Below are 112,929 nucleotides of genomic sequence, written 5' to 3' on the forward strand. Positions count from 1 at the left end.
TGTCGCGCTTCGACGGCCGGGAGAACTGCAACGACTTCTCAATCGGCATCGAGCTGGAAGGCACCGACGATGAGCCCTACAGCGATGCGCAATATGCCGCCCTGGCAGAGCTGGGCCGGCAACTGCTGCGGACCTACCCGGCCATCACCCCTGAGCGCATCCAGGGCCACAGCGACATCGCCCCGGGGCGCAAGACCGACCCCGGCCCGGCTTTCGACTGGCAGCGTTTCCTCGCCGCCCTCTGCAAGGAGTCGACATGAGTTTCCTGGTACTGCTGCTGGCCCTGCTGGTAGAGAAGTTCTCCGGCTGGCGCGCGCGCCTGCAGAAGGATGGCGCCTGGCTCGCCTGGCTGGGCCTGGTGCAGGGCCTGCCGGGCGTGGCGGCGCGGCCCTGGCTGGCGCTGCTGGTGGCCCTGCTCGGGCCCTTGCTGGTGCTGGCGCTGGTCCTGACCTTGCTGCAGCCGCTGGCCTACGGCCTGCTGGCGCTGCCGGTGCACCTGCTGGTGCTGATCTGGAGCCTGGGCCGCGGCGACGTGCACCAGGCCATGGGGCCGTTCCGCGACGCCTGGCGCCGCGAGGACCTGCAGGGCGCCTACCACGTCGCCGAGCGCGACCTGGGCGTGCAGGCCGATTCCGATGCCGAGCTGTTCGCCCAGGTCCAGGGCATGCTGGTGTGGCAGGCCTTCCAGGGCTTCTTCGCGGTGATCTTCTGGTACGCCCTGCTGGGCCCGGCGGCGGCCCTGGCCTATCGCCTGCTGTCGCTGACCGAGGTGCACCTGGGCCGGGGCACGGGCCTCGGCGAGCGGGCCGCGCTGCTGCGCCATGCCTTCGACTGGCTGCCGGCGCGGGCCCTGGCGCTGAGCTTCGCCTTCGTCGGCAACTTCGTCGCCGTGGCCCGGGTGCTGCTGCACCACCTGCTGGCCTGGGACTACCCGGCGGCGCGCCTGCTGGCCCAGGCCGCCTGCGTCGGCGAGGACCTGTGCGACGCCACCCCCGGCCCGGCCGGGGTGGCCAGCCTGGATGCGCTCTGGCAACTGCTGGTGCGCACGGCGGTGCTCTGGTACGCGGCCTTCGCCCTGTGCGCGATTTTCCTCTGAGTACCGCACGTCGCCACTGATGGCGTTTTAACCTTAAGTTACAGAACGTCCCGCCGATATCGGGTACACAGGAGCCTGCGCCAAGCGCGGGCTCGTAGCCCGCCTCGGCCATCCCACACAAGAACAACAACGGGAACAGGAGACGTCTTACGTGAAGACCGTGCTCTATCCAGCTATCGCACTGATGAACCGCCTGAGCTTCGGCATGAAGTTCAGCCTCATCAGCGTGCTCTTCTTCCTGCCGATGCTGGTGACCAACTTCTACCTGGTGCGTGATTCCTACCGCCAGTTCGTCAGTACCCGCGCCGAGCTGCAGAGCCTGCAGCTGATCGCCTCGGGCATGCAGATCCGCCGCGACGTCGAGGCCTACAACGACCTCCTGCAGATCAACATCGGCATCGGCCAGACGCGCACCACCGGCGACCTGGACAGCCGCATCGGCCAGCTGCAGCAACGCCTGCACGCGGCGCTTTCGGCGCTGCAGCCGGTGGCGCGGGACAGCGAGCAGGTGGCCGCCTTCACCGCCAAGCGCGACGAGCTGCTCGCCGCCCTCAAGGCCGTGGAGACCGAAGGCTCGATGCAGAGCAAGGCCGGCATGGCCATGCGCCTGCTGAGCAACGTGCAGATCTTCAACAAGCTGCTGGCCACGCAGTCCGGGCTGAGCCAGGACGACAGCGCCGAAGTGCGGCAGATGGCCGACCTGATCAGCAGCGTCACCCCGGCGGTCACCGAGACCATCAGCCGCGGCCGCGTGCTGGGTACCGCGGCGCTGGGCCAGGGGTTCCTCAATTCCTCCACCAGCGGCAAGCTCGACGACCTGCTGCAGGACCTGGAGAAGCTCCACGGCGAATACGCCCTGAAGCTGCAGGAGGCCCTGGGCGCCAGCAACGCGGCGCAGCAGGCGCTGGCCGGCGAGGCCGAGGCCAGCCGCGAGACGCTCAAGAGCCTGGGCAAGCTGATCGAGGACAAGGTGGTGATGGCCGACTCCCTCGACCTGCCCTGGGCGCAGTTCTACGACCAGGTCAGCCAGGGCATGGACAAGACCTACCAGCTCAACGACAAGGTGCTCGGCTACCTCGGCGGCCAGCTGGAGCAGCGCCTGACCGGCAAGCAGGCGCAGATGGTCCTGCTGGTGGTGGCGCTGCTGGTGGTGTTCCTCGCCATCGTCTACCTCTATGGCGGTTTCTACGTCTCCACTCGCTCCACGCTCAAGAGCCTGGGCGCGATGATGGAGCGCGTCGCCGCCGGCGACATGACGGTCAACTACCAGGCGCAGAGCCGCGACGAGCTGGGCGAGCTGGGCCAGGCCTTCAACGAGACGGTGCGCCGCGTGCACGACCTGATCGAGCAGGTGGGCCGCACCGTGGCCGAGGTGGAACGGCAGACCGGCCGCGTGGAAGTGGTGTCGGCGCAGAGCAACCAGGCGGTGGCCGGCCAGCGCAACCAGATCGAGCAGGTGGCCACGGCGATGAACCAGATGGCCGCCACGGCCCAGGAAGTGGCGCGTAGCGCCGCCGCCGCGGTGGGCAGCGCGCAGAGCGTGAACCAGGAGACGGTCAGCGGCCGCGACCTGGTGGAATCCCAGGTGGGCAGCATCCAGCGCCTGGCCGCGGAGATCGACCAGTCGGTGGAAGTGATCAACCAACTGGCTGCCGACAGCGCCTCCATCAGCCGCGTGCTGGACGTGATCAAGGGCATCGCCGAGCAGACCAACCTGCTGGCGCTCAACGCCGCCATCGAGGCGGCCCGGGCCGGCGAGCAGGGCAGGGGCTTCGCGGTGGTGGCCGACGAGGTGCGCACCCTGGCCAAGCGCACCCAGCAGTCCACCGAGGAGATCGAGCAGATGATCTCGCGCCTGCAGAGTGGCGTGGGCGCCGCGGTGAAGGCCATGGGCAGCAGCCACCAGACCGCCGATGGCACCGTCAGCCAGTCGGCGCAGGTGCAGCAGGCGCTGGACAACATCCTCGGCGCGGTGGGCATGATCGTCGACCAGAACCAGCAGATCGCCGCGGCCGCCGAGCAGCAGACCACGGTGGCCCACGACATCGACCAGAACATCGTGCAGATCAACCAGGCCGGCGAGCGCACCGCCCTGGGCGCCAACGAGACCGAGCGCGCCAGCCGCGAGCTGTCCGAGCAGGTGGTGGAGCTGAAGCGGCTGATCGGCGCCTTCAGGGTCTAAAGGGTTTCACCAGCAGCCCGGCACCCGCGCGAGCGCAAGGATGCTTCCCCGTCTCGCGGGTGCCGGGTTGTCGGTGAAAAGGCTGTTGCCGGGAGCGTAGGGCGTATAACGCTCCGCGTTATACGCCGTTTGGCCTCGCCTCCCGGCGGCTCCGGGGTTGATATTGGCGTTGGCTGTGGCTCCGGTGTATCGGCGGATAACCGCGAACGGTTATCCGCCCTACGTTATGGATGGATCTGGTGTAGGGCGCATAACGCCTACGGCGTTATCCGCCGTCTGGCCTTGATTCCCGGCGGCTCCGAGGTTGACCTGGGCGTCGGCTAGGGCCTCGGCGTAACGGCGTACAACCGCGAACGGTTGTACGCCCTACGTCCAGCCGAAAACCTCCCCCGCATTCCGCGTACTAACCTCCGCCAACTCCTCCGCACTCACCCCCCGCAACGCCGCCAGCGCTTCGCAGATCGCCGGCAGGTGCTCCGGGCTGTTGCGCTGGCCGGGGAACATCGCCGGGGCCATGTCCGGGGCGTCGGTTTCCAGCACTATCGACTCCAGCGGCAGTTCCGCCACCGTCTTGCGCAGGCGGTTGGCCTGGGGCCAGGTGGGCGCGCCGCCCAGGCCCAGGCGGAAGCCCAGCTTGATGTACTCGCGGGCTTCCTCGCGGCTGCCGGCGAAGGCGTGGACGATGCCGCGGCGCGGCGGGCGGAAGCGCTTGAGGGTGGCGATCATCGCGGCGTGGGCGCGGCGCACGTGGAGCAGCACCGGCAGTTCGCAGTCGATGGCGATGCGCAGCTGTTCTTCGAACAGCGCCTGCTGCGCCTCCCGGTCCAGGTCTTCGAGGTAGTAGTCCAGGCCGATCTCGCCCACCGCGCACAGCTTCGGGTGGCCGGCCAGGCGTTGCAGGTGCTCGCGCAGGTCGCGCAGGTGTTCGGGACGGTGCTGCGCCAGGTAGATCGGGTGCAGGCCCAGGGCGGCGTAGAGCGAATCGTTTTCCTCTGCCAGTCGCAGCACCCTTTCCCAGTTCTCGCGGAACACCCCCAGTAGCACCTGGCGCTCCACGCCGAGCCTGGCGCAGCGTTGCAGCAGGGCGGCACGGTCGGCGTCGAAGTCCGGGAAGTCGATGTGGTTGTGGGTGTCGACCAGGCGCATGGCGGTCACCCGGCGCGCAGTTTGAGGGTGCGCGGGATGGGGTGCACGCCGGGCTGGTAGTGCTCGTGTTCCACGGCCTCCAGGGCCAGGTCCAGCGCGCGGGCGGCGATCAGCGCGTGCTGCTGGGAAATGGCGTTGACCTTCAGCGGCACGAAGTCGAGCAGCTGGGTGTCGCCGAAGGTGCCCAGGCGCAGGTCGCGCGGCCAGCCGCCGGGCAGCGCCTGGAACACGTCGAACACGCCTTCGAGCAGCACGTAGGAGGTGGTGATCAGCGCGTCCGGCAGGTAGCCCAGGCGCTGCAGCAGGCCTTCCATCAACTGGCGGCCGCACTCGCGGCTGAAGCTGGCGCCCTGTTCGATGAAGCGCTCGCCGCCAAAGCCCTGCAGGGCCTGTTCGAAACCGGCGCTGCGTTCCTGGCTGATGATCAGCTCCGGGCGCGCGCCGAGCAGGGCGATGTGCCGCGGCGCGGGTTGCAGCAGGGTGGCGGTGAGGCGCTGGGCGGCGTCGCGGTCGTCGCTGACCACCGAGCAGAAGCGCCGTGGGTCCAGTTGGCGGTCGATGGCGATCACCGGCACGCCCTTGTCCAGCAATAGCTGGTGGCTGTCGTCGTCGGCCGGCAGGCAGCTGGCCACCACCAGGGCGTCGCAGCGCCGCGCGCGGAACAGGCTCAGGGCCTGGCGCTCGCTTTCCGGTTCGTCGTCGGAGCAGGCGATCAGCAACTGGTAGCCGCGGGCGCGGGCGCCCTGTTCCAGCAGCTTGGCGATGCGCGCGTAGCTGGGGTTCTCCAGGTCCGGGAGGATGAAGCCGAGGGTGCGCGTCTGCCCGCGGCGCAGGCTGGCGGCCTGCTGGTCGGGGTGGTAGCCGTGGGCCTCGATCACCGCGCGCACGCGCTCCACGGTGGCCGCGCTGATGCGCCGCTGCACGGCCTTGCCGTTGATGACGTAGCTGGCCGTGGTCACCGAGACCCCGGCCAGACGGGCGATATCACTGAGTTTCAACACATACCCCGGCACTGCTGACTGACAACTGGAGGCTTCCAAGGATCACGCATTATCGGGTAACGTGCCAGTCTCAATAGGTGAAACGATTCAGCAAAAGCTGTCCCCCTGCCTGCGGCCACTATGCTGGTCACCAGGGACAGCCTCGCTGTTCACCCCAACAAGCGGATAACCGCCCCGTTTCGGCAGCCCGGCTTTCCTCCCGGGCGAGCCGCTGAGGAGAACGATGTGCTCGAACTGACCGCGCAGCAGGTCCGCATGCAACAGCGGGCCGCGGACAAGCCGGCCGCCCTCGAACTGCTCTGCCAGGCCCTGGAGGCCGACGGCCTGGTCGATCCGGGCTACCTCGCCGGGCTCAAGGCCCGCGAGGCCCAGGGCTCCACCTACCTCGGCCAGGGCATCGCCATCCCCCATGGCACCCCACAGACCCGCGACCTCGTGCGCCGCACCGGCGTGCGCCTGCTGCATTTCCCCGAAGGCGTGGACTGGGGCGACGGGCAGATCGTCTACCTGGCCATCGGCATCGCCGCGCGCTCGGACGAGCACCTGAACCTGCTGCAACTGCTGACCCGCGCCCTGGGCGAGGGCGACACCGGCGCGGTGCTGCGCGAGGCGCAGGATGCCGAGCAACTGCTGAAGGCCCTGAGCGGCGCCCCGCAAGCCCTGGCCCTGGACGCGCAACTGGTGGCGCTGGGGCAGGGCGCCGAAGACTTCGACGAACTGCTGCTGCTCGCCGCGCGCCGGCTCAAGGCCGCCGGCTGCGTGGAGAGCGGCTTCCTCGCCGCGCTGCAGCAGGGTGAGGCGCTGCCGCTGGGCGAGGGCCTGTGGTGGCTGGGCGGCGGCGAGAAGGTCAGCAGCCCCGGCCTGGCCTTCGTCACCCCGCAACGCGAGCTGCAGCACGCCGGCCAGCCCCTGCGCGGGCTGTTCTGCCTGGCCGAGCGCGGCGATGCGGCGCGCGTTGTGCTGGAGCGCCTGTGCGACCTGCTGGTGGACGGCCGCGGCGCCGAACTGGCCCGTGCGACTTCGGTGCGCGCCGTGCTGGAGGCCCTGGGCGGCGAGCTGCCGGTGGACTGGCCGAGCCTGAGCGTGCCCCTGGCCAACCCCCATGGCCTGCATGCGCGGCCGTCGCAGGTGCTGATGCAGATGGCCCGCGACTTCGACGGCGAAATCCGCGTGCGCGTCGCCGACAGCGAGGCGGCGCCGGTGTCCATCCGCAGCCTGAGCAAGCTGCTCAGCCTGGGCGCCCGGCGCGGCCAGGTGCTGGAGTTCTTCGCCGAGCCTGCGATCGCTGAGGCAGCCCTGCCGGCCCTGCGCGAAGCGGTGGAGCAGGGCCTGGGCGAGGAAGTCCTGCCGCTGGCGGACGCGCCCGTGGAACCCGAGGCGCCTGCCGAGCCGGAAGCGCCCCTGCTTGAGCTGCTCCGGGGCGAATGGCTGGACGCCATCGCTGCTGCCCCGGGCATCGCCAGCGGCCCGGCGCATCTGCAAGTGGAGCCGAAATTCCAGTACTCCGCCCGCGGCGAATCCCCCGAGATCGAGGCGCAGCGCCTGGCCGAGGCCAAGGCCGCCATCGCCGCGGAGATCGAGGCCCTGGTGGAGCACAGCCGCAGCAAGGCGGTGCGCGACATCTTCGTCACCCACCAGGCCCTGCTCGACGACCCCGAACTGGGCGCCGAAGTGGCCGTGCAACTGGCCGACGGCGCCAGCGCCGAAGCGGCCTGGCACGCGGTGATCGAACGGGCCGCCAGCCAGCAGGAAGCCCTCGGCGACGCCCTGCTCGCCGAGCGCGCGGCGGACCTGCGCGACCTCGGCCGCCGGGTGCTGGCGCGCCTGTGCGGGGTGAGCCTGGCCACCGAGCCGGCGCAGCCGTACATCCTGGTGATGGACGAGGTTGGCCCCTCCGACGTGGCGCGCCTGGACTCCGAGCGCGTGGCCGGCATCCTCACCGTGCGCGGCGGCGCCACCTCGCACAGCGCCATCATCGCCCGCGCCCTGGGCATTCCTGCCCTGGTCGGCGCCGGCGAAGGGCTGCTGGCGCTGCCGCCGGGCACGCCGCTGCTGCTCGACGGCGAGCGCGGCCGCTTCGTGGTGGCGCCTGCGGACGAGGTGCTGGAACAGGCCCTGCGCCAGCGTGAGGAACACCAGCGCCGCCAGGCCCTGGCCGAGGCGCGCCGGCATGAACCGGCGCGCACCCGCGACGGCCATGCGGTGGAAGTCTGCGCCAACCTCGGCGACAGCGCCGGCGCCGCCCAGGCCGTGGAGCTGGGCGCCGAAGGCGTGGGCCTGCTGCGCAGCGAGTTCGTCTTCCTCGACAGCCCGCGCGCGCCGGACCTGGCGGCCCAGGAAGCCGAGTACCGCCGTGTGCTCGACGCCCTCGGCGGCCGCCCGCTGGTGGTGCGCACCCTGGACGTGGGCGGCGACAAGCCGCTGCCGTACTGGCCGATCCCGGCCGAGGCCAACCCCTACCTGGGCGTGCGCGGCATCCGCCTGACGCTGCAGCGCCCGCAGATTTTCGAGACGCAACTGCGCGCCCTGCTGCGGGCCGCCGCCGGACGGGCGCTGCGGATCATGTTCCCGATGGTCGGCCAGGTCGAGGAATGGCGCCGGGCGCGCGACCTGGCGCTGGCCCTGCGCGAGGAATACGACTGCGCCGACCTGCAGCTGGGGATCATGGTCGAGGTGCCCTCGGCGGCGCTGCTGGCGCCGGTGCTGGCGCGCGAGGTGGATTTCTTCAGCGTCGGCACCAACGACCTGACGCAGTACGCCCTGGCCATCGACCGCGGCCACCCGACGCTGTCCGCCCAGGCCGACGGCCTGCACCCGGCGGTGCTGCAACTGATCGACATGACCGTGCGCGCCGCCCATGCCCACGGCAAGTGGGTGGGCGTGTGCGGCGAGCTGGCCGCCGACGCCCAGGCGCTGCCGGTCCTGCTGGGGCTGGCGGTGGACGAGTTGAGCGTGTCTGCGCGCAGCATCCCGCTGGTGAAGCAGGGCGTGCGCGAGCTGGACCTGGGCCAGGCCCGCGAACTGGCCGGCGCCGCCCTCGGCCTGGCCTCGGCGGCGGAGGTCCGTGCCCTGGTGGCGCGGGCCCTGGGGGAGGTGCGCTGATGGCCCGCATCCTCACCCTCACCCTGAACCCGGCGCTGGACCTCACCGTGCGCCTGCCGAGCCTGGAACTGGGCGCGGTGAACCGCTGCGAGGCGGTGCTGGCCCAGGCCGCCGGCAAGGGCCTGAACGTCGCCCAGGTGCTCGCCGACCTCGGCCATGAGCTGAGCGTGGGCGGCTTCCTCGGCGCCGACAACGCCGAAGCCTTCGAGGCGCTGTTCCGCCGCCGCGGCTTCCGCGACGCCTTCGTCCGGGTGCCGGGCGAGACGCGCAGCAACATCAAGCTGGCCGAGCGCAGCGGGCGTATCACCGATCTCAACGGTCCCGGCCTGGAAGTGGATGCCGTGGCCCAGCGGCGTCTGCTGGACGGCCTGGATGAACTGGCCGCCGATCAGGACCTGGTGGTGGTGGCCGGCAGCCTGCCGCGCGGCGTGGACCCGCAGTGGCTGCATGAACTGCTGCTGCGCTTGAAGCGCCTGGGCCTGCGGGTGGCCCTGGACAGCAGCGGCGAGGCCCTGCGCCAGGGGCTGGCGGCCAAGCCCTGGCTGGTCAAGCCGAACGCCGAGGAGCTGAGCGAGGCCTGTGGCCCGGCGGGTGAGGGCGGCGTCGATGCCCAAGCCCGCGCCCTGCGCGCCGGCGGCATCGAGCACCTGGTGCTTTCCGAGGGCGCCGAGGGCGTGCGCTGGTACGGCCCGGACGGGCTGTGGCAGGCGACGCCGCCGAAGGTCGAGGTGGCCAGCACCGTGGGCGCCGGCGACTCGCTGCTGGCGGCCATGGTCGACGGCCTGCTCGCCGGCCGGCCCGCCGAACAGGTGTTGCGCGAGGCCACCGCGGTGGCCGCCCTGGCCGTGACCCAGTTCGACTTCGGCATCGCCGACCGCGAGCGCCTGGCCCGCCTGCAGGCGCAGGTGGCGGTGCGCGCGCTGGATTGATCCGCCCGCCCGCAGCGCCGGGCGGAGCCATAACAAGAGGTACGACGATGAACCTTGCCCTGATCACTGCCTGCCCCAACGGCCAGGTCACCAGCCTGCTCAGCGCGCGCCTGCTGCGCGCCGCCGCCGAACGCCTGGGCTGGTCGGTGTGCGTCGAGAGCAACGAGCCGCAGCGCCCCGAGCAGCGCCTGAGCGCCGAACAGATCGGCGCGGCCGACCTGGTGCTGGTGGTCAGCAGCCAGCCGCTGGACTTGTCCCGCTTCGCCGGCAAGCCGCTGTTCCAGGCGCGACCGGCCGAGGCCCTGGCCGAGCCGGCGGCCTTTCTGCAACGCGCCGCTGCTGAGGCGCAGCCCTGGCAAGGCACGCAGGCCGAGGCCAAGGCGGTGCGGGTAGTGGCGGTGACCGCCTGCCCCACAGGCGTGGCGCACACCTTCATGGCCGCCGAGGCGCTGCAGCAGGCCGCCGAGCGCCTGGGCTGGCAACTGCGGGTGGAAACCCAGGGCTCGGTGGGCGCGCGCAACCCGCTGTCGGCCGAGGACATCGCCGCCGCCGACGTGGTGCTGCTGGCGGCCGACATCGAGGTGAACGCCGAGCGCTTCGCCGGCAAGCGCATCTTCCGCTGCGGCACCGGCGTGGCGCTGAAGCAGCCCGAGGCGACCTTGCGCAAGGCCCTGGAGGAAGGCGCCACAGAAAGCGCCGTCGCCGCCGCTGCGCAGAAGCCGGGCAAGGGCGAGGCGCGTGGGTTGTACAAGCACCTGCTGACCGGCGTGTCGTTCATGCTGCCGATGGTGGTGGCCGGCGGCTTGCTGATCGCGCTGTCCTTCGTGTTCGGCATCCAGGCCTTCAAGGAGCCGGGCACCCTGGCTGCGGCGCTGATGCAGATCGGCGGCGAAAGCGCCTTCAAGCTGATGGTGCCGATGCTCGCCGGCTACATCGCCTGGTCCATCGCCGACCGCCCGGGCCTGGCGCCGGGGATGATCGGCGGGCTGCTGGCCAGCAGCCTGGGCGCGGGCTTCCTCGGCGGCATAGTGGCGGGCTTGCTGGCAGGCTACTCGGCGCGCGCGGTGAGCCAGTGGCTGAAGCTGCCGCAGAGCCTGGAGGCGCTCAAGCCGATCCTGCTGATCCCGCTGCTGTGCAGCCTGTTCACCGGGCTGGTGATGATCTACGTGGTGGGCCAGCCAGTGGCCGGGCTGATGAGCGCGCTGACCGACTTCCTGGCCGGCATGGGCACGGCCAACGCGATCCTCCTCGGCCTGCTGCTCGGCGGCATGATGTGCGTCGACCTCGGCGGGCCGATCAACAAGGCCGCCTACGCCTTCTCCGTGGGCCTGCTGGCCTCGCAGAGCTACGCGCCCATGGCGGCGACCATGGCCGCCGGCATGGTGCCGCCGATCGGCATGGGCCTCGCCACCCTGCTGGCCCGGCGCAAGTTCGCCCAGAGCGAGCGCGAGGCGGGCAAGGCGGCGCTGGTGCTGGGCCTGTGCTTTATCTCCGAGGGCGCCATCCCCTTCGCCGCCAAGGACCCGCTGCGGGTGCTGCCGGCGAGCGTGGTGGGCGGCGCGTTGACCGGGGCGTTGTCGATGTACTTCGGCTGCAAGCTGCTGGCGCCCCATGGCGGGTTGTTCGTGTTGCTGATTCCCAATGCGATGAATCATGCGTTGGCGTATCTGTTGGCGATCGTCGTGGGGAGTGTGGTGACGGGGGTGATTTATGCGGTGCTCAAGCGGGATGAGGCGCAGGGGATGGTGGGGGTGCTGGCGCGGGCCGCCGAATGATCCCGTTGGCCGTTTCACCTTCGCCACAACCCACGCCAAGGTCGAATCCGAAGCCGCCTCGGGCCAAGGTCAGACGGCGGATAACGCCGTAGGCGTTATGCGCCCTACGCCAGGCTTGACCGTGACGTAGGGCGCATAACCGTTCGCGGTTATCCGCCGTTTCACCTTCGCCACAACCCACGCCAAGGTCGAACCCGAAGCCGCCTCGGGCCAAGGCCAGACGGCGGATAACGCCGTAGGCGTTATGCGCCCTACGCCAGGCTTGGCCATGACGTAGGGCGGATAACCGTTCGCGGTTATCCGCCGTTTCACCTTCGCCATAACCCACGCCAAGGTCGAATCCGAAGCCGCCTCGGGCCAAGGTCAGACGGCGGATAACGCCGTAGGCGTTATGCGCCCTACGCCAGGCTTGACCGTGACGTAGGGCGGATAACCGTTCGCGGTTATCCGCCGTTTCACCTTCGCCATAACCCACGCCAAGGTCGAATCCGAAGCCGCCTCGGGCCAAGGTCAGACGGCGGATAACGCCGTAGGCGTTATGCGCCTTACGCCAGGCTTGACCGTGACGCAGGGCGCATAACCGTTCGCGGTTATCCGCCGTTTCACCTTCGCCACAACCCACGCCAAGGTCGAACCCGAAGCAGCCTCGGGCCAAGGCCAGGCGGCGGACACCCGGCGTCCCCCTCGCTCCTACGAAGAGCGCCCCTCAGGCGCTGCGCCGCAACGGCTGCTCTTGCGCCGGCACCGGCAGCCGGTGCGAATCCCCCCGGCCCATGGCGAAGTATTCGAAGCCATAGCGCGCCATCCGCTCCGGATCGTAGAGGTTGCGCCCGTCGAAGATCACCGGCGCCTTCAGGCGGCTGGCCAGCAGCTCGAAGTCCGGGGCCTTGAATTGCTGCCACTCGGTGCAGATCACCAGGGCATCGGCGCCGCCCAGCGCCGCCTCGGGGGTGCCCATCAGTGTCAGGCGTTCGTCATGGCCGTACAGGCGCTGGGCCTCGGGCATGGCTTCGGGGTCGAAGGCGCGGACCTTGGCCCCGGCCGCCCACAGCGCCTCCATCAGGGCGCGGCTGGGGGCGTCGCGCATGTCGTCGGTGTTGGGCTTGAACGACAGGCCCCAGAGGGCGAAGGTGCGGCCCTTGAGGTTGCCGCTGAAGTAGGCGGCGATGCGCTCGAACAGCTTGTGCTTCTGGCGCTGGTTGATGGCTTCCACCGCGCGCAGCAGGTCGCTGGAGCAACTGGCGTCGTCCGCGCTGTGGATCAGGGCCTGGACGTCCTTGGGGAAGCAGGAGCCGCCGTAGCCGCAGCCGGGGTAGATGAAGTGGTAGCCGATGCGCGGGTCGGCGCCCATGCCCTGGCGCACCGCCTCGATGTCGGCGCCCAGGTGCTCGGCCAGCTCGGCGATCTGGTTGATGAAGCTGATCTTGGTGGCGAGCATGCAGTTGGCGGCGTACTTGGTCAGCTCGGCGCTGCGCAGGCTCATGCACAGGAGGCGGTCGTGGTTGCGGTTGAACGGCTCGTAGATCTCGCGCATCACGTCCAGCACCTCGGGCCGCTCGCAGCCGATGACGATGCGGTCGGGGCGGCGGCAGTCGGCCAGGGCCGAGCCTTCCTTGAGAAATTCCGGGTTGGACACGATATCGAAGTCCAGGCTGCGGCCATGCTGGCTCAGCACCTTGTGGACGTGCGCCTTGACCAGGTCGCCGGTGCCCACCGGCACCGTGGATTTCTCGACGATCACCACCGGCGCCTTGCGGTGCAGGGCGATGCCCTCGGCCACCGCGAACACCGCGCCGAGGTCGGCCGAGCCGTCGGCGAGCGGCGGCGTGCCCACGGCGATGAACTGCACCAGGCCGTGGGCCGCGGCCACTTCCACCTCGCTGGTGAAGCGCAGGCGGCCGGCTTCCAGGTTCTCCTTCACCAGCTCGGCCAGGCCGGGTTCGTAGATGCTCACCTGGCCGCGCTGCAGCTTGGCGACCTTGGCCTGGTCGATGTCCATGCAGACCACGTCGTGGCCCACTTCGGCCATGACCGCGGCCTGCACCAGGCCGACGTAGCCGATCCCGAATACGCTGATTTTCATGGTTGTGTCCTGGTTACAGGTGGTTCGAGTGCGCCGGTCCACTGCCGCCCTGGCTTGGGCCAGCATGCCGGTGCTTCGTTACGGTTCTTTTGCCGCGCGGCGCGTTGATGGTCAGCACGCCGGCGATCACCAGGGCCACGCCGAGGGCGCCGCGGGCGTTCAGCGGTTCGCCGAAGCCGGGCAGCGCGGCGGCGCCCAGGTAGACCAGGGCGTAGCTGATGCTCAGAAGCGAATAGGCGCGGCCCAGCGGCAGGTGGCGCAGGGCGCCCAGCCAGCACAGCAGCGACAGCGCGTAGGCCAGCACGGCGGCGGCGAGCATCCCCAGCAGTGGCAGGTGGTAGGTGCTCAGCGCTTGCAGCCACTGCGCCGGCTCGGGCAGGCGCACCATGGCCCAGCGCATGCCCAATTGGGCGCCACTGACCAGGCCTACGCTGCCCAGCGCCAGGGCGAAGCCGGTGACGCGGCTCATGCCTGCGCCCCCAGCAGCGCCACGCCGGCGCCGATCAGCAGGATGCCCAGCCAGTGGCGCGCATCGACGCTTTCGCCGAAGAGCAGGCGCGCGGCCAGGGTGACCAGCACGAAGTTCAGGCTCAGCATCGGGTAGGCCAGGCCCACCGGCAGGCGCTGCAACAGCAGCAGCCAGAGCAGCAGGGCGGCGCCCAGGCAGGCCATGGCCAGCAGCAGCCAGGGCGACAGCAGCTTGCCTGCAAGACCGAGGCTGCGTTCGCCCCAGCCGTCCACGGCGAGCTTCTGTGCCACCTGGCCGAGGCAGGTGAGCAGGCACACGGCGGCGAGCAGCACGGCGGTCATGGCGCAGCCTGCGGGATCAGCAGGAAGACCAGGTGGTTTTCCCGGTAGCTGGTGACGTCCCGCGGCATCAGCGCCAGCTCGGCTTCGTCGCCGGGGCTGTTGACGCGCAGGATCACGCCCACCGGACCCTTGCGGCGCGCATCGGCGAGCCAGGCGGGGAAGCCTTCCAGGCTCAGCGAGCGGCCCTGGGCGTCGGGGTAGCCGAGGCCGTACTTGAGCTCGCCCTCGGTGTTGAGCAGGAACACCTCGCTGCGCCCGGTGCGCCAGGCCAGCGCCGAGGCGCCGCCCAGGTCGTTGCTCAGCAGGGTGCGGGCGCTGGCCAGCTCCTCCAGGTGCTGGGCGATGAACTGGTCGGGCATCTTGCTGTTGACCATGCGCTCGGGCATCGCTGCCGGCGCCGCAGCCACCAGCAGCCAGGCGGCCAGCGCCGGCGCGGCCCACAGTTGCTGCGGGCGCAGCCATTGCAGAACGCCGCACAGGGCCCAGAGGGCGCAGACCAGGCCGATCAGCAGCAGGCTCGGCAGTTGCTGGTGGTACAGCGCCTTCTTCGCCTGCAGGAATGCCAGCGCGGCCAGGCCGAGCAGGCCCAGCAGCAGGTTCAGCGCGCCGTTCAGGCGCAGCGCCCGCAGGCGCCCGCTCTCCAGGGCGCTGGCCAGGGCATCGGCCATCAGCAGGGCCAGGGGCGCGAAGCAGGGCATGATGTAGGTCGGCAGCTTGCCCCTGGCCAGGCTGAAGAACAGGAAGGGCATGGCGAACCACAGCAGCAGGAACACCGCGTGGGGCGTGCGGCGCGCCTGCCAGCCGCGCTGGAAGGCGGCGGGGACCAGCAGCGTCCAGGGCGCCGCGCAGGCGAACAGCAGCGGCACGAAGAACCAGAACGGCCGCGCGTGCTGGGCGTCGCTGCCGGCGAAGCGCTGGATGTGCTCGTGCCAGAAGAAGAAATGCCAGAAGTCCGGCTCGCGCAGGTGCACCGCCAGCACCCAGGGCAGGCTGGCCAGCAGCGCCACCAGCACCGCCAGCGGGCCGAGCAGGAAGAGTTCGCGCAGGCGACGGCGCCACAGCGCGTAGGGCAGCGCCACCAGCACCGGCAGCAGGCCGGCGAGGAAGCCCTTGGTCATGAAGCCCATGGCGCAGGCCGCGCCCAGCGCCACCCAGGCGCCGAGGCGGGCGCGGGGCGAAGTGGCCTCGAAGGCGAACCACAGGGCGAACAGGCTCAGGTTCACCCACAGGGTGAATTGCGGGTCGAGGTTGGCGTAGCCGGCTTGCCCGGCGATCAACGCGAAGCTGGCGTAGAGCAGCGCGGCCGTCCACGCCCGGCCCGGCTGCGGCCACAGTCGCCGGCCCAGCAGCCAGACCAGCAGGGTGCTGCAGGCGCTGACCAGCACCGAGGCGAAGCGCACGCCGAACAGGTTCTCGCCGAACGCCGCCTGGCCGAGGGCGACCAGCCAGTAGCCGGCGATGGGCTTCTCGAAGTAGCGCAGGCCGAGGAAGTGCGGCGCTACCCAGTCGCCGCGCTGCAGCATTTCCTGGGCGACCTGCGCGTAGCGCGTCTCGTCGGGTATCCACAGGCCGTGCAGGCCCAGCGGCACGAGGAAGAACAGGACCAGCACGGCCCCGGCCAGCAAGCTATAGCGCCGGTTCATCGCTGTACGCCCAGCCAGCCTTCGCGGCCCGCCAGGCTGCCGCGGCTCAGTTCGCCCAGTGGTAGCGTCGCCGGGTCAGCCGGCAGCAACTGGCCGAGGGGGTGGAAGCGGATGCCGCCCTCGCGGGCATGGCCCAGCAGCGCACGGAAGGCGTCGGCCATGACGATGCCTTCCACTTCGGCGTGCACGGTGTAGACGTTCAGCGCCTGCGGGTGGAAGCGGGCCATGATGAAGTCGTTGAAAGCGTCGGCGGAAAGGTCCGGGCCCACTACCTCGTCGAAGGTCGGCAGGTCCACCGGCACCTGCGGGGTGCCCGGGCGGCCGTCGGCCAGGCGCGGGCGGAACGGCGAGGCGCCGCGGCAGTCGCTGTTGTAGCGGAAGCCGAAGGCCTCCTTGGCCTGCACGGTGCGCTCGTCGGCGCGCCAGCCGGCCACCGCCGAGCAGTCCACGCGCTGGCCGAGGATGTCGCTGAGGCTGTCCACGCCCAGGGCGATCTGCCGGTGCAGCTGCTCGGCGCTCCAGCGCCCGGCGTTGGCCTGCCAGCCGTGGTGGTCCCAGGCGTGCAGGCCGACCTCGTGGCCGGCGGCCAGGGTGCGCCGCATCAGCGGGCCGAGGTCGCGGCCGATGGGGCGGCCGGGCCAGGCGGTGCCGGCCAGGAGGATGTCCCAGCCGTACAGGCTGGCGGCCTTCGAACGCAGCATCTTCCACAGGAAGCGTGGCCGCGCCAGGCGCCACAGGTGGCGGCCCATGTTGTCCGGGCCGACGCTGAAGAAGAAGGTCGCCTTCACCCCCGCCTCGTCGAGCAGCTCCAGCAGCCGCGGCACGCCGTCACGGGTGCCGCGGTAGGTGTCGACGTCGATGCGCAGCCCGGCCTGCATCAGCTGGCGACCCTCAGCTTGCCGGCCTGCTGCTGCTCGGCGATGGCTTCGCGCAGGAAGAAGTCGAGGGTCTTGGCGATGGTCTCGCGCATGTGCACCTTCGGCTCCCAGTCCAGCAGGCGGCGGGCGTTGTCGATGCTCGGCTTGCGGTGCGCCACGTCCTGGTAGCCGTCGCCGTAGAAGCTGCGGCTCTCCACCTCGCGGAAGCCGGCGAAGGGCGGGAAGTGCGCGCGCAGCGGGTGGGCCTCGAACTGGCGCAGCAGTTCCTCGCCCAGCTCGCGGATGCTCGCCTCGTTGTCCGGGTTGCCGATGTTGACGATCTGCCCGTCGCAGCGCCCGCCGTCGTTGTCGACGATGCGCGCCAGGGCCTCGATGCCGTCGTCCACGTCGGTGAAGCAGCGCTTCTGCGCGCCGCCGTCGACCAGGCGGATCGGCGTGCCTTCCACCAGGTGCAGGATCAGTTGGGTAATCGCCCGCGAACTACCGATGCGCGCCGAGTCCAGGCGGTCCAGGCGCGGGCCCATCCAGTTGAACGGGCGGAACAGGGTGAAGCGCAGGCCCTTCTGGCCGTAGGCCCAGATCACCCGGTCGAGCAGCTGCTTGGACACCGAGTAGATCCAGCGCTGCTTGTTGATCGGGCCCACCACCAGGTTGGAGCTGTCCTCGTCGAAGCTGGCGTCGCTGCACATGCCGTACACCTCGGAGGTGGACGGGAAGATCACCCGCTTGCCGTACTTCACGCAGTAGCGCACCAGCTTGAGGTTTTCCTCGAAGTCCAGCTCGAACACGCGCAGCGGGTTGCGGGTGTATTCGATGGGGGTGGCGATGGCCACCAACGGCAGCACCACATCGCACTTCTTGATGTGGTACTCGATCCACTCGGTGTGGATGCTGATGTCGCCCTCGACGAAGTGGAAGTCCGGGTTGCTCTTCAGCCGCTCGATGGCGTCGGAGCCGATGTCCAGGCCGTACACCTCGTAATTGCCGTCGCGTAGCAGGCGCTCGGAGAGGTGGTTGCCGATGAAGCCGTTGACGCCGAGGATCAGCACCCGCGTCTTGCGCCGGGGCTTGCCCACCGCGTGCAGCCGCGAGCCGGTCACCAGGCCCATCTCGCGGGCCAGTTGCGCGCCGGCGAGGAACAGCCCGGCGTCGCCCTGCTGGCCGGCGACGATCTCCAGGCTGTCTTCGCCACAGGCGATGCGCAGCGGCTCCACGCCAAGCACGGCGCCGGCCGGGCGGCCCTGGTTGCCGGGCACCACCTTCGACTGCCAGACGATCAGCTTGCGCTCGCCCACCGGGGCGAAGGCGCCGGGGTAGGGTTGCGTCACCGCGCGCACCAGGTTGTGCAGCTCGCCGGCTGGGCGGCGCCAGTCGAGCTGGCCGTCGGCCGGGGTGCGGCGGCCGAAGTAGCTGGCCTGGCTTTCGTCCTGCTCGCGCTCGACGAAGTCGCCTTCGAGCATCGCCGGCAGCAGCCGGTCGAGCAGTTCGCCGGCGGCCTCGCGCAGCTTGCCGTGCAGGCTCAGGGCGGTGTCTTCGGCGTCGATGGCCACGCGCTGCTGGGCGATGATGGCGCCGGCGTCGGGGCGCTTGACCATGCGGTGGAGGGTCACGCCGGTCTCGCTTTCGCCGTTGACCAGCACCCAGTTGGCCGGGGCGCGGCCGCGGTAGCGCGGCAGCAGCGAGCCGTGCAGGTTGAAGGCGCCGCGGCGGGCGCAGGCCAGCAGTTCCTCGCCGAGCAGGTGGCGGTAGTAGAACGAGAAGATGAACTGCGGCTGCAGCTCGCGGATGCGCGCGATCCACAGCGGATGGTTGACGTCCTCCGGGGCGTGCACCGGGATGCCGCGCTGCGCGCACAGCTGCGCCACCGAGCCGAAGAAGCGGTTCTCCCGCGCATCGTCGGCGTGGGTGAACACCGCGTCGATCTGGTAGCCGGCGGCCAGCAGGGCTTCGATGCCGGCGCAGCCGATGTCGTGGTAGGCGAATACGAGGGTCTTGGCGCTCATTGGGCTAGGGACTCGACGGCAGGGGTAGGGGAGATCGACGCGGTGCTGGCGGTGGGCAGGGCCGCGCCGCGCGCCACGCGCTCGATGAAGAAGCGCGGGCGGGCGCGCACGTCGTTGTACATGCGGCCCAGGTACTCGCCGAGCAGGCCCATGCCGACCAGCTGCACGCCGCTGAACAGGAAGAGGATGGCGAACAGCACGAACAGGCCGTTGCCGGCCCAGGCCGCGCCGAACAGCAGGCGCAGCACCAGCAGCAGGGCGCCGAAGGCGGTGCCGGCCAGGGCCATGCCGGCGCCGACCAGGCTGAGCAGGCGCAGCGGGCTGGTGGTCATGCAGGTGACCAGGTCGAACATCAGGTTGACCAGGCGCAGGAAGCCGTACTTCGACTCGCCGTGCTCGCGCTCGGCGTGGCCGACGACGATCTCGCTGGTGTGGCGGGCGAAGCTGTTGGCCAGGATGGGAATGAAGGTGCTGCGCTCGCGGCAGGCCAGCATCGCCTTGACGATGCCGCGGCGGTAGGCGCGCAGCATGCAGCCGTAGTCGCTCATGGCCACGCCGGTGGAGCGCTGCACGGCCAGGTTGATCAGCTTCGACGGCCAGCGGCGCAGGGCCGAGTCCTGGCGGTTGCCGCGCACCGTGCCGACCACGTCGTAGCCCCTGGCGGCCTGCTCGACCAGGCGCGGGATTTCCTCCGGCGGGTTCTGCAGGTCGGCGTCGAGGGTGATCACCAGGTCGCCGCGGCACTGCTCGAAGCCGGCCATGATCGCCGCGTGCTGGCCATAGTTGCGGTTGAGGATGACCGCCAGCACGTGGCTGTCGGGCGCCTCGGCGGCCTCCTGGAGCAGTTCGGCGGAGCCGTCGCGGCTGCCGTCGTCGACCAGCACGATTTCATAGGCGCGGCCGAGCTGGCGGCAGGCGGCGTCGGTGCGGCGCAGCAGTTCGGGCAGGCTGTCCTGCTCGTTGTACACCGGGATGACCACGGAGACGCAGTCGATGGCATAGGGTTTCACGGGGGTCACCGAAGGAGGGTTTCGCAGGCCCCGACCACGCGCTCCAGGTCGGCGTCGGTCATGTCGGGGAACAGCGGGATGGAACACAGGCGCGCCGAGTTCCATTCGGTGGCGGGCAGGCTGACGCCGGGGAAGCGCTGGCGGTACCAGGTGTGCAGGTGGGTACCGATGAAGTGGATGCCGCTGCCGATGCCGCGTTGCTGCAGGGCCTGCATGAAGGCGTCGCGGTGCATGCCGCAGGCCTGCTCGTCGATGCGCAGGATGAACAGGTGCCAGGCGTGCTGCTGCGGGTAGCCGGGCACGCTCAGCGGCTGCACCGGCAGGTGTGCCAGGCGCTTGAGGTACTGGGCGGCGAGTTCGGCGCGGCGGGCGTTGATCGCCTCCAGGCGGTCCAGCTGGACCAGAGCGATGGCGGCATTGATGTCGGTGAGGTTGTACTTGAAGCCCGGCTCAATCACCTGCGCCTGGGGCTTGCGGCCGTGGCTCAGGCGGTCGTAGGCGTCCACCCCCAGGCCGTGGAACTTCAGGGTGCGCACGCGGTTGGCCAGGGCCTCGTCGTCGCTGACGAACATCCCGCCCTCGGCGCAGGTCATGTTCTTGATCGCGTGGAAGGAGAAGATCGCCGTGCCGCGTGAACCGACGTGGCGGCCGCGGTAGCGGGTGCCGGCGGCGTGGGCGGCGTCCTCGATCACCGCGATGCCGTGCTTTTCGGCCAGCGCGTAGAGCGGGTCGAGGTCGAAGGCGGCGCCGGCGTAGTGCACCGGGATGATCGCCTTGGTGCGCGGGGTGATGGCCGCCTCGATGCGCGCGGCGTCGGTCATCAGGGTGTCGCGGTCGACGTCGACGAACACCGGGGTGGCGCCCAGCAGGCAGATCATGTTGGCGGTGGACACCCAGGTCTGCGACGGGGTGATCACCTCGTCGCCCGGGCCGATGCCCAGCGCCAGCAGGGCGATGTGCATGGCGCCGGTGGCCGAGGCCACGGCCACGGCGTGCTTGCAGCCGACGTAGTCGGCGAAGCGCTGCTCCAGCAGCTGGTTCTTCGGGCCGGTGGTGATCCAGCCGGAGCCGAGCACTTCGCTGACGGCCTGGATTTCCTCGGCGCCGATGCTGGGCCGGGAGAAGGGGAGGAACGCGTTGTCCATGCGGGTCACGGGACTGTGGCCATTGAGTGCATCCATGCTCGCCGAGCAATCGTTAAGAACCCGTTATGAGCATGTTCGGAAAATGTCGCGGCCCTGCCTGCACCCTGGCGGGGCAGGGCAGACGGGTGGGAAGGGATCGTTGCGGGCCCTTCGCCAGGGGCGACGGTGGCTGCCGCGCAGGGCGCCGAAAATGGGCCCGCAGGCCGCGGCCGCTCTATTCCGGGGCAAATTGAACGAGCGCTCGATTTGGCCGGAAAACACTGTTGAACACTCGTTCATTCGTGGTTATGGTGATGCCACGCCCCGCCGCCGAACGCCGTTCCGGCCGCGGGTTCTCCGTCATTCGGGTGAGGTCCGTGCATGCGTTATTCGTCGCTTGTGGACAGGATGGTCGGGCCAGGCGCAGCCGCCTGGGATATCCACTACGCCGCCGTGGCGGCGCAACGCGCCGGGGAGGACGCGATCGTCCTCAGCGTCGGCGATCCGGACTTTGCCACCCCGGCCTTCATCACCGACGCCGCGGTGGCCTCGCTGCAGGCCGGTGACACCCATTACAGCGACGTGGCCGGGCGCCCGGAACTGCGCCAGGCCATCGCCGACCTGTACCGGCGGCGCTTCGACCTGCAGGTGGGCGCGGACAGCGTCATCGTCCTCGCCGGCGCGCAGAACGCCCTGTTCGCCGCCGCCCTGTGCCTGCTGGAGGGCGGCGACGAAGTCATCGTCTTCGACCCGGTCTACGTCACCTACGAGGCCACCTTGAAGGCCACCGGCGCCAAGCTGGTGGCGGTGTCCACTCCCGCCGACAACGGCTTCCGCCTCGACGCGGCGGCCCTGGAAGCGGCCATCACCCCGCGCACCCGGGCGATCTTCTTCGCCAACCCGAACAACCCCACCGGCGTGGTCATGCGCCCCGACGAGCTGCGCGCCATCGCCGCCGTCGCCGAGCGCCACGACCTCTGGGTGGTGGTGGACGAGGTGTACGAGGCGCTGACCTTCGAGCAGCCGCACCAGAGCTTCGCCGCGCTGCCGGGCATGGCCACGCGCACCCTGAGCCTGGGCAGCCTGTCCAAGTCCCACGCCATGACCGGCTGGCGCGCCGGCTGGATAGTCGCCGAGCCGAAGCTGGTCGGGCACATCGAGAACCTGGCGCTGAACATGCTCTACGGCCTGCCCGGCTTCGTGCAGGAGGCCGCGCTGGCGGCGGTGCGCCGCCACGACGAGGTGGCCGCCGGGATGCGCGAGGTCTACCGCCGGCGCCGCGACCTGGTGCTGCGGCAGCTGGCGCGCAGCCCGCGGCTGAAGGTGCTGAGCCCCGAGGCCGGGATGTTCGTGATGGTCGACGTGCGCGGCACGGGCCTCAGCTCCCTGGACTTCGCCTGGCAGCTGTTCCGCGCCCGCGGCGTGTCGGTGCTCGACGCCGCCGCTTTCGGCCCCCAGGCCGACGGCTTCGTGCGGCTGTCCTTCACCCTGGCCGACGAGACCCTGGCCGAGGCCTGCGAGCGCATCCTCGCCTTCGTCGAATCCCTGCCCGCGGCCTCCCCTGTAGGAGCGGGCCCTGCCCGCGAATCGCGCGCAGGGCGCGCTCCTACACAGAGCGTACCGGCGCAGCCCGCCGGCAAACCGGTGATCGAAGTCCGCGACCTGCACAAGCGCTTCGGCCAGTTCGAGGTGCTCAAGGGCGTCTCGCTGTCGGCCCGCGAGGGCGGCGTGGTCTCGCTGATCGGCGCCAGCGGCTCGGGCAAGAGCACCCTGCTGCGCTGCATCAACATGCTGGAGGTGCCCAACGCCGGCAGCGTCAGCGTCGACGGCGAGATCATCCGCCTCGACCAGGACCGCCACGGCGAGCCGCGGGTGGCCGACCAGAAGCAGCTGACGCGCATCCGCTCGCGGCTGGGCATGGTGTTCCAGAACTTCAACCTGTGGCCGCACCGCACCGTGCTGGAGAACCTGATGGAGGCGCCGACCTTCGTCCTCCACGAGAGCAAGGCCGAGGCCCGCGAACGCGCCGAGGCGCTGTTGGCGCGGGTGGGCCTGGCGGAGAAGCGCAACGAATACCCGGCCTTCCTCTCCGGCGGCCAGCAGCAGCGCGTGGCCATCGCCCGCGCCCTGGCGGTGCGGCCGAAGGTGATGCTGTTCGACGAGCCGACCTCGGCGCTCGACCCGGAGCTGGTCGGCGAGGTGCTGCGGGTGATCCGCTCGCTGGCCGAGGAGGGCCGCACCATGATCCTGGTGACCCACGAAATGGCCTTCGCCCGCGACGTCTCCAGCCACGTGGCCTTCCTCCACCAGGGCCTGATCGAGGAGGAGGGCACCCCCGAGGAGGTCTTCGCGCGGCCGCGCAGCGAACGCTGCCGGCAGTTCGTCAACGCCCACCAGAATCGTTGAACCGGCCGCCCCGCGCGGCCACCCGGGCAAGCTTCTAGCACGACAAACCACAAGAAAGCGGAAGGGGCATCATGAACAGACAGGGTCTTTGCGGTTGGTTGGCGGGTGCGGCATTGCTGGCGGCGGGCATGGCCAGCGCGCAGGCGGAGACATTGCGCTTCGCCCTGGCGGCGGAGCCCTACCCGCCGTTCTCGGTGAAGCAGCCGGACGGCCAGTGGACCGGCTTCGAGCCGGACCTGATCCACAAGGTCTGCGCCGAGATGAAGGCACAGTGCGAGATCGACGAGGTGGCCTGGGACGGCATCATCCCGGCGTTGATGGCGAAGAAGATCGACGTCATCTTCAACTCCATGTCCATCACCGACGAGCGCGAGAAGCAGATCGCCTTCAGCGTGCCCTACTACGACACCCCGGTGGCGGTGGCCGCGCCGGCCGCCAGCGACATCACCATCAGCCCCGAGGGCCTGAAGGGCAAGGTGATCGGCGTGCAGATCTCCACCGTCAGCTCCAACTACCTGAAGAAGTACTACGAGAAGATCGCCGACGTGCGCTACTACGACACCCAGGACTCGGTGAACGCCGACCTGGTGGCCGGGCGCATCGACCTGATGATGGCCGACGGCATCGCCGTGAAGTCCTTCCTCGACTCCCCCGACGCCAAGGCCGCGGGCATCGTCAGCAAGGGCGAGGTGCCCCACGACCCGCTGTTCGGCCGCGGTGTGGGCGCCGGCCTGCGCAAGGACGACACCGCGCTGAAGGCCAGGCTCGACGAGGCCATCGGCAAGCTGCTGGCCAGCGATGACTACAAGGCGCTGTCGGACAAGTACTTCGGCCTCAGCGTCGCGCCCAAGCAGCAGTGATGAGCCGGCGCCGCCCCTGCCCGGGCGGCGCCGTGGTTCGAGGAATTCGCCATGCAATCCTATCTCGACCTCGTCGGCTTCGGCGCCCAGGGCTGGGGGCCGGCGCTGCTGCGCGGGCTGCTGGTCACCCTGCAGATTTCCTTCGGCGCCTTCCTGGTCGGCATGCTGATCGGCCTGGGCGCCGCCAGCGCCAAGCTCAACGGCCCGCGCCCGCTGGCCGCCGCCGCGCGCGGCTATACCACGCTGTGCCGGGCGGTGCCGGAGCTGCTGCTGATCCTGCTGTTGTACTACGTCGGCTCCATGGGCCTGAACCAGTTGTTCGCCTGGCTCGGCTACGGCGACGTGAAGCTCAACGGCACCATGGTCGCCATCGCCGTGCTCGGCCTGGTGCAGGGCGCCTACGCCTCGGAAATCTTCCGCGGCGCCATCCAGGCCATCCCCTACGGCCAGATCGAGGCGGCGCGGGCCTACGGCATGCACGGCTTCGGCCTGTTCCGCCGCGTCACCCTGCCGATCATGGCGCCCAACGCCCTGGCCGGGATGGCCAACCTGTGGGTCAACCTGATCAAGGACAGCGCGCTGATCAGCGTGGTGGGCACCAACGAGCTGCTCTACACCGCCAAGCAGGCGGCCGGTTCGACGCGCCACTACCTGACCTTCTACCTCACCGCGGCGGCGCTGTACTACCTGCTCACGGTGCTCTCCAACCTGTTCTCCGGCTGGCTCGAGCGGCGTTTCCGCCGCTGGATACCGGCGGTATGAGGCGCGCGCGATGAGCGATCACTGGATATTCAGCTACGCCAGCCTGCTGCTGCGCGGCCTGGGCACCACCCTGTCGCTGCTGCTGCTCAGCGCCGTGCTCGGCTTCGCCCTGGCGCTGCTGGTGGCGCTGGCGCGGATGTCGCGCAACCTGTTCGTGGCCAAGGCCAGCCTGGCCTTCACCAGCGTCATCCGCGGCACGCCGCTGCTGGTGCAGATCTACACCTGCTACTACGGCCTGGGCAGCCTGTTCGCCACCTACCCGCCGATCCGCAGCAGCTTCCTCTGGCCGTACCTGCGCGATGGCTACTGGTACATCGTGTTGGCGCTGGTGCTGTCGGTGGGGGCCTACGTCGGCGAGGTGGTGCGCGGCGGCCTCAAGGCCGTGCCGCGCGGCGAGCTGGAAGCCGCTGCGGCTTTCGGCATGCACCGCCGCCTGGTGCTCTACCGGGTGTGGCTGCCGCGGGCGATCCGCCTGCTGCTGCCGACCCTGGCCGGGGAAACGGTGCTGCTGCTCAAGTCCACCGCGCTGGCCTCGACCATCGCCGTGGTCGACCTGCTGGGCGCGGCCAACGTGGTGCGCGCGCAGACCTTCCAGGTGTACCAGCCGCTGCTGCTGGTGGCGGCCATCTACGTGTGCCTGACGTTCATCATCGAGGGCTGTTTCAACCTGCTGGAGCGCACCGCGCCGGTCCGCCGCGAGTCCGCCGCGCCGCGTTCGCGCGCCGGCTGGGTGTTCTGGCGGCGCAAGGCGAAGGTCTAGGCATAGGCGCCGCGGCGCAGGCCCTCGACCCAGTGGCGGCTGAGCTGCAGGCCGTCCTCGGCGCTGAAGGTGGTGGGGTTCAGGCACCACTCCAGCCACAGCCCGTCGAGCATGGCCGACAGGCCGATGGAGGCCAGGCGCGGGTTGGCGATGGCGAAGCCCTCGCTGCGCGCCAGGTCGGTGATCAGGCCTTCGAGCAGTTGCAGGTAGGCGCGGTAGCCGCGCTCGTGGGCGTCGTTGACCGGCGTGGAGTGGCGGATGAGGCTCCAGAACACCACCCAGGGGCTGAGCAGGTCGGGGTCGAGCACGCCGGGGGAGAAGGAGCCGACCAGGAAGGCGTCCAGGCGCGCGGCGGCATCGCTGCCGGCGGCGGCGACGCTCTCGCGCAGCGACTGGGTGACGCCGGCGGCGAGGCTCTCATAGGCCTGGGCGACCAGCGCCTCGATGCTGCCGAAGTGGTGGTTGACCAGGCCCACGGCCACCCCCGCCTCCTTGGCGATGCGCCGCACCGAGATGCCGGCATGGCCATCGGCGACCAGGCACTTGAGGCAGGCGCGCACCAGGTCCTCGCGGCGTTCCTCGGGCGTGGCGCGGCGGGCTTTCTGGCGGGGGCTGTCCACGCGGGGGAGTTCCTTGTGCGGGGCGCCGGGGCGCGGTGGGTGGAATCGATACTAGGGGGCGCCGGGCAAGTTTGCCATGCCCCGCGACGAGGGAGGAGGCAAGCATGATCGAAGACGTATCGCTGCGGCTGAGCGGGGATTCCGGCGCGCCATTGACGGTGCCGGCCTGGCGCATCGACGCCGGCCGGCCGGGGCCGCGGGTGCACCTGCAGGCCGGGGTCCACGCCGACGAAATCGCCGGCATGCTGGTGCTGCACCAACTGCTGCCGAGGCTGCGCCAGGCGGCGGAGCAGGGGCGGCTCAACGGCAGCGTGACGTTGGTGCCCCAGGCCAACCCCTTCGGCATCGGCCAGTTCCGCCAGGGGCGCATCCTCGGCCGCCATCACGAAGCGACGGCGCGCAACTTCAACCGCGGCTTCCCGGCCTCGGCGAAAGCCACGGGCACAGTGGACAACCTCACCGACTGGCAGCGCCAGCTGGCCGCGCTGGCGGCGCCTGCGGACATAGTGCTGGACCTGCACACCGACGACGAGGCGCTGCAATACCTCTACGTCCACGAACGTCTGTGGCCGGCGGCGCAGGACCTGGCCGCGGCGCTGCGCGCCGAGCTGGCGATCATCTGGGAAGGCGACAGCGACGGCGCCTTCGAGGAAGTGGTGATCGAACCCTGGCTGGCCGAGGATCACTTCGACGGGCGCCTGGTGGCCACGGTGGAACTGCGTGGCCAGGGTGACGTCAGCGACGCGCTGGCGCAGCAGGATGCTGACGGGCTGTGGGCCTTCCTCTGCGGGCGCGGGGTGATCGAGGAAATGGTGGAACTACCGGCCTGGCAAGGCGTGGCGGTGCCCATGGGCTTCATGGAAACGGTGTTCGCGCCGGTGGCCGGGGTGCTGGTGTTCGAACGCGAACTGGGCGAGGTGGTGCAGGCTGGCGAGCGTTTCGCTCGGATCGTCGCGAGGCCGGGGGATGCCGGGAGCGAGGTGGTGCTGCGGGCGCCGCAGACCGGGTTGTTCGTTACCCGCTATCGCGACCGGCTGATCCCGCGCGGGGCGATTGCGGCGAAGTTCACCGGGTCGGCGCCGTCGTCCACCTGGAGTTCCGGTGCGCTCGATCCATAACACCACACGCCCTTTCGGCTTTTTTGGCTTTTCGTAGGAGCGAGCTTGCTCGCGAACCAGCCCCACTGCGGAATCTGTTCGCGAGCAAGCTCGCTCCTACGAAGAGCACCGTGCGGCATCACAGCCAGATGGCGTTCCAGAAGGGGTAGTCGGCGACGCGTTTCACCAGGCCTGCCCGCAGCGGATTGGCGATGATGTAGCGGGCGACGGCCTTGAGGTCTTCTTCGTGCCGCAGTGCCCGGTCGTGGTAGCCGGATTGCCAGGCTTTTCCTGTTCGCTGCGAGGTTGCATTGATGGCGATAGCCGTGCGCGACTTGAAGCTTCGCATCACCTGTTCCAGACGCTCTTCCTGAAGTTGCAACAGCCAATGAAGATGGTCCGGCATCAGAACCCAGGCGAGGGTCTGCAACTCCTCTGCATGGTGGATTTGTCGGCAGACCTGGCAGGCGGTCGTCCAGTCCTCGAAGAGGCGTTCGCGGTGGGGCGTGACCGTGGTGACCAGGTAGATCTGGCCGGGTATGGAATGGCGGCCCTTGCGCAGGTCCTTTCCGTGGAAGCCCATGGGGTGCTCCTTGCTGGGGGGACGCTGGGAGCATGGCAGGGAGAGGTATCGGATTTATCCGGGAAGGAAGGTGTCTGGGGCGGTTCGCGAGCAAGCTCGCTCCTACAGGTCGGGCGTGGCACCTGCTTTTCGTAGGAGCGAGCTTGCTCGCGAACCCACCCAAACAAAAACGCCCGCACAACGGCGGGCGTTTTCACGAAGGCACCGAACTCAGTGATGCTCGCGCGTCGCGCGGAAGGTGATGTCCGGCCAGCGCTCTTCCATCAGGCTCAGGTTCACCCGGGTGGGGGCCAGGTAGGTGAGGTGGCCGCCGCCGTCCACGGAGAGGTTCTCGAAGGCCTTGTCCTTGAACTCCTTGAGCTTCTTCTCGTCCTTGCACTCGATCCAGCGCGCCGACCAGACGTTGATCTGCTCGTAGGCGCACTCGACCTTGTATTCCTCCTTCAGGCGGCTGGCGACCACGTCGAACTGCAGCACACCGACTGCGCCGAGGATGATGTCGTTGTTGCGCTCGGGGAAGAACACCTGGGTAGCGCCTTCCTCGGCCAGCTCCTGCAGGCCCTGGCGCAACTGCTTGGACTTCAGCGGGTCCTTCAGGCGCACGCGGCGGAACAGTTCCGGGGCGAAGTGCGGGATGCCGGTGAAGCCCAGGTTCTCGCCTTCGCTGAAGGTGTCGCCGATCTGGATGGTGCCGTGGTTGTGCAGGCCGATGATGTCGCCGGCGTAGGCCTCTTCCAGCTGCTCGCGCTCGCTGGAGAAGAAGGTCAGGGCGTCGGCGATCTTCACGTCCTTGCCCAGGCGCACGTGGCGCATCTTCATGCCCTTCTCGTACTTGCCCGAGCAGATGCGCATGAAGGCGATGCGGTCGCGGTGTTTCGGGTCCATGTTCGCCTGGATCTTGAACACGAAGCCTGTGAACTTCTCCTCGGTGGGCTGCACTTCTCGCTCGTGGGCAGCGCGCGCCAGCGGCTGCGGGGCCCAGTCGACGATGCAGTCGAGCACCTGGTCGACGCCGAAGTTGCCCAGCGCGGTACCGAAGAACACCGGGGTCATCTCGCCCTTGAGGAAGGCGTCCTTGTCGAACTCGTGGCAGGCGCCCTGCACCAGCTCCAGCTCTTCGAGGAAGTTGTCGTAGAGGTCGCCCAGGTGCGCGCGGGCCTCGTCGGAGTCGAGCTTGTCGATCACCTGGGTCTCGATGCGCTCGTGGCCGTGGCCGGGCACGTAGACGATGATCTTGTCCTCGGCCAGGTGGTACACGCCCTTGAAGTCCCGGTAGCAGCCGATCGGCCAGGTGATGGGCGCGGCCTTGATCTTCAGCACCGCCTCGATCTCGTCGAGCAGCTCGATGGGGTCGCGGATGTCGCGGTCGAGTTTGTTGATGAAGCTGACGATGGGCGTGTCGCGCAGGCGGCAGACTTCCATCAGGGCGATGGTCCGCGGCTCCACCCCTTTACCGCCGTCGAGCACCATCAGCGCCGAGTCCACCGCGGTCAGGGTGCGGTAGGTGTCTTCGGAGAAGTCTTCGTGGCCGGGGGTGTCGAGCAGGTTGACCATGTGCTCGCGGTAGGGGAACTGCATCACCGAGGTGGTGATGGAGATGCCGCGCTGCTTCTCCATTTCCATCCAGTCGGAGGTCGCATGGCGGTCGGACTTGCGCGACTTCACGGTGCCGGCGACGGCGATGGCCTTGCCCATCAGCAGCAGCTTCTCGGTGATGGTGGTCTTACCGGCGTCGGGGTGGGAGATGATCGCGAAGGTGCGGCGCTTGGCGACTTCGGCGGCCTGGTTGGTCATGGGTGCGTGCCTGCTGGAGTTCGGTGACGGCGGGCGCGGTCGGCCCGGAAAAGCGCGGGATTATAGCCCAAAGCCTTGCGTCGCCGGCAGGTGCGGCGACGCAAGGCCCCGCCTCAGTGGCCGTCGTCGGCCGCGGGCGCCGCGCCGCGGTAGATGGTGCGCACCAGCGGGCCGATGGACAGGCCCTGGAGCAGGATGGACACCAGCACCACCACGTAGGTCAGGCTGAGGATCAGGTCGCGCTGCTCGCCCAGCGGCAGCGACAGCGCCAGGGCCACCGAGACGCCGCCGCGCAGGCCGCCCCAGACCAGGATGCGGATGGTTCCGCCCGGCACCTGGCGGCGCCCAGCCTCGGTCTGGCGCAGCACCAGGATGGCCGGGGCCACGGTGAGCAGGCGCGAGGCCAGCACCGCGCCGCCGAGGGCGAAGGCGGCCACCACGTGCAGCCAGTTGAACGGCAACAGCAGCAGTTCCAGGCCGATCAGGGCGAACAGCAGGGCGTTGAGGATTTCGTCGATCAGCTCCCAGAACTTGTCGATGTAGCGCCGCGTCTCGTCGGACATGGCGTACTGGCGCGCCTGGTTGCCGATGATCAGCCCGGCCACCACCATGGCGATCGGCGCCGACACGTGCAGGCGCGCGGCCAGGGCGGCGCCGCCGATGACCAGGGCGAGGGTCAGCATCACTTCCACCTGGTACTGGTCGATGCCGCGCATCATCAGGAACACCCCGTAGCCCAGCGCCGCGCCGAACAGCACGCCGCCCACCGCCTCCTGCAGGAACAGCCAGGCGGTGGCCGAGACGGTCGGCGTCTCGCCGGCCATGAGGATGCCCAGGAGGATGGTGAACACCACCACCGCGGTGCCGTCGTTGAACAGCGACTCGCCGACGATGGTGGTGGCCAGCGGCTTGGGCGCGCCGGCCGAGCGCAGGATGCCGAGCACGGCGATGGGGTCGGTGGGCGAGATGAGCGCGCCGAACAGCAGGCAATAGATGAAGTCCACGTGCCAGCCGAACAGGGCGAAGGTGTAGTAGGCCAGGTAGCCGATCACCGTGGTGGCGATCAGCACGCCGAAGGTGGCCAGCAGGCCGATCGGCCACTTGTAGTTGCGCAGGTCGCTGAGGTTCACGTGCAGGGCGCCGGCGAACAGCAGCGCGGGCAGGAACCAGGTCATCAGCACTTCGGAGAAGTCGATGCGGCGGATGATCTGCTGCATCTCCACCTCCAGCACCGGGTAGCCGGCCATCGACAGGCCCTGGGCGAGGAGCGAGAACACCAGCGCCGTGGCCATCACGCCGATGGTCGGCGGCAGCCGCACGAAGCGGTAGTTCACGTAGGTGAGCAGGGTGGTCAGCGTGATGAACGCCGCGGCGAGGTCGAGCATGTCGCAGGTACTCCTTGGCAAGGCAAGTGGGCCGGCCCCAGTGACCTATCCCTGGGTCGGGGGCACGCGGAAAAAGAGACCGGATGATAACCGGATATGGCGGACATATTGGCGAGCGCCGAGGTTTCGTCCGACAGGGGCGGGGAGTATGGGTTCCTCCCGTGGTCAGGGTTTCCGAGCCTGGTGCGCGAACTTTCTCCAAAACCTGGTGCGTGACGATGCTGGGGATGAACCCTCGTCGCTGTCCCCGGTCTGTCAAAAAGAAGGGGGATGATCGGGGCGTTCCGAAACCCCTGGAAAGCCCGTGCTGTGCGGTATTCCGTGCATTTTGTCGAGTATCTAGAACAGTCAACCGGCCAGGCGACAAAGGGATTCGGGAAAGCGGCAATTTCTGGTTGAACTCACGGACTTCAGGTCCTAAAGTTCGCGCCCGAACGTCCATGCTGGAAACGATCCATCCGGCTCAAGTACTGACGACGAGAGTCTGCCTGACTAATCAGTTCAGTGGTTTCTGCGAGCCCTTCGCAGAAAGCGCCGGGCACCAGGTGATACTCGGCGACATGCCTTGGGAAGTAGGCGAACCAAAGTGGGGAAACGGATTAGACGTTCAGCTTCACCCCTACGTATCCATGTGTTTTGCCATTGGGAGTCCCAACCATGTCCATCAAGGTCGAGGATTACTTCGCCCCTGAAACCTTCCAGCGTATGAAGGCATTTGCCGACAAGCAGGAAACCCCCTTCGTCGTCATCGACAAGCAGACCATCGCCGACGCCTACGACCAGCTGACCCACTGCTTCCCGTTCGCCAAGGTGTACTACGCGGTCAAGGCCAACCCGGCCACCGAGATCACCGAGCTGCTGCGCGACAAGGGCTCGAACTTCGACATCGCCTCGATCTACGAGCTGGACAAGGTGATGAAGACCGGCGTGGGCCCGGAGCGCATCAGCTACGGCAACACCATCAAGAAAGCCAAGGACATCCGCTACTTCTACGAGAAGGGCGTGCGCCTGTTCGCCACCGACTCCGAGGCCGACCTGCGCAACATCGCCAAGGCCGCGCCGGGCTCGAAGGTCTACGTGCGCATCCTCACCGAGGGTTCGACCACCGCCGACTGGCCGCTGTCGCGCAAGTTCGGCTGCCAGACCGACATGGCCATGGACCTGCTGATCCTCGCCCGCCAGCTGGGCCTGGTGCCCTACGGCATCTCCTTCCACGTCGGCTCGCAGCAGCGTGACATCTCCGTGTGGGATGCGGCCATCGCCAAGGTCAAGGTGATCTTCGAGCGCCTGAAGGAAGAAGACGGCATCGAGCTGAAGATGATCAACATGGGCGGCGGCTTCCCGGCCAACTACATCGCCAAGACCAACGACCTGGAAACCTACGCCGAGGAAATCATCCGCTTCCTCAAGGAAGACTTCGGCGACGACCTGCCGGAGATCATCCTCGAGCCGGGCCGCTCGCTGATCGCCAACGCCGGCATCCTGGTCAGCGAAGTGGTGCTGGTGGCGCGCAAGTCGCGCACCGCGGTGGAGCGCTGGGTGTACGCGGACGTGGGCAAGTTCTCCGGCCTGATCGAAACCATGGACGAGTCCATCAAGTTCCCGATCTGGACCGAGAAGAAGGGCGAGATGGAAGAAGTGGTGATCGCCGGCCCGACCTGCGACAGCGCCGACATCATGTACGAGCACTACAAGTACGGCCTGCCGCTGAACCTGGCCGCCGGCGACCGCCTGTACTGGCTGTCCACCGGCGCCTACACCACCAGCTACAGCGCGGTGGAATTCAACGGCTTCCCGCCGCTGAAGGCCTTCTACATCTGAGCCGCAGCTGAACCGAAGAAACCCCGCTGATGCGGGGTTTTTTCTTTTGTCCCCGGCAGTTGTCCTGCCGGTTGCGCGTAGGAGCAGCTGTCTATTGGGTTCCCGCGTTCGCGGGAATGACGTCGGAAAACACGATTCTTACCCCGTCATTCCCGCGAACGCGGGAACCCAGTGGTGGTGATGGGTATCGCTTCGCTCAACCCATCCTACGGGCGTAGTGTTTGCCGGAGGGTGTAGGAGCGGCTTTTCGTAGGAGCGAGCTTGCTCGCGAACCAACCCTCCGGCACCGTGCCAGCCCGGTTCGCGAGCAAGCTCGCTCCTACGAAGAGCACCTCGGCGCAGCCTACAGTTCCAGGAAAGCACGGGCGTAGGAGCGGACCCTGTCCGCGATAGCCGGAGGTATCGGCGCGATTCGCGGATGAGATCCGCTCCTACGCTGCCCCACCCACGCCATACCCATGTAGTAGGAGCGCGCCCTGCGCGCGAAATCGCGGGCAGGGCCCGCTCCTACAGTTCCAGGGACGCACGGGCGTAGGAGCGGACCTTGTCCGCGATAGCCGGAGGTATCGGCGCGATTCGCGGATGAGATCCGCTCCTACGCTGCCCCACCCACGCCATTCCATGTAGGAGCGCGCCCTGCGCGCGATTCGCGGGCAGGGCCCGTGCGGCCTCAACCCTCGTTGGCCTGGCGCACTTGTACGGTGGCCGGCGCCTTGCTTGCCTTGGCCAACTGCTGGTCGCCCATTGCGTTATCCAGCGGCAACTTGTCGAACTCGTGCAGGCCGTTCTTCGCGTAGGGATCGCCGATCCAGCGCGGCGCCGCGACGAACTCGGGGCTGACCAGGCTCTTGCCCGGCTCGTAGCGGTCGTAGCTCAGGCCCGCCAGGTCGGACAGGGTGTGGATCAGGTGCGAGCTGCTGTAGGGCCTTCCGCTCAGCGCCTGCAGGTCGCGCGGGTGGGCCTGTTGCCAGCTCTGCGAGGTCCAGAGCAGGAAGGGGATGGTGTACATCGGCCGTGTCGGGTCGCCCTCGTTGCGCCCCAGGCGATCGTGCTTGCCGGAGCTGAAGACCTCCTCGCCATGGTCGGAGAGGTACACCAGGAAGCCGTTCGGCTCGCTGGCGGCGTAGCGCTTGATCAGGCTGGCGACCACGAAGTCGTTGTGCAGCACCGCGTTGTCGTAGGCGTTGTAGGTGTCCGCCTGATCGTCCGAGAGCCCGGCCGGCACGCCCTGGCGGTCCTTGAAGCGGGCGAACGCCTCGGGGTAGCGGTAGCGGTAGTCCATGTGGGTGCCCAGCAGGTGCACCACGATGAGTTTCTTCGGCGCCGGGTCCTTGAGCACCTGCTCGAAGGGCGCGAAGACCACGTCGTCGTACTGGCGGGCGTTCTGGTTGCGCTGGTTGTTCAGGTAGAACTGCTCGTCCGTCTGCTGCGAGAAGGTGGTGAGCATGGTGTTGCGCTTGGTCATCGTCTGCTGGTTGGTGATCCAGAAGGTCTTGTAGCCGGCCTGCTTCATCAGGTTGATCAGCGACGGGTCGGTGAGGAAGCGGTCCGGGTGCTGCTCGTCGCCGAAGGTGAGGATCTGCTGCATCACCTCGATGGTGTAGGGGCGCGGCGAGACCACGTCCTTGAACACCGTCAGGTTGCGGTCGTCGGCGGCCAGGGCGTCGAGGTTCGGCGTGGTCGGCCGGTCGTAGCCGTACAGGTGCATGTGCTCGCGGGTGGTGGATTCGCCCAGCACCAGCACCAGGGTGCGCGGCGCCTCGCCGCTGCCATCCTTGAGGTTCTTCAGCGGCGGCAGCGCGGCGTTGCGCTGCAGCAGCTTCTGCATGTTGTCCAACTGCTGGCGGTATTGCGCGTAGCCCACCACCAGTTGCCAGGGCACCGCCGGCTCCATGCGCTGCTGCACCTTCTCCAGGGCCTGGGCGAAGCTGCGCTCCTGGCTGACCATCTGCTTGTAGAAGGGGTAGGCCAGGTTCGCCGCCACCAGCAGCACGGCCAGGGCCACCCGGGCCGGCGCCGGCATGCGCAGCGGGCGCACGCGCCGCCACAGCAGCACCGCCACCGCGGTATAGAGCAGCAGCGCCAGGCACAGCCAGGTGCTGAAGTACTGGCTGAAGTATTCGCCGGCCTCGGCTGTGTTCGACTCGAACATGACGAAGATGACGCTCTGCGAGAACTCCTGGTGGTAGATGCCGAAGTAGCTCAGGCCCACCAGCGAGGCCGCCCACAGCACCAGGCCGATCAGCGCCGCCAGGCCGCGGGTGAAGCGCGGCAGCAGCAGCGGCGGGGCCAGCCACAGGCTGCTGAGGAAGAAGGCGTCGCGGAAGCCGGCGAAGCCGGTGGTGCCGCTGAACAGGATCAGCGCCTGGGTGACGCCGGAGAAATACCAGAAGAACAGCAGCAGCCAGCCCAGGCCGGCCCAGTCCACCTTGCGGCGTGAGGGGGTGGTTGCAGTCGACACGCTTGCCTCGTCTTGCCAGGGGCCGCCCGTGCGGGGCGGTCAGTTGGGCAGCGAGCCTAGCGGGGGGCGTGTGAAGGGCGAGGCAAGGGCGTGTGAAAAAAACGTCAAGAAAGCGCTTACAGGCGCTTGAGCGCCGCGGCGAACAGGTCGGCGTCGGCCGTCTCGCCGAGTTCCGCGGCGCGTCGGTAGTAGGCCAGGGCCAGGCTGCGCAGTTCCGCCTGCGGCGCCCGTTCCAGCTGCTCGCGGGCCACCCGCAGGAAGTTCAGGTTGCCGCCCTCCAGGGCGCGCAGCAGCCAGTAGCGCGCGTCCTCCACCTCGCCCCGTTCGGCCAGTGCCGCGGCGTGGCTGAACTGGCCGCGGAAGTCGCCGGCCACCGCCGAGCGGCGGTACCACTCGCGGGCCTGCTCGGGGTCGCGCGGCACGCACAGGCCCTCCTCGTAATGGCGGCCGACCAGGTTCATCGACTTGGCGTGGCCGAGGTCGGCGGCGCGCCGGTACAGCGCCAGGGCATGGGCCGCGTCGCGTGGCACGCCGCGGCCGGTGGCCAGCAGGTTGGCCAGGTTGTACAGGCCCCAGTCGAGGTCCACGGCCGCCGCGCGGGCGTAGTGCTCGGCTGCCTCGGCGGGGTTGGCGGGCACGCCCCAGCCGTGCTCCAGGCAGCGTCCGAGCATATTGCGCGCCATGGCGTGGCCGCGCTCGGCGGCGATGCGGAACCAGGTCGCCGCCAGCGCGGCGTCGCGCTCGATGCCCTGGCCGTCGAGGAGGATCTGCCCGAGCAGCGCCTGGGCCTCGACGTCGCCCTGGCGCGCGGCTTCGAGGATGGCCGCCGCGGCCTGGCGCGGGTCGCTGGCCAATCGGGCGCGCAGTTGTTCCACCGAGAGCTCTTCGCGTCGGCGCAGAACGAACGCCATGTCAGACCTCGACCCAGCGCCGCAGCAGGTTGTGGTAGGTGCCGGTCAGCTCGACCAGGGCCGGGTGCTCCGGCACGTCGGCGCTGAGCTTCTGGATCGCCTGGTCCATCTGGAACAGCAGGGCGCGCTGGCTGTCCTCGCGCACCAGGCTCTGCGTCCAGAAGAACGAGGCGAAGCGCGCGCCGCGGGTCACCGGCTCGACCTTGTGCAGGCTGGTGCCGGGGTAGAGCACCAGGTCGCCGGCCGGCAGCTTCACGCGCTGCTCGCCGTAGGTGTCCTGGATGACCAGTTCGCCGCCGTCGTAGTCCTCGGGGTCGCTGAAGAACAGCGTCGAGGAGAGGTCGGTGCGCACCCGTTCGCGGCCGCCCTGCACGTCGCGCACGGCGTTGTCGATGTGGAAGTCGAAGTTGCCGCCGCCGGTGTAGCAGTTGAACAGCGGCGGGAACACCTTGTGCGGCAGGGCCGCGGACATGAACAGCGGGTTCTGCCACAGGCGCAGCAGCATGGCTTCGGAAATCTCGCGGGCCAGCGGGTGGTCCTGGGCCAGCTGCAGGTTGTGCTTGGCCTTGGCCGACTGGTAGCCGGCGGTGACCTTGCCGTCGCCCCACTCGGCCTGCTCCAGGGCGGTGCGGATGCGGGTCACCTCGTCGCGGGTGAACAGGCCGGGAATGTGCAGCAGCATGGCGGGGCTCGGTCAAATGAAAATCCGACGCCGATGATAGACATTTGCATTTGCAGCGTATAGCGGAGGTGGCGAACGGTCGCACGGGGTAAATGTAAATGTTGTAAATAAAGTGCGTCTGATAATATTTACTAATTGATACAGATTCTCGTTTTGCACTAGATTGCGCCGCCTTCAGCAAGTCCCTGGGGAGGGAACTTTCGATGTCGCGTCAATCTGTCGAAGCCACCAGCGCTCCGCGCCTGCTGGTCTCCGCCGTCGGTGTGGCCATCACCGCCATGTCCGGCAGCCACTTCGCCCAGGCGGCGGAGTCCACCGAGAAGAAGCCCGCACAGGATGTGCTGTCGCTGGATGCCGACACCGTCGTCGGCCAGCAGGGCGAAGAAACCTACAACGTCCAGCAGTCGGCCTCGCAGAAGTACACCGCGCCGCTGCTCGACACGCCCAAGACCGTCACCGTGATCCCGCAGCAGGTGATCAAGGACACCGGCGCCCTGACCCTGGTCGATGCCCTGCGCACCACGCCCGGCATCACCTTCGGCGCCGGCGAGGGCGGCAACCCGGCGGGCGACCGTCCGTTCATCCGCGGTTTCAACGCCGAGAGCGACACCTTCCTCGACGGCATGCGCGACGTCGCCTCGCAGACCCGCGAAGTGTTCAACATCGAGCAGATCGAAGTCAGCAAGGGCCCGGGCTCGGCCTACACCGGCGCCGGCTCCACCGGCGGCAGCCTGAACCTGGTGAGCAAGACCGCCAAGCTGCAGGACTTCAACGACGCCAGCTTCACCTACGGTTCCGACCAGACCCACCGCACCACCCTGGACGTCAACCACACCCTGGGCGACAACGCGGCCTTCCGCCTGAACCTGATGAAGCACGAAGCCAACGTCGCCGGCCGTGACGACGTCAGCGTCAGCCGCTGGGGCGTGGCGCCGACCATCACTTTCGGCTTCAACACCCCGACCCGCGCGACCTTCTCCTACTACCACCTGGCCACCGACGACATCCCGGACTACGGCCTGCCGCTGACCAACGTCGACCGCAGCAAGCACAACCCGAGCAAGCCGGCCTCGGTCGACCGCGACAACTTCTACGGCCTGACCCACCGCGACTACCGCAAGAGCACCACCGACAGCGGCACCTTCCGCATCGAGCACGACCTCAACGACGACCTGACGCTGTCCAACAGCTTCCGCATGGTCCGCACCACGCTCGACTACGTGGTCAGCAACCCCGACGACAGCCGCGGCAACGTCGCCAACGGCTACGTCTATCGCTCGTCGAAGAACCGCAACTCCACCTCCAAGGGCTGGGTCAACCAGACCGACCTGAAGGCCACCTTCGACACCGGCAGCATCCAGCACAGCCTGGTGACCGGCCTGGAGTTCAGCTACGAGGACGTGCACAACCGTCCCTACGTGGTGACCCCGGGGGCCGCGGGCAACACCTGCAACGCCGCCCTGCTGGCCAGCGGCGACTGCACCAGCCTGGCCAACCCGACGCCCAAGGACCCCTGGACCGGCAGCATCGTCGACAGCCAGGCCTACACCGACACCGATACCAAGACCTCGGCCGTCTACGTGTTCGACACCCTCAAGCTCAACGAGCAGTGGGACCTGAACCTGGGCCTGCGCTACGACGACTTCGACACCGAGTCCAGTGGCTACAGCACCGGTGGCCGCGGCTCGGCGCCGGGCAACTTCAAGCGCGAGAGCAACACCCACTTCTGGAACTACCAGACCGGCCTGGTCTACAAGCCGCTGCCCAACGGCAGCATCTACCTGGCCTGGTCCACCTCCAGCAACCCCAGCGGCGAGACCGCAGGCGAGGGCGGCCAGGAAGTCAGCGCGGCCAACACCAGCCTGGACCCGGAACGCAACCGCAACCTGGAGCTGGGCACCAAGTGGGACTTCTTCGACGAGGCGCTGTCGCTGAACGCCGCGGTGTTCCGCACCGACAAGACCAACGCCCGCGTCGCCGACCCGGACAACAGCTCCTTCCAGGTGCTCGACGGCGAACAGCGCGTGCAGGGCGTGGAACTGGGCTTCAGCGGCCAGCTGACGCCCAAGTGGAAGGTCTTCGGCGGCTACACCTACCTGGATAGCGAGATCCGCAAGTCGACCACCAAGTCCGACGAAGGCAACCGCATGCCGCAGGTGGCACCGAACAACTTCACCCTGTGGACCACCTACGAGGTGCTGCAGGACCTGACCATCGGCGGCGGCACCACCTATGTGGACAAGCAGTTCGGCAACACTGCCAACTCGACCTACATCCCGTCCTACTGGCGCTACGACGCCATGGCCAGCTACAAGCTGAGCAAGAACGTCGACCTGCAGCTGAACGTGCAGAACCTGACCGACAAGCGTTACTTCGACCAGGTCTACAGCACCCACATGGCCCACGTGGCCCCGGGCCGCACGGCGCTGCTGGGGGTGAACCTGCACTTCTGATCGCACGGCCTTCCGTGCACCCCGCCCGTTGCTCCTTCGGGCGGGGTTTTCTATTGTTTGGCGCCCCGCGCCCGAGGTGAGAGCAAGGTGTTGAAGAAAGTCTGGTTCCAGCTGCATTGGTTCTTCGGCATAAGCGCCGGCCTGGTGCTGGCCCTGATGGGCGTGACCGGGGCGGCGCTGTCGTTCCAGGACGAACTGCTGCGCGCCTTCAACCCTGCCAGCCTGACGGTGCAGGAGCAGCCCGGCGGCACCCTGGCGCTGGACGAACTGGTGCGGCGGGTGGAGTCCGCCGAGCCGGGCAAAAAGGTGTCCTTCGTCTGGGCCAAGGTCGACGGCGACGAGGCCGCGCGCATCTTCTTCACCCCGCCGCCGGGCCAGCGCCGCGGCGAATCGCGCTACGTCGACCCCTACACCGGTGCCTCGCTGCCGGCGCCGTCCGGGGAAGGCTTGTTCATGTTCATCATGCAGCTGCACCGCTTCCTGGCCCTGGGCGAGTTCGGCAAGCAGGTGACCGCTGCCTGCACCCTGATCCTCATCTATTTCTGCCTCTCCGGCCTGTACCTGCGCTGGCCGCGCAAGACCCTGAGCTGGCGCGCCTGGCTGGCCCTGGACTGGCGCAAGAAGGGCCGCGCCTTCAACTGGGACCTGCACGCCGTGGCCGGCACCTGGTGCCTGGCCTTCTACCTGCTGGCCTCGCTGACCGGCCTGTACTGGTCCTACGACTGGTACCGCGGCGCGCTGTTCAAGCTGCTCGACGACGCCCCGGCCGGCCAGCAGCGCCAGGGCGGCCGCGGTGGCCGTGGTGGCGAAGCGCCCAAGGGGCCGCCGCTGGAAGTGGACTACAGCGCCCTGTGGAACACCCTGCGCAGCACCGCCGGCCCTGGCCTTGAGGCCTACAACCTGCGCCTGCCGCCGGTGGGTGGGCAGCCGGCCACGGTGTTCTACCGCCTGGACGACGCTGCCCACGAACGCGCCTTCAACGAAATGCGCATCGATCCGAAGAGCGGCCGCCTGCTGGGCGACAAGCGCTACGCCGACAGCAGCTTCGGCAAGCAACTGCTGACCAGCGTCTACGCCCTGCACGTGGGCAGCTACTTCGGTATGCCCGGGCGCATCCTGATGATGCTGGCGAGCCTGGCCATGCCGCTGTTCTTCGTCACCGGCTGGCTGCTCTACCTCGACCGCCGGCGCAAGAAGAAGGCCGCCCAGGCCGCCCGCGTCGAACTGGCTGGCGCCGGCGGCGCCGATGCCTGGCTGGTGGGCTACGCCAGCCAGAGCGGCTTCGCCGAACAACTGGCCTGGCAGAGCGCCGGGCAGCTGCAGGCCGCGGGCCTGGCGGTGCGCGTCGAGCCCCTGGCGCGCCTGGACCGCCAGCAGCTGGAGCAGACGCGCAACGCGCTCTTCGTGGTCAGCACCTTCGGCGACGGCGAGGCCCCGGACAGCGCCCGCGGCTTCGAGCGCAAGCTGCTCGGCGAAGCCGCCGGCCTCGGCCAGCTGCGCTTCGCCATGCTCGCCCTGGGCGACCGCCAGTACCAGGCCTTCTGCGGCTTCGCCCGGCGCATGCAGGGCTGGCTGCAAGGGCAGGGCGCACAGCCGCTGTTCGACGGCGTGGAAGTGGACAACGGCGACGCCGCTGCCCTGCGCGAGTGGCAGCAACACCTGGCGCAACTGACCGGCGTGGCCGCGCCGACGCCCTTCGCCGCGCCGCAGTACGAGCTGTGGAGCCTGGCCGCCCGCGAACACCTCAACCCCGGCAGCCAGGGCCAGTCCACCTGGCTGCTGCGCCTGCAGGCGCCGGCCGGCAGCAGCGCCGACTGGCGCGCCGGCGACCTGGTGGAAATCCTTCCGCAGCACCCGCGCGAACGCGTGCTGGCGTGGCTGGCGCGCCTGGGCGTGGATAGCATGGCCTGCGTCGAAGTCGAGGGCGGCAGCATGGCCCTGGCCGATGCCCTGACCGGGCGCGAGCTACCGGTTTCCCTCGGCCACCTGGTCGGCCTGCACCCGCAGGCGCTGCTGGACGCCCTGGTGCCGCTGGCGGCGCGGGAATACTCCATCGCCTCGCTGCCCAGCGACGGCGCCCTGGAACTGATCGTGCGCCAGGAACGCCACCCCGACGGCAGCCTGGGCGTGGGCTCCGGCTGGCTCACCGAATACCTGCAACCCGGTGCCGGCCTGGCCCTGCGCCTGCGCCGCAACGCCGGCTTCCACCTGCCGGAGGAAGACCGCCCGCTGATCCTGATCGGCAACGGCACCGGCCTGGCCGGCCTGCGCTCGCTGCTGCGCGCCAGCATAGGCGCGGGCCGCCGACGCAACTGGCTGCTGTTCGGCGAACGCAACCGCGAGCACGACTTCTACTGCCGCGAAGAGCTGGAGGACTACCTGCTGAGCGGCGAACTCCAGCGCCTGGACGTGGCGTTCTCCCGCGACCAGGCGAGCAAGGTCTACGTGCAGGACGTGCTGCGTGAACGCGCCGAGGAATTGAGGCAGTGGCTGGAGGAAGGCGCCGCGATCTACGTCTGCGGCAGCCTGGAAGGCATGGCCGGCGGCGTGGACGCGGTGCTGCGCGAAGCGCTGGGCGACCTGGCGGTGGAAGCGTTGCTGGAAGAAGGGCGCTATCGGCGGGATGTTTATTAAAGAGGCTGAAGGCTGAAGGCGGAAAGGCTCTTACCTCCAGCCTTCAGCCTCCAGCGGCTCTTCAAACCCAGAGAATGAACGCCAGGATCGCCCCGAAGAACGCCCACTTCTGCAGGTAGTACAGCTTGCGGTTGCGCTTCTTCAACGCCTTGCCCTGCAGGCGGATCTTGTACAGCGTGCCGAAGGCGCGGTTGATGCCGCCGGTCTTGTCGCCGTCGTCGTTGGGCGAGGCGGCGGCGGCCATCACGTTGCGGCTGAACCAGCGGTTGAAGGCCTGCGCCCAGCGGTACTTCAGCGGCCGCTCGACGTCGCAGAAGAGGATCACCCGGTCGTGCTCGGTGGTGTTCTCGGCGTAGTGGATGTAGGTCTCGTCGAACACCACGGCCTCGCCGTCCTTCCACGCATAGCGCTGGCCGTCCACCTCGATGAAGCAGCCCTCGTCGTTCGGCGTGAACAGCCCCAGGTGGTAGCGCAGCGAGCCGGCGTAGGGGTCGCGGTGGCGCACCAGGCGCGAGCCCGGCGGCAGCTCGGCGAACATCGCCGCCTTCACCGAGGGGATTTCCCGCAGCAGCGCGGTGGTCTGCGGGCAGACCACGTCGGCCGAGGGGTGGGCGTCGTCGTACCACTTCAGGTAGAAGCGCTTCCAGCCGGTCTTGAAGAAGGAGTTGAAGCCGACGTCGTTGTACTGCTCGGAGCGCTTGATGCTGCCGGCCTCGCGCAGGCGCAGTGCCTCGGCGCGGATGACTTCCCAGTTGTCGGTGAGCTTCTGCATCTCCGGGAAGGCGTTGGGCGTCAGGTACGGCGTGTTGGGCACCCTGGAGAACAGGTACATGAAGCAGTTCAGCGGGGCGAGGAAGCTGGAGTGGTCGCTCAACTGCCGGGACAGCTTGTGGCGGACCTTGCCGCGTACGTGCACATAGGCGATGCAGGCCGCGTAGGCAGCCAGGATCAGGGCTTTCATCTTCGAGTCGATGGCTTTCGGCGGGAGGAAGCGAAGGATATTACTCCCCTGAATCGTTACTGAATATTCCTAAGACTAAATGATGGCCCTCTGGTTTACCCTAGGGATGTTTCCGAAACTCGCCGGCGAAGTCGAGGCAGTATCATGACCGATCAGTCAACTCGCATCCTGCTCAACTGCGACATGGGGGAAAGCTACGGCGCCTGGCGCATGGGCGACGACGTCCACGCCATGCCGCTGATCGACCAGGCCAACCTGGCCTGCGGCTTCCACGCCGGCGACCCGCTGACCATCCAGCGCACCGTGCGCCTGGCGGTGGAGCAGGGCGTGAGCATAGGCGCGCACCCGTCCTACCCCGACCTGGCCGGCTTCGGCCGCCGCCATCTGAGCTGTTCGCCGGAAGAGGTGCAGGCCCTGGTGCTGTACCAGGTGGGCGCGCTGGACGCCTTCTGCCGCGCCGCCGGCACCCGCGTCGACTACGTGAAGCCCCATGGCGCGTTGTACAACGACCTGGTGCGCGACGACGCCCTGCTGGCAGCGGTGCTCGATGCCTGCGCGGCCTACCGCAAGGGCCTGCCGCTGATGGTCCTGGCCCTGGCCGACAACCGCCGCGAACTGGCCCTGGCCGACGCCGCCGACGTGCCGCTGATGTTCGAGGCCTTCGCCGACCGCGCCTACCTGCCCGACGGCCAGCTGGCCCCGCGGCGCCTGGCCGGCGCGGTGCACCACGAGCCGCAGCGCATCCTCGACCAGGCCCTGGCCATCGCCCGCGGCGAGCCCTTCCCGGACATCGATGGCAACCCGCTGCGGCTACGTGCCGACAGCCTCTGCGTGCACGGCGACAACCCCGAATCCCTGGCGGTGCTGCGGCGCCTGCGTGGCCTGCTGGACGCCGCATGATCCGCGTCGAGCCCTTCGGCGCCGAAGCCCTGCTGCTGACCCTGGCCGAACGCCCGGATGCGCACCTACCGTTGCGCATCGCCGCTCTGGCCGAACGCCTGCGCGCGGCCCTGGGCGAGGTGCTGACCGACCTGGTGCCGGGCTGGACCACGCTGCTGCTGCACTACGACCTGCGCTGCACCGAGCCCCTCGACCTGCAGCGCCGCCTGGCTCCGTTGCTGGCGGACTGGCCCGGCCCCGAGCCGAGCGACGACGCCGGGCGCCTGCATGAAATCGGCGTGTGGTACGCCGGCGAGGACCTCGACGAGGTGGCCCGGCGTTGTGGCCTGCGGCGGGACCAGGTGATCGAGCTGCACAGCGCCCGCGAGTACCGCGTCGGCGCCATCGGTTTCGCGCCCGGCTTCGCCTACCTCGGCGAGCTGGACGAGCGCCTGGCCCTGCCGCGCCGGGCCAACCCGCGCATCCGCGTGGCGGCCGGTAGCCTGGCCATCGCCGAGCGGCAGACCGCGGTCTATCCACAGGCCTCGCCGGGCGGCTGGCACCTGCTGGGGCTCACCGCGCAGCGTCTGTTCGACCCGCACCAGGAGCCGCCGTGCCCGCTGGCGGTGGGCGACCGGGTGCGTTTCCTGCCCCTCGACGAGGCTGCCTTCCGCCGCGCCGGAGGCCGCCCATGAGCGACCTGCGGGTGCTCAAGGCCGGCCCGCTGAGCCTGCTGCAGGATGCCGGCCGCCACGGCTGGCAGCATCTCGGTGTTTCCACCGGCGGGCCTGTGGATATCCATGCCGCGGCCTGGGCCAACCATCTGCTGGGCAACGCCTGGGGCACGCCGCTGCTGGAGGTAGCCCTCGGCGGCCTGCGCCTGCGGGCCGAAGCGGACTGTTGGCTGGCGCTGTGCGGTGCGCAAGTGCCGATCCGCGTGGACGGCGAAGCGCGCCCTGGCTGGTCGCGCTTCGCCCTGCGCGCCGGGCAGGAACTGGAACTGGGCTTCGCCGCCAGCGGCCAGCGCGCCTACCTGGCGGTGGCGGGCGGCTTCCGCGTCGAACCCGTGCTGGGCAGCGTCGCCACCCAGCGCCGCGAGGGCCTGGGCGGCCTGCACGGCGACGGCCGGGCGCTGGAGGAGGGCGACCTGCTGCCTTGCGCGGCTAGCGGTGCAGCCTTCGAACGCGGCGCCAGCGTGCCCTGGCCCTACGTGCCGGACTACCGCGAGACGCCGGTGCTGCGCGTGCTGCCCGGCGGCGACGTCTTCGAGCCGGAGCAGCGTGCCGCCTTCTTCGAGCGCACCTGGCAACTCAGCCCGCAATCCGACCGCATGGGCGCACGGCTGCACGGCGAGCCGATCCGCGCACCCAGCCGGCAATGGTCGCTGGGCATGGTCCGCGGCGCCATCCAGGTGCCGCCGGACGGCCAGCCCATCGTCCTGCAGGCCGACCATCAGAGCATGGGCGGCTACCCGCTGCTCGGTTTCGTCCACCCCCTGGACCTGGGCCGCCTGGCGCAGTGCCCGGCCCACGCCGAGGTGCGCTTCGCCGAGACGACGCTGGAAGCAGCGCAGGATGAACTGCGGCGCTTCTACCGTTTCTTCCGCGGCTAGCGGGGCAGGTGCTGCAGGGGCAGCGGCGCCGATTCCTTGAGGGTGCTGATGGCGAAGTTGCTGCGGATGTCGCTCACCCCCGGCAGCTTCAGCAGGGTGCCGGTGAGGAAGTGCTCGTAGGCGCGCAGGTCCGGCACCACCACCTGCAGCAGGAAGTCCGATTCGCCGGAGACCAGGTGCACCGAGATCACCTCGGGCAGGTCGACCACTGCGCGGCGGAAGGCTTCGGCCTGTTCCTCGTGGTGGCGCTCCACCTTGATCCCGACGAACACCGTCAGGCCCAGGCCGACCTGGTCGCGGTCCAGGTCGGCGCCGTAGCGGCGGATCACCCCGGCCTCTTCCAGCAGGCGCACGCGGCGCAGGCAGGGGGAGGGCGACAGGCCGATGGCCTCGGCCAGTTGCACGTTGCTCAGGCGGCCGTCGCGTTGCAGGGCGGCGAGGATGCGGTGGTCGTAGGCGTCCAGTTTGTGGTTTGGCATATCTGGCCAGCTTTCAGGATTTGGATTGGCAGATCATGCCAAAACCAGATGGACTGGCAAGCCGAATACGCAAGCACCTGCCCCGGCCTTCGGGCATAGAATCCTTGACCGGAGTCCCTTGCTGCGGAGTGCGAACCATGGATTTCGGCGTCTTCCTGCTGGCCCTGGCGATGGTCTACCTGCTGCCCGGGCCGGACATGCTCCTGCTGCTGCACACCGGCACCAGCCGCGGCGGCCGCACGGCCCTGGTCACCGCCCTGGGCCTGGCCACGGCGCGGGGCTGCCATGTGGTATTGGCTGGTGCCGGGCTGGCGCTGTTGTTCCGCAGCGTGCCCTGGACCTTCGATGTGGTGCGTTTGGCTGGCGCGGCCTACCTGGCCTGGCTGGGGTTGCGCATGTTGCTGGCGCGGTCGTCGTTGACGGGCATCGAACCTGTGGCCGAGGTTCAGGCGCGGGGTTGGCGGCGGGCCTTTGGCAATGGGTTGCTGACCAATCTGCTCAATCCCAAGGCGTTGTTGTTCTGTTCGGTGCTGTTGCCGCAGTTCGTGCGGCCGGATGCGGGGCCGTTGGCGTTGCAGTTTGGCGTGCTGGGGGCGGTGTTGGTGGGGGTGGGGTTGGTGTTCGATAGTTTCTATGCGTTGAGCGGGGCGCGGTTGGGGCGTTGGCTGGAGCGGCATGCCTTGGCGCAGCGGGTGCAGCAGTGGGCTTTTGCTTCGTTGCTGATCGGGTTCGGGGCGCGGTTGGCTTTGTTGAGGGAGGTGTAGGAGCGAGCTTGCTCGCGAATGGATTTTGCCGGGGGTTGTGGGGTTGGGCGGGTTCGCGAGCAAGCTCGCTCCTACAAGAGGGGGGTGAGTGTGTGGGGGAGTTGTGGAGTACAGGGATGCTCCGTTCCCCTCACCCCAGCCCTCTCCCGGAGGGAGAGGGGGCTTGTCCGTGCCGGTTGGGGGTGAAGTTTCAGCCGGATGTCACAGCGTCCGGCTGACTCCGAAATATCAGCACACCCCGAACGGCCCCTCTCCCGGAGGGAGAGGGGGCTTGTCCGTGCCGGCTGGGGGTGGGGTTTCAACCGGATATCACAGCGTCCAGCTGACTCCGAAATATCAGCACACCCCGAACGGCCCCTCTCCCGGAGGGAGAGGGGGCTTGTCCGTGCCGGCTGGGGGTGAAGTTTCAGCCGGATGTCACAGCGTCCGGCTGACTCCGAAATATCAGCACACTCCGAACGGTCCCCTCTCCCTTTGGGAGAGGGTTAGGGTGAGGGAGCGGAGCCCAGCATTAGCACCATTACCCCAGAAACTGCTCCGCATGATGGCAAGCCACCTGCCGCTCATCCAGCAGCCGCAGTTCCGGCACTTCCACCTTGCAGCGCTCCGTCGCATAGGGGCAGCGCTTGTGGAAGGCGCAGCCGCTGGGCGGGTTGAGCGGGTTGGGCAGTTCGCCCTGGATCTTGATCTTCGGTTTGCTCGGGTCCGGGTGGATCGCCGGGGTGGCCGAGAGCAGGGCGCGTGTGTAGGGGTGCAGCGGGCGTTCGTAGAGCTTGTCCGCCGGGCCCATCTCCGCCGGGCGGCCGAGGTACATCACCAGCACGTCGTCGGCCACGTGGCGCACCACCGCCAGGTTGTGGGAGATGAACACGTAGGCGGTGCCGAACTCCTGCTGCAGGTCCATGAACAGGTTGAGCACCTGGGCCTGGATGGACACGTCCAGCGCCGAGGTCGGCTCGTCGGCCACCAGCACCTTGGGCTGCAGCATCATGGCGCGGGCCAGGGCGATGCGCTGGCGCTGGCCGCCGGAGAACATGTGCGGGTAGCGCTGGTAGTGCTCCGGGCGCAGGCCCACCTGCTGCATCATCGCCTGCACCCGCTCGCGGCGTTCGCTGCGCGACAGGCTGGTGTTGATCAGCAGCGGCTCGCCGAGCTGGTCGCCGATCTTCTGCCGCGGGTTGAGCGAGGCGTAGGGGTTCTGGAACACCATCTGCACGTCGCGGCGCAGTTGCTTGCGCTGCTCGTGGCTGGCGCCCTTCACTTCCTGGCCGGCGATGCGCAGGGAGCCGGAAGTGGGTTCCTCGATCAGCGTCAGGGCGCGGGCCAGGGTCGACTTGCCGCAGCCGGATTCGCCGACCACCGCCAGGGTCTTGCCGGCCTGCAGTTCGAAGGACACGCCGTTGAGGGCGCGGACCAGGGCGTGGGGCTTGAACAGGCCCTGGGCGATGTCGTAGTGGCGGGTCAGGTCGCGGGCGGTCAGTACGGCTTCCATCAGACCACCTCCTTCAGGTTCAGCGGGTAGTAGCAGCGCACCGCGCCGCGGACGTGGGGTTCCAGGGCCGGGCGGACGGCGCGACAGTTGTCCTGCACGTAGGGGCAGCGCGGCGACAGCAGGCAGCCCTGCGGCCGGTCGTAGCGCCCGGGGACGATGCCGGGCAGGGTGGCCAGGCGTTCCAGGCCTGCGCTGTGCTCGGGAATGGCCTTGAGCAGCGCCTCGGTGTAGGGGTGGGTGGGCAGGTCGAACAGCGCCGGCACCTGGCCGATCTCCACCGCCTGGCCGGCGTACATCACGCAGACGCGCTGGGCGGTCTCGGCGACGACGGCGAGGTCGTGGGTGATCAGGATCAGCGCCATGCCCTGGTCGCGCTGCAGGTTCAGCAGCAGTTCCATGATCTGCGCCTGGATGGTTACGTCCAGGGCCGTGGTGGGCTCGTCGGCGATCAGCAGCTTGGGCTCGCCGGCGATGGCCATGGCGATGGCCACGCGCTGGCTCATGCCGCCGGAGAGCTGGTGCGGGTAGGCGTCCAGGCGCTGGGCGGCGCCGGGGATTTCGACCTTTTCCAGCAGTTCCAGGGCGCGCTGGCGCGCGGCCTTGCCGCGCAGGCCCAGGTGCAGGCGCAGCACTTCCTCGATCTGGAAGCCCACGGTGTAGCTGGGGTTGAGCGCGGTCATCGGGTCCTGGAAGACCATGGCGATGTCCTTGCCGACGATGCTCCGGCGCTCGCGGCCCTTGAGCTTGAGCATGTCGCTGCCGTCGAAGCGCAGGGTGTCGGCGGTGATGCGCCCGGGGGCGTCGATCAGGCCCATCAGCGCCATCATGGTCACCGACTTGCCGGAGCCGGACTCGCCGACGATGGCCAGCACTTCGCCCTTGTCGACGTTCAGGTCGAGGCCGTCGACCACGGGCACGGCGTCGGCGCCGCCGAAGCGCACCGAGAGGTTGCGGATTTCCAGGAGGCTCATACGGCGGTCTCCAGCGAATTCTTCCTGTAGGAGCGAGCTTGCTCGCGAACGGCGGTATGGCGGGGAGGCAGGTTCGCGAGCAAGCTCGCTCCTACGAAAAGCGCAGTCTTCATCGGGGTCATCCTCACGCCGCGCTCTTGAGTTTCGGGTCCAGCGCGTCGCGCAGGCCGTCGCCTACCAGGTTGATGGCCAGCACGCTGAGCAGGATGGCCAGGCCCGGCAGGCTCACCACCCACCAGGCGCGCTCGATGTAGTCGCGCGCCGAGGCCAGCATGGTGCCCCACTCCGGGGTCGGCGGTTGCACGCCGAGGCCGAGGAAGCCCAGGGCGGCGGCGTCGAGGATGGCCGAGGAGAAGCTCAGGGTGGCCTGGACGATCAGCGGCGCCATGCAGTTGGGCAGCACGGTGACGAACATCAGCCGCCAGAGGTCGGCGCCGGCCAGGCGCGAGGCGGTGACGTAGTCGCGGTTGACCTCGCCGAGCACCGCCGCGCGGGTCAGGCGCACGTAGGAGGGCAGCGAGACCACGGCGATGGCGATCACGGTGTTGAACAGCCCCGGGCCGAGCACCGCGACGATGGCCACCGCCAGCAGCAGCGAGGGCAGCGCCAGCATGATGTCCATCAGGCGCATGATCACCGGGCCCAGGCGGTTCGGCGAGAAGCCGGCGACCAGGCCCAGCACCAGCCCCGGCAGCAGCGAGATGACCACCGAGCTCAAGGCGATCAGCAGCGACAGGCGGGCGCCGAAGATCAGCCGCGAGAGCATGTCGCGGCCCACTTCGTCGGTGCCCAGCAGGAACTGCCCGGTGCCGCCTTCCAGCCACACCGGCGGGGTGAGCAGGAAGTCGCGGAACTGCTCGCTGGGGTCGTAGGGCGCCACCCAGGGCGCGAACAGCGCGCAGAAGACGATCAGCACCATGAACGCCAGGCCGCCCACCGCACCCTTGTTGTGCGCGAAGGCTTGCCAGAACTCTTTCAGGGGCGAGGGGTAGACCAGGCTCGGGTCGCCGGCGGGAGCGTTTTGCATGGAATTCATCGCGGGCTCCTCAGCGTTGGTGGCGGATGCGCGGGTTGACCAGGCCGTAGAGGATGTCCACGGTGAAGTTGACCAGGATCACCAGGGTGGCGACCAGCAGGATGCCGTTCTGCACCACCGGGTAGTCGCGGCGGCTGATGGCGTCGATCAGCCACTTGCCGATGCCCGGCCAGGAGAAGATGGTCTCGGTCAGCACGGCGCCGGCCAGCAGCGCGCCGACCTGCAGGCCGAACACGGTGAGCACCGGGATCATGGCGTTGCGCAGGGCGTGCACGAACACCACGCGGGCCGGCGACAGGCCCTTGGCGCGGGCGGTGCGCACGTAATCCTCGCGCAGCACCTCGAGCATGGCCGAGCGGGTCATGCGGGCGATCACCGCCAGCGGGATGGTGCCCAGCACGATGGCCGGCAGGATGAGGTGGTGCAGGGCGTCGAGGAAGGCGCCCTCCTCGTCGGAGAGCAGCGTGTCGATGAGCATGAAGCCGGTCTTCGGCTCGATGTCGTAGAGCAGGTCCAGGCGCCCGGACACCGGCGTCCAGCCGAGGGTCACGGAGAACAGCATGATGAGGATCAGGCCCCACCAGAAGATCGGCATCGAGTAGCCGGCCAGGGAGATGGTCATCACCCCGTGGTCGAAGATCGAGCCGCGCTTGAGCGCCGCTATCACCCCCGCCAGCAGGCCGAAGGTGCCGGCGAAGAGCATGGCGGCGATGGCCAGCTCCAGGGTCGCCGGGAACAGCGTGAGGAACTCGTGCCAGACGCTGTCGCGGGTCACCAGGGATTCGCCGAGGTTGCCCTGGGCGAGGTTGCCGACGTAGTCCAGGTACTGCTGGTACAGCGGCTTGTCCAGGCCCAGGCGGTGCATGGCCTCGGCGTGCATCTGCGGGTCGACGCGGCGCTCGCCCATCATCACCTCGACCGGGTCGCCGGGGATCATGCGGATCAGCGCGAAGGTCAGCAGCGTGACGCCGAAGAAGGTGGGAATGAGCAGGCCGAAACGGCGTGCGATGAAACTCAGCATGGTGGGGGCGGACTCCTCATCACGCGGCTGCCCGCGGGGATAACGCGGGCGCCCGTTTTTATTGTCACTTCACCCGGGTTTCGGCGAAGTTGTTATTGCTCAGCGGGCTGATGGTGTAGCCCTCGATATTGCTGCGGCGCACATTGAACAGCTTAGGATGCGCCAGGGGAATCCAGGGGGCCTGTTCGTGGAATATCTTTGTCGCCTTTTCATAAAGTTCCTGCCGTTTCGACCGCTCGTCGGTGCGCCGGGCCTGCTGGATCAGTGATTCGAAGGCCGCATCGCACCAGCGCGCCTGGTTTTCCCCGGACCTGGCCGCCGCGCAGCTGAGGTTGGGGCTGAGGAAGTTGTCCGGGTCGCCGTTGTCGCCGGCCCAGCCGAGCAGCGAGAGGTCGTGCTCGCCGGCCTTGGAGCGCTTGAGCAGCTCGCCCCATTCCAGCGAGCGGATCTGCAGCGCGATGCCGACCTTGGCCAGGTCCGCCTGCATCATCTGTGCCGCCAGCGCCGGGTTGGGGATGGTCGGCGAGCTGCCGTTGCGGATGAACAGCGTCAGCTTCAGGCCGTCGTCCACCCCGGCTTCCTTGAGCAGGGCCCGGGCGCGCCCGGGGTCGTGCGGCCAGTCCTGCAGCTGCTTGTTATAGCCGAGCAGCGTCGCCGGGTAGGGGTTGATAGCCGGCGTCGCCGCGCCGGGGCCGAACACCGCCTCCAGCAGCGCCGGCTTGTCGATGGCCAGGTTGATGGCCTGGCGCACCCGCGCATTGTCCAGCGGCTTGTGCTGGGTGTTGAGGGCCACGTAGGTGGTCAGCAGGGCGTCGGTGCTGTCCACCGCCAGGTTCGCTTCCTTCTGCAACTGCGGCACGTCGGCCGGCTTCGGGTAGAGCGCCACCTGGCACTCGCCGCGGCGCAGTTTCTGCATGCGCACGTTGGGGTCGAGGGTGATGGCGAACACCAGGTTGTCGATGGCCGGCTTGCCGCCGAAGTAGTCCGGGTTGGCCTTGTAGCGCACCTGGGCGTCGCGGGCGTAGCGGCTGAAGACGAAGGGGCCGGTGCCGACGGGCTGGGCGTTGAGCTGTTCCTGCTTGCCGGCCTTGAGCAACTGGTCGGCGTATTCGGCCGAGTAGATGGAAGCGAAGCCCATGGCCATGTCGGCGAGGAAGGGCGCTTCCGGGTGGTTGAGGGTGAAGCGCACGGTCAGGTCGTCGAGCTTGTCCACCGACTTGATCAGCTCGCCCATGCCCATGGCCTCGAAGTAGGCGTAGCCGCGCGGCGCCGAGGCGTGCCAGGGGTGCTGCGGGTCCAGGGCGCGCTGGAAGCTCCAGAGCACGTCGTCGGCGTTCAGCGTGCGGCTGGGCTTGAAGTACCCGGTGCTGTGGAACTTCACCCCCGGGCGCAGGTGGAAGGTGTAGGCCAGCCCGTCGGGGCTGGCCTCCCAGCGCTGCGCCAGGGCCGGCACGACCTCGGTGGTGCCCGGGCGGAACGCCACCAGGCGGCTGAACACCGTCTCGGCGGCGGCGTCGGCGGTGACCGCGCCGGTGTACTGGACGATGTCGAAACCCTCCGGGCTGGCCTCGGTGCACACCACCAGGTTCTGCGCCAGCGCGGGGCCGGCGCCGAGCGCCAGGAGCAGGGGCAGGTAGCGCGGGATCATGCGGGTTCTCCTACAGCAGGTCGAAGGGGAAGGTGCTGACCAGGCGGACCTCGTCGACGCTGCCGTCGACCTGGTTCTGGCTGGCCAGGTGCTTCATGTACATCAGGCGGAACTTGCTGCGCTTGAGCGGGCCGTCCTGGACCACGTAGGTGCCCATCAGGCCCAGTTCGTGGTGCTTCTCGCCGTCCTGGCCGCGGACCTCGGCGTAGTTGCCGTAGGCGCCGTTGCGATCGCCGTCGTAGTGGGTGCCGTCGATGTCCCAGCCCTTGGCGTACCACACCGCGGTGCTCAGGCCGGGCACGCCGTAGGGCGCGAAGTCGGTGCCGTAGCGCAGCTGCACGGACTTTTCGTTGGGACCGTTGTAGTCCGACAGCAGCGAGTTGGCCAGGTAGATGGCCGAGGTCTCGTGCACGTAGTCGAAGTACTCGTTGCCGTCCACCTGCTGCCAGCCGAGCATCAGGCTGTGGGCGCCATGGCTGAGGGTGAAGGCCAGGCTCCAGGTGTCGTTGTCGATGTAGCCGGCCTCGCGGTTGCCGGTGTCGCGGGTGCTGTAGAGGTTGAAACTGGTGTTCAGGGCCAGGCTCTGCGCATCGCCCAGGTCGTGGGAGAAGCCGAGGTAGTACTGGTTCCAGACGTCCTCGAAATGCCCGCCGTAGGCGCTCACCGAGAGGTTATCGGCGACCTTGTAGGTGCCGCCGAGGTAGCTGTAGCGGTCGCCCTTGACCTGGCGCGTTCCGTACTCGGTGGTGAAGTCCTCGTCGCCCGCCCCGGTGCGCGGGCTGGCGCGGGTGAAGCTGCCGGCCTGCAGCGAGAGGCCGGCCAGCTCCTCGCTGAGCAGGCCGACGCCGTTGAAGCTCGACGGCAGGGCGCGGTTGTCGATGCTGTTGAACACCGGCGTCTCCACCTGGAAGCGCCCGGCCTTGAGTTCGGTGTTGGAGACGCGCAGGCGCAGGTTGGCGATACCCAGCTTCGACCATTCGTCCACCGCCTCGCCGTCGCTGTGGGCCAGGGTGCGGTTGCCGCCGCCGCCGATCACGCCCTTGCCGCGCTCCAGGTTGATGGCGTTGAAGCCGGCCACGTCGAGGCCGAAGCCGACGGTGCCCTGGGTGTAGCCGGAGCTGTACTGGAGGATGGTGCCCTGCACCCAGGCGCGGCGGCTGTGGGTGAATTCCGAGCCGCCTTCCTTGGGAATGCGGAAGCCGAAGCTGTCGTGCATCTGCTCGCGGGAAAAGAAGTTGCGCGTGCTCAGGGTCAGTTTCTGGCCCTCGATGAAGCCGCTGGCGCCGGCCTGGCCCTTGTTCGCATCATCCTCGGCGGCCTGGGCCTGGCCGAGCAGCCCGGCGCCGATCGCCAGGCCCAGTACAGCGGGTTTGAGGTAGGGACACTGCATGGATTGCTCCTTTTTCTTCTTCGTTGTTGTTCGAGACGGCAAACGCATCCCGCCGCGCCTGCCTGGGCGGGCGCGCGGGGTGTGGGGCAGTGGCGAAACGAAGGGCCGCCCGGTCTGCGCCGGGTCGGCGGGCCGAAAGCCTCGGCTAGGGCTGGTTGCTCACGCCGTAGAAGGTGTTGCGCCCGAAGGGGCTGATGAGGAAGCCCTGCACCGACTTGCGCATGGGCTGGTACACCGTGGAGTGGGCGATGGGGCTGATGGGCAGCTGCTGGGCGAGCAACTGCTGGGCCTGCTGGTAGAGGGCGACGCGCTGGGCGTGGTCGGTGGTGGCCTTGGCCTGCTTGACCAGCTTGTCGTAGGCCGTGTCGCACCGCTTGGAGATGTTGTTGCCGTTGACCGCGTCGCAGCCGTAGAGGGTGCCGAGCCAGTTGTCCGGGTCGCCGTTGTCGCCGGTCCAGCCGAACAGGGCGGCGTCGTGCTCGCCGGCGTGGGCGCGCTTGATGTACTCGCCCCACTCGTAGCTGACGATCCTGGCCTTGATGCCGACCTTGGCCCAGTCGGCCTGGATCATCTCGGCCATCAGCTTGGCATTGGGGTTGTACGGGCGCTGCACCGGCATGGCCCAGAGGGTGATCTCGGTGCCTTCGGCGATGCCGGCCTGCTTCAGCAGTTCCCGGGCCTTCGCCGGATCGTAGGCCTGGCCCTTGATGGATTCGTCATAGGACCACTGCGTCGGCGGCATGGCGTTCACCGCCAACTGGCCGGCGCCCTGGTAGATGGCGTCGATGATCGCCGGCTTGTTCACCGCCATGTCCAGCGCCTGGCGCACCTCGACGCGGTCCAGCGGCTTGTGGGTGACGTTGTAGGCGATGTAGCCGAGGTTGAAGCCCGGCTGCGAGGGCATGTTCAGGTTTGCGTCCTGCTTCAGCGAGGCCAGGTCCGCCGGGCGCGGGTTGAGGCTGATCTGGCATTCGCCGGCCTTGAGCTTCTGCATGCGCACCGAGGCGTCGGTGTTGATGGCGAAGATCAGGTTGTCCAGGCGCACGTCCTCGGGCTTCCAGTAGTCCTTGTTGCCCTTGAAGCGGATCAGCGCGTCCTTCTGGTAGCGGCTGAGCACGAAGGGCCCGGTGCCGATGGGCTTCTGGTTGATCTCGCTGGCCTTGCCCCGGGCGAGCAACTGGCCGGCGTATTCGGCGGACTGGATGGCCGCGAAGCTCATGGCCAGGTTCTGGATGAAGGCGGCGTCGACCTCGTTGAGGACGAAGCGGACACTGTAGTCGTCGAGCTTCTCCACCCTGGCGATGTTGCGGTCCAGGCCCATGTCGGTGAAGTAGGGGAACTCGGTGGGGTAGGCCTTGCGGAACGGCTGGTCCTTGTCGAGCATGCGCTCGAAGGTGAAGACCACGTCGTCGGCGTTGAATTCGCGGCTGGGCTTGAAGTAGTCGGTGGTGTGGAACTTCACGCCGTGGCGCAGGTGGAAGGTCCAGGCCTTGCCGTCGGCGCTGGTCTCCCAGCTTTCGGCCAGGGCCGGCACGGCCTCGGTGCCGCCGCGCTCGAACTGCACCAGGCGGTTGAACAGGGTTTCCGACGTGGCGTCGTAGTCGGTGCCGGTGGTGTACTGGCCCGGGTCGAAGCCGGCCGGGCTGCCTTCGGAGCAGTACACCAGGGTGTTGCCGGCGAAGCTCGCCGAGCTGGCCAGCAGCAGGCCGCCGGCGACCAGTGAATGCATGGAGTTACGACGCTTCATACGCATGCCTAACCTCGTTGTTCTTTTTCTGAGGGAGCCGGGCGCGGGCCTGATGGGCCTGTGCCGGCTCGGGCGCCACCGCTCCCCCGTGGGCGATGGTCGGATGCCGCCGGGGTAGCCGGCGAACGTCGAACGCGAAGTTAAGTCAGGCTGAAATTAAGGTCAACTTAAATTCAGTGCTACTGCAAAAATCAGAAGAGTCCTAATACCTAGGGAATGTCTCAGGTACCCGGATGCTCGCCGAACAGCGGCATGGTGGTGACGGTCAGCACCTCGGCGGTTTCCCCACCGGCATTGCGCAGGCAGTGGGGCTTGCCGGCGTCGAAGTGCACCGAGTCGCCGGGGCCCAGGGGGTAGCTGCGGCCGTCGATGGTGTAGACGATGCTGCCGCTGAGCACGTAGGCGAATTCCGCGCCCTCGTGGGCAATCAGCTCGGACTGGTAGCCGACCGGCATGTTCATCTTCACCGCGTTGAGCTGGTTGCCGGGGAAGGAACTGGACAGGCGCTCGTAGCCCAGCGGCTGGCCCTCGATGGCATAGCGCACGCGCTCGCCCTGGTGGGTGTCCGGCTGCGGTTGCTGCGGCTGGTCGAACAGTTCGTTGAGCGGCACCCCCAGGGACTTGGCGATGCTGGCCAGGGACGAGATGGAAACCCCGGTGAGGTTGCGTTCGGCCTGGGACAGGAAGCTGGCGGTGAGGCCGGATTCGCTGGCCACCTGGTTGAGGGTCTTCTTCGCGGCGCGCCGATAGCGACGCAGGCGCTCTCCGATTCGATCGACGGTCATTGGCTGGGCTCTTGGAGGATGCCGGCAGTATACCGGCGAAGGAAGGCGGAGGAGGAGGGCCGGAAAGGTTGGCTTGCGAAGAGGGCTTTTGCTGTGATTTTAAGTGGTGCTTAAAATTCGTTTGGCAATGATTTTAAGTAGTGCTTAAATTTCGCCGGAATTTTCAGGATGGGAGTTGGCGATGACGTTGGGCGTTGGGGGCAGTAGTCCCGAGCAGGCTCTGGCGGGGCTGCACGATATGAGCGGTGGCGTCGGGCCGATCGGGCTGGACGAATACCGGGCCCGCGTGGCCGGCCTGCAGGCGCGCCTGCGCGAGCAGGGCATGGCCGCGGCATTCGTCGATGCCGGCAGCTACCTGCGCTATTTCAGCGGGGTGAAATGGAACCCCAGCGAACGCCTGGTCGGCCTGCTGGTGCCCGCCGAGGGCGAGCCGCAGTACCTCGCCCCGGCCTTCGAGGAGGGCACGGTGCGCGACTTCCAGGTGCTGCCCGGGGCGATCCGCACCTGGCAGGAACACCAGAGCCCCTACCGCCTGCTGCTGGACATGCTGGTGGAACTGGGCGTGCCGGCCAACGCCCGCCTCGGCCTGTGCCCGAGCCTGCCGTTCGGCATGGTCGAGCGCCTGCGCGAAGTCGTCGGCTCGCTGCGCCTGGTGGATGCGAGCGCCGTCGTCGACCATGGACGGCAGCGCAAGTCGGCCGCCGAGCTGGCGCTGATGCAGCGCGCCAAGGACATGACCCTGGAAGTGCACAAGGCCACCGCCAGCATCCTCCGCGAAGGCATCACCACCACCGAGGTGGTGCGCTTCATCGAAGCCGCGCACCGCCGCGTCGGCGCGCCCGGCTCGACCTTCTGCATCGTGCTGTTCGGCGAGGACAGCGCCTTCCCCCACGGCGTGCGCGAGCCGCGCCCGCTGCGCGAAGGCGACATGGTGCTGATCGACACCGGCTGCCAGTTGCACGGCTACAACTCGGACATCACCCGCAGCTACGTATTCGGCACGCCCAGCGAGCGCCAGCGCAGCCTGTGGAACCTGGAGAAGGCCGCGCAACTGGCCGCCTTCGCCGCCGCCGTGCCGGGTGCGCCCTGCCAGGCGGTGGACGCCGCTGCGCGGCGCTGCCTGGAGGCCGGCGGCCTGGGCCCGGACTACGCCTTGCCCGGCCTGCCGCACCGCACCGGCCACGGCATCGGCCTCGACATACACGAAGGCCCCTACCTGGTGCGCGGCGACGAAACCCCGCTGGAGGCCGGCATGTGCTTCAGCAACGAACCGATGATCTGCGTGCCCGGCGAGTTCGGCATCCGCCTGGAAGACCACTTCTACATGAGCGCCGAAGGCCCGCGCTGGTTCACCCGGCCGAGCCATTCCATCGACGATCCGTTCGGTCTGGCGGGGTAGGGCCTACCGCACCGGGGGGCATTGTAGGAGCGGGCCCTGCCTGCGATTCGCGCGCAGGGCGCGCTCCTACAGGGGGATGGCGGCGCAGGATTTCATCCGTGATCGCGCCGGGGCGTTCGGCTATCGCGGACAAGGTCCGCTCCTACGGGAGAAATGCCGCGCTGCCCGGTGACCTGTAGGAGCAGGCCCTGCCTGCGATTCGCGCGCAGGGCGCGCTCCTACAAGGGAATGGCGCGGGTGGGGCAGCGTAGGAGCGGATCTCATCCGCGAACCGCGCCGGGACGTCCGGCTATCGCGGACAAGGTCCTCTCCTACGTTGCAGGCGATCACAGCTTTTCGTAGGCGCGAGCACCTCGGTACAGCCTGCAATGTTGCACGGTGGCTAGAGCAACTCGAAGGGAAAGGTGCTGACCAGCCGCAGCTCGTCGACGCTGCCGTTGCCCTGCTTCTGGCTGGCGCGGTGGCTGACGTACATGAGGCGGAAGTGGCTGCGCCTGAGCGCCCCGTTCTGCACCACGTAGGCGGCCGACAGGCCCAGTTCGCGGTGTTTCTCGCCGTCCTGCTCGCGGCCCTTCGCGTAGTTGCCGTAGGCGCCGTTGCGGTCGCCGGTGTAGCCCGTGCCGTCGATGTCCCAGCCCTTGACGTACCACACCGAGGTGCTCAGCCCCGGCACGCCGTAGGCCGCCCAGTCGGTGTTGTAGCGCAGCTGCGCGGATTTCTCGTTGGGCCCGTTGTAGTCGGCGAAGGCCACGTTGCTCAGGTGGATGGCCTTGGTCTCGTGCACGTAGTCGAAGTATTCGTCGCCTTCGACCTGCTGCCAGCCGAACATCAGCGAATGGGCGCCGCGGCTGAGGGTGAAGTCCAGGCTCCAGGTGTCGTTGTCGATGTAGCCGGCGGCGCGGCGGCCGGTGTCGCGGGTGCTGTAGAGGTTGGCGCGGGTCCGCAGGGCGAGCTTCTGCGGGTCGCCCATGCTGTGGCCCAGGCCCAGGTAGTACTGGTTCCAGACGTCCTCGAAATACCCGCCGTAGAGGGTTGCCGACAGGCCGCCGGGGGCCTTGTAGCTGCCGCCGAGGTAACTGTAGCGGTCGCCCTTGGCCAGGCGGGTGCCGTATTCGGTGGTCAGGTCCTCCTCGCCGGCGCCGGCGCGGGGGCTGGCGCGGGTGAAGCTGCCGGCCTGCAGCGCCAGGCCCGGCAGTTCCTCGCTGAGCAGGGCGAAGCCGTCGAAGCTGGCGGGCAGGACGCGGTTGTCGTGGCTGTTGAACACCGGCGTGTCGACCTGGAAGCGGCCTCCCCTGAGTTCGGTGCCGGAGACGCGCAGGCGCAGGTTGGCGATACCCAGCTTGGACCATTCGTCCACCGCGTTGCCGTCGCTGTCGGTCAGGGTGCGGTTGCCGCCGCCACCGGCGATCACGCCCTTGCCGCGCTCCAGGCTGAGGGCGTGGTAGCCGGCCACGTCCAGGCCGAAGCCGACGGTGCCCTGGGTGTAGCCGGAGCTGTACTTGAGCAGGGTGCCCTGCACCCAGGTGCGGCGGTTGTGGGTGAACTCCGAGCCGCCCTCCTTGGGGATGCGGAAGCCGTTGCTGTCCTGGGCCTGCTCCAGGGCGGCGAAGTTGCGGGTGCGCAGGCTGAGGCTCTGGCCTTCGACGAAACCTTTGGCACCGGCCTGGCCGCGGGCCTCGCGGCGCTCGTCCTCGGCGGCCCAGGCCTGGCTGAACAGGCAGGCGCCGAGGGACAGGCCCAGGGCCGTGGGGCGGATGTGCTGCTGGATCATTGGCTGTTGCTCCCTTCTTGTTTTTCTTGTTGGAGGGGCTATGCCGATGACGGTACCGGCGTCCGGGGTGTGCCTGATGGACGCCCCGGCCCCTGTGAGGGGCCGAAGCTAAGTGGGGGCGGGAAGGGCGATCAAGGCGGATTCGGCCGCGCTGCGAAAAACGGAAAATTCCGAATATTCAGGGGATTGCATTCGGGCGACGGGGTACTCGTCGAAGGTAGGCGCGGGGGCGATGGAGGGCGCGTACCTGCCCGGCGCCGCCTCTGGCGGGGCGGCGCCGGGGTGGGGACTACAGCAGGTTGAAGGGCAGGGTGGTGATCAGGCGCACGTCGTCGATGCTGCCGTCGGCCTGGTTCTGGCTGGCCCGGTGGCGCCGGTAGGTCAGCTTGATGCTGCTGCTCTTGAGCGGGCCGTCCTGGATCTTGTAGGCGAGCGTCATGCCCAGTTCGCGATGCCTTTCGCCATCCTGCTTGCGCACCTCGGCGTAGCTGCCGTGGGCGCCGTTGCGGTCGCCATCGTAGCGGGTGCCGTCGATGCCCCAGCCCTTGGCGTACCACAACGTGCTGCTCAGCCCCGGTATGCCGTAGCGGGCCCAGTCGGTGCCGTAGGCCAGCTGGGCGGACTTCTCGTTGGGGCCGTTGTAGTCGGATTGCAGGTAGTTGACCAGGTAGATGGCCGCGGTCTCGTTGACGTAGTCGAAGTACTCGTCGCCATCGACCTGCTGCCAGCCCGCCATCAGGCTATGGGCGCCGCGGGCGAGGGTGAAGGCCAGGCTCCAGGTATCGTTGTCGATGTAGCCGGCCTTGCGGCTGCCGGCATCGCGGGTGCTGTAGCCGTCGAAGCGGGTGTGCAGGGCCAGCACGTCGGGGTCGCCGAGGTCGTGGGAGAAGCCCAGGTAGTACTGCCGCCAGATGTCCTCGAACTCGCCGCCGTAGGCGCTGAGGCTGAGGTTGGGCGTCGCGCGGTAGGTCCCGCCGAGGTAGCTGTAGCGGTCGCCCTTGGCCTTGCGGTCACCGTAGGTGGTGGTGAGTTTCTCGTCGCCGGCCCCGGTGCGCGGGCTGACGCGATCGAAGCTGCCGGCCTGCAGCCTGAGCCCGGTGAGTTCGCTGCTGGTCAGGCCGACGCCGCGGAAGGTGGAGGGCAGGGCGCGGTTGTCGATGGTGGCTAGCACCGGCGTCTCGACCTGGAAGCGGCCGGCGCGCAGTTCGCTGTTGGACAGCCGCAGGCGCAGGTTGGCCACGCCCAGCTTGGACCACTCGTCCAGCGGCCGACCGTCGCTGTCGGTCAGGGTGCGGTTGCTGCCGCCGGCGACGACGCCCTTGCCGCGCTCCAGGTTGAGGGCATGGAAGGCGCCGACGTCGAGGCCGAAGCCGACGGTGCCCCGGGTGTAGCCGGAGCTGTACTGCAGGATGCTGCCCTGCACCCAGGTGCGCCGGCTGTGGGTGGGCTCGTAGCCGTCGTCCTTGGGGATCTTGAAGATGAAGCGGCCGTGCTTCTGCTCACGGGAGGCGAAGTTGCGGGTGCTCAGGGTCAGGCTCTGGCCTTCGATGAAGCCCTTGGCGGCGGCCTGCCCCCGCTGCCTGTCGTCCTCTTCGGCCGCCCAGGCCTGGCCGGTGACGCCGGCGAGCAGCGCCAGGCCGATGGTGGTGGGGCGGATGTGTGGATTGGTCATCTGATTGCTCCTCGTTTCTAGTGCTGTGCGCAACGGCGGGCACCTGGGCGCGCGCCGGGAACGGCCGGTGGCCGGCTGCAAGGCGGGAAGCGAGTGCGGTGGGATGATTGTTGGAAGAGCCTGGCCGGTCGGGCCTGGCTCGTGGCTGCCCGCAGCGGATGAGGCGGGCGCAGGGGCGGCAGCGGCGGGTACGCCGTGCCGTGGAAGGTGTGGGGGCCGGGGCTGCCGGACCTTCAGGGGGGGAAGCTAAGCCATGCCTGGCGGCCGCGACAATGAAAAAATGCCTGGTGCTTCACTACGCCGCTTCTCGCCGATGCCCGGAATAGAGGCTTCGCGGCGTTTTTGGGAGGCGGCGTAGTGGGAATCTTGGCGCCCACCTGTAGGAGCGGGCCCTGCCCGCGATTTCGCGCGCAGGGCGCGCTCCTACATGGGAACGGCGTGGGTGGGGCAGCGTAAGCGGATCTCATCCGCGAACCGCGCCGGTGGTTTCGGCTATAGCGGACAAGGTCCGCTCCTTAGCCGGTGGGTACGGCTTCTCGTAGGAGCGAGCTTGCTCGCGAACAAAGGCGGTGCCATGCGGTTCGCGAGCAAGCTCGCTCCTACAGGGGCGGGAAATACGGGCTCAGGGCCCCAGTTCGACGTGGGTGAAGTTGTTCGAGCCCAGCGGGCTCAGGGTGAAGCCTTTCACCCTGGGGCTCAGCACCACGAACTGCTTCGGGTAGGCCAGGGCTATCCAGGGCGCTTCGCGCTGGAAGATCGCCAGGGCCTGGCGGTACAGCGCGGCGCGGGCGTCCTGGTCTGTGCTGGCGCGGGCCTGGCGCAGCAGGTCGTCGAACTGGGCGTTGCACCAGCCGGCCATGTTCTCGCCGCTCTGCGCGGCGGCGCAGGACAGGTTGGGGGTGAGGAAGTTGTCCGGGTCGCCGTTGTCGCCCACCCAGCCCATGAACACCAGGTCGTGCTCGCCGTGCTTGGCGCGGCGGATCAGCTCGCCCCATTCGTAGACGCGGATGTCGGCGCGGATGCCCAGCTTGCCCAGGTCGTTCTGCAGCATCTGCGCGCCTATGCCGGGGTTGGGGTTGGTCGGGCCGCCGCCGGGGCGGGTCCAGATGCTGAGCTTCTGCCCGGGCTGCACGCCGGCTTCGGCCAGCAGTTGGCGGGCCCGTTCGAGGTCGCGCGGCCAGCCCTTCAGGTCCGCGTCCGAACCCCACAGCGTCGGCGGGTAGGGCGCCACCGCGGGGCTGGCGCCGCCCTCGCCGAACTGCGCCTTGCGGTAGGCGTCGCGGTCGAAGGCGAGGTTGATGGCCTGGCGCACGCGCACGTCGTCCAGCGGCTTGTGCCGGGTGTTGATGGCGACGTAGGCGACCAGCAGGGAGTCCAGTTCCTCCACCTTCAGGCGCGGGTCCCTGCGCAGTTCGGGGATGTCCGTGGGCCGCGGGTACACCGCCACCTGGCAATCGCCGGCGCGCAGTTTCTGGAGGCGCACGCTGGGGTCGGGGGTGATCGCCAGCAGCAGGCGCTCGATCTTCGGCGTGCCGCCCCAGTAGTCGGGGTTGGCGGCGAAGCGCACCTGGGCGTCCTTCTGGTAGCGCTGGAAGACGAAGGGGCCGGTGCCCAGGGGCAGGTTGTTCAGTTGCTCGGGCTTGCCGGCCGCCAGCAGCAGGTCGGCGTATTCGGCTGAATAGATGGAGGCGAAGCCCATGGCCAGGTCGGCGAGGAAGGGTGCCTCGGGATGGCGCAGGGTGAAGCGCACGGTCAGGTCGTCGACTTTCTCGACGCGCTCGATCAACCCCGGCAGGCCCATCGACTGGGCATAGGGGAAGCCGCGCGGGGCCAGCTTGTTCCATGGGTGCGCCGGGTCGAGCTGGCGCTGGAAGCTCCAGAGCACGTCGTCGGCGTTGAAGGTGCGGGTGGGGGTGAAGTAGTCGGTGCGCTGGAACTTCACGCCCGGGCGCAGGTGGAAGGTGTAGGCCAGGCCGTCGGCGCTGATGTCCCAGCTCTGCGCCAGCGCGGGGATCACCTTCGTGCTGCCGGGGGCGAACTGCACCAGGCGTTCGTACACCGTCTCCGCCGTGGCGTCGGCGGTGGTGGCGGCGGTGTACTGGGTGATGTCGAAGCCTTCCGGGCTGCCCTCGGTGCACACCACCAGGGGCCGGGCCAGGGCCGGCGCGGCGGCGAGCAGCAACGCCAGGGCCGCCCACGTGGGGCGGCCCGGTCGTCTATCGGCAAGCGGCTGTGGCCAGCGCAGCATGGCGTGACGGCCGCCTCGCGGCGGCCGCGGGCCTTACTTGCCGACGCCCACGCCGTAGAAGGAGTTGAGCGCGAAGGGGCTGATCTTGAAGTCCTCGACCGTCTTGCGCATCGGCTGGTACACGGTGGAGTGGGCGATCGGGGTGATCGGCACCTGTTCCTTGAGGATGTGCTGGGCCTGCTTGTACAGTTCGGTGCGCTTGGCCTGGTCGGGGGTGCGCTTGGCTTCCTTGATCAGCTTGTCGTAGGGCTGGTCGCACCACTTGGAGAAGTTGTTGCCGTTGACCGCGTCGCAGCTGTACAGGGTGCCCAGCCAGTTGTCCGGGTCGCCGTTGTCGCCGCTCCAGCCGATCAGCATGGCGTCGTGCTCGCCGGCCTTGGCGCGCTTGATGTACTCGCCCCATTCGTAGGTGACGATCTTCGCCTTGATGCCGACCTTCGCCCAGTCGGCCTGGAGCATCTCGGCCATCAACTTGGCGTTGGGGTTGTACGGGCGCTGCACGGGCATGGCCCACAGGGTGATCTCGGTACCTTCGGGCACGCCGGCTTTCTTCAGCAGTTCCTTGGCCTTCTCCGGGTCGTAGCCGGCGTCCTTGATGCTGTCGTCGTAGGACCACTGGGTCGGCGGCATGCCGTTCACGGCGAGCTGGCCGGCGCCCTGGTAGACGGCGTCGATGATGGCCTTCTTGTTCACCGCCATGTCCAGCGCCTCGCGCACTTCCAGCTTGTCCAGCGGCTTGTGCAGCACGTTGTAGGCGATGTAGCCGAGGTTGAAGCCCGGCTGCGAAGGCATGTTCAGGTTGGCGTCCTTCTTCAGCGACTCCAGGTCCGCCGGGCGCGGGAACAGGGTGATCTGGCACTCGTTGGCCTTGAGCTTCTGCATGCGCACCGAGGCGTCGGTGTTGATGGCGAAGATCAGGTTGTCGATCTTCACCTCGCCGGGCACCCAGTAGTCCTTGTTGGCCTTGAAGCGGATCATCGCGTCCTTCTGGTAGCGGCTGAACACGAAGGGCCCGGTGCCGATCGGCTTCTGGTTGATGTCGCTGGCGCGGTTCTGCTTGAGCAACTGGTCGGCGTATTCGGCGGACTGGATGGAGGCGAAGCTCATGGCCAGGTTCTGGATGAACGCGGCGTCGACCTCGTTGAGGACGAACCTGACGGTGTAGTCGTCGACCTTCTCCACCTTGGCGATGTTGGCGTCCATGCCCATGTCGGTGAAGTAGGGGAATTCGGTGGGGTAGGCCTTACGGAACGGGTGGTTCTTGTCGAGCATGCGCTCGAAGGTGAACAGCACGTCGTCGGCGTTGAATTCGCGGCTGGGCTTGAAGTAGTCGGTGGTGTGGAACTTCACGCCGTGGCGCAGGTGGAAGGTGTAGGTCTTGCCGTCATCGGAAACGTCCCACTTCTCGGCCAGGCCGGGGATCACCTGGGTGCCGCCGCGCTCGAACTGGGTGAGGCGGTTGAATACCGTCTCGGCGGCGGCGTCGAAATCGGTACCGGTGGTGTACTGGCCGGGGTCGAAGCCCGCCGGGCTGCCCTCGGAGCAGAACACCAGGTTGCCGGCGGCGTGGGCGAAGGGAGCGCTGGCGATCAACCCAGCGGCGATCATGGAGCGGATGACGGCATTCTTGCGCATGCTGACCTCAGTTTGTTGTGGTTGTCATCGAGGCACGTCCTTGTGGGGCGTGTCGCCTGAAACTATGCAGGGCACATGCCGGGCGCAAGGGCCACACCCGCCACAGTGTAGAAGCTGTGGGGAAGTCGTAAGGGAATGTCGCAATAACGCAAGAAGCCCGCCGCGGCGCCCGGGCGGGTGGCGCCGCGGCGGGCCCGCATCAGGGCATCTGCACTTCGATGGTGCCGTCGGCGGTCACCGTCACCTGGCTGGTGCCGGCCTCGATCTCCGGGGCCGCGGCGAAGCCGGCGTCGGCCTTCATCGCCGCCATGCGCATCACCGGCATCGGCCGCGGCGCGCCGGCGCTGTTCAAGTTCAGGTTGACCAGGCGGTAGCCCTTGCCGCCGAGGGAGTCGGTCAGCAGCTGGGCGCGGGCCTTGAACGCCGCCACGGCGTTCTTCATCAGGCTGTCCTCGTTCTGCTGGCGGGTGGAGTCGGCGATGCTGAAGCTCATGTTGCCCATCTTCAGCTTGCCCAGCAGGCTGGCGGTGAGCTGCGACAGCGCGGCGAAGTCCGAGCTTTCCAGGCGCAGTTCGGCGCGCTCGCGCCAGGCGGTGATCTTCTGGCCCTTGTCGTCGTACACCGGGTAGCTGTTGCGGCTGCCCAGGCTGACGGTCACGCCCTTGGCCTTGCGCGCCTCGGTCACCGCGGCGTTGAGGGCGGCGGTGGTCTCGGCGGCGAGCTTGGCCGGGTCGCTGGCCTGGGCTTCGTTGAAGAGAGTCACGTGCATCTGGTCGTGGGCCACTTCCTGGCTGGCCTCGGCGTGCAGCGACACCAGGTTGTAGCGCGGCTCGTCGGCGTGGGCGGCGAAGCTGGTGGCGGCCAGGGCGACGGCTGCGGCCAGGGCGGCGAGGCTTTTCTTCAATGCGGACATGTTCGACTCCTTGGTCCTGTAATGAGTCCCGGGTGCAGGGTAGACGACCCCGCACATGGACAGTCAGACCTATTGACGCAGGTCGGCGTTCAAAGGGGTTGAATCGCGATAGCCTTTATCTCGTATGCTGTGTCGCTATGACGCACCGAGAGGGGAAGGGGCTTGGCTATACTCGCGCAAATTCCGGAATTCACCATGCGCACACCGGTTTTCCAGTTATCCGCCAGCCGGCAGAACCTGCTGCACCTGACGCTCATCCGTATTCTCGTGCTGGCCGCCCAGGCCGGTTCGGTGGGCATCGCCTACAAGGCCCAATTGATCCCGCTGCCCTGGGCGGCGCTGGGGGTGACCCTCGGCGTGTCCCTGGTGCTGTGCCTGGCCACCGCCCTGCGCCTGCGTGGGCCCTGGCCGGTGACCGAGGTGGAATACGCGGTGCAGCTGGGCTGCGACCTGATCATCCACAGCGCCCTGCTGTATTTCTCCGGCGGCTCGTCCAACCCCTTCGTCTCCTATTACCTGGTGCCGCTGACCATCGCCGCGGCGACCCTGCCGTGGCTCTACACCATCGTCCTCGCCGGCCTGGCCCTGGCCGCTTACACGGTGCTGCTGGTGTGGTTCCACCCGCTGAACATCGCCCCGGCGCAGCGCGACTACCTGCTGATCTACGGCATGTGGCTGAGCTTCGCCCTGGCCGCCGGGCTGATCACCTTCTTCGTCGCGCGCATGTCCCAGGCGCTGCGCCGCCAGGAACAGATAGTCGCGCAGCGCCGCGAGGAGGGCATGCGCGACCAGCAACTGCTCGCCGTGGCCACCCAGGCCGCCGGCGCCGCCCATGAGCTGGGCACGCCGCTGGCGACCATGAGCGTGCTGCTCAAGGAGCTGCGCCAGGCGCACCCGAAGGATCCGCTGCTGCAGGAAGACCTGGCGCTGCTGCAGGAACAGGTCAAGCTGTGCAAGGACACCCTGCAGCAACTGGTGCGCGCCGCCGAGGCCGACCGCCGCCAGGCCATCCAGGAGCAGGGCGTCAACGAATGGCTGGAGGCGGTGCTGCGCCGCTGGCACCTGATGCGCCCGGAGGCCACCTACCGCTACCTGAACCTGGGCCCGGGCAGCGCCCCGCGGCTGACGCCGCCCACCGACCTCACCCAGGCCCTGCTGAACCTGCTGAACAATGCTGCCGATGCCTGCCCGGACGACCTGGAGATCTGCGTCGACTGGACTGCCACCGACATCTGCCTGAGCATCCGCGACCACGGCCCCGGCGTGCCCCTGGCGATCGCCGAGCAACTCGGCAAACCCTTCTTCACCACCAAGGGCAAGGGCTTCGGCCTCGGCCTGTTCCTCAGCCAGGCCAGCGTCACCCGCGCCGGCGGCACGGTGAAGTTGTACAACCACGAAGACGGCGGCACGCTTACCGAGCTGCGCCTGCCGCGCAGCTACGGTGTGGTGTGAACCCACGCGCGAGGAAGTACCCATGAGCGAAGAGAATCTGTTCGAAGGCGAAGAGCAACCCCACCTGCTGCTGGTGGACGACGACGCCACCTTCACCCGTGTGATGGCGCGCGCCATGAGCCGCCGCGGCCTGCGCGTATCGGTCGCCGGCTCCGCCGAGGAAGGCCTGGCCCTGGCCAAGGAAGACCTGCCCGACTACGCCGTGCTCGACCTGAAGATGGACGGCGACTCCGGCCTGGTGCTGCTGCCCAAGCTGCTGGAGCTGGACGCGGAGATGCGCGTGGTGATCCTCACCGGCTACTCCAGCATCGCCACCGCGGTGGAGGCCATCAAGCGCGGCGCCACCAACTACCTGTGCAAGCCGGCCGACGCCGACGACGTGCTGACCGCACTGCTCTCGCAGCACGCCGACCTGGACAGCCTGGTGCCGGAAAACCCCATGTCGGTGGACCGCCTGCAGTGGGAGCACATCCAGCGCGTGCTGGCCGAGCACGACGGCAACATTTCCGCTACCGCCCGCGCCTTGGGGATGCATCGGCGGACGTTGCAGCGTAAGCTGCAGAAGCGCCCTGTAAGGCGTTAAGGAATTCATAAGAAGCTGTATCTACGATCTCGCGAGCTAGCGCAGAACAAGGCGAAAACAGGCGAGGGAGGCACCGGGCTCGCGTTCGAGTTCAGTCCGCTAAATGAGCATCACTCGCCTGTTTTTAACGCAGTTATGCCGACGCGCAGCAGATCGTAGACAGGTTCTAAGACAGGGAGCGCCGACTGGGCGCTCTTTTTTTTGTGCCGCCCGTGCCGAGCCCTGATCAATGACCGAAAGCGCCGAGTACCGTGCCGCGAACGATGCCGTTCGCGGGCATTTCTTCTCCCAGGTGTGGAAACTGACGGCGCCCTACTGGCGCAGCGAAGAGAAGGGCACGGCCTGGCTGCTGCTGATCGTGGTGATCGCCCTGTCGCTGGTCGGCGTGGGCGTCTCGGTGTGGGTCAACACCTGGTACCGCGACTTCTACAACGCCCTGCAGAACAAGGACCTCGATGCCTTCATCCGGCTGATCCTGTACTTCTGCGGGATCGCCGCGGTGGCCATCCTGGTCGCCGTGTACCGCCTGTACCTGACGCAGATGCTGACCATCCGCTGGCGTCGCTGGCTCACCGAGAAGCACTTCGCCGCCTGGCTGTCCGACAAGAACTACTACCGCCTGGAACAGCGCGGCTACACCGACAACCCCGACCAGCGCCTGTCCGAGGACCTCAACAGCTTCACCGACACCACCCTGAGCCTGGGCCTGGGGCTGATTCGCAACCTGGTCAGCCTGGTGTCCTTCTCGGTGATCCTCTGGGGCGTGTCCGGCAGCATCGAGCTGTTCGGCATCAGCATTCCCGGCTACATGTTCTGGGCCGCGCTGCTCTACGCCCTGGTCGGCAGCTGGCTGACGCACCTGATCGCCCGCCGCCTGATCGGCCTGAACAACCAGCAGCAGCGCTACGAGGCCGACCTGCGCTTCGGCCTGGTGCGCATCCGCGAGAACGCCGAGAGCATCGCCCTGTACAACGGCGAGGGCAGCGAGAACGAACGCCTGATGACGCGCTTCCGTAACGTCTGGGGCAATTTCTGGGAACTGATGAAGGTGCAGAAGCGCCTGACCTTCTTCAGCTCCGGCTACGCCCAGATCGCCATCATCTTCCCGATCGTGGTGGCCGCGCCGCGCTACTTCGCCGGCAAGATCCAGCTCGGCGAGCTCATGCAGATCAACTCCGCCTTCGGCAACGTCCAGGACGGCCTGAGCTGGTTCATCGACGCCTACTCCAGCCTGGCCACCTGGCGCGCCACCTGCGACCGTCTGCTGAGCTTCCGCAACGCCATGGACGAGGTCGCCGGCGAGCACGAGAGCATCGCCGTGCACGCCGCCGGCAACGGCCTGCAGCTCAAGCACCTGAGCCTGCGCCTGGGCGACGGCAGCGTGCTGCTGGAGCCTACCGACCTGACCCTGCGGGCCGGCGAACACGTGCTGATCAGCGGCCCCTCCGGCGCCGGCAAGAGCACCCTGCTGCGCGCCATGAGCGGGCTCTGGCGCTACGGCGCCGGGCAGGTGCAGATGCCCGCGGCGCGCACGCTGTTCCTGCCGCAGAAGCCCTACCTGCCGATCGGCAGCCTGGCCACGGCCCTGAGCTACCCCGAGGCGCCCGACCGGCACGGCCCCGAGCGCCTGCGCGAAGTGCTGCGCCTGTGCCGCCTGGAGCACCTGGGCGAACGCCTGGACGAAGCCCAGCACTGGCAGCGCCTGCTCTCGCCGGGCGAACAGCAGCGCCTGGCCATCGCCCGCGCGCTGCTCTACGCGCCGGCCTGGCTGTTCCTCGACGAGGCCACCTCGGCGCTGGACGACAACGACGAAGCCGCGCTCTACCAGACCCTGCTGGAGCAGCTGCCCGGCGTGACCCTGGTCAGCATCGGCCACCGCGCCGACCTCAGGCGCTTCCACGAGCGCCAGCTGCGCCTGGAGGATCGTCACCTGCGGGAGGTCGAGGCGGTGCTCCCGGCCTGACACGCCTACCTGTCGCAAGGGAATCCCCCGGCGATAGGATTTTGGGAAAGATCGTGCTGTGAATTCCTTCAGATTTTGCAGGAAAGCTCGCAATTGATTGGCAGTTTTGGGGACTGCTGCATCGTTCCCTGACCGATACCCGGTACCCTCGACGGCTTTGCGGTAAACAGCCCGTCGCATTCGGATTCCGGATATCGCCATGCATGGTCTTTCCCCTTCTGGTCAGGCGTTGACGCGCGAGGCATTGCGCCTGGTGAACCCGCGCCGCTTCCTTGGCCTCGCGCTCGCCGGCGCCACGGCGCTGGCGCTGCTGACCTTCGCCGCCGGCCTGTGGCTCGGCCGCGTCATGGCGCCGCCCGCGCCGCTGGCCGAGGCCGCCCCGCAGCAGACGCCGGAGCAGCGCTTCGCCGTGGCGCGCCTGGGCGAGCTGGCCGGGCGCCTGCAAGTGCTGGAAAAGGACGCCGCCTACCTGCTGAAAGTGGTCGACGGCCACGAGGACATCGCCCGCAAGCTGGCGCGCATCGACCCCGGCCTGGTGCCGGAGCAGGCGCCGGCACGCGGCGCTGAGGGGGAGGGCGGCCTGCTGCTGCCGCCGCGGCCATGCCAGGCCGCGCCGCTGGTCGACGTGCAGCAGGGCACCGAGGCCGCGCGTTGCCTGAGGCGTCAGCTCGACCTGCTGCTGGATGCGGTGTCGCGGCGCAACGCCGACTTCCTCGCCATCCCCACCCACCGCCCGGTGGACAAGGCGCGCCTGGGCTCGGCCTTCGGCAACCGGCTGGACCCGTTCAACCGCCGCCTGGCCTTCCACTCCGGGCTCGACTTCGCCGCGCCCGGCGGCACCGAGATCCAGGCCGCCGCCGGTGGCCGGGTGGTCGCCGCCGGCCCCTTCAGCTCCTACGGCATCCGCGTGGAAATCGACCACGGCAACGGCCTGCTCACCCGCTATGCGCACCTGTCCAGGGCCGAGGTGCGCGTCGGCGACGTGGTGATGCCCGGCCAGCGCATCGCCGCCATGGGCTCCACGGGCCGCTCCACCGGCTCGCACCTGCATTTCGAAGTGCTCTACCGCGGCGAGTTCGTCGACCCGCAGCACTTCCTTTCCCTCGGCGACATGGAGAAGGCCCTCGATGCGCTGGCGCAGGACTAGGCCGGCGACCACCCGCGAACTGCTGCGCGCCGAGCACCAGCCGCGGGCCCAGGTGGCGCGCAGCTACCGGCCGCTGCTCTGGGCCGTGCTGGCGCTGGCCGTGGCCTTCGCCGCGCTGCATTTCTGGCGCGGCTCGCAGCAGGCCGAAACACAGCAGCACATCGAAGCGCTGCAGGCCGGCAATGCCGCGCTGGCCGCCGACCTGCAGCGCCAGCGCCTGCTGACCGCCGAGGCCCAGGCCACGCGCGAGCAACTGCAGCGGCGCATCGACCAGATGTCCGGGGAACTCAAGAAGCTCAAGACCGACCTGGCGTTCTACCGCCAGCAGAAACCCGCCAAGTGATCCGCAGGAGGACGAACATGTTCAGCAGCAACAAGAAGAAGGGGCCGCAGGTGGCGGTGGACAGGTTTTCCAGCCTGCTGTCGGGCAACCTGGCGCTGGTGGGCGACCTGGAGTTCGAGGAGGGCCTGAAGGTCCAGGGCCGCATCCAGGGCAACGTGCGCCACAAGCCGGGCACCCAGAGCCTGCTGGCCCTGGGCGCGGAAGGGCGGATCGAGGGCTGCGTCAGCAGCTACGACGCGCTGATCGACGGCACCATCGTCGGCGACCTGTACGTCGAGCACCTGCTGGAACTGCATTCCAACGCCCGCGTCATCGGCAACATCCACTATCGCCAACTGAGCATGGAGAACGGCGCCAGCGTCGACGGCAAGCTCACCCGCCTGGACGAGCAGCGCCCGCTGGAACTGCCGGCGCCCGAGAGCCACCGGGCACGTGCCGGGGCCGAGGAAGCGGAGCCCGCCTGAGGCAAATCGTTAGCACGCGAAGCACTGCCCCTTGCTATGATCGCCGCAGTTCTTCCGCCGGCGTTTCCCCTCCATGCTCGCACTGCTGTTCCAGACCCTCGGCATCACCGCGCCGGTGTTCTCCATGCTGTTCATCGGCGTGCTGCTGCGCCGCGTCGGCTGGATCGACCAGGGCTTCATCCAGACCGCCTCGGCCCTGGTGTTCAACGCCACCATGCCGGTGATGCTGTTCCTCGGCATCTACCATTCCGACCTGCACCGCGCGGCCAGCCCGGCGGTGCTGACGTTCTTCTGCCTGGCCACCCTCGGCGGCTTCCTGCTCGCCTGGGCCTGGGCGCACTGGCGGGTGCCGCGGCAAGAGCGCGGCGTCTACGTGCAGGGCGCCTTCCGCGGCAACAACGGCATCGTCGGCCTGGCCCTGGCCACCAGCCTCTACGGCGAACATGGCCTGGCCCTGGGCTCGGTGCTCGCGGCCCTGGTGATCCTCTGCTACAACACGCTGGCCACCGTGGTCCTGGCGATCTACAGCCCGGCGCTCAAGTCCGACCCGTTGAGCATCGCCCGCCAGGTGCTGGTCAACCCGCTGATCATCGGCGTGCTGGCGGCCTTCCCGTTCGCCTGGTGGGGCATCCAGCTGCCGGCCTGGGTGCTCACCTCCGGCGACTACTTCGCGCAGATGACCCTGCCCCTGGCGCTGGTCTGCATCGGCGGCACCCTGTCGCTGCCGGCCTTGCGCAGCAGTGGCAGCCTGGCCCTGAGCGCCAGCCTGATGAAAATGGTCTGGCTGCCGGCGCTGTGCACCGCGGCCGCCTGGCTCTGCGGCTTCCGCGGCGCCGAACTGGGCGTGCTGTTCCTCTACTTCGCCAGCCCCACGGCCGCCGCCAGCTACGTGATGGCGCGCGCCGCCCAGGGCAACGCCGAACTGGCGGCCTCGATCATCGTCATCACCACCCTGGCCGCGGCGCTGACCACCAACCTCGGGCTGTTCATCCTGCAGTGGGGTGGGTGGATCTGAGGTGCTCAACCCCGAATCGCGGCGTCAGCCGGCAAGTTCGTAGGGCGTATAACCGTTCGCGGTTATACGCCGTTACACCGAGCTTATGCCCGGTGTCGCAGTCGAACTCGTAGTGCCCGGAAAGAGGCGCTCCGTGACCGAGCTCGAAGCGCGCCTGGGATCGAGGTTAAACGGCGTATAACGCCGTAGGCGTTATACGCCCTACGCCCAGCCCTCCCTCGGCGTAGGGCGTATAACCGTTCGCGGTTATACGCCGTTACACCGAGCTTATGCCCGGTGTCGCAGTCGAACTCGGAGTGCCCGGAAACAGGCGCTCCGTGACCGAGTTCGAAGCGCGACTGGGATCGAGGTCAAACGGCGTATAACGCCGTAGGCGTTATACGCCCTACGCCCTGGACAGCCTCCCGCTGGGGCGCGGTCTAGGCAGAATCTGAATTCGCAGACAGCATCACTTACTCTGCCCGAAGGCCATTTCAAGCCGTTTTACAGGCGGTTACACTTACCCCCTTCCAACGCGCGACAAAGGATTGCTCATGCGTTTCCAGGATTCCGCCCGCAGCCTCGCGCTGTTGCTCGGCCTGCTGTGGCTGGCGTCGTCGTACGCCGGGCCCGGCGCCGAATTGTCCAGCCCGGCCGCCGGCTGGCGCTACTCGGGGTTGCTCGACGACCTCGACAGCCCGCGCGTGGCCTATCCGACCCCGCCCATCGACCGTGGCGGCCAGCGTGGCCGCAGCCTGATCGAGGGCGACCTGAAGAACCTCGCCGGCACCGACCGCGCCCAGCGCCTGGTGGTCAACGGCAACCCGCTGCCTCTATACACCGATGCCCAGGGCCATTTCGTCCGCCCCTATGCCTTCGGCGCGGGCTCCAACAGCATCGAGGTGGCCAGCGCCGACGGCCAGTCGCTCAAGCGCGTGCAGTTCTACGAGGCCAACGCCGGGCGCGTGCCGCCGCGGGTGCGCGTGGCGCTGGGCTGGGACGACCCCAAGGCCGAGCTGGACCTGCACATCGTCACCCCCGACGGCCAGCACGCCTTCTGGGCGCGCCCACGGCTGGGCAACGGCGGTGGCCTCGACCCGGATGGCGTCGACGGCCCCGGCCCGGAGATGTTCACCATGGCCGCGCCGCTGCACGGCACCTACCTGGTCTACGTCAACTACTGGGGCAATTTCGGCGCGCAGGGCTATAACTTCCAGGCCGGCGCCAACCAGCAGGACGTGATCACCGCCCAGGTCAACCTGGTGTTCAACGAAAACAGCGTCGACGAGAAGCGCGAGACCTTCGTGGTGCCGCTGCGCACCATCGGCGACCTGGTCCTGGTCAAGACCTTCACCTATTGAAAGCTGTCCCCTGCCAGGGATGAAATGGGATCGAGCAAGCATGAGCGACAACACTTCCCCCAGCCCCACTCCTTCCGCCGACACCGCGCCGGTGAAACGCTGGCCGCTGATCTTCGGTGGCCTGGTGCTGGCCCTGCTGGTCTTCGGCGGCCTGCTGGCACGCTACGTCTGGCTGGCGCCGCCGAGCGGCCCGCTGGCCGGGCTGGATGTACCGCCGGCCAATGCCCCGGGCCGTGACATCAAGCACCCGGACGCGCTCATCGAAAGCGCCTCGCTCGCCCGCCTGCCCAAGGAACTGCTGGAGGTGCCGCTGCTGCGCGACACCCTCACCGAGGACTTCGTCTTCTACTACGAGAACGACGGCGACCGCCTCGGCCTGGCCGGCAGTCTGCGGCGCATCGTCTACGAGCACGACCTGACGCTGAAGGACAGCCTGGTCGAGGAACTGCTCGACCAGCCGGCCCAGGTCGCCCTGTGGCGCGGCGCCGACGGCCGCCTGCGCGACTTCCTGGTGGTGATGAAGCGCGGCGGCCTGGCCAGGCTGCTGGAGCCGCTGGCGCACATCGCCGCCGGCGACAGCCAACTGCGCAAGGTCGGCGAGCTGAAGGGCGGCACCGGCGTCTACCGCCTGCGCTACAACGCCCAGAAGAGCCTGCTGTTCGCCTCCAGCGGCGACTACCTGGTGCTGCTGTCCAACCCGAAGATGCTGTTCCCCAACGCCAGTGACGACGAACCCGGCGAGGCCGACGCCCAGGTCAGCGCAGACCTGGCCGCCCTGCTCGGCGGTGACGACGCCTTCCCGCGCGCCTTCGGCCTGGGCCCGCGCGGCGAGCTGAGCCAGCGCATCAGCCTTGGCGCCGGCGCCCTGGCCATGGGCTACCAGCGCTTCATCCCGGCCTTCGCCGGGGTGCGCTTCGACAAGGACGCCAAGGGCTGGAGCAGCTACCTGGCGCTGAACGCGGTGGAGCGCCAGCCGGACCTCGACTTCAGCCCCGTGTGGCAGGCCATGCCCATGGGCGCCAGCGCCTGCGTGGCCCTGCCGCTGACCCCGGGCCTGTACGACAGCCTGCTGGTGCGCCTGGGCGCCGAGCAGAAGATGGCCGCGGCCTTCTCCGAACACCTCTCCGGCGCCGCCGGCCTGTGCTGGTACGCCGACTCGCGCCTGTACACGCCGCTGCTGGTGGCCACGCTCAGCGCGCCGCCCGGCCCGGAACTGGACGCCGACCTGGGCAGGCTGTTCGACAGCCTGGTGGGCGCCTACGAGGCCAACGCCGAAGGCGGCAACTTCCCAGTGGACGAGCAGAACCAGGGCGAGACCCACAAGTGGCTGCGCCAGGTCAGCTCCAATTTCGGCCAGTACGCCGCCGCCGATGCGGCCGACCCGGACGCGCTCAGCGGCCGCGGCTTCTTCCGCGTCGGCCTGGCGCGGCAGGGCAGCACCCTGTTGTTCTCCCTCGACGACCAGTTGCTGGACAAGGCCCTGGGCACCCTCGACAAGCGCTTCCCGCCGCTGGCCGACGTGCTGCCCAAGGATGCCCTGGTGCCGGCCTACCTGGCGCCGCAGTCGCTTTCCACGCTGCTCCAGCGCGAAACCCTGGACAGCCTGCCGCAGGACATGGAGCCGGTGTTCCGCAACGCCGCCGACAGCCTGTTGCTGCCGCGCCTGAAGGCCCTGGCCGGGCACGGCGGCTACGCCCTCGGCCTGCCCGCCGGCAGCCGCGCCGAACAACCCTGGCAATGGCTGCCGCTGCAGTGGCGCGCGCTGTGACGGCACGCGCCCTGCTGCTGGCGTTCGGCCTGTGGGCCGCCCAGGCCGGCGCGGCGTCGCTCGATCCGGAGCAGTCCCAGGTATTCCGCGCCTGGTTCGTGCGCATCGCCGAGGAACAACTGCGCCAGGGCCCCAGCCCGCGCTGGCACCAGCAGGACTGCGCGGGCCTGGTGCGCTTCGCCGCCAACGAGGCGCTCAAGCCCCACGACGCCAAGTGGCTGCGCGCCAACGGCCTGTCCAACCGCTACCTGCCGCCGGAGCTGGCGCTGAGCGACGAGCAGCGCGCCCTGGCGCAGAACTGGCGGCAGGGCGGCGGCCAGGTCGGCCCCTACGTCAACGCCATCAAGCTGATCCAGTACAACAGCACCCTCGTCGGCCGCGACCTCAACCAGGCGCGGCCGGGCGACCTGATCTTCTTCGACCAGGGCGACGACCAGCACCTGATGATCTGGATGGGCCGCAACATCGCCTACCACACAGGTACCAGCACGCCGACCGACAACGGCATGCGCTCGGTCAGCCTGCAACAACTCATGACATGGAAGGACACCCGATGGATACCCGACCCTGCCAACCCCAACTTCGTCGGCGTGTACCGCTTGTCGTTCCTCGCCCGATGAAGCTGCTCGCGCTGTGCGCCGGCCTGGCCCTGGGCGGCCTGCTGGCGGGCGCGCCGGCGCAGGCCCGGGCCGACGACGAGGTGCCGGCGAGCAACTACGCGCCGATCAGCGGCGAGTCGTTCTTCCTGCTCGCCGACAGCAGCTTCGCCCCCGACGAAGAGGCCCGCGTGCGCCTGGAAGCGCCGGGCCGCGACTACCGCCGCTACCGCATGGAGGCCTACGGCGGGGTGGACATGCGCGTCTACCGCATCGACAAGCCGCTGGACTTCCTCAAGCGCCAGAAGAACCTGCACCGGGTGCTGGCCGAGGGGCAGTTCAAGGGCGAGGGGCTGTCCAACACCCTGGCCTACCTGTGGGACAACTGGTACCGCAAGTCGCGGCGGGTGATGCAGCGCGCCTTCTCCTACGAGTCGCGCAAGCAGGTCACCGAGGTGGTGCCGGAGCTGAAGATGGGCCAGGCCATGGCCGCGCCCACGCCCTACGATGCCCAGCCGCAGTACGCGCCGATTCCCGGCCTGCCGCTGGTCGAGCAGTTCCGCTATCCGCTGTGGGATGCCAAGCCCATCGAACCGCCGGCCGACGTCAAGCTGGCCGGCTCCTCCAGCGAGTTCATCAACGTCTCGCCGGGCAACGTCTACGTGCCGCTGGGCAAGCTCAAGCCGGGGCTGTACCTGGTCGAGGCGCTGGTGGGCAAGTACCGCGCCACCACCGTGGTGTTCGTCTCCAGCAGCGTGGCGGTGAGCAAGATCGCCGGCAACGAACTGCTGGTGTGGTCGGCGCGCAAGCATGAAGGCACCCCGGTGCCGGATACCCAGGTGCTCTGGACCGACGGCCTGGGCGTGATGAGCAGCGGCCGCACCGATGCCGAGGGCCTGCTGCGCCTGCAGCACGCCAGCCCCGAGCGCTCCTTCGTGATCGGCGAGGACAAGGAAGGCGGCGTCTTCGTCTCGGAAAACTTCTACTACGACAGCGAAATCTACGACACCAAGCTCTACGCCTTCACCGACCGCCCGCTGTACCGCCCCGGCGACTGGGTGGCGCTGAAGATCTACGGCCGCGAATTCAAGAACGCCCGCGACTCCGCCGCGCCCCAGGCCGCGCCGGTGAAGCTGAGCGTGATCGACGCCGCCGGCACCACCCTGCAGACCCTCGACCTGCAACTGGACCCCAAGGCCGGCGCCAACGGCCGCTTCCAGCTGCCGGACAACGCCGTCGCCGGCGGCTACGAGCTGCGCTTCGACTACCGCGGGCAGACCTACAGCAGCGCCTTCCGCGTGGCCGAGTACATCAAGCCGCACTTCGAGATATCCCTCGACCTGGCCAAGCCCGACTTCAAGACCGGCGAAGCGGTGAAGGGCAACCTGATCCTGCTCTACCCGGACGGCAAGCCGGTGGCCAACGCCAAGCTGCAACTGAGCCTGCGCGCCCAGCAGCTGTCCATGGTCGACAACGAGCTGCAGTACCTCGGCCAGTTCCCGGTGGAGCTGAGCAGCACCGAGCTTGCCACCGACGCCCAGGGCCGCGCGGCCCTCGAACTGCCGGCGGCGGACAAGCCCAGCCGCTACCTGCTGACGGTGTTCGCCAGCGACGGCGCGGCCTACCGGGTGAAGACCAGCAAGGAAATCCTCATCGAGCGCGGCGCCGCGCGCTACCGCCTGGCCGCGCCGCAGCGCTTCAGCGCGGTGGGCGACAAGGTCGAGTTCAGCTACGCGGCGGAACAGCCCACCGAACTCAAGCCCAAGAGCTATCGCTGGGTGCGCCTGGAGGACCGCTCCACGGGTGACGGCGAGGCCGGCGACGGCAAGTTCGTCATCACCTTCGACAAGCCCGGCACCTACAGCATCGAGCTGCGCGACGCCCAGGGCCAGCTGCTCGGCGGCACCGGCCACGCGGTGAGCGGGGAGGGCGTCAAGGCGGTGCCCGGCACCGTGGAAATCGTCCTCGACAAGGCCGAGTACCAGGCCGGCGACGAAGCCCTGGCGCTGATCACCTTCCCCGAGCCGGTGGACGACGCCCTGCTGTCCCTGGAGCGCGACAAGGTCGAGGCCACCGCGCTGCTGTCCAAGGGCGGCGACTGGCTCAAGCTGGAGAAGCTCAACCCCACCCAGTACCGCGCGCGCATCCCGGTGAAGCCGGACTTCTCGCCGAACCTGACCTTCTCCGTGCTCTACACCCGCGGCGGTGACTACAGCTTCCAGAACGCCGGCATCAAGGTGACGGTGCCGCAGGTGGAGATCGCTATCGCCACCGACAAGGAACGCTACGAGCCGGGCGACACAGTGACCGTCGACCTCTCCACCACCTACGCCGGCAAGCCGGTGTCCAGTCAGGTGGCGGTGGGCGTGGTGGACGAGATGATCTACGCCCTGCAGCCGGAGATCGCCCCGGGCATCGACCAGTTCTTCTACCACCCGCGGCGCAACAACGTGCGCACCAGCGCCAGCCTGTCGTTCATCAGCTACGACGTGGCCCTGCCGGGCAGCGCCAGCGCGCCGGGGCGCAGCAACCGCAGCGAGCGCGGAGTGAAGGTGCTGGAGCGGCCGCGCCGCGAGGATGTGGACACCGCCGCCTGGGAACCGAAACTGGTCACCGATGCCGAGGGCAAGGCGCGCTTCAGCTTCCGCATGCCCGATTCGCTGACGCGCTGGCGCATCACCGCGCGGGCCATGGACGGCGACGGCCAGGTCGGCCAGAAGAAACAGTTCATCCGCTCGGAAAAACCGCTGTACCTGAAATGGAGCGGCCCGAAGCGCTTCCGCGCTGGCGACAAGCCGGACCTCGGCCTGTTCGTCTTCAACCAGGGCGAGCAGGCCAAGGCCGAGCTGCTGGTGCGCTATGCCGGCCAGGAGCAGACCCAGGCGCTGGAACTGGCCAAGGGCGTGAACTACGTGCGCCTGCCAGCCCAGGCCCTGAGCGACGGCGAGTGGAGCGCCGAGCTGCGCCAGGACGGCCAGACGCGCGACAGTCTGGCCGTGCGCTTCGCCCTGGCCGCCGACGGCTGGCAGGTGCTGCAAGCGCGCAGCCTGCAACTGGCCGGGCAGAACAGCCCGCTGCAACTGCCGGCGGACGCCCGCGACATCCGCCTGCGCCTGGACGACAGCGCCGCCGCGCTGTTCCGCGGCAGCCTCGACGACCTGCTGGCCTACCCCTACGGCTGCGTCGAGCAGACCGCCAGCCGCCTGCTGCCGCTGAGCGTGGCCTACCCGCTGCTGGCCGAGGGCGAGCCGCGGGTACGCGACCGCCTGCGCCTGATCATGCAGAACAGCCGCCTGCGCCTGGTGCAGATGGCCGGGCCGAACGCCTACTTCACCTGGTGGGGCGACAACACCGACAGCGACGCCTTCCTCACCGCCTACGCCTACTACGCCGACTGGCACGCCAGCCGCGCGCTGCAGATCAGCCTGCCGCCGGAGCACTGGCAGCGCGTGCTCGACCTCTACGCCAAGCTGGCCGAGCAGACGCCGCTGCTGCAACGCGCGCTGATCCTCGGCTTCGCCCGCGACATGCAACTGCCGGTGCAGACCCTGGTCGGCGGCCTGCTCGACGACCTGGCCAAGGCCGGGGCGGGCGAGGACGCGAAGCTGCCGGCCGACGCCGAAGTCAGCCTGGTGATGGCCGAGCCGGACTCCAGCCTCGGCCTGGCCGTGGCGCGGGTGCTGGCCGCGAACCTTGCGCAGCAGGCCAAGGTGCCGCTGCCGGCGGCCTTCGCCAAGCAGTTGGACGGTGCGCGGCTGAAGGTCAACGGCAGCGACCAGCCGTTCGCCCAGGCGGTGCAGCTGTCGCTGGCGGCGCCCGACGTCAACCGCGCCCGCGTCCTGCTGGCGCGCCTGGGGCCGCAGCAGTCGACCCTGGAACGCGCCCTGGCGCTGACCTGGCTGCAGCGCGCCCTGGCCCAGGCGCCGGCGGCCGAGCCGCTCAAGCCGGGCAAGGACTGGGCCGAGCAGCAGGGCCCCAGCGGCGAGCGCTACTGGCAGTGGCAAGGCCAGGGCGTGCCCGCCGAGCTGACCCTGCAGACGCCGCCGTCGCGCCCGCTCAATGCATCGCTCAGCTACCGCAGCGCCGAGGCGCCGGCCAGCCAGTTGCCGGTGAGCATCAGCCGCCGTTTGCTGCGCCTGGTGCCGGGGGACAAGGCCTTCGAGTTCAAGGTCGAGGAGCTGGGCGACAAGCCGCTGTCCAGCGACGAGCTGTACCTGGACGAAGTGACGGTCAAGACCGAGCAGCCCGCCGCGCTGCGCTACGGCATGCTGGAAGTGCCGCTGCCGCCGGGCGCTGACGTCGAGCGCACCACCTGGGGCATCCAGGTCAGCGGCCTGGGCGGCACCGAGGCGGCCAGCCTGGAACGCGCGCGCAACGAGCCGGGCGACCTGCACTACGGCATCCCGGTGGACAGCCTGGCCGGCGAACTGCGCTTCCGCCACCTGGTGCGCTTCTCGCAGAAGGGCGAGTTCGCCCTGCCGCCGGCGCGCTATGTGCGCATGTACGCGCCGGCGGAGCAGGCCCTGGAGCAGAGCCCGGCGCTGGCCAAGGTGAAGGTGCAGTAAATGGGACGGCGCCTGGCCTGGCTGCTGCTTCTGCTGCTTCTGCTGCTTCTGCTGCCGCTGTGCGCGGCGGCGCAGGCGCCCGTCGAGCTGGCCTGGCGCAGCCCCCAGGGCGACCTGCTGCTGCGCCTGGACCAGCAGCAGGTGCTCGCCCGCGGGCCCCTGCCGGCGGACCTGCGCACGCCGCTGGGCAGCCTGTGGAAACTCTTCGTCTTCGCCTGGCTGGTGGACAACGACCGGCACGAGCCGGAGTACGCCTGCAAGGGCCAGTCCCGCGAGGAGGTCTACTGCTGCTCGGCCGGGCAGAGCATCGGCCGCGACCAGGCGCTGGTGAAGTCCTGCGGCCTCTACTACCAGCCGGCGCGCCTCGGCCTGGACGCTGCGACCTGGCGCCGCTACTGGCAGGAACGCCAGGCGCCGGCCTGGCTGCTCGACCTCGAACGCTTGCAGCCGCAGACCGAAGTGCCGGTGGCCGAACTGCTCGACATGCTGACGCGCCTGCCGGCCCAGCCCGAGGCGCGCCGCGTACTGCTCGACGTGGTAGTCAACGCCGACGACGGCCGCGCCCTGGCCAGCCTGGGCGGGCGCCTGCGGGTGAAGACCTGGAGCTGGCTCGATCCCAACGATTCGCAGGCCCGCCGCGGCGGCTTCGCCGGCTGGCTGGCGGACGGCTCGGCGGTCTGGGCCTCCGGGCCCGGCACCAGCAAGACGGTGCTGGCGCACTACGCCGAAGCCCTCGGCGCCGCGCTGCCGGCGCCCTGGCCGCGCGAGCCGGGGCGCTGCGTGGCGGTGACGCTGTTCGAGCGCTACCCGCTGCGCGAGGTCTTCGACGTCCAGGGCCGCCCGGCGGCGGCCGGCGGTCTCAGCGGCAGCTACCGGGTGAGCTTCGCGAACGGCAACAACCTGGATATCCACAGCGACGGCGAACTCTTCCTGCAGCGCGACGGCAAGCCGCAACTGGTGGCGCGCCTGGACCGCGAGGAATACGTCGCCCGGGTGCTGCAGCGCGAAGCCGCGGCGACCCCGGTCGAGGCCGCCCGCGCCCTGGCCGTGGCCATCCGCAGCTACCTGCTGCAGCACGCCGGGCAGCGCGGCGAGTGCCTGAGCATCGCCGACAGCAGCCAGCGCCAGCGCGTCGCCCCGCGCCCGGCCACGGCGCAGATGCGCGCCGTGGCGGCCTTCACCGATGGCCTGGTGCTGGCCGGCAGCCCGGTCACCTACCACGCCGACCAGGCCGGCCCGGCGAAACTCTCCTGGCAGGACGCCAAGGCCCAGGCGGCCAATGGCCTGCGCTTCGACGCCATCCTCGCCCGCGCTTTCCCGCAGGCCAGCTTGAGCGCCTGGAGCAACCCGGTGGCCGCCTGTCAGCCGCTGCCGGCGGCCGAGGACTGGCTGCGCAAGCAGCGCCGCGCATGGCGCACGAGGCTGGATAGCGAGCCGGGCTACGAGGAACTACAGAGCTTCGCCGTGTGCCAGCTGTCCTCTGGGCGCCCCTACGTCGACCGCGAGCGCCAGCGCATCTACGTGCGCGGCCTGTACTCGCTGCAGGACCGCCTCGACCTCACCCACGAATACCTGCACCTGGCCTTCCAGGCGCACCCCAACGGCCAGGACGAGGGCTTCGTCGAAAGCCTCGCCCGCCGCCTGATACTGGAATGACCGCCATGAAGCTGCGTCCCTGCCTGTTCCTCCTCCTCATCACCGGGCTCGCCCAGGCCGCCGAGCCGGGCATCCGCCTGGACGCCCCGCTGGGCGGCTGGCGCCCTGGCAACGGCGAGGGCGCCAACTTCCGGCAGACGGTGAACTACCCGGCGGCCTCGGTGAACACCCCGGCCGACCAGGCCATGACCGCGCGGATCAAGGGCGAGATCGCCAACGCGGCGAAGGACAAGCCGGCCACCCTGGTGGTCAACGGCGTGTCGATGCCGCTGAAGATCGGCGAGGACGGCGGCTTCGACAGGCCCTACGCGTTCCCGGCCGGCAGCAACAGCCTGGAAGTGATCAGCCCGGACGGCCAGCAGCGCAAGCGCGTGCAGTTCTACCACGGCGGTGGCGGCGGCGAGGTGCCGGCCAAGCTGCGGGTGATGCTGTCCTGGGACAGCGACAACACCGACCTCGACCTGCACCTGGTGACCCCCGACGGCGGCCACGTCTGGTACGGCAACCGCAGCCTGCCCAACGGCGCCACCCAGGACGTCGACGTGACCACCGGCTACGGCCCGGAAATCATTGCCACGCCTACGCCGCTCAAGGGCGCGTACCTGGTCTACGTGAACTACTTCGGCGGCGGTTACAGCCAGGACGAGGAGAGCGGCGACGTGGAAGCCGCCCAGCCGCTGACCACGGCGAGGGTGACGATAGTGACGGAGGAGGGCACGCCGAACGAGAAGCAGGAGAGCTTCCTGGTGCCGATGCGCCAGCCGGGGGAGCTGACGTTGGTGAAGCGGTTCAGTTATCCCTGAGAGGCAGAGGCTTTTCGTAGGAGCGAGCTTGCTCGCGAACGGCTCTGCTGCGAGGCGGGTTCGCGAGCAAGCTCGCTCCTACGAAAGCGCCGAAGTTGCCGGCTGACTCCATGCTTTCCCTTTACGCCGAACGGCTCCCTCTCCCTTCAGGGAGAGGGCTGGGGAGAGGGTTACGGACTTCGCCGGCGCTCCGGCGCATAGCCTGAGCTCCGCTCCCTCTCCCTAACCCTCTCCCTGAAGGGAGAGGGGACCGTCCGGAGCGAGCTGGAATCGCGGAGCTCCCGGTTATCCGCCATTGGCCCCGGTCTCCGGCGTTCCGGCTGTCGTAGGAGCGGACCTTGTCCGCGATAGCTGGACGTATCGGCGCGATAAGGATTGCCCCAACACCATGCCCATGTAGGAGCGCGCCCTGCGCGCGATTCGCGGGCAAGGCCCGCGCCCGTCAGGCCTTCTGATCCCCCTGCCACGCCTCGATCACTTCCTGCGCCGCACGGAACGCATCGATCGCCGCCGGCACCCCGGCGTAGACCGCGCAATGCAGCAGCGCCTCGCGAATCTCCTCCACCGTGCAGCCGTTGTTCAGCGCGCCGCGCACGTGGCCTTTCAGCTCCTGCGGGCATTTCAGCGCGGTCAGGGCGGCCAGGGTGATCAGGCTGCGGGTCTTGCGCGGCAGGCCGTCGCGGGACCAGACGCTGCCCCAGGCGTTTTCGTTGACGAAGTCCTGCAGCGGCTGGGTGAACTCGGTGGCGTTGTTCAGGGCGCGGTCGACGAAGGCGTTGCCCATCACTTCGCGGCGAACCTGTTCGCCGGCCTTGCGCTTGTCGGTCATGCTCGGTGCTCCTAATCGATGGCTTCCAGGCGCACCGGCGCGGTGCCGCTGCGCAACATGTTGAGGCGTTCCGCGGCCGCCCGCGACAGGTCGATGATCCGCCCGCGGCCGAAGGGCCCGCGGTCGTTCACCCGCACCACCACGCTGCGGCCGTTGTCGAGGTTGGTGACCTTCAGCCGCGTGCCGAACGGCAGGCTGCGGTGCGCGGCGGTCAGTGCGTGCTGGTCGAAGCGCTCGCCGCTGGCGGTTTTCTTCCCATGGTGCGCGCGGCCGTAATAGGACGCGGTGCCCTCGGCGCGGTAGCCGCGCGCCGAGCCGCTTTCATAGGACGAACTGGCGCAACCGGCCAGCAGGGCCAGGCCGCAGAGCAGGGCAGGCAGGGCGAGGGAGCGCAGCATCGAACCTCCGGACGAAAAAACGCCGGGCAAGCCCGGCGTCAGGAAGAATGGGCTCAGCTTTCGAGCTTTTTCTTCAGCAGTTCGTTCACCTGCCCGGGGTTGGCTTTCCCCTTCGAGGCCTTCATCGCCTGGCCGACGAAGAAGCCGAACATCTTGCCGCGCTTGGCCTCGTCGCTGGCGCGGTACTGTTCGACCTGCTCGGCGTTGGCCGCCAGCACTTCGTCGAGCATCTTGTCGATGGCGCCGGTGTCGGTGACCTGCTTCAGGCCCTTGGCCTCGATGATCTGGTCGGCCGAACCTTCGCCGGCAGCCATGGCCTCGAAGACCATCTTGGCGATCTTGCCGCTGATGGTGTTGTCCTTGATGCGCAGGATCATGCCGCCCAGCTGCTCGGCGGAAACCGGCGACTGCTCGATCTCCAGGCCGTCCTTGTTGAGCAGGCTGGAGAGCTCGCCCATCACCCAGTTGGCCGCCAGCTTGGCGTCGGCGCAGATGCCCTGCACCTGCTCGAAGTAATCGGCCATCTCGCGGCTGGCCGAGAGCACGCTGGCGTCATAGGCAGACAGGCCGTACTGGCTCTCGAAGCGCTCGCGCTTCTGGTCCGGCAGCTCCGGCAGGCCGGCGCGCAGATCGTCGAGGAAGCTGCGCTCGATCACCACCGGCAGCAGGTCCGGGCAGGGGAAGTAGCGGTAGTCGTTGGCTTCTTCCTTGCTGCGCATGGAGCGCGTCTCGTCCTTGTTCGGGTCGTACAGGCGGGTTTCCTGCACCACCTTGCCGCCGTCCTCGATCAGGTCGATCTGCCGCTGCACTTCGTGGTTGATCGCCTTCTCGATGAAGCGGAAGGAGTTGACGTTCTTGATCTCGGCGCGGGTGCCGAACTCGGCCTGGCCCTTCGGGCGCACCGAGACGTTGCAGTCGCAGCGCAGCGAGCCCTCGGCCATGTTGCCGTCGCAGATGCCCAGGTAGCGCACCAGCGCGTGGATGGCCTTCACATAGGCCACCGCTTCCTTGGCGCTGCGGATGTCCGGCTCGGAGACGATCTCCAGCAGCGGCGTGCCGGCGCGGTTCAGGTCGATGCCGCTCATGCCGTGGAAGTCTTCGTGCAGGCTCTTGCCGGCGTCCTCTTCCAGGTGCGCGCGGGTGATGCCGACGCGCTTGACGGTGCCGTCTTCCAGGGTGATGTCGAGGAAGCCCTTGCCGACGATGGGGTGGTCCATCTGGCTGGTCTGGTAGCCCTTGGGCAGGTCCGGGTAGAAGTAGTTCTTGCGCGCGAAGACGTTGCGCTCGGCGATTTCGGCGTTGATCGCCAGGCCGAACCGGCAGGCCATGCGCACCGCCTCGGCGTTGAGCACCGGCAGGGTGCCGGGCATCGCCAGGTCGATCAGGCTGGCCTGGGTGTTGGGCTCGGCGCCGAAGGTGGTGGCGCTGCCGGAGAAGATCTTCGATTGGGTGGCGAGCTGCGCGTGGATTTCCAGCCCGATCACGGTTTCCCATTGCATGTGCGTCGTCCTCAGAATCCAGCCGGTGCTTGTTTGTGCCAGTCGGTCACCTGTTGGTACTGGTGCGCGACGTTGAGCAGGCGGCCTTCCTGGAAGTACGGGGCGAGCAGCTGCACGCCCACCGGCAGGCCATCGACGAACCCGGCGGGCATGGACAGCCCGGGGATGCCGGCGAGGTTGGCGGTGATGGTGTAGATGTCTTCCAGGTACTGGGCGACCGGGTCGTCGTTCTTGGTGCCGAGCTTCCAGGCCGGGTTCGGCGTGGTCGGGCCGAGGATGACGTCGACGTCGGCGAAGGCGCTGACGAAATCGTTCTTGATCAGCCGGCGAATCTTCTGCGCCTTCAGGTAGTAGGCGTCGTAGTAACCGGCGGAAAGCGCGTAGGTGCCGACCATGATGCGGCGCTTCACCTCGGCGCCGAAGCCTTCGGCGCGGGAGCGCTTGTACAGGTCCTGCAGGTCCTTGGGGTTCTCGCAGCGGTAGCCGTAGCGCACGCCGTCGAAGCGCGACAGGTTGGAGCTGGCCTCTGCAGGCGCGATCACGTAGTAGGCCGGGATGGCGTGCTGCATGTTCGGCAGGGAGATGTCCTTGACCTGCGCGCCCAGTTGCTTGAGCTGCTCGACCACGGCCAGCACCGCGTCGGCGATGCGGCTGTCCAGGCCGGCGCCGAAGTATTCCTTCGGCAGGCCGATGCGCAGGCCGGCCAGGGGCTTGCCCAGGGCGGCCAGGTAGTCGTCCAGCGGCTGGTCGACGCAGGTGGAGTCCTTGGGATCGAAGCCGGCCATGGCGCCGAGCATCAGCGCGCAGTCCTCGGCGGTGCGGGCCAGCGGGCCGGCCTGGTCGAGGCTGGAGGCGTAGGCGATCATGCCCCAGCGCGAGACGCGGCCGTAGGTCGGCTTGATCCCGGTGAGGTTGGTCAGCGCCGCCGGCTGGCGGATCGAGCCGCCGGTGTCGGTGCCGGTGGCCGCAGGAATCAGGCGCGCGGCCACGGCCGCGGCCGAGCCGCCGGAGGAGCCGCCGGGCACGCGGCTGGTGTCCCAGGGGTTCTTCACCGCGCCGTAGTGGCTGGATTCGTTGGCCGAGCCCATGGCGAACTCGTCCATGTTCAGCTTGCCCAGGCTCACGGCGCCGGCGGCGGCCAGGCGCTCGACGACGGTGGCGTCGTAGGGCGAGACGAAGTTGTCGAGAATCTTCGAGCCGCAGCTGGTGCGCACGCCCTGGGTGCAGAACAGGTCCTTGTGGGCGATGGGCGCGCCGAGCAGGGCGCCACTTTCGCCATTGGCGCGCCGTTGGTCGGCTGCCTTGGCCTGGGCGACGGCCTGTTCGGCGGTGACGCTGATGAAGCTGTTCAGCTGCGGGTCGAGCTGCTCGATGCGGCTCAGCAGGGCACGGGTCAGCTCTTCGGCGGAGAACTGTTTGTCGGCGAGGCCGCGGGCGACTTCGGCGAGGGTCAGTTGGTGCAGCATGGGTCCGTGTCCTTCCTTATTACTCGATCACTTTCGGAACCAGGTACAGGCCGTCTTCCACGGCCGGTGCGATGGCCTGGTAGGCCTCGCGCTGGTTGCTTTCGGTCACCACGTCCTGGCGCAGGCGCTGGGTGGCTTCCAGGGGGTGGGCGAGGGGTTCGACGCCGTCGGTGTTCACCGCCTGCATCTGGTCGACCAGACCGAGGATGTTGTTCAGGGTCGCGGTGGTCGGTTGGACGTCGGTTTCCGCCAGGCCCAGGCGGGCCAGGTGGGCGATTTTTTCCACGTCGGAGCGGTCAAGCGCCATCGGGGGTCTCCAGGCTAGAGCTGCCAGCGTCGATCGGACGCATGGCCGGACGAAACGTAGGCGGGGGAACGGAACCCGCGGCGGGCGGTCCCAGGGACCGCGGGGACAGGCCTCAAAGGCGCTGAAAGTCAAGCAATTTAACACAATGCCGCCTTGCCCAAAATCCCCGTCGTTGTTAGAGTTTGCCGCACTTTTTTACCCGCGCATTTTTCACCCACGCATCGTCCAGGGTTCCCTTTCCATGTTCAAAAAATTGCGTGGCATGTTCTCCAGTGATCTGTCGATCGACCTGGGCACTGCCAATACCCTTATTTATGTGCGCGAACGCGGCATCGTCCTCAATGAGCCTTCGGTAGTGGCCATCCGCAACCATGGCAACCAGAAGAGCGTGGTCGCCGTCGGCACCGAGGCCAAGCGCATGCTCGGCCGCACCCCGGGCAACATCTCGGCCATCCGCCCGATGAAGGACGGCGTCATCGCCGACTTCAGCGTCTGCGAGAAGATGCTGCAGTACTTCATCAACAAGGTGCACGAGAACAGCTTCCTGCAGCCCAGCCCGCGCGTGCTGATCTGCGTGCCGTGCAAGTCCACCCAGGTGGAACGCCGCGCCATCCGCGAGTCGGCCCTCGGCGCCGGCGCCCGCGAGGTGTACCTGATCGAGGAGCCCATGGCCGCGGCCATCGGCGCCGGCCTGCCGGTCGAGGAAGCCCGTGGCTCGATGGTCGTCGACATCGGCGGCGGCACCACCGAGATCGCCCTGATCTCGCTGAACGGCGTGGTCTACGCCGAATCCGTGCGCGTCGGCGGCGACCGCTTCGACGAAGCCATCGTCACCTACGTGCGCCGCAACTACGGCAGCCTGATCGGCGAATCCACCGCCGAGCGCATCAAGCAGGAGATCGGCGCGGCCTTCTCCGGCGGCGAAGTGCGCGAGGTGGACGTCCGCGGCCGCAACCTGGCCGAAGGCGTGCCGCGCAGTTTCACCCTGAACTCCAACGAGGTCCTGGAAGCTCTGCAGGAATCCCTGGCGACCATCGTCCAGGCGGTCAAGAGCGCCCTGGAGCAGTCCCCGCCGGAGCTGGCCTCGGACATCGCCGAGCGCGGCCTGGTGCTGACCGGTGGTGGCGCCCTGCTGCGCGACCTGGACAAGCTGCTGGCCCAGGAAACCGGCCTGCCGGTGATCGTCGCCGAAGACCCGCTGACCTGCGTGGCCCGTGGCGGCGGCAAGGCGCTGGACATGATGGACCGTCACTCCATGGACCTGCTCTCCACCGAGTGAGGTGGGAGCCTTGAGGGTGGTTGACGTTTTGTCGCGCGCGGCGAAACATCAACCGCCTTCAATCAGCTAGGAGCTGGTCATCAAACCGCTATTCTCCAAAGGGCCCTCGCTGGGCGTGCGCCTGCTGGTGCTCGCCGTGCTCTCGGTGGGCCTGATGGTGGTCGACGCGCGTTTCGACTACCTCAAGCCCGTGCGCAGCCAGATGGGCCTGGTGCTGACCCCCTTCTATGGCGTGGCCGACCTGCCGGTGCGTGCCTGGGAAGGCGTGCGCGACCAGTTCACCAGCCGCAGCGAGCTGCTCGCCGAGAACGAACGGCTGAAGGCCGAGTCGCTGCTGATGCAGCGCCGCCTGCAGAAGCTGGCCACCCTGACCGAACAGAACGTGCGCCTGCGCGAGCTGCTCAACTCCGCCGCCCTGGTGGACGACAAGGTGCTGGTCAGCGAGCTGATCGGCGTCGACCCCAACCCCTTCACCCAGCGCATCCTCATCGACAAGGGCTCGAAGGACGGCGTGTTCCAGGGCCAGCCGGTGCTCGACGCCAGCGGCCTGATGGGCCAGGTGGTCGAGGTCATGCCCTACACCGCCCGCGTGCTGCTGCTCACCGACACCACCCACAGCATCCCGGTGCAGGTCAACCGCAACGGCCTGCGCGCCATCGCCGTCGGCACCGGCAACCCGGAGCGCCTGGAACTGCGCTTCGTCGCCGACACCGCGGACATCAAGGAAGGCGACCTGCTGGTCAGCTCCGGCCTCGGCCAGCGCTTCCCGGCCGGCTACCCGGTGGCGGTGGTCAAGGAAGTCATCCACGATTCCGGCCAGCCGTTCGCGGTGATCCGCGCCGTGCCCACCGCGAAGATGAACCGCAGCCGCTACGTGCTGCTGGTGTTCAGCGACAGCCGCACCCCCGAACAGCGCGCCACCGAGGCCGCCGAAGCCCAGGCCGAGGCCGACCGCAAGGCTGCCGAGGCTGCCGGCCAGGCACCGGCGCCGAGCGCGCCTGCGCCCGCCGCTCCAGCCACGCCTGCCGCTCCGGCTGCCCCGACCCAGGGCGCCGCTCCGGCACCCGCACCCGCCGCGCCGGCCGCGACCCCCGCGCATCCGCCGGCGCCGGCCCAGGCCGCGCCACAAAGGAACCGTCACTGATGCCCGCCCAAGGACCGCGCAACGGCTGGCTGATCTGGGTCAGCCTGTTGCTGGCGCTGCTGCTGTCGGTGGCGCCGATGCCCAGCTTCACGGAAATCGGCCGGCCGCTGTGGCTGGCGCTGTTCCTCACCTTCTGGGTGCTGATGGTGCCGCAGCGGGTGGGCATGGTCACCGCCTGGGTCTGCGGCCTGGCCGAGGACGTGCTGTACGGCAGCCTGCTCGGGCAGAACGCGCTGATCCTCAGCCTCATCGTGTTCCTGGTCATGGCCCTGCAGCAGCGCCTGCGCCTGTATCCCGTCTGGCAGCAGTGCCTGGTGCTGATGGTGGTCTACGGCCTGGCACAACTGGTGCAGCTGTGGCTCAACGCCCTGACCGGCAACCGTCCGCCGACCCTGGCCTTCCTGTTGCCGGCGCTGGTCAGCGGCCTGCTCTGGCCCTGGGTGCTGGTGCTGCTCAAGGGCCTGGGCCAGCGCCTGAAGGTCTACTAATACCCGTCCCGCCGCTTCCCACCTGGCACGGGCCAGGGGAGGGGCGGCCGGGACTCTTCCGGGAGTCGCAGATGCCCCAGCTTTACCTGGCCTCCAGCTCGCCGCGCCGGCGCGAGCTGCTGACACAGATCGGCCTGTCCTTCCACCTGGTTTCCGGCAATATCGACGAAACGCCGCAGGACGGCGAGACGCCGGCCACCTACGTCGAGCGCCTGGCGCGCGGCAAGGCCCTGGCCGGACTGACTATGCTTGCCCAGAGGCCCGACGTCTGCGTGCTCGGCGCCGATACCGCGGTGGTGCTCGACGGCCGCATCCTCGGCAAGCCGGCGGACCGCGAGGACAGCCTGGCCATGCTGCGCGCGCTGTCCGGCCGCCAGCACCAGGTGCTGACCGCGGTGGCGGTGGCCGACCGCGACCGTTGCGAGGTGCGGGTGGTGACCAGCCTGGTATCGTTCCGCAATGTTTCCGAGGCCGAAGCCGAGGCCTACTGGGCCACCGGCGAGCCCCAGGACAAGGCGGGCGGCTACGCTATCCAGGGGCTGGCGGCTATCTTCGTCAACCGCGTCGAGGGCAGCTACAGCGGGGTGGTCGGCCTGCCCCTGTGCGAGACCGCGGAACTGTTGGCTGACTTCGCGATCCCTTGCTGGCAGTCTTGAAGAAGTAGCGCTGCACACGGGCGCGATAAGGAAGGGCGCATGAGCGAAGAGATCCTGATCAATATCACGCCGATGGAATCGCGCGTGGCGGTGGTGGAAAACGGTGTCCTTCAGGAAGTCCACGTCGAGCGCACGCTGCGCCGCGGGATAGTCGGCAACATCTACAAGGGCAAGGTGGTCCGCGTGCTGCCGGGGATGCAGGCGGCCTTCGTCGACATCGGCCTGGAGCGCGCGGCCTTCATCCATGCGGCGGAAATCTCCACCCGCGAGGGCAGCGCGGTGGAAAGCATCGGCGCCCTGGTCCACGAGGGCCAGAGCCTGGTGGTGCAGGTCACCAAGGACCCGATCGGCACCAAGGGCGCGCGCCTGACCACGCACCTGTCGATCCCCTCGCGCTACCTGGTGTACATGCCGCGCACCAGCCACGTCGGGATTTCCCTGAAAATCGAGGACGAGCAGGAGCGCGAGCGCCTCAAGCAGGTGGTGGCCAAGTGCGTCGAGGCCGAGGGCATCGTCGAGAAGGGCGGCTTCATCCTGCGCACCGCCGCCGAGGGCGCCGGGGAGGACGAAATCCTCGCCGACATCCGCTACCTGCGCCGGCTGTGGGACCAGATCGACGCGCAGATGCAGACGGTCGGCGCGCCGACGGTGATCTACGAGGACCTGTCCCTGGCCCAGCGCACCCTGCGCGACCTGGTCAACCCGCGCATCGAGAAGATCCGCGTGGATTCCCGGGAGAACTTCCAGAAGATCACGCAGTTCGTCGACGAACTCATGCCGGAAATCGCCGACCGCCTGGAGCACTATCCCGGCGAGCGGCCGATCTTCGACCTCTACGGCGTCGAGGACGAGATCCAGAAGGCCCTGGAGCGCAAGGTGCTGCTCAAGTCCGGCGGCTACCTGATCATCGACCCGACCGAGGCGATGACCACCATCGACGTCAACACCGGCGCCTTCGTCGGCCACCGCAACCTCGAAGAGACCATCTTCAAGACCAACCTCGAGGCGGCCACCGCCATCGCCCGCCAGCTACGCCTGCGTAACCTCGGCGGGATCATCATCATCGACTTCATCGACATGGAGGACGAGGAGCACCGCCGCCAGGTCCTGCGCACGCTGGAGAAGCAGCTCGAGCGCGACCACGCCAAGACCAACATCATCGGCATCACCGAGCTGGGCCTGGTGCAGATGACCCGCAAGCGCACCCGCGAGAGCCTGGTGCAGGTGCTCTGCGAGCCCTGCCCGTGCTGCCAGGGGCGCGGCATGCTGAAGACGCCGGAAACCATCTGCTACGAGATTTTCCGCGAGATTCTCCGTGAGGCCCGCGCCTACCAGGCCGATTCCTACGTGGTGCTGGCCAACCAGAAGGTGGTCGACCGCCTGCTCGACGAAGAGTCGGGCAACGTCGCCGATCTGGAGATGTTCATCGGCCGCACCATCAAGTTCCAGGTCGAGCCGATGTATTCCCAGGAGCAGTACGACGTGGTCCTGCTCTGAGGCGCGCGGCTGAGATGGACCGCTTCGGCCGCCTGTTCGCCCGCCTGCTGCGCCTGCTCCTGGGGCTCTGCGCCCTGGGCCTGGTGCTGCTGGCGCTGTACGTCAGCCTGGGGCGCCAACTGGCGCCGCTGGTGGCGGAATATCGCGAAGACCTGGCCGAGCAGGCCAGCGCGCGGCTGCACATGCCGGTGCGCATCGGCGCCCTGGAAGGCAGCTGGCGCGGCTTCGGCCCGATCATCACGGTGCGCGACATCCAGCTCGGCGAGGGCAACGACGCCCTGCGCCTGGAGCAGGTGCGCCTGACCCCCGACATCCCCGCCAGCCTGCTGGCGCGCCAGCCGCGCATCGACAGCCTGGAACTGCAGGGGTTGCACCTGAGCCTGCGCGAGGGCGAGGACGGCCACTGGCAGGTCGAGGGCCTGCCGGCCAGCCCGCAGGGCAGCGACCCGCGCCAGCTCGTCGACCTGCTGCTGACGCCGCGCCGCCTGTCGCTGCTGGACAGCCAGCTGAGCCTGCTGCCGCGTGAGGGGCAGACGCTCAACCTGACCTACCTCGGCCTGACGCTGCACAGCGGCGTGTTCGGCCAGCGCCTGGACGGCCGCTTCAACCTGCCCGACGGCCAGCCGGTGGCGCTGCGGGTGGACACGCGCATCGACCGCGAGGACTGGAAGCGCAGCTCGGCCGACGCCTACCTCAGTCTGCCGCAGAGCGACTGGGCGAAGTGGCTGCCGGCGAGCCTGACGCGGCAATGGCGCATCCAGCGCCTGGAGGCCGGCGGCGAGTTCTGGGCGCGCATCGACAAGGGCCAGCCCAGCGCGGCGGTGGCCAGGCTCAATGCGCCGCAGGTGCAGGCCTCCTTCGATGGCCGCGAGGCGGTGAAGGTTGGCGACCTCGGCGTGGGGCTGTACTTCCAGCGCCAGGGCGACGAAATGAGCCTGCGCGTCAGCGATCTGGCGGCCAACCTCGGCGAAAAGCGCTGGGGCGAGGCAGAACTGGAGCTGAACCGGCAGACCCGCGGCGAAGAACACTGGCGCCTGCGCGCCGACCGCCTGGACCTGGGCCCGCTGCTGCCGGTGGTGGAAAGCCTGGCGCCCTTGCCGGACAAGGCTGTGGAGTGGCTGCAGGGCCTGGCGCCGCAGGGCGTGCTGCACCACCTCAACCTCGATTACTGGCCGCAGCGCCAGGGCGCCGAGCGCCTGGCCTACGGCGTGAACCTGGAGAAGGTCGGCGTCAGCGCCTTCCACGACGTTCCAGCGGTGGCCAACGTCGACGGCACCTTCAGCGGCAACCTCGGCGGCGGCCAGCTGGACGCCTCGGCCAAGGACTTCATGCTCCACCTGGCCACCCTGTTCCCCGAGCCCTGGCGCTTCCGCAGCGCCAACGCGCGGCTGTTCTGGAAGTGGGACGACGAGGCCTTCACCCTCGGCAGCCACCTGATGAAGGTCGAGGGCGACGTCGGCCGCCTGGGCGGCGACATGCTGATCCGCCTGATGCACGACCACGACAAGGAAAGCTACATGGACCTGCGCGTGGGCCTGGAGGACGGCGACGGCAGCTACACCCCGCAGTTCCTGCCCACGGTGCTGCCGGAGATGAACAAGGACCTGGCCCACTGGCTGGCCACTGCCATCAAGGGCGGGCGCGTCGAGCAGGGCTACTTCCAGTGGCAGGGTTCGCTGAAAAAGGGCTCGGCGCCGGAAGACCACGCCATGAGCCTGTACTTCAAGGTCCACGACGGCGAGCTGGACTACCAGCCGGGCTGGCCGGCGCTGAGCCAGGCCGAGGGCGAGGTGCTGGTGGAGGACAGCGGCGTGCGCATCCGCGCGCAGTCCGGGCGCATCCTGCAGAGCCAGGTCCGCGACGTGCAGGTGGACATTCCCCACGTGCCCAAGGGCGAAGTCGCCCACCTGCATGTCGATGGCGACGTCGACAGCAGCCTGGGCGACGGCCTGAAGATCCTCCAGGACTCGCCCCTGGGCGTGCAGCAGGTCTTCGCCGGCTGGGAGGGCGAGGGCCCGCTCAAGGGCCACCTGAACCTGGACATCCCGCTGGCCAAGGAACAGGCGAAGCAGGCGCGGGTGGTGGTGGACTTCGCCACCGAGGGCGCGCGCCTGAAGATCGCCAAGCCGACCCTGGAACTGGCCCAGCTCAAGGGCGACTTCCGCTACGACACCAACAGCGGCCTGAGTGCCAAGGGCCTCAGCGCCCAGGCCCTGGGCAGCCGCGTCAGCGGCAGCATCCGCGCCGAGGGTAGCCCGGGCAAGCCGCGCACCCGCGTGCTGGTGGGCGGCCAGGTGGCGCTGAAGAGCCTGCTCGACTGGGGCGGCGTGAAGCAGGCCGTGCCGGCCGCCGGGCGCCTGCCGTTCCAGCTCGACCTGCTGCTCGATGGCAATGACAGCCAGTTGCAGGTCAATTCTGACCTCAAGGGCCTGGCCATCGACCTGCCGGCCCCCTTTGGCAAGGCCGCCGACGAGACCCGCGCCAGCGACTGGCGCATGACCCTCGAAGGCCCCGAGCGGCGCTACTGGGCCAACTACGACAAGGTGGCCAGCCTGGCCTACGCCGCCCCCGCCGACAAACCCCTGGGCGGGCGCGGCACCCTGCGCCTGGGCGGCGACCCGGCGCTGCTGCCCAACTGGAGCGGGGTGCAGGTGCGCGGCAGCCTGGACACCCTGGACGTCGAGCAGTGGCAGGCGGTGCTGAAGAAGTACGGCATCGGCGGCGTGCCCAGCGATACCCAGGGCCTGCTGCGCGGCGCCGACCTGCAGATCGGCCATTTCCGCGGCTTCGGCACCAGCCTGGACAACTTCAAGCTCGACCTGGCGCGGATTTCCGGCGGTTGGCAACTGGGCGTCGACAGCGCCCCGCTGGCCGGCCAGGCGGTATTCCCGGACAGCGGCCAGCGGCCCATCCAGATCAACCTGGCGCGCCTGGACCTGCCGAAGAACCCCACCAACGACCTGGCCGCCGCGCCGACCATCGCCCCCGACCCGCTGGAAAAGGTCGACCCGCGCAGCATTCCGGCGATGGACGTGGCCATCCGCCAGATCTCCCAGGGCGGCAAGCCCATCGGCGCCTGGAGCTTCAACGTGCGCCCGACCACCAGCGGCATCGCCTTCAACAGCCTCAACCTCGACCTGCGCGGCCTCAAGGTCGGCGGGACGCTGCGCTGGGAAGGCCCGGTGGGCTCCACGCGCAGCACCTTCCAGGGGCGCCTGGAAGGCAAGAACCTGGCCGACGTGCTCAAGGCCTGGGACTTCGCCCCCACCGCCACCAGCGACCGCTTCAGCCTGGACATCGACGGCAACTGGCCCGGCTCGCCGGCCTACATCAGCCTGCGCCGCTTCGGCGGGCGCCTGGAAGCCGACATGCGCAAGGGCCAGTTCGTCGACGTCGAGGGCAGCGCCCAGGCCCTGCGGGTGTTCGGCCTGCTCAACTTCAACGCCATCAACCGCCGCCTGCGCCTGGACTTCTCCGACCTGTTCGGCAAGGGCCTGAGCTACGACCGCGTGCAGGGCGTGCTGGGCGCCACCAATGGCGTCTACCTCACCCGCGAGCCGATCAAGCTCACCGGGCCGTCCAGCAACATCGAGATGAACGGCACCCTGGACCTGGCCCACGACCAGATCGACGCCAAGCTGCTGGTGACCCTGCCGCTGACCAACAACTTGCCGCTGGCCGCGCTCATCGTCGGCGCGCCGGCGGTGGGCGGCGCGCTCTTCGTGGTGGACAAGCTGCTGGGCGACAAGGTGGCGCGCTTCGCCAGCGTGCAGTACCGCGTCAAGGGGCCCTGGCAGAACCCCGAGATCGCCTTCGACAAGCCGTTCGAGAAACCGCGGTGAGCAGAGCCGGCGGGCATCGGTTAGGATGAATCGCATCTGTCGTCGGAGAAACGCATGTCCCTCGCCGTGATCCAGATGGTCAGCCAGGACGACGTCCCGGCCAACCTCGCCGCCGCCCGTCGGCTGCTCGAACAGGCCGCCGAAGGTGGCGCGCGCCTCGCTGTGCTGCCGGAGAACTTCGCCGCCATGGGCCGCCGCGACCTGGCCGAACTGGGCCGCGCCGAGGCCCTGGGCGAGGGCCCGATCCTGCCCTGGTTGAAAAGCGCCGCGCGCGACCTCAGGTTGTGGATAGTCGCCGGCACCCTGCCGCTGCCGCCGGACGGCCAGCCCGAGGCCAAGGCCAACGCCTGCTCGCTGTTGGTCGACGAGCACGGCGAGCGGGTGGCGCGCTACGACAAGCTGCACCTGTTCGACGTGGACGTCGCCGATGCCCGCGGCCGCTATCGCGAGTCCGACGACTACGCCTTCGGCGGCCAGGTGGTGGTGGCCGATACGCCGGTCGGCCGGCTGGGCCTGACGGTGTGCTACGACCTGCGCTTCCCGGAGCTCTATACCCGGCTGCGCGAGGCCGGCGCCGAGCTGATCACGGCGCCCTCGGCCTTCACCGCGGTGACCGGCCAGGCGCACTGGGAAGTGTTGATCCGCGCCCGCGCCATCGAGACGCAGTGCTACGTGCTGGCGGCGGGGCAGGGCGGTACCCACCCGCGCGGCCGCGAGACCTGGGGCCAGTCGGCCATCGTCGACCCTTGGGGGCGCATCCTCGCCGAGCGCGACAAGGGCGAGGCGGTGCTGCTGGCCGAACGCGACAGTGAAGAACAAGCGGCGCTCCGGCAACGCATGCCGGTGGTCCGCCATCGAAGATTCTACCCGCCGGCCGTACCCGGACCGGCGCCTACGGAGTAGCCATGAGCGAGTTGTTGTCATCCGTCAGCCAGCACCTGCTGGCCCCCGGCGGCCTGGACGTCGACGGCCTGCAGCCGATCCTGCACGAGCTGAGCGGCCCGGGCATCGACGCCGCCGACCTGTACTTCCAGAGCCAGGTGTCCGAGTCCTGGATGCTCGAGGACGGCATCGTCAAGGAAGGCAGCTTCCACATGGACCAGGGCGTGGGCGTGCGCGCCCAGTCCGGCGAGAAGACCGGCTTCGCCTACAGCAATGCCATCACCCCCGATGCGCTATCCCAGGCGGCGCGCGCCGCGCGCTCGATTTCCCGCGCCGGGCAGAATGGCCGGGTGCAGGCGTTCAAGGCGGTCGCGCCGACGCGCCTGTACGCCGGCGAGAACCCGCTGGACGTGCTCAGCCGCGCCGAGAAGGTCGAGCTGCTGAAGAAGATCGACGCCGCCACCCGCGCCCTCGATCCGCGCATCCAGCAGGTCACCGTGAGCCTGGCCGGCGTCTGGGAACAGGTCCTCATCGCTGCCGCCGACGGCTCCCTGGCCGCGGACATCCGCCCGCTGGTACGCTTCAACGTCAGCGTCATCGTCGAGCAGAACGGTCGCCGCGAGCGCGGCGGCCATGGAGGCGGCGGGCGTACCGATTATCGCTATTTCCTCAGTGAAGACCGCGCCATGTCCTACGCCCGCGAGGCGCTGCGCCAGGCTTTGGTCAACCTCGAAGCGGTCCCCGCGCCGGCCGGCACCCTGCCGGTGGTGATGGGCGCCGGCTGGTCCGGCGTGCTGCTGCACGAGGCGGTGGGCCACGGCCTGGAAGGCGACTTCAACCGCAAGGGCAGCTCGGCCTACAGCGGGCGCATCGGCGAGAAGGTGGCCTCCAGCCTGTGCACCATCGTCGACGACGGCACCCTGGCCGGGCGTCGCGGCTCGCTGTCGGTGGACGACGAGGGCACCCCGACGCAGTACAACGTGCTGATCGAGAACGGCATCCTCAAGGGCTACATGCAGGACAAGCTCAACGCCCGCCTGATGGGCGTGGCGCGCACCGGCAACGGCCGCCGCGAGTCCTACGCGCACCTGCCGATGCCGCGCATGACCAACACCTACATGCTGGCCGGGCAGAGCGACCCGGCGGAAATCATCGCCTCGGTGGAGAAGGGCATCTACTGCGCCAACCTCGGCGGCGGCCAGGTGGACATCACCAGCGGCAAGTTCGTCTTCGCCACCAGCGAGGCCTACCTGATCGAGAACGGCAAGATCACCCGCCCGGTGAAGGGCGCGACCCTGATCGGCAACGGGCCGGAAGTGATGAGCCGGGTGTCCATGGTCGGCAACGACATGGCCCTGGACAGCGGCGTGGGCACCTGCGGCAAGGATGGCCAGTCGGTACCGGTGGGCGTTGGCCAGCCGACGCTGAAGATCGACGGCATCACCGTGGGCGGGACCGGCGCCTGAGGCGCCGGGAAGCATTTGGAAAGTCTGCTCACGGCCTCGCGAGCTAGAGCAGAACAAGGCAAAAACAGGTGAGGAAGCGCAGTTTACTGATGCTAAATGAGCATTTCTCACCTGTTTTTAACGCAGTTATGCCGACGCGCAGCAGGTCGTGGGTAGGCTTTCAGCGGAGGCCGCGCTTGAGCTCGTCCAGTTCGCGGATGTATTTGAAGATCTTCCGCGCCGCGGCCGGGGGCTTGTCGTGAGCGGCCTCGTGCTGGGCGTGGCGGATCAGCTGCAGCAGGTGCTGGCGGTCGCTGTCCGGGTATTCGGCGAAGAATGCGGAAAGGGCTTCGTCGCCGCCGGTGACGAGGCGGTCGCGCCAGCGCTCCAGGGCGTGGAAGCGCTCGTTGTACTGGCGCGTGGAGCTGTCGAGCTGGTCGAGCAGGGCGACGATGGCATCGAGGTCCTGGTCGCGCATCAGCTTGCCGATGAACTGCCGGTGGCGTTTGCGGGCGGCATTGGCCTTGTGCTTGGGCGCCTCGTCGATGGCGCGGCGCAGCGGCTCGGTGAGCGGCAGGCGGTCGAGCATGTCCGGCTTGAGCGCGGTCAGGCGCTCGCCGAGGTCCTGCAGGGCGTGCAGCTCGCGTTTTACTTGCGACTTGCTCTTCTCTTCGAACAGCGAGTCGTCGTCTTGATATTCAGCCATGGCGGTGGTCCAGTGGAAAACGCCGCCATGATAACGAGTCGAGGGTCGCTTGTCCGGCCCGCCCGCGATGCCACGGGGCCCGTCGCCCCGTCCGCGGAACAGAACAGGAGAGTTTGGCAATGAGCGAACAGGCCAAGGCAGTCGGCCCCGAGGCACTTCCGGCGCTGCGCGAGCAGGTCGAGCGGATCGTCGCCGAGGCGAAGCGCCAGGGCGCCACGGGCTGCGAAGTGGCGGTGTCCCTGGAGCAGGGGCTGTCCACCAGCGTGCGCCAGCGCGAGGTCGAGACGGTCGAATTCAACCGCGACCAGGGCTTCGGCATCACCCTCTACGTCGGCCAGCGCAAGGGCTCGGCGAGCACCTCGGCGACCGGCGACGAGGCCATCCGCGAAACCGTGGCGGCGGCGCTGGCCATCGCCAAGCACACTTCCGAGGACGACTGTTCCGGCCTGGCCGATCCCGCGCTGATGGCCCGCGACCTGCCCGACCTGGACCTCTACCACGCCTGGTCGTTGACCCCGGACCAGGCCGTGGAGCGCGCGCTGGCCTGCGAAGCTGCGGCCTTCGATGCCGACCCGCGGGTGACCAAGGCCGACGGCACCACCCTGAACATCCACCATGGCTGCCGCGTCTACGGCAACAGCCACGGCTTCATCGGCGGCTACGCCAGCACCCGCCACAGCCTCAGCTGCGTGATGATCGCCGAGGGCGAAGGGCAGATGCAGCGCGACTACTGGTACGACGTGAAGCGCCGCGGCGAGCTGCTGGACAGCCCGGAGAGCATCGGCCGCCGCGCCGCCCTGCGCGCCGCCAGCCGCCTGGGCGCGCGCCCGGTGCCGACCGCCGAGGTGCCGGTGCTGTTCGCCCCGGAAGTCGCCGTGGGCCTGTTCGGCCACTTCCTCGGCGCCATCTCCGGCGGCAGCCTGTACCGCAAGTCGTCGTTCCTCGAAGGCTGCCTGGGCCAGCGCCTGTTCCCCGAGTGGCTGACCCTCGACGAACGCCCGCTGCTGCCCGGCGCCCTGGGCAGCGCCTCGTTCGACAACGACGGCCTGGCCACCTACGCCAAGCCCTTCGTGGAGAACGGCACCCTGGTCTCCTACGTGCTTGGCACCTACTCCGGGCGCAAGCTGGGCATGCCCAGCACGGCCAACGCCGGCGGCGTGCACAACCTCTTCGTCAGCCACGGCGACGAGGACCAGAAGGCCCTGCTGCGGCGCATGGGCCGCGGCCTGCTGGTCACCGAGCTGATGGGGCAGGGCGTCAACCTGGTCACCGGCGACTACTCCCGCGGCGCCGGCGGCTACTGGGTGGAGAACGGCGAGATCCAGTTCCCGGTGCAGGAAGTCACCATCGCCGCCAACCTCAAGGACCTGTTCGCCAGCATCCTGGCTATCGGCAATGACGTGGAGAATCGCGGGAACCTGCATACCGGGTCGGTGCTGGTGGAAAGGATGATGGTGGCTGGTAACTGATAGCAGTCTGTGGTTCTGGAGAACGCCGTTTCCTGCCGAGGGAAGCGGCGTTTTTCTTTCCGCAATGGCTCTTCGTAGGAGCGAGCTTGCTCGCGAATGGCGTTCTGCCGGCGAGGCTCGGTGCTTGCCCCAAGAGCGCCCTCTCCCTAACCCTCGGCTGCGCGCCCCGCCCTGAAGGGAGAGGGGACCGTTGGGCAGACGCTGGTGCTCTGGAGTTAGCCGGCAACGCCGAAAGTTGCCGGATGAAACCTAGCCGTCTCTCGGCACGGACTGCCCCCTCTCCCTTCAGGGAGAGGGCTGGGGAGAGGGGCAGCGTCAACCCGAAACACCGAAGCCACCGGGAAACCCCCTTCGCGAGCAAGCTCGCTCCTACGAAGAGCATCCGGCGCATACCACCCCCGATTTGCCCTACTCCCTTGGTCTGACTTGTATTTTCCTTCTCTCGTAACGATAATCAATCTCATTATCGGTTGAGGGATTCCCATGTTCGTCGAAACCCACACCTCCCTGCTCGACCGCTGGTACCGCCTGGGCACCCGCATCCGCTGCGCGCTGGAGCCCGACGAGCCGCGCCTGCTGGAGCTTTACCTGTTCGAGACGCGCTACCTGGTGGCCTGGGAGCCGCTGCCGGCCTGGCAGCTGTTCGAGAAGAGCTTCCAGTTGCTGCTCGACACCGCCGCCGACGTCGCCCTGCCGTGGCATTGGCGCGGGCTCTGCCTCGACCACGCCTATCGCCCGCTCTGCGACCTGCGCCGCCTCGCCGGCGATGCCGAACGCAGGCAGCGCCTGCAACAGCTTTCGCGCCGGCTGGCCACGCAGCCGATGGCGCCTTCCCTGACGTACCACGACCTGTAAGCGAGAAAGCAGAATGACTGACAGCCGTATCGAACGCGACAGCATGGGTGAACTGGCGGTGCCGGCCGCGGCGCTGTATGGAGCCCAGACCCAGCGTGCGGTGAACAACTTCCCGGTCAGCGGCCAGCGCATGCCCGCCGCCTTCATCCGCGCGCTGCTGCTGGCCAAGGCCGCCGCGGCGCGGGCCAACGTCGCCCTGGAGCAACTGGATGCCGAGACCGGCGCGGCCATCGTCGCCGCCTGCGAGGAACTGCTGGCCGGCGACTTCCTCCAGCACTTCCCGGTGGACGTGTTCCAGACCGGCTCCGGCACCAGCTCCAACATGAACGCCAACGAGGTGGTGGCGACCCTCGCCGGCCGTCGCCTGGGCCGCGCGGTCAACCCCAACGACCAGGTCAACTGCGGGCAGAGCAGCAACGACATCATCCCCTCGACCATCCACATCAGCGCCGCCCTGGACATCCACGAGCGCCTGCTGCCGGCGCTGCGCCACCTGCAGGCCACCCTCGAGCGCAAGGCCGGCGAGGTGCAGCAGTACGTCAAGACCGGGCGCACCCACCTGATGGACGCCATGCCGGTGCGCCTGAGCCAGGTGCTCGGCGGCTGGGCCCAGCAGGTACGCCAGGCCACTGCCAACCTCGAAGCCCTGCAGCCGGCGCTGCAGCAACTGGCCCAGGGCGGCACCGCCGTCGGCACCGGGGTGAATGCCCACCCGCAGTTCTCCGCGCGCTTCTGCCAGGAGCTCAACGGCCTGACCGGCCTGGCCTTCCGCCCGGGCGACGACTTCTTCGCGCTGATCGGCGCCCAGGACACCGCCGTGGCCGTCTCCGGCCAGCTCAAGACCCTTGCCGTGGCGCTGATGAAGGTCGCCAACGACCTGCGCTGGATGAACTCCGGCCCGCTCGCCGGCCTCGCCGAGATCGAGCTGGAGGCCCTGCAGCCGGGCTCCTCGATCATGCCCGGCAAGGTCAACCCGGTGATCCCCGAGGCCACCGCCATGGTCGCCGCCCAGGTGATCGGCAACGACGCCACCATCGCCGTGGCCGGGCAGTCCGGCAACTTCGAGCTGAACGTGATGCTGCCGGTGATCGCCGACAACCTGCTGCAGAGCATCCAGCTGCTGGGCAACGTCAGCCGCCTGTTGGCCGACAAGGCCATCGCCAGCTTCAGGGTCAACGAGGCGCGCCTGCGCGAGGCGCTGTCGCGCAACCCGATCCTGGTCACCGCGCTGAACCCGATCATCGGCTACCAGAAGGCCGCCAAGATCGCCAAGCAGGCCTACCGCGAGGGTCGCCCGATCATCGAGGTGGCGCTGGAGAACACCGATCTCGGCCGCGAGCGCCTGGAGGCCCTGCTGGACCCCGAGAAACTCACCGCCGGCGGCCTCTGAGGCCGCTTCACCATGGAGGTATGTGACATGCGCCATTGGCAACAGACCATCGAACTGGGCAACCGCTGCTTCATCCGCAACGAGTTGATCGATGCCCGCGAGCACTACCTCCATGCCCTGGCCCACGCCCAGCTGCTGCTGGGCCGTTGGCACGACCCGGACGAGGCGGTGATGGCCTTCGTCATCTCCCACCACAACCTGGGCGACCTGCACGTGCAGCTGGGCCAGCCGGAAGAGGCCGCCGAATACCTGTGCAACTGCCACGAGCGGCTGCTGGAGCTGAGCATCGACCCGCGGCAGAGCCGCGACATGCGCGAGGCCGCGCTGCGCCACAGCCGGCGCAGCTACCTCGAGCTGCTCAACTTCATCGGCGAGCACGGCAATTACCCGCGCACCCGCGAGCTGCTGCACCAGCAGGGCGAAGTGGAGCTGCGCCCCGGCCTCTTCGCCACCCCGCAATCCATGCGCTACCACTAGGAGCGACCATGCCCCACAGTCTTCCCGCCTTGCCCTACGCCTACGACGCCCTGGAGCCGCACATCGACGCGCGGACCATGGAGATCCACCACAGCAAGCACCACCAGACCTACGTCAACAACCTGAACGCCGCGCTGGAGGGCACGCCCTTCGCCGAACTGCCGGTGGAAGAACTGCTGCAGCAGCTCGGCCGCCTGCCGGAGAAGCTGCTCGGCGCGGTGATCAACAACGGCGGCGGCCATGCCAACCATTCGCTGTTCTGGCAGGTGATGTCGCCGACCGGCGGCGGCGAGCCCGACGGCGCCCTGGCCCGCGCCATCGAGACCGAGCTGGGCGGCTACGCGGCCTTCCGCGAGGCCTTCACCAAGGCTGCGCTGAGCCGCTTCGGCAGCGGCTGGGCCTGGCTCTGCGTCGACAGCCAGGGCCGCCTGAAGGTGGAAAGCAGCGCCAACCAGGACAGCCCGCTGATGCAGGACCTGATCCCCATCCTCGGCCTGGACGTCTGGGAGCACGCCTACTACCTGCAGTACCAGAACCGCCGGCCGGAATACATCGCGGCCTTCTACGAGGTCGTCGACTGGCCGGAAGTGGCGCGCCGCTATCGCCTGGCCCTGGAGCAGCGGGGGCTCGCCTGATGCCCGCCGGGGAAGTGACGCCATGCGCCCGCTAGAGGCAAGCGCGCGGCAGGGCGGCGCGCGCAACCTGCGCTGGCTGCTCGGCCTGGGGATAGTGCTGCTGGGCAGCGGCCTGCTGTTCAACCACCTGTTGCTGCTGGCGCGCCTGCAATTGCCGGCGCCGCTGTACCAGGCGCTGAGCGGCGGCCTGATCTGCGCCCTGGGCACCGCCCTGGGCGCCGTGCCCGTGCTGCTGATCCGCAGCATGCCGGCGCGGGTGGCCGATACCCTGCTGGGCTTCGGCGCCGGGGTGATGCTGGCGGCGACGGCCTTTTCCCTGCTGCTGCCAGCCCTGGAGGCGGTCGAGGCGGGCGGGCGGTCGCCGCTGTACGCCGCGCTGCTGGTCAGCTTCGGCATGGCCCTGGGGGTTCTGGGGCTGATGCTGGCCGGGCGGATGCTGGACGATGCCCAGCATGACCTGGACGACGCGCCGACCCCCGCCATTCCCGCCCGCATCCTGTTGTTCGTCGCGGCCATCGTCCTGCACAACATTCCCGAGGGCATGGCCGTGGGCGTTGCCGCCGGCGGCGAGGTCCAGGGCGCCGGCGGCCTGGCGCTGGGCATCGCCCTGCAGGACGTGCCCGAAGGCTTGGCCATCGCTCTGGTGCTGGCCGGCGCGGGGATGTCGCGGGTGCGGGCGATGCTGGCCGGCGCGGCTTCCGGGCTGGTCGAGCCGCTGTTCGCGGTGCTCTGCGCCTGGCTGGTGGGGGTGTCGCGGATGCTGCTGCCCTGGGGCCTGGCCCTGGCGGCGGGAGCGATGCTCTACGTGGTGGTGCGGGAAATCGTGCCGGAGTCGCAACGGCGGGGCTATGCCGGGGAGGCCACCCTGGGGCTGATCATCGGCTTCTGCCTGATGATGGTGCTGGATACGTCACTGGGCTAGCGCCCGGTATTGCGCAGGCGGGCGCTCACTCGCCTTCGTCGAAGTAGTTGTTGATCAGGTCGACGAGGGCCTGCAGGGCCTCGTCGGCCTGCTCGCCCTCGGCGTTCAGGTGCAGGTTGGTGCCCTTGCCCGCGGCCAGCATCATCACGGCCATGATGCTCTTGCCGTCCACCGCGCTCTCCGGGCTGCGGCCGACGCGGACCTGGCACGGGAAGCGGCCGGCCACGCCGACGAATTTGGCCGCCGCGCGGGCGTGCAGGCCGAGCTTGTTGATGATGGTGATCTCGAGGGCGGGCATCGCGAGGGGGCTGTCCTTTCGTTATCTGCTGCTAGCTCAGGTCGCGGTGGCGAATCTGCACGTTCTTCAGGGTGGCTTTCAGGGCATTGCCGATGCGCTCGGCGAGGTAGACCGAGCGATGATGGCCGCCCGTGCAGCCGATGGCAATGGTGACGTAGGCGCGATTGCTGGCGGCGAAGCGCGGCAGCCATTTGTTCAGGTAGCCCAGGGTGTCCTGGAACATCTCTTCCACGTCGGGCTGCTCGGCGAGGTATTCCTGCACGCCCTTGTCCAGGCCCGACTGTTCACGCAGCTCGGGTTTCCAGTAGGGGTTGGGCAGGCAGCGCACGTCGAACACCAGGTCGGCGTCCACCGGCATGCCGCGCTTGAAGCCGAACGACTCGACGAGGAAGGCGGTGCCCGGCTCGGGTTTGTTCAGCAGGCGCAGCTTGATGACGTCGCGCAACTGGTAGAGGTTGAGGTTGGTGGTGTTCAGCTTGAGGTCGGCGAGATCGGCGATCGGGCTGAGCAGTTGCTCCTCGTCGGCGATGGCCTCGGCGAGGGAGCGGGTGTCGGTGGTCAGCGGGTGGCGCCGGCGCGTCTCGGAGAAGCGCTTGAGCAGCGTCTCGTCGTCGGCGTCCAGGTACAGCACGTCGCACTGGATGTGCTTGTCGCGGGCCTCCTGCAGCAGCTCGGGGAAGCGCTTGAGCTGGCTGGGCAGGTTGCGCGCGTCGATCGACACGGCCACCTGCGGGTGCATCAGTTCGGTGTGCAGCAGCGCGCGCTGGGCCAGGTCCGGCAGCAGGCTGGCCGGCAGGTTGTCGATGCAGTAGAACCCGCTGTCCTCGAGGACGTTGAGGGCGGTGCTCTTGCCGGAGCCGGAACGGCCGCTGACGATGATCAGGCGCATGCTAGTGGCCGTTCTGCACTTCCACGACTATCTGGTACAGCGCGTCGCCGTCGCTCGCGCGGCGCAGGCGTTCGCGCACCTCGGAGCGGTCGAGCATGGAGGCGATCTGGCGCAGCAACTCCAGGTGCTCCTCGGTGGCCGCTTCGGGTACCAGCAGGACGAACACCAGGTCGACCGGGGCGCCGTCGAGGGCGTCGAAGTCCACCGGTGCATCGAGGTGAAGAATGGCGCTGATCGGCGCCTTGCAGCCGGTCAGGCGGCAGTGGGGAATGGCGATGCCATTGCCGAAGCCGGTGGAGCCCAGGCGTTCGCGGGCCACCAGGCTTTCGAAGATGTCTTGCGCGTCGAGGCCGGGAAGGTCTTTCACGACCAGGTTGGCGATCTGTTCGAGTACGCGCTTCTTGCTGCCGCCCGGCACGTTCACCAGGGAACGGCCGGGGGACAGGATCTGCTCAAGTCGGATCATAGGGGAGGGGGGTTAGCGGACTCCAACGCCCTGTTGGCGTTCGAGGTACTTTTCCTTGTGTTTGATCAGTTGTCGGTCGAGTTTGTCGGTCAGCAGGTCGATGGCGGCGTACATGTCTTCATGTTCGGCGCAGGCCTGCACTTCGCCACCGGAGATGTGCAGCGTGGCTTCGATACGCTGTTTCAGCTTTTCGACCTCCATGATGACCTGAACATTGGTGATCTTGTCGAAGTGGCGCTCCAGTCGGCCGAGTTTCTCGACCACGTAGTCGCGCAGGGCGTCGGTCACATCCAGTTGATGGCCACTGATGTTGACTTGCATACCGCTTTCTCCTTATTGCCCGTGTATAAGTGGCAGGTTATGGGGCCTGCCGCCGGAACACCTTGGCTTGGGTCAATCAGACCAGTCGCTTGCGCTCGCTCGATGGAGCTATTCCGAGAGATTCCCGGTACTTGGCGACCGTCCGACGTGCCACTTGAATGCCCTGTGCCTCCAGTAAACCAGCGATCTTGCTGTCGCTCAACGGCTTTTTCGGACTTTCTGCCGCGACCAGTTTCTTGATGATCGCGCGGATCGCCGTGGACGAGCATTCGCCGCCCTCGGAAGTGCTCACGTGGCTGGAGAAGAAGTACTTCAGCTCGAAGATGCCACGCGGGGTGTGCATGAATTTCTGCGTGGTGACCCGCGAGATGGTCGACTCGTGCATGCCCACCGCCTCGGCGATGTCGTGCAGGACCAGCGGCTTCATGGCCTCCTCGCCGTACTCGAGGAAACCGCGCTGGTGCTCGACGATCTGCGTCGCCACCTTCATCAGCGTCTCGTTGCGGCTCTGCAGGCTCTTGATGAACCAGCGGGCTTCCTGCAGCTGGTTGCGCATGAAGGTGTTGTCGGCGCTGGAGTCGGCGCGGCGCACCAGGCCGGCGTACTGCGAGTTGACGCGCAGGCGCGGCACCGCCTCCTGGTTCAGCTCCACCAGCCAGCGCTCGTTGTGCTTGCGCACGATCACGTCCGGCACCACGTACTCGGCCTCGCCGGACTCGATCTGCGAGCCCGGGCGCGGGTGCAGCGACTGGATCAGCTCGATGGTTTCGCGCAACTCGTCTTCCTTGAGCTTCATGCGCCGCATCAGCTGGGTGTAGTCGCGGCTGCCGAGCAGGTCGAGGTGGTCGGCGACCAGGCGCAGGGCCTCGCTCAGCAGGTAGGTGTCCGCGGGCATCTGGCGCAGCTGCAGCAGCAGGCATTCGCGCAGGTTGCGCGCGCCGACGCCGGCCGGCTCCATCTGCTGGATGCGCCGCAGCACCACTTCCACCTCGTCCATCTCGATGCCCAGCTCGGGGTCGAGGGAGGCGAGGATGTCGTCCAGGGACTCTTCCAGGTAGCCGTCGTTGTTGATGCCGTCGATGATGCTGAGGGCGACCAGACGGTCGCTGTCGGACATGGGGCAGAGGTTCAGTTGCCACAGCAGGTGGCTCTGCAGGCTTTCGCCGGCGGAGGTGCGGGCGGTGAAGTCCCACTCGTCGTCGTCGTTGCTGGGCAGGCTGCTGGCGCTGGTCTGGTAGACGTCTTCCCAGGCGGTGTCCACCGGCAACTCGTTGGGGATGCGCTCGGCCCACTGGTCTTCGTCCAGGCTGTCGGCGCTGGGCGTGGTGGTTTCCTGGAAGCTTTCGCTCTGCGAGTTGACGTTGGTATTGGCGGGGGTTTCCGCGCCTTCGGCGTAGGGATCGCTACCGTCGAAGTCGTCGCCTTCTTCCTGGCGTTCGAGCATCGGGTTGGATTCCAGCGCCTCCTGGATCTCCTGTTGCAGATCCAGGGTGGAGAGTTGGAGCAGTCGGATGGCCTGTTGCAGCTGCGGAGTCATCGTCAGCTGCTGGCCCATCTTGAGGACAAGCGATGGTTTCATGGCTGGAACTTGGCACCTTGTTCGCTGGCGTGTAGTGCGCCATATCCACGACTACGGGCGCCAGGGCCGAAGCTCCGGAACGCCGCTAGGAAGCAAATTATATGCCTGAATTCTCAGACTTTGCCTAGGGCGTTTACGCATAAATCTGTTGTCGGTCGGTCGGGCCGACGTGAGGCGGGCGTCCGCCCCGGCGCGAGGCCGGGGCGAGGGGGCTCAGAGGCGGAACTCGTGGCCCAGGTAGACTTCCTTGACCAGTTCGTTGGCCAGGATGGCCGTGGAGTCGCCCTCGGCGATCAGCTGGCCGTCGTTGACGATGTAGGCCGTCTCGCAGATGTCGAGGGTCTCGCGCACGTTGTGGTCGGTGATGAGCACGCCGATGCCCTTGGCCTTGAGGTGGTGGATGATCTGCTTGATGTCGCCCACCGAGATCGGGTCCACGCCGGCGAAGGGTTCGTCGAGGAGGATGAACTTCGGCGAGCTGGCCAGTGCGCGGGCGATCTCCACGCGGCGGCGCTCGCCGCCGGACAGGCTCATGCCGAGGTTGTCGCGGATGTGGTGGATGTGGAACTCCTCCAGCAGGCCTTCCAGGGCCTCCTTGCGGCCGTTGCGATCGAGGTCGGCGCGGGTCTCAAGGATGGCGCCGATGTTGTCCGCCACCGACAGCTTGCGGAAGATCGAGGCTTCCTGCGGCAGGTAGCCGATGCCGGCGCGGGCGCGGCCGTGCATGGGCAGGTTGGTGACGTCCTGCTCGTCGATGCGGACCACACCCTGGTCGGCGCGGACCAGGCCGACGATCATGTAGAAGCAGGTGGTCTTGCCGGCGCCGTTGGGGCCGAGCAGGCCGACGATCTGCCCGCTGTCGATGCTCATGCTGACGTCGCGGACGACCTGGCGACCCTTGTAGCTCTTGGCGAGGTGCTGTGCGGTGAGCGTGGCCATTACTGGGCTTGATCCTGCTTCTTCTTGGGCTGGATGACCATGTCGATGCGCGGGCGCGGGGTGGTCACCTGGGTGCCGGTGGCGCGGCCGGCGTTGACGATCTGCCGTTCGGTGTCGTAGACGACCTTCTCGCCTTCGAAGGTGTTGCCTTCCTGGATCACCTTGGCCTGGTCGATCAGGATCACCCGGTTCTGGGTGACGAAGTACTGGATGGTCAGGCCGTAGGCCTTGGTGATTTCCTTGTCCGGCGCCGGCTTCTGCTCGAAATAGGCGGGCTTGCCGACCGAGGTGACCACCTCGATCTCACCGTCCTTGTTCTGCTTGAGGGTGACGGTGTTGCCGGTCAGCTTCATGCTGCCCTGGGTCACCACCACGTCGCCGCGGTATACGGCGACGCCCTGCTTGTCGTCCAGTTCGGCGCTGTCGGCCTGCACGCGGATCGGCTGCTCGCGATCCGTCGGCAGCGCCCAGCCAGCGCTGCTGCCCAGGGCGGCGACGAGGCCGAGGAAAAGGGGGAAGGTTTTAACGAACCTCATGCTGACCTCTTACGTTGGACAGCAGGGTCATCCGGCTGTCTTTCAGATACGCTTTCATGCCTACCGCCGTGGTCACCCCTTGGGGCTCGGTGATCTTAACGGGTTGACTGGTCTCGGCATAATCCTTGTCCGGGAACACCGTCATGCGCGTGGTGGTGAGCAGCAGGGTGCGGTTCTGCGCGTCGGTGCGCTGGACCCGGACGTTGTCGATCAGTTCGACCTGCTTGCCTTCCGGGCCCACCTCGGCGCGCACGCTCTGCACGTGCCACGGCTGCGGCTCGCCCTCGCGGAAGAAGAACAGGTCTGGCGTGGTGACGTTGGTGACGTCGGTGGCTTTCATGTGCTCCAGGCGATCGGCGGTCATCTCGTAGGCCAGGCTGCCGTCCTCGCGGTACTGCAGGCTGTGGGCATTGGCCGCGTAGAAGTCGATGGCGTCGTTGCTCGGCGCGACCTGGCGCTCGTTGAAGTCCAGGCGCACGTTCCAGTAGTAGCCCAGTGCGACCAGCAGGATCGCGATCAGGGCGAGGAGGAGCTTCTGGCGAAGGGTCTTCGGCATGTCTGGCTCTACAGGTAGGCGCTTTGCGCCGCCTCGAGGTTGCCCTGGGCGCGCAGGATGAGTTCGCAGAATTCACGGGCCGCGCCTTCGCCGCCGCGCGCCTGGGTCACGCCGTGGGCGTGCTGGCGAACGAAGGCGTCGGCGCTGGCCACCGCCATGCCCAGGCCGACCCGGCGGATGACCGGAAGGTCGGGCAGGTCGTCGCCCAGGTAGGCGACCTGTTCATAGCCTAGCCCGAGTTCGGCGAGCAGTTGGTCGAGGACCACCAGCTTGTCCTCGCGGCCCTGGAACAGGTGCTCGATGCCCAGGTTCTGCGCGCGGCGCTCGACCACGGCGCTCTTGCGGCCGCTGATGATGGCGGTGCGCACGCCCGAGGCGATGAGCATCTTGATGCCGTGGCCGTCGAGGGTGTTGAAGGTCTTGAACTCGCCGCCGTCGGGCAGGAAGTAGAGCTTGCCGTCGGTCAGCACGCCATCCACGTCGAACACCGCCAGGCGCACGCCACTGGCGCGTTGCAGCAGGTCTGCGGTCATTCAGATGACTCCGGCGCGGGTCAGGTCGTGGACGTGCAGCACGCCGACCGGGTGGTCGTCGCCGTCGACCACCACCAGGACGTTGATCTTGTGGTCGTCCATGATCTTCAGGGCTTCGGCGGCGAGCATGTCCGGGCGCACGGTCTTGCCGTGCACGGTCATCACCTGGTCGATGGTGGCCGTGCGCACGTCCACGCCCTTGTCCAGGGTGCGGCGCAGGTCGCCGTCGGTGAACACGCCGGCCAGGCGGCCGTCTTCGCCGAGGACGATGGTCATGCCCAGGCCCTTGCGCGTCATTTCCAGCAGGGCGCCGCTGAGCGAAGTGCCGGGGGAGACCTGCGGCAGTTCTTCACCTACGTGCATGATGTTTTCCACTTTCAGCAACAATCTCCGGCCCAGGGCACCGCCCGGATGGGAGAAGGCGAAGTCCTCGGCGGTGAAGCCGCGGGCCTCCAGCAGGGCCACGGCGAGGGCGTCGCCGAGCACCAGGGAGACGG

94 protein-coding genes (2 of these 94 only partly in view) are annotated in these 112,929 nt (G+C 68.6%); 46 read left to right on the forward strand and 48 right to left on the reverse strand.

What is annotated here, in order from left to right; all coding sequences use genetic code 11:
• From ampD to ACTWJ5_RS05370, 3 genes are all read left to right on the forward strand, one after another.
• Nucleotides 1-260, forward strand: partial view of a 1,6-anhydro-N-acetylmuramyl-L-alanine amidase AmpD gene (gene ampD, locus ACTWJ5_RS05360; RefSeq protein ID WP_253411985.1) — the final stretch only. The gene continues 301 nt to the left of window position 1, outside the view; 260 of the gene's 561 nt are visible here — the last part of the coding sequence; its start codon lies beyond the left edge, outside the window; it ends in the stop codon at nt 258-260.
• Nucleotides 257-1,096 carry a regulatory signaling modulator protein AmpE gene (gene ampE, locus ACTWJ5_RS05365; protein ID WP_444437666.1) on the forward strand — a complete coding sequence of 280 codons (840 nt, stop codon included), beginning with the start codon at nt 257-259 and terminating at the stop codon, nt 1,094-1,096. Before ampD ends, ampE begins: the two co-directional genes overlap by 4 nt.
• 1,477 nt (nt 1,097-2,573) lie before the next feature.
• On the forward strand, nt 2,574-3,278 hold the full coding sequence (locus tag ACTWJ5_RS05370) for a methyl-accepting chemotaxis protein (RefSeq protein ID WP_370311529.1): 705 nt from the start codon (nt 2,574-2,576) through the stop codon (nt 3,276-3,278).
• A 366-nt stretch (nt 3,279-3,644) separates the two neighbouring features.
• On the opposite strand, the gene ACTWJ5_RS05375 is transcribed toward ACTWJ5_RS05370, so the two are convergent.
• Both ACTWJ5_RS05375 and cra read right to left on the reverse strand, forming a co-directional pair.
• On the reverse strand, nt 3,645-4,424 hold the full coding sequence (locus ACTWJ5_RS05375; RefSeq protein WP_444437668.1) for a TatD family hydrolase: 780 nt from the start codon (nt 4,422-4,424) through the stop codon (nt 3,645-3,647).
• Nucleotides 4,425-4,429: 5 nt separating this feature from the next.
• Nucleotides 4,430-5,422, reverse strand: a complete 993-nt coding sequence (cra, locus tag ACTWJ5_RS05380) for a catabolite repressor/activator (protein WP_444437670.1) — start codon at nt 5,420-5,422, stop codon at nt 4,430-4,432.
• A 228-nt stretch (nt 5,423-5,650) separates the two neighbouring features.
• On the opposite strand from cra, the gene ptsP reads away from it, so the two are divergent.
• Genes ptsP through ACTWJ5_RS05395 form a run of 3 tightly spaced genes read left to right on the forward strand, consistent with a single transcriptional unit; the run spans nt 5,651 to nt 11,231 of the window.
• Nucleotides 5,651-8,527 (forward strand): phosphoenolpyruvate--protein phosphotransferase, encoded by a 2,877-nt coding sequence (ptsP, locus tag ACTWJ5_RS05385; protein ID WP_444437672.1) that lies wholly within the window; start codon nt 5,651-5,653, stop codon nt 8,525-8,527.
• Nucleotides 8,527-9,456, forward strand: a complete 930-nt coding sequence (gene pfkB / locus ACTWJ5_RS05390) for a 1-phosphofructokinase (RefSeq protein ID WP_444437674.1) — start codon at nt 8,527-8,529, stop codon at nt 9,454-9,456. The genes ptsP and pfkB overlap by 1 nt, the downstream gene beginning before the upstream one ends.
• 47 nt (nt 9,457-9,503) lie before the next feature.
• Nucleotides 9,504-11,231 carry a PTS fructose-like transporter subunit IIB gene (locus tag ACTWJ5_RS05395; RefSeq protein WP_444437676.1) on the forward strand — a complete coding sequence of 576 codons (1,728 nt, stop codon included), beginning with the start codon at nt 9,504-9,506 and terminating at the stop codon, nt 11,229-11,231.
• A gap of 706 nt (nt 11,232-11,937) precedes the next feature.
• Here ACTWJ5_RS05395 and ACTWJ5_RS05400 read toward each other — a convergent pair.
• From ACTWJ5_RS05400 to arnB, 8 genes are read right to left on the reverse strand one after another with little or no spacing between them, the layout of a single operon-like run.
• Nucleotides 11,938-13,314, reverse strand: coding sequence for a UDP-glucose dehydrogenase family protein (locus ACTWJ5_RS05400; protein ID WP_444437678.1), 1,377 nt, complete (start codon nt 13,312-13,314; stop codon nt 11,938-11,940).
• Between the two features lie 13 nt (nt 13,315-13,327).
• Nucleotides 13,328-13,783, reverse strand: a complete 456-nt coding sequence (gene arnF, locus ACTWJ5_RS05405; RefSeq protein ID WP_249917789.1) for a 4-amino-4-deoxy-L-arabinose-phosphoundecaprenol flippase subunit ArnF — start codon at nt 13,781-13,783, stop codon at nt 13,328-13,330.
• Nucleotides 13,780-14,124: a 4-amino-4-deoxy-L-arabinose-phosphoundecaprenol flippase subunit ArnE gene (gene arnE, locus ACTWJ5_RS05410; RefSeq protein ID WP_249917788.1), complete on the reverse strand. Its 345-nt coding sequence runs from the start codon at nt 14,122-14,124 to the stop codon at nt 13,780-13,782. Before arnE ends, arnF begins: the two co-directional genes overlap by 4 nt.
• Nucleotides 14,121-15,767 carry a lipid IV(A) 4-amino-4-deoxy-L-arabinosyltransferase gene (gene arnT, locus ACTWJ5_RS05415; protein ID WP_253390086.1) on the reverse strand — a complete coding sequence of 549 codons (1,647 nt, stop codon included), beginning with the start codon at nt 15,765-15,767 and terminating at the stop codon, nt 14,121-14,123. The genes arnE and arnT overlap by 4 nt, the downstream gene beginning before the upstream one ends.
• Entirely contained in the window at nt 15,764-16,648 is an 885-nt protein-coding gene (arnD, locus tag ACTWJ5_RS05420) for a 4-deoxy-4-formamido-L-arabinose-phosphoundecaprenol deformylase (RefSeq protein ID WP_444439533.1), read from the reverse strand. Before arnD ends, arnT begins: the two co-directional genes overlap by 4 nt.
• Nucleotides 16,645-18,648, reverse strand: a complete 2,004-nt coding sequence (gene arnA, locus ACTWJ5_RS05425) for a bifunctional UDP-4-amino-4-deoxy-L-arabinose formyltransferase/UDP-glucuronic acid oxidase ArnA (protein WP_444437681.1) — start codon at nt 18,646-18,648, stop codon at nt 16,645-16,647. The genes arnD and arnA overlap by 4 nt, the downstream gene beginning before the upstream one ends.
• The gene (gene arnC / locus ACTWJ5_RS05430; RefSeq protein WP_074977553.1) at nt 18,645-19,658 is read right to left on the reverse strand and encodes an undecaprenyl-phosphate 4-deoxy-4-formamido-L-arabinose transferase; all 1,014 of its coding nucleotides are present in this window, start codon (nt 19,656-19,658) and stop codon (nt 18,645-18,647) included. The genes arnA and arnC overlap by 4 nt, the downstream gene beginning before the upstream one ends.
• A gap of 5 nt (nt 19,659-19,663) precedes the next feature.
• Nucleotides 19,664-20,803 (reverse strand): UDP-4-amino-4-deoxy-L-arabinose aminotransferase, encoded by a 1,140-nt coding sequence (gene arnB / locus ACTWJ5_RS05435; RefSeq protein WP_444437683.1) that lies wholly within the window; start codon nt 20,801-20,803, stop codon nt 19,664-19,666.
• A gap of 360 nt (nt 20,804-21,163) precedes the next feature.
• Here arnB and ACTWJ5_RS05440 point away from each other — a divergent pair, with 360 nt between their 5' ends.
• The 4 genes from ACTWJ5_RS05440 to ACTWJ5_RS05455 all read left to right on the forward strand — a co-directional run bounded on the left by ACTWJ5_RS05440 (nt 21,164) and on the right by ACTWJ5_RS05455 (nt 25,570).
• Nucleotides 21,164-23,188, forward strand: coding sequence for an aminotransferase class I/II-fold pyridoxal phosphate-dependent enzyme (locus ACTWJ5_RS05440; RefSeq protein WP_444437685.1), 2,025 nt, complete (start codon nt 21,164-21,166; stop codon nt 23,186-23,188).
• A 71-nt stretch (nt 23,189-23,259) separates the two neighbouring features.
• Complete coding sequence (locus ACTWJ5_RS05445) at nt 23,260-24,048, forward strand: transporter substrate-binding domain-containing protein (RefSeq protein ID WP_058488568.1); 789 nt, start codon at nt 23,260-23,262, stop codon at nt 24,046-24,048.
• 51 nt (nt 24,049-24,099) lie between these two features.
• The gene (locus ACTWJ5_RS05450) at nt 24,100-24,810 is read left to right on the forward strand and encodes an ABC transporter permease (RefSeq protein ID WP_009617684.1); all 711 of its coding nucleotides are present in this window, start codon (nt 24,100-24,102) and stop codon (nt 24,808-24,810) included.
• A 10-nt stretch (nt 24,811-24,820) separates the two neighbouring features.
• Nucleotides 24,821-25,570, forward strand: a complete 750-nt coding sequence (locus ACTWJ5_RS05455) for an ABC transporter permease (protein WP_444437687.1) — start codon at nt 24,821-24,823, stop codon at nt 25,568-25,570.
• On the opposite strand, the gene ACTWJ5_RS05460 is transcribed toward ACTWJ5_RS05455, so the two are convergent.
• Complete coding sequence (locus ACTWJ5_RS05460) at nt 25,567-26,190, reverse strand: TetR/AcrR family transcriptional regulator (protein WP_256514330.1); 624 nt, start codon at nt 26,188-26,190, stop codon at nt 25,567-25,569. The genes ACTWJ5_RS05455 and ACTWJ5_RS05460 overlap by 4 nt on opposite strands.
• Before the next feature lie 104 nt (nt 26,191-26,294).
• On the opposite strand from ACTWJ5_RS05460, the gene ACTWJ5_RS05465 reads away from it, so the two are divergent.
• Nucleotides 26,295-27,308 carry a succinylglutamate desuccinylase gene (locus ACTWJ5_RS05465; RefSeq protein WP_444437689.1) on the forward strand — a complete coding sequence of 338 codons (1,014 nt, stop codon included), beginning with the start codon at nt 26,295-26,297 and terminating at the stop codon, nt 27,306-27,308.
• Between the two features lie 118 nt (nt 27,309-27,426).
• Here the strand turns inward: ACTWJ5_RS05465 and ACTWJ5_RS05470 are convergent, their stop codons facing one another.
• From ACTWJ5_RS05470 to ACTWJ5_RS05480, 3 genes are all read right to left on the reverse strand, one after another.
• A complete protein-coding gene (locus ACTWJ5_RS05470; protein WP_444437691.1) occupies nt 27,427-27,870 on the reverse strand; it encodes an REP-associated tyrosine transposase in 444 nt (147 codons plus the stop codon).
• A 210-nt stretch (nt 27,871-28,080) separates the two neighbouring features.
• Nucleotides 28,081-29,664 carry a peptide chain release factor 3 gene (locus tag ACTWJ5_RS05475; RefSeq protein WP_444437693.1) on the reverse strand — a complete coding sequence of 528 codons (1,584 nt, stop codon included), beginning with the start codon at nt 29,662-29,664 and terminating at the stop codon, nt 28,081-28,083.
• Between the two features lie 113 nt (nt 29,665-29,777).
• Nucleotides 29,778-31,049: a cation:proton antiporter gene (locus ACTWJ5_RS05480; RefSeq protein WP_074977575.1), complete on the reverse strand. Its 1,272-nt coding sequence runs from the start codon at nt 31,047-31,049 to the stop codon at nt 29,778-29,780.
• A 657-nt stretch (nt 31,050-31,706) separates the two neighbouring features.
• Here ACTWJ5_RS05480 and ACTWJ5_RS05485 point away from each other — a divergent pair.
• Nucleotides 31,707-32,870 (forward strand): type III PLP-dependent enzyme, encoded by a 1,164-nt coding sequence (locus tag ACTWJ5_RS05485; RefSeq protein WP_043315266.1) that lies wholly within the window; start codon nt 31,707-31,709, stop codon nt 32,868-32,870.
• 670 nt (nt 32,871-33,540) lie between these two features.
• Here the strand turns inward: ACTWJ5_RS05485 and ACTWJ5_RS05490 are convergent.
• The 3 genes from ACTWJ5_RS05490 to ACTWJ5_RS05500 form a co-directional block, all read right to left on the reverse strand.
• Nucleotides 33,541-35,331, reverse strand: coding sequence for a phosphoethanolamine transferase CptA (locus ACTWJ5_RS05490; protein WP_256514337.1), 1,791 nt, complete (start codon nt 35,329-35,331; stop codon nt 33,541-33,543).
• Between the two features lie 116 nt (nt 35,332-35,447).
• The gene (locus tag ACTWJ5_RS05495) at nt 35,448-36,242 is read right to left on the reverse strand and encodes a tetratricopeptide repeat protein (RefSeq protein ID WP_064582032.1); all 795 of its coding nucleotides are present in this window, start codon (nt 36,240-36,242) and stop codon (nt 35,448-35,450) included.
• 1 nt (nt 36,243) lies between these two features.
• Nucleotides 36,244-36,924 (reverse strand): Fe2+-dependent dioxygenase, encoded by a 681-nt coding sequence (locus ACTWJ5_RS05500; protein WP_116422636.1) that lies wholly within the window; start codon nt 36,922-36,924, stop codon nt 36,244-36,246.
• A 203-nt stretch (nt 36,925-37,127) separates the two neighbouring features.
• Here ACTWJ5_RS05500 and ACTWJ5_RS05505 point away from each other — a divergent pair, with 203 nt between their 5' ends.
• Both ACTWJ5_RS05505 and ACTWJ5_RS05510 read left to right on the forward strand, forming a co-directional pair.
• Nucleotides 37,128-39,377: a TonB-dependent receptor gene (locus ACTWJ5_RS05505; RefSeq protein WP_069861898.1), complete on the forward strand. Its 2,250-nt coding sequence runs from the start codon at nt 37,128-37,130 to the stop codon at nt 39,375-39,377.
• A 90-nt stretch (nt 39,378-39,467) separates the two neighbouring features.
• A complete protein-coding gene (locus ACTWJ5_RS05510) occupies nt 39,468-42,011 on the forward strand; it encodes a PepSY domain-containing protein (protein WP_444439535.1) in 2,544 nt (847 codons plus the stop codon).
• A gap of 61 nt (nt 42,012-42,072) precedes the next feature.
• Here the strand turns inward: ACTWJ5_RS05510 and lpxO are convergent, their stop codons facing one another.
• Nucleotides 42,073-42,972, reverse strand: a complete 900-nt coding sequence (gene lpxO, locus ACTWJ5_RS05515; RefSeq protein WP_009617712.1) for a lipid A hydroxylase LpxO — start codon at nt 42,970-42,972, stop codon at nt 42,073-42,075.
• Between the two features lie 144 nt (nt 42,973-43,116).
• Here lpxO and ACTWJ5_RS05520 point away from each other — a divergent pair, with 144 nt between their 5' ends.
• From ACTWJ5_RS05520 to ACTWJ5_RS05530, 3 genes are read left to right on the forward strand one after another with little or no spacing between them, the layout of a single operon-like run.
• Nucleotides 43,117-43,872 (forward strand): 5-oxoprolinase subunit PxpA, encoded by a 756-nt coding sequence (locus ACTWJ5_RS05520; RefSeq protein WP_009617713.1) that lies wholly within the window; start codon nt 43,117-43,119, stop codon nt 43,870-43,872.
• A complete protein-coding gene (pxpB, locus tag ACTWJ5_RS05525) occupies nt 43,869-44,546 on the forward strand; it encodes a 5-oxoprolinase subunit PxpB (protein WP_444437698.1) in 678 nt (225 codons plus the stop codon). Before ACTWJ5_RS05520 ends, pxpB begins: the two co-directional genes overlap by 4 nt.
• On the forward strand, nt 44,543-45,463 hold the full coding sequence (locus tag ACTWJ5_RS05530; protein ID WP_444437700.1) for a biotin-dependent carboxyltransferase family protein: 921 nt from the start codon (nt 44,543-44,545) through the stop codon (nt 45,461-45,463). Before pxpB ends, ACTWJ5_RS05530 begins: the two co-directional genes overlap by 4 nt.
• On the opposite strand, the gene ACTWJ5_RS05535 is transcribed toward ACTWJ5_RS05530, so the two are convergent.
• Complete coding sequence (locus tag ACTWJ5_RS05535) at nt 45,460-45,942, reverse strand: Lrp/AsnC family transcriptional regulator (protein WP_064582039.1); 483 nt, start codon at nt 45,940-45,942, stop codon at nt 45,460-45,462. The two genes, ACTWJ5_RS05530 and ACTWJ5_RS05535, sit on opposite strands and share 4 nt — an antisense overlap.
• A 137-nt stretch (nt 45,943-46,079) precedes the next feature.
• Between ACTWJ5_RS05535 and ACTWJ5_RS05540 the strand changes: the two genes are divergently transcribed.
• The gene (locus ACTWJ5_RS05540; RefSeq protein ID WP_444437702.1) at nt 46,080-46,706 is read left to right on the forward strand and encodes a LysE family translocator; all 627 of its coding nucleotides are present in this window, start codon (nt 46,080-46,082) and stop codon (nt 46,704-46,706) included.
• 520 nt (nt 46,707-47,226) lie between these two features.
• On the opposite strand, the gene ACTWJ5_RS05545 is transcribed toward ACTWJ5_RS05540, so the two are convergent.
• The 8 genes from ACTWJ5_RS05545 to ACTWJ5_RS05580 all read right to left on the reverse strand — a co-directional run bounded on the left by ACTWJ5_RS05545 (nt 47,227) and on the right by ACTWJ5_RS05580 (nt 56,796).
• Nucleotides 47,227-48,198 (reverse strand): peptide ABC transporter ATP-binding protein, encoded by a 972-nt coding sequence (locus tag ACTWJ5_RS05545; RefSeq protein WP_116422629.1) that lies wholly within the window; start codon nt 48,196-48,198, stop codon nt 47,227-47,229.
• A complete protein-coding gene (locus ACTWJ5_RS05550; protein WP_444437705.1) occupies nt 48,198-49,169 on the reverse strand; it encodes an ABC transporter ATP-binding protein in 972 nt (323 codons plus the stop codon). The genes ACTWJ5_RS05545 and ACTWJ5_RS05550 overlap by 1 nt, the downstream gene beginning before the upstream one ends.
• A gap of 124 nt (nt 49,170-49,293) precedes the next feature.
• On the reverse strand, nt 49,294-50,205 hold the full coding sequence (locus tag ACTWJ5_RS05555) for an ABC transporter permease subunit (protein ID WP_444437707.1): 912 nt from the start codon (nt 50,203-50,205) through the stop codon (nt 49,294-49,296).
• Between the two features lie 10 nt (nt 50,206-50,215).
• Complete coding sequence (locus tag ACTWJ5_RS05560) at nt 50,216-51,226, reverse strand: ABC transporter permease subunit (RefSeq protein WP_444437709.1); 1,011 nt, start codon at nt 51,224-51,226, stop codon at nt 50,216-50,218.
• Nucleotides 51,227-51,290: 64 nt separating this feature from the next.
• A complete protein-coding gene (locus ACTWJ5_RS05565) occupies nt 51,291-52,874 on the reverse strand; it encodes an ABC transporter substrate-binding protein (protein WP_444437711.1) in 1,584 nt (527 codons plus the stop codon).
• Between the two features lie 10 nt (nt 52,875-52,884).
• The gene (locus ACTWJ5_RS05570; protein ID WP_043272324.1) at nt 52,885-54,264 is read right to left on the reverse strand and encodes an OprD family porin; all 1,380 of its coding nucleotides are present in this window, start codon (nt 54,262-54,264) and stop codon (nt 52,885-52,887) included.
• A gap of 145 nt (nt 54,265-54,409) precedes the next feature.
• Nucleotides 54,410-56,011, reverse strand: coding sequence for an ABC transporter substrate-binding protein (locus tag ACTWJ5_RS05575; RefSeq protein WP_444439537.1), 1,602 nt, complete (start codon nt 56,009-56,011; stop codon nt 54,410-54,412).
• A gap of 221 nt (nt 56,012-56,232) precedes the next feature.
• A complete protein-coding gene (locus tag ACTWJ5_RS05580; protein ID WP_253391811.1) occupies nt 56,233-56,796 on the reverse strand; it encodes a helix-turn-helix domain-containing protein in 564 nt (187 codons plus the stop codon).
• 181 nt (nt 56,797-56,977) lie between these two features.
• On the opposite strand from ACTWJ5_RS05580, the gene ACTWJ5_RS05585 reads away from it, so the two are divergent.
• Nucleotides 56,978-58,195: a M24 family metallopeptidase gene (locus tag ACTWJ5_RS05585; protein WP_074977613.1), complete on the forward strand. Its 1,218-nt coding sequence runs from the start codon at nt 56,978-56,980 to the stop codon at nt 58,193-58,195.
• A gap of 382 nt (nt 58,196-58,577) precedes the next feature.
• Here the strand turns inward: ACTWJ5_RS05585 and ACTWJ5_RS05590 are convergent, their stop codons facing one another.
• The 5 genes from ACTWJ5_RS05590 to ACTWJ5_RS05610 form a co-directional block, all read right to left on the reverse strand.
• A complete protein-coding gene (locus ACTWJ5_RS05590) occupies nt 58,578-59,966 on the reverse strand; it encodes an OprD family outer membrane porin (RefSeq protein WP_444437712.1) in 1,389 nt (462 codons plus the stop codon).
• 289 nt (nt 59,967-60,255) lie between these two features.
• Nucleotides 60,256-61,638 (reverse strand): OprD family porin, encoded by a 1,383-nt coding sequence (locus tag ACTWJ5_RS05595; protein WP_249917769.1) that lies wholly within the window; start codon nt 61,636-61,638, stop codon nt 60,256-60,258.
• Between the two features lie 622 nt (nt 61,639-62,260).
• Complete coding sequence (locus tag ACTWJ5_RS05600) at nt 62,261-63,886, reverse strand: ABC transporter substrate-binding protein (RefSeq protein ID WP_444437714.1); 1,626 nt, start codon at nt 63,884-63,886, stop codon at nt 62,261-62,263.
• A 33-nt stretch (nt 63,887-63,919) separates the two neighbouring features.
• Nucleotides 63,920-65,521, reverse strand: a complete 1,602-nt coding sequence (locus tag ACTWJ5_RS05605; RefSeq protein WP_074977622.1) for an ABC transporter substrate-binding protein — start codon at nt 65,519-65,521, stop codon at nt 63,920-63,922.
• 199 nt (nt 65,522-65,720) lie between these two features.
• Nucleotides 65,721-66,434: an SIMPL domain-containing protein gene (locus tag ACTWJ5_RS05610; protein ID WP_064582061.1), complete on the reverse strand. Its 714-nt coding sequence runs from the start codon at nt 66,432-66,434 to the stop codon at nt 65,721-65,723.
• 195 nt (nt 66,435-66,629) lie between these two features.
• On the opposite strand from ACTWJ5_RS05610, the gene ACTWJ5_RS05615 reads away from it, so the two are divergent.
• From ACTWJ5_RS05615 to ACTWJ5_RS05675, 13 genes are all read left to right on the forward strand, one after another.
• Nucleotides 66,630-67,886: an ATP-binding protein gene (locus ACTWJ5_RS05615; RefSeq protein ID WP_009617745.1), complete on the forward strand. Its 1,257-nt coding sequence runs from the start codon at nt 66,630-66,632 to the stop codon at nt 67,884-67,886.
• A 22-nt stretch (nt 67,887-67,908) separates the two neighbouring features.
• Nucleotides 67,909-68,469 (forward strand): response regulator transcription factor, encoded by a 561-nt coding sequence (locus tag ACTWJ5_RS05620; RefSeq protein WP_009617747.1) that lies wholly within the window; start codon nt 67,909-67,911, stop codon nt 68,467-68,469.
• Nucleotides 68,470-68,698: 229 nt separating this feature from the next.
• A complete protein-coding gene (locus ACTWJ5_RS05625; RefSeq protein WP_074977624.1) occupies nt 68,699-70,432 on the forward strand; it encodes an ABC transporter ATP-binding protein/permease in 1,734 nt (577 codons plus the stop codon).
• A gap of 199 nt (nt 70,433-70,631) precedes the next feature.
• On the forward strand, nt 70,632-71,579 hold the full coding sequence (locus ACTWJ5_RS05630) for a M23 family metallopeptidase (RefSeq protein ID WP_074977626.1): 948 nt from the start codon (nt 70,632-70,634) through the stop codon (nt 71,577-71,579).
• Nucleotides 71,560-71,922 (forward strand): hypothetical protein, encoded by a 363-nt coding sequence (locus ACTWJ5_RS05635; RefSeq protein ID WP_444437717.1) that lies wholly within the window; start codon nt 71,560-71,562, stop codon nt 71,920-71,922. Before ACTWJ5_RS05630 ends, ACTWJ5_RS05635 begins: the two co-directional genes overlap by 20 nt.
• A gap of 17 nt (nt 71,923-71,939) precedes the next feature.
• On the forward strand, nt 71,940-72,386 hold the full coding sequence (locus tag ACTWJ5_RS05640; RefSeq protein WP_009617754.1) for a bactofilin family protein: 447 nt from the start codon (nt 71,940-71,942) through the stop codon (nt 72,384-72,386).
• 73 nt (nt 72,387-72,459) lie between these two features.
• A complete protein-coding gene (locus ACTWJ5_RS05645) occupies nt 72,460-73,401 on the forward strand; it encodes an AEC family transporter (protein ID WP_116422618.1) in 942 nt (313 codons plus the stop codon).
• 533 nt (nt 73,402-73,934) lie between these two features.
• Nucleotides 73,935-74,741, forward strand: coding sequence for a YfaP family protein (locus ACTWJ5_RS05650; protein WP_253391817.1), 807 nt, complete (start codon nt 73,935-73,937; stop codon nt 74,739-74,741).
• Nucleotides 74,742-74,781: 40 nt separating this feature from the next.
• On the forward strand, nt 74,782-76,509 hold the full coding sequence (locus ACTWJ5_RS05655; RefSeq protein ID WP_444437720.1) for a DUF2138 domain-containing protein: 1,728 nt from the start codon (nt 74,782-74,784) through the stop codon (nt 76,507-76,509).
• Nucleotides 76,479-77,129, forward strand: a complete 651-nt coding sequence (locus ACTWJ5_RS05660) for a DUF1175 domain-containing protein (protein WP_043272337.1) — start codon at nt 76,479-76,481, stop codon at nt 77,127-77,129. The genes ACTWJ5_RS05655 and ACTWJ5_RS05660 overlap by 31 nt, the downstream gene beginning before the upstream one ends.
• A complete protein-coding gene (locus ACTWJ5_RS05665) occupies nt 77,126-81,670 on the forward strand; it encodes an alpha-2-macroglobulin family protein (RefSeq protein ID WP_444437722.1) in 4,545 nt (1,514 codons plus the stop codon). The genes ACTWJ5_RS05660 and ACTWJ5_RS05665 overlap by 4 nt, the downstream gene beginning before the upstream one ends.
• Nucleotides 81,671-83,326 carry a DUF2300 domain-containing protein gene (locus ACTWJ5_RS05670; protein ID WP_444437724.1) on the forward strand — a complete coding sequence of 552 codons (1,656 nt, stop codon included), beginning with the start codon at nt 81,671-81,673 and terminating at the stop codon, nt 83,324-83,326. It begins immediately after the preceding gene.
• A 5-nt stretch (nt 83,327-83,331) separates the two neighbouring features.
• Nucleotides 83,332-84,129, forward strand: coding sequence for a YfaP family protein (locus ACTWJ5_RS05675; protein ID WP_253391822.1), 798 nt, complete (start codon nt 83,332-83,334; stop codon nt 84,127-84,129).
• A 442-nt stretch (nt 84,130-84,571) separates the two neighbouring features.
• Here ACTWJ5_RS05675 and ACTWJ5_RS05680 read toward each other — a convergent pair whose 3' ends face one another.
• From ACTWJ5_RS05680 to gatC, 5 genes are read right to left on the reverse strand one after another with little or no spacing between them, the layout of a single operon-like run.
• On the reverse strand, nt 84,572-84,958 hold the full coding sequence (locus tag ACTWJ5_RS05680; protein WP_074977654.1) for a carboxymuconolactone decarboxylase family protein: 387 nt from the start codon (nt 84,956-84,958) through the stop codon (nt 84,572-84,574).
• Between the two features lie 11 nt (nt 84,959-84,969).
• Nucleotides 84,970-85,356 (reverse strand): septal ring lytic transglycosylase RlpA family protein, encoded by a 387-nt coding sequence (locus ACTWJ5_RS05685; protein WP_074977658.1) that lies wholly within the window; start codon nt 85,354-85,356, stop codon nt 84,970-84,972.
• A gap of 53 nt (nt 85,357-85,409) precedes the next feature.
• Entirely contained in the window at nt 85,410-86,855 is a 1,446-nt protein-coding gene (gene gatB, locus ACTWJ5_RS05690; RefSeq protein ID WP_253412174.1) for an Asp-tRNA(Asn)/Glu-tRNA(Gln) amidotransferase subunit GatB, read from the reverse strand.
• Nucleotides 86,856-86,866: 11 nt separating this feature from the next.
• Nucleotides 86,867-88,321, reverse strand: coding sequence for an Asp-tRNA(Asn)/Glu-tRNA(Gln) amidotransferase subunit GatA (gene gatA / locus ACTWJ5_RS05695; protein ID WP_116422611.1), 1,455 nt, complete (start codon nt 88,319-88,321; stop codon nt 86,867-86,869).
• Between the two features lie 19 nt (nt 88,322-88,340).
• On the reverse strand, nt 88,341-88,628 hold the full coding sequence (gene gatC, locus ACTWJ5_RS05700; RefSeq protein ID WP_074977663.1) for an Asp-tRNA(Asn)/Glu-tRNA(Gln) amidotransferase subunit GatC: 288 nt from the start codon (nt 88,626-88,628) through the stop codon (nt 88,341-88,343).
• A 241-nt stretch (nt 88,629-88,869) separates the two neighbouring features.
• Between gatC and mreB the strand changes: the two genes are divergently transcribed.
• The 8 genes from mreB to tldD all read left to right on the forward strand — a co-directional run bounded on the left by mreB (nt 88,870) and on the right by tldD (nt 99,882).
• Nucleotides 88,870-89,907: a rod shape-determining protein MreB gene (gene mreB, locus ACTWJ5_RS05705; protein ID WP_009617768.1), complete on the forward strand. Its 1,038-nt coding sequence runs from the start codon at nt 88,870-88,872 to the stop codon at nt 89,905-89,907.
• A gap of 127 nt (nt 89,908-90,034) precedes the next feature.
• The gene (gene mreC, locus ACTWJ5_RS05710) at nt 90,035-91,051 is read left to right on the forward strand and encodes a rod shape-determining protein MreC (RefSeq protein WP_444439539.1); all 1,017 of its coding nucleotides are present in this window, start codon (nt 90,035-90,037) and stop codon (nt 91,049-91,051) included.
• A complete protein-coding gene (gene mreD, locus ACTWJ5_RS05715) occupies nt 91,051-91,539 on the forward strand; it encodes a rod shape-determining protein MreD (RefSeq protein WP_261746891.1) in 489 nt (162 codons plus the stop codon). Before mreC ends, mreD begins: the two co-directional genes overlap by 1 nt.
• A 71-nt stretch (nt 91,540-91,610) precedes the next feature.
• Nucleotides 91,611-92,195: a Maf family protein gene (locus ACTWJ5_RS05720; RefSeq protein ID WP_074977671.1), complete on the forward strand. Its 585-nt coding sequence runs from the start codon at nt 91,611-91,613 to the stop codon at nt 92,193-92,195.
• A gap of 39 nt (nt 92,196-92,234) precedes the next feature.
• The gene (rng, locus tag ACTWJ5_RS05725) at nt 92,235-93,692 is read left to right on the forward strand and encodes a ribonuclease G (protein ID WP_009617773.1); all 1,458 of its coding nucleotides are present in this window, start codon (nt 92,235-92,237) and stop codon (nt 93,690-93,692) included.
• A gap of 14 nt (nt 93,693-93,706) precedes the next feature.
• Nucleotides 93,707-97,534 (forward strand): YhdP family protein, encoded by a 3,828-nt coding sequence (locus tag ACTWJ5_RS05730; protein WP_444437730.1) that lies wholly within the window; start codon nt 93,707-93,709, stop codon nt 97,532-97,534.
• Nucleotides 97,535-97,588: 54 nt separating this feature from the next.
• Nucleotides 97,589-98,437: a carbon-nitrogen hydrolase family protein gene (locus ACTWJ5_RS05735; RefSeq protein WP_444437732.1), complete on the forward strand. Its 849-nt coding sequence runs from the start codon at nt 97,589-97,591 to the stop codon at nt 98,435-98,437.
• A gap of 2 nt (nt 98,438-98,439) precedes the next feature.
• A complete protein-coding gene (gene tldD, locus ACTWJ5_RS05740; protein ID WP_069861865.1) occupies nt 98,440-99,882 on the forward strand; it encodes a metalloprotease TldD in 1,443 nt (480 codons plus the stop codon).
• A gap of 160 nt (nt 99,883-100,042) precedes the next feature.
• Here tldD and yjgA read toward each other — a convergent pair whose 3' ends face one another.
• The gene (yjgA, locus tag ACTWJ5_RS05745) at nt 100,043-100,567 is read right to left on the reverse strand and encodes a ribosome biogenesis factor YjgA (RefSeq protein ID WP_009617781.1); all 525 of its coding nucleotides are present in this window, start codon (nt 100,565-100,567) and stop codon (nt 100,043-100,045) included.
• A gap of 119 nt (nt 100,568-100,686) precedes the next feature.
• Between yjgA and pmbA the strand changes: the two genes are divergently transcribed.
• The 6 genes from pmbA (at nt 100,687) to ACTWJ5_RS05775 (ending at nt 106,315) form a co-directional block, all read left to right on the forward strand.
• Nucleotides 100,687-102,036 carry a metalloprotease PmbA gene (pmbA, locus tag ACTWJ5_RS05750; protein ID WP_249917752.1) on the forward strand — a complete coding sequence of 450 codons (1,350 nt, stop codon included), beginning with the start codon at nt 100,687-100,689 and terminating at the stop codon, nt 102,034-102,036.
• Between the two features lie 483 nt (nt 102,037-102,519).
• Complete coding sequence (locus ACTWJ5_RS05755; RefSeq protein ID WP_009617785.1) at nt 102,520-102,891, forward strand: hypothetical protein; 372 nt, start codon at nt 102,520-102,522, stop codon at nt 102,889-102,891.
• Between the two features lie 13 nt (nt 102,892-102,904).
• Nucleotides 102,905-104,281, forward strand: coding sequence for a class II fumarate hydratase FumC (fumC, locus tag ACTWJ5_RS05760; protein WP_444437735.1), 1,377 nt, complete (start codon nt 102,905-102,907; stop codon nt 104,279-104,281).
• Between the two features lie 27 nt (nt 104,282-104,308).
• Nucleotides 104,309-104,758 (forward strand): tetratricopeptide repeat protein, encoded by a 450-nt coding sequence (locus tag ACTWJ5_RS05765; protein ID WP_009617791.1) that lies wholly within the window; start codon nt 104,309-104,311, stop codon nt 104,756-104,758.
• A gap of 8 nt (nt 104,759-104,766) precedes the next feature.
• Nucleotides 104,767-105,393: a superoxide dismutase gene (locus ACTWJ5_RS05770; protein WP_444437737.1), complete on the forward strand. Its 627-nt coding sequence runs from the start codon at nt 104,767-104,769 to the stop codon at nt 105,391-105,393.
• Nucleotides 105,394-105,415: 22 nt separating this feature from the next.
• Nucleotides 105,416-106,315 (forward strand): ZIP family metal transporter, encoded by a 900-nt coding sequence (locus tag ACTWJ5_RS05775; protein WP_444437739.1) that lies wholly within the window; start codon nt 105,416-105,418, stop codon nt 106,313-106,315.
• Nucleotides 106,316-106,340: 25 nt separating this feature from the next.
• On the opposite strand, the gene ACTWJ5_RS05780 is transcribed toward ACTWJ5_RS05775, so the two are convergent.
• From ACTWJ5_RS05780 to ACTWJ5_RS05825, 10 genes are all read right to left on the reverse strand, one after another.
• Nucleotides 106,341-106,613: an HPr family phosphocarrier protein gene (locus ACTWJ5_RS05780; RefSeq protein ID WP_253391828.1), complete on the reverse strand. Its 273-nt coding sequence runs from the start codon at nt 106,611-106,613 to the stop codon at nt 106,341-106,343.
• 31 nt (nt 106,614-106,644) lie between these two features.
• A complete protein-coding gene (gene rapZ, locus ACTWJ5_RS05785) occupies nt 106,645-107,502 on the reverse strand; it encodes an RNase adapter RapZ (RefSeq protein WP_444437742.1) in 858 nt (285 codons plus the stop codon).
• A 1-nt stretch (nt 107,503) separates the two neighbouring features.
• Nucleotides 107,504-107,968 (reverse strand): PTS IIA-like nitrogen regulatory protein PtsN, encoded by a 465-nt coding sequence (gene ptsN / locus ACTWJ5_RS05790; RefSeq protein WP_069861859.1) that lies wholly within the window; start codon nt 107,966-107,968, stop codon nt 107,504-107,506.
• 12 nt (nt 107,969-107,980) lie between these two features.
• Complete coding sequence (hpf, locus tag ACTWJ5_RS05795; protein ID WP_253391830.1) at nt 107,981-108,289, reverse strand: ribosome hibernation-promoting factor, HPF/YfiA family; 309 nt, start codon at nt 108,287-108,289, stop codon at nt 107,981-107,983.
• A 76-nt stretch (nt 108,290-108,365) separates the two neighbouring features.
• Complete coding sequence (locus ACTWJ5_RS05800) at nt 108,366-109,868, reverse strand: RNA polymerase factor sigma-54 (protein WP_444437745.1); 1,503 nt, start codon at nt 109,866-109,868, stop codon at nt 108,366-108,368.
• 213 nt (nt 109,869-110,081) lie between these two features.
• The gene (gene lptB / locus ACTWJ5_RS05805; RefSeq protein ID WP_074977698.1) at nt 110,082-110,807 is read right to left on the reverse strand and encodes an LPS export ABC transporter ATP-binding protein; all 726 of its coding nucleotides are present in this window, start codon (nt 110,805-110,807) and stop codon (nt 110,082-110,084) included.
• On the reverse strand, nt 110,807-111,343 hold the full coding sequence (gene lptA / locus ACTWJ5_RS05810) for a lipopolysaccharide transport periplasmic protein LptA (protein ID WP_009617806.1): 537 nt from the start codon (nt 111,341-111,343) through the stop codon (nt 110,807-110,809). Before lptA ends, lptB begins: the two co-directional genes overlap by 1 nt.
• Nucleotides 111,330-111,899: an LPS export ABC transporter periplasmic protein LptC gene (lptC, locus tag ACTWJ5_RS05815; RefSeq protein WP_074977701.1), complete on the reverse strand. Its 570-nt coding sequence runs from the start codon at nt 111,897-111,899 to the stop codon at nt 111,330-111,332. The genes lptA and lptC overlap by 14 nt, the downstream gene beginning before the upstream one ends.
• 8 nt (nt 111,900-111,907) lie before the next feature.
• Nucleotides 111,908-112,432, reverse strand: coding sequence for a KdsC family phosphatase (locus ACTWJ5_RS05820; RefSeq protein ID WP_058488599.1), 525 nt, complete (start codon nt 112,430-112,432; stop codon nt 111,908-111,910).
• Nucleotides 112,433-112,929, reverse strand: partial view of a KpsF/GutQ family sugar-phosphate isomerase gene (locus ACTWJ5_RS05825; protein WP_407733227.1) — the 3' portion only. The gene runs 478 nt beyond the window's last position; 497 of the gene's 975 nt are visible here — the last part of the coding sequence; its start codon lies beyond the right edge, outside the window; its stop codon occupies nt 112,433-112,435.

Origin of the sequence: Pseudomonas sp. A6 (assembly GCF_052367875.1) — a bacterium.
Classification (GTDB): Bacteria; Pseudomonadota; Gammaproteobacteria; order Pseudomonadales; family Pseudomonadaceae; genus Pseudomonas; species Pseudomonas citronellolis.

Bases quoted from the DNA above. Each gene is read 5' to 3' on its own strand.
- ampE (WP_444437666.1), top strand. From the start codon at position 257: ATGAGTTTCCTGGTACTGCTGCTGGCCCTGCTGGTAGAGAAGTTCTCC.
- ACTWJ5_RS05370 (WP_370311529.1), top strand. From the start codon at position 2,574: ATGGCCGCCACGGCCCAGGAAGTGGCGCGTAGCGCCGCCGCCGCGGTG.
- ACTWJ5_RS05375 (WP_444437668.1), bottom strand. From the start codon at position 4,424: ATGCGCCTGGTCGACACCCACAACCACATCGACTTCCCGGACTTCGAC.
- pfkB (WP_444437674.1), top strand. From the start codon at position 8,527: ATGGCCCGCATCCTCACCCTCACCCTGAACCCGGCGCTGGACCTCACC.
- ACTWJ5_RS05395 (WP_444437676.1), top strand. From the start codon at position 9,504: ATGAACCTTGCCCTGATCACTGCCTGCCCCAACGGCCAGGTCACCAGC.
- ACTWJ5_RS05400 (WP_444437678.1), bottom strand. From the start codon at position 13,314: ATGAAAATCAGCGTATTCGGGATCGGCTACGTCGGCCTGGTGCAGGCC.
- arnF (WP_249917789.1), bottom strand. From the start codon at position 13,783: ATGAGCCGCGTCACCGGCTTCGCCCTGGCGCTGGGCAGCGTAGGCCTG.
- arnE (WP_249917788.1), bottom strand. From the start codon at position 14,124: ATGACCGCCGTGCTGCTCGCCGCCGTGTGCCTGCTCACCTGCCTCGGC.
- arnT (WP_253390086.1), bottom strand. From the start codon at position 15,767: ATGAACCGGCGCTATAGCTTGCTGGCCGGGGCCGTGCTGGTCCTGTTC.
- arnA (WP_444437681.1), bottom strand. From the start codon at position 18,648: ATGAGCGCCAAGACCCTCGTATTCGCCTACCACGACATCGGCTGCGCC.
- arnB (WP_444437683.1), bottom strand. From the start codon at position 20,803: ATGGACAACGCGTTCCTCCCCTTCTCCCGGCCCAGCATCGGCGCCGAG.
- ACTWJ5_RS05440 (WP_444437685.1), top strand. From the start codon at position 21,164: ATGCGTTATTCGTCGCTTGTGGACAGGATGGTCGGGCCAGGCGCAGCC.
- ACTWJ5_RS05445 (WP_058488568.1), top strand. From the start codon at position 23,260: ATGAACAGACAGGGTCTTTGCGGTTGGTTGGCGGGTGCGGCATTGCTG.
- ACTWJ5_RS05450 (WP_009617684.1), top strand. From the start codon at position 24,100: ATGCAATCCTATCTCGACCTCGTCGGCTTCGGCGCCCAGGGCTGGGGG.
- ACTWJ5_RS05455 (WP_444437687.1), top strand. From the start codon at position 24,821: ATGAGCGATCACTGGATATTCAGCTACGCCAGCCTGCTGCTGCGCGGC.
- ACTWJ5_RS05465 (WP_444437689.1), top strand. From the start codon at position 26,295: ATGATCGAAGACGTATCGCTGCGGCTGAGCGGGGATTCCGGCGCGCCA.
- ACTWJ5_RS05470 (WP_444437691.1), bottom strand. From the start codon at position 27,870: ATGGGCTTCCACGGAAAGGACCTGCGCAAGGGCCGCCATTCCATACCC.
- ACTWJ5_RS05475 (WP_444437693.1), bottom strand. From the start codon at position 29,664: ATGACCAACCAGGCCGCCGAAGTCGCCAAGCGCCGCACCTTCGCGATC.
- ACTWJ5_RS05480 (WP_074977575.1), bottom strand. From the start codon at position 31,049: ATGCTCGACCTCGCCGCGGCGTTCATCACGCTGACCACCCTGCTCACC.
- ACTWJ5_RS05485 (WP_043315266.1), top strand. From the start codon at position 31,707: ATGTCCATCAAGGTCGAGGATTACTTCGCCCCTGAAACCTTCCAGCGT.
- ACTWJ5_RS05495 (WP_064582032.1), bottom strand. From the start codon at position 36,242: ATGGCGTTCGTTCTGCGCCGACGCGAAGAGCTCTCGGTGGAACAACTG.
- ACTWJ5_RS05500 (WP_116422636.1), bottom strand. From the start codon at position 36,924: ATGCTGCTGCACATTCCCGGCCTGTTCACCCGCGACGAGGTGACCCGC.
- ACTWJ5_RS05505 (WP_069861898.1), top strand. From the start codon at position 37,128: ATGTCGCGTCAATCTGTCGAAGCCACCAGCGCTCCGCGCCTGCTGGTC.
- lpxO (WP_009617712.1), bottom strand. From the start codon at position 42,972: ATGAAAGCCCTGATCCTGGCTGCCTACGCGGCCTGCATCGCCTATGTG.
- ACTWJ5_RS05520 (WP_009617713.1), top strand. From the start codon at position 43,117: ATGACCGATCAGTCAACTCGCATCCTGCTCAACTGCGACATGGGGGAA.
- pxpB (WP_444437698.1), top strand. From the start codon at position 43,869: ATGATCCGCGTCGAGCCCTTCGGCGCCGAAGCCCTGCTGCTGACCCTG.
- ACTWJ5_RS05530 (WP_444437700.1), top strand. From the start codon at position 44,543: ATGAGCGACCTGCGGGTGCTCAAGGCCGGCCCGCTGAGCCTGCTGCAG.
- ACTWJ5_RS05535 (WP_064582039.1), bottom strand. From the start codon at position 45,942: ATGCCAAACCACAAACTGGACGCCTACGACCACCGCATCCTCGCCGCC.
- ACTWJ5_RS05540 (WP_444437702.1), top strand. From the start codon at position 46,080: ATGGATTTCGGCGTCTTCCTGCTGGCCCTGGCGATGGTCTACCTGCTG.
- ACTWJ5_RS05545 (WP_116422629.1), bottom strand. From the start codon at position 48,198: ATGGAAGCCGTACTGACCGCCCGCGACCTGACCCGCCACTACGACATC.
- ACTWJ5_RS05550 (WP_444437705.1), bottom strand. From the start codon at position 49,169: ATGAGCCTCCTGGAAATCCGCAACCTCTCGGTGCGCTTCGGCGGCGCC.
- ACTWJ5_RS05555 (WP_444437707.1), bottom strand. From the start codon at position 50,205: ATGAATTCCATGCAAAACGCTCCCGCCGGCGACCCGAGCCTGGTCTAC.
- ACTWJ5_RS05560 (WP_444437709.1), bottom strand. From the start codon at position 51,226: ATGCTGAGTTTCATCGCACGCCGTTTCGGCCTGCTCATTCCCACCTTC.
- ACTWJ5_RS05565 (WP_444437711.1), bottom strand. From the start codon at position 52,874: ATGATCCCGCGCTACCTGCCCCTGCTCCTGGCGCTCGGCGCCGGCCCC.
- ACTWJ5_RS05570 (WP_043272324.1), bottom strand. From the start codon at position 54,264: ATGCAGTGTCCCTACCTCAAACCCGCTGTACTGGGCCTGGCGATCGGC.
- ACTWJ5_RS05575 (WP_444439537.1), bottom strand. From the start codon at position 56,011: ATGAAGCGTCGTAACTCCATGCATTCACTGGTCGCCGGCGGCCTGCTG.
- ACTWJ5_RS05580 (WP_253391811.1), bottom strand. From the start codon at position 56,796: ATGACCGTCGATCGAATCGGAGAGCGCCTGCGTCGCTATCGGCGCGCC.
- ACTWJ5_RS05585 (WP_074977613.1), top strand. From the start codon at position 56,978: ATGACGTTGGGCGTTGGGGGCAGTAGTCCCGAGCAGGCTCTGGCGGGG.
- ACTWJ5_RS05590 (WP_444437712.1), bottom strand. From the start codon at position 59,966: ATGATCCAGCAGCACATCCGCCCCACGGCCCTGGGCCTGTCCCTCGGC.
- ACTWJ5_RS05595 (WP_249917769.1), bottom strand. From the start codon at position 61,638: ATGACCAATCCACACATCCGCCCCACCACCATCGGCCTGGCGCTGCTC.
- ACTWJ5_RS05600 (WP_444437714.1), bottom strand. From the start codon at position 63,886: ATGCTGCGCTGGCCACAGCCGCTTGCCGATAGACGACCGGGCCGCCCC.
- ACTWJ5_RS05605 (WP_074977622.1), bottom strand. From the start codon at position 65,521: ATGCGCAAGAATGCCGTCATCCGCTCCATGATCGCCGCTGGGTTGATC.
- ACTWJ5_RS05610 (WP_064582061.1), bottom strand. From the start codon at position 66,434: ATGTCCGCATTGAAGAAAAGCCTCGCCGCCCTGGCCGCAGCCGTCGCC.
- ACTWJ5_RS05615 (WP_009617745.1), top strand. From the start codon at position 66,630: ATGCGCACACCGGTTTTCCAGTTATCCGCCAGCCGGCAGAACCTGCTG.
- ACTWJ5_RS05620 (WP_009617747.1), top strand. From the start codon at position 67,909: ATGAGCGAAGAGAATCTGTTCGAAGGCGAAGAGCAACCCCACCTGCTG.
- ACTWJ5_RS05625 (WP_074977624.1), top strand. From the start codon at position 68,699: ATGACCGAAAGCGCCGAGTACCGTGCCGCGAACGATGCCGTTCGCGGG.
- ACTWJ5_RS05630 (WP_074977626.1), top strand. From the start codon at position 70,632: ATGCATGGTCTTTCCCCTTCTGGTCAGGCGTTGACGCGCGAGGCATTG.
- ACTWJ5_RS05635 (WP_444437717.1), top strand. From the start codon at position 71,560: ATGCGCTGGCGCAGGACTAGGCCGGCGACCACCCGCGAACTGCTGCGC.
- ACTWJ5_RS05640 (WP_009617754.1), top strand. From the start codon at position 71,940: ATGTTCAGCAGCAACAAGAAGAAGGGGCCGCAGGTGGCGGTGGACAGG.
- ACTWJ5_RS05645 (WP_116422618.1), top strand. From the start codon at position 72,460: ATGCTCGCACTGCTGTTCCAGACCCTCGGCATCACCGCGCCGGTGTTC.
- ACTWJ5_RS05650 (WP_253391817.1), top strand. From the start codon at position 73,935: ATGCGTTTCCAGGATTCCGCCCGCAGCCTCGCGCTGTTGCTCGGCCTG.
- ACTWJ5_RS05655 (WP_444437720.1), top strand. From the start codon at position 74,782: ATGAGCGACAACACTTCCCCCAGCCCCACTCCTTCCGCCGACACCGCG.
- ACTWJ5_RS05660 (WP_043272337.1), top strand. From the start codon at position 76,479: ATGGCTGCCGCTGCAGTGGCGCGCGCTGTGACGGCACGCGCCCTGCTG.
- ACTWJ5_RS05665 (WP_444437722.1), top strand. From the start codon at position 77,126: ATGAAGCTGCTCGCGCTGTGCGCCGGCCTGGCCCTGGGCGGCCTGCTG.
- ACTWJ5_RS05670 (WP_444437724.1), top strand. From the start codon at position 81,671: ATGGGACGGCGCCTGGCCTGGCTGCTGCTTCTGCTGCTTCTGCTGCTT.
- ACTWJ5_RS05675 (WP_253391822.1), top strand. From the start codon at position 83,332: ATGAAGCTGCGTCCCTGCCTGTTCCTCCTCCTCATCACCGGGCTCGCC.
- ACTWJ5_RS05680 (WP_074977654.1), bottom strand. From the start codon at position 84,958: ATGACCGACAAGCGCAAGGCCGGCGAACAGGTTCGCCGCGAAGTGATG.
- ACTWJ5_RS05685 (WP_074977658.1), bottom strand. From the start codon at position 85,356: ATGCTGCGCTCCCTCGCCCTGCCTGCCCTGCTCTGCGGCCTGGCCCTG.
- gatB (WP_253412174.1), bottom strand. From the start codon at position 86,855: ATGCAATGGGAAACCGTGATCGGGCTGGAAATCCACGCGCAGCTCGCC.
- gatA (WP_116422611.1), bottom strand. From the start codon at position 88,321: ATGCTGCACCAACTGACCCTCGCCGAAGTCGCCCGCGGCCTCGCCGAC.
- gatC (WP_074977663.1), bottom strand. From the start codon at position 88,628: ATGGCGCTTGACCGCTCCGACGTGGAAAAAATCGCCCACCTGGCCCGC.
- mreB (WP_009617768.1), top strand. From the start codon at position 88,870: ATGTTCAAAAAATTGCGTGGCATGTTCTCCAGTGATCTGTCGATCGAC.
- mreD (WP_261746891.1), top strand. From the start codon at position 91,051: ATGCCCGCCCAAGGACCGCGCAACGGCTGGCTGATCTGGGTCAGCCTG.
- ACTWJ5_RS05720 (WP_074977671.1), top strand. From the start codon at position 91,611: ATGCCCCAGCTTTACCTGGCCTCCAGCTCGCCGCGCCGGCGCGAGCTG.
- rng (WP_009617773.1), top strand. From the start codon at position 92,235: ATGAGCGAAGAGATCCTGATCAATATCACGCCGATGGAATCGCGCGTG.
- ACTWJ5_RS05730 (WP_444437730.1), top strand. From the start codon at position 93,707: ATGGACCGCTTCGGCCGCCTGTTCGCCCGCCTGCTGCGCCTGCTCCTG.
- ACTWJ5_RS05735 (WP_444437732.1), top strand. From the start codon at position 97,589: ATGTCCCTCGCCGTGATCCAGATGGTCAGCCAGGACGACGTCCCGGCC.
- tldD (WP_069861865.1), top strand. From the start codon at position 98,440: ATGAGCGAGTTGTTGTCATCCGTCAGCCAGCACCTGCTGGCCCCCGGC.
- yjgA (WP_009617781.1), bottom strand. From the start codon at position 100,567: ATGGCTGAATATCAAGACGACGACTCGCTGTTCGAAGAGAAGAGCAAG.
- pmbA (WP_249917752.1), top strand. From the start codon at position 100,687: ATGAGCGAACAGGCCAAGGCAGTCGGCCCCGAGGCACTTCCGGCGCTG.
- ACTWJ5_RS05755 (WP_009617785.1), top strand. From the start codon at position 102,520: ATGTTCGTCGAAACCCACACCTCCCTGCTCGACCGCTGGTACCGCCTG.
- fumC (WP_444437735.1), top strand. From the start codon at position 102,905: ATGACTGACAGCCGTATCGAACGCGACAGCATGGGTGAACTGGCGGTG.
- ACTWJ5_RS05765 (WP_009617791.1), top strand. From the start codon at position 104,309: ATGCGCCATTGGCAACAGACCATCGAACTGGGCAACCGCTGCTTCATC.
- ACTWJ5_RS05770 (WP_444437737.1), top strand. From the start codon at position 104,767: ATGCCCCACAGTCTTCCCGCCTTGCCCTACGCCTACGACGCCCTGGAG.
- ACTWJ5_RS05775 (WP_444437739.1), top strand. From the start codon at position 105,416: ATGCGCCCGCTAGAGGCAAGCGCGCGGCAGGGCGGCGCGCGCAACCTG.
- ACTWJ5_RS05780 (WP_253391828.1), bottom strand. From the start codon at position 106,613: ATGCCCGCCCTCGAGATCACCATCATCAACAAGCTCGGCCTGCACGCC.
- rapZ (WP_444437742.1), bottom strand. From the start codon at position 107,502: ATGCGCCTGATCATCGTCAGCGGCCGTTCCGGCTCCGGCAAGAGCACC.
- ptsN (WP_069861859.1), bottom strand. From the start codon at position 107,968: ATGATCCGACTTGAGCAGATCCTGTCCCCCGGCCGTTCCCTGGTGAAC.
- hpf (WP_253391830.1), bottom strand. From the start codon at position 108,289: ATGCAAGTCAACATCAGTGGCCATCAACTGGATGTGACCGACGCCCTG.
- ACTWJ5_RS05800 (WP_444437745.1), bottom strand. From the start codon at position 109,868: ATGAAACCATCGCTTGTCCTCAAGATGGGCCAGCAGCTGACGATGACT.
- lptB (WP_074977698.1), bottom strand. From the start codon at position 110,807: ATGGCCACGCTCACCGCACAGCACCTCGCCAAGAGCTACAAGGGTCGC.
- lptA (WP_009617806.1), bottom strand. From the start codon at position 111,343: ATGAGGTTCGTTAAAACCTTCCCCCTTTTCCTCGGCCTCGTCGCCGCC.
- lptC (WP_074977701.1), bottom strand. From the start codon at position 111,899: ATGCCGAAGACCCTTCGCCAGAAGCTCCTCCTCGCCCTGATCGCGATC.
- ACTWJ5_RS05820 (WP_058488599.1), bottom strand. From the start codon at position 112,432: ATGACCGCAGACCTGCTGCAACGCGCCAGTGGCGTGCGCCTGGCGGTG.